This window comes from Cupriavidus sp. 22TCCZM04-2 (genome assembly GCF_057798895.1).
Window position 1 is genome coordinate 450,217 of the sequence record NZ_JBYOJS010000002.1, and the last position, 87,542, is coordinate 537,758.

78 protein-coding genes, 1 rRNA gene and 2 pseudogenes (1 of these 81 running past the window's edge) are annotated in these 87,542 nt (G+C 66.6%); 42 read left to right on the forward strand and 39 right to left on the reverse strand.

All coding sequences use genetic code 11. The features are described 5' to 3' along the window. The 3 genes in view from AC3FKG_RS05425 to AC3FKG_RS05435 are tightly spaced (each overlapping or abutting the next) and all read right to left on the reverse strand, a layout consistent with a single transcriptional unit that may run on beyond the window. On the reverse strand, positions 1-597 hold the start of the coding sequence (locus AC3FKG_RS05425) for a LutB/LldF family L-lactate oxidation iron-sulfur protein (RefSeq protein WP_488742609.1). Its footprint begins 849 nt before the window's first position; only the first 597 of its 1,446 coding nucleotides appear in the window; the start codon lies at positions 595-597; the stop codon falls past the left edge of the window. Then, positions 594-1,301, reverse strand: coding sequence for a LutC/YkgG family protein (locus AC3FKG_RS05430; protein WP_483712717.1), 708 nt, complete (start codon positions 1,299-1,301; stop codon positions 594-596). The genes AC3FKG_RS05425 and AC3FKG_RS05430 overlap by 4 nt, the downstream gene beginning before the upstream one ends. Continuing rightward, positions 1,298-2,077: a (Fe-S)-binding protein gene (locus AC3FKG_RS05435; RefSeq protein WP_483712716.1), complete on the reverse strand. Its 780-nt coding sequence runs from the start codon at positions 2,075-2,077 to the stop codon at positions 1,298-1,300. The genes AC3FKG_RS05430 and AC3FKG_RS05435 overlap by 4 nt, the downstream gene beginning before the upstream one ends. Before the next feature lie 192 nt (positions 2,078-2,269). Here AC3FKG_RS05435 and AC3FKG_RS05440 point away from each other — a divergent pair, with 192 nt between their 5' ends. Further along, positions 2,270-2,959: a FadR/GntR family transcriptional regulator gene (locus AC3FKG_RS05440; protein ID WP_483712715.1), complete on the forward strand. Its 690-nt coding sequence runs from the start codon at positions 2,270-2,272 to the stop codon at positions 2,957-2,959. A 46-nt stretch (positions 2,960-3,005) separates the two neighbouring features. On the opposite strand, the gene AC3FKG_RS05445 is transcribed toward AC3FKG_RS05440, so the two are convergent. Then, positions 3,006-4,040 carry an AI-2E family transporter gene (locus AC3FKG_RS05445; RefSeq protein WP_483712714.1) on the reverse strand — a complete coding sequence of 345 codons (1,035 nt, stop codon included), beginning with the start codon at positions 4,038-4,040 and terminating at the stop codon, positions 3,006-3,008. Between the two features lie 258 nt (positions 4,041-4,298). Between AC3FKG_RS05445 and AC3FKG_RS05450 the strand changes: the two genes are divergently transcribed. Next, positions 4,299-4,655: a hypothetical protein gene (locus tag AC3FKG_RS05450; protein WP_488742610.1), complete on the forward strand. Its 357-nt coding sequence runs from the start codon at positions 4,299-4,301 to the stop codon at positions 4,653-4,655. Positions 4,656-4,668: 13 nt separating this feature from the next. Continuing rightward, a pseudogene (locus tag AC3FKG_RS05455) lies at positions 4,669-4,878 on the forward strand (dihydrofolate reductase family protein); the annotation flags it as partial. A 67-nt stretch (positions 4,879-4,945) separates the two neighbouring features. Here AC3FKG_RS05455 and AC3FKG_RS05460 read toward each other — a convergent pair. Beyond that, on the reverse strand, positions 4,946-5,761 hold the full coding sequence (locus AC3FKG_RS05460) for a GntR family transcriptional regulator (RefSeq protein WP_488742611.1): 816 nt from the start codon (positions 5,759-5,761) through the stop codon (positions 4,946-4,948). A 681-nt stretch (positions 5,762-6,442) separates the two neighbouring features. Between AC3FKG_RS05460 and AC3FKG_RS05465 the strand changes: the two genes are divergently transcribed. Further along, positions 6,443-6,637 carry a hypothetical protein gene (locus tag AC3FKG_RS05465; RefSeq protein WP_483712709.1) on the forward strand — a complete coding sequence of 65 codons (195 nt, stop codon included), beginning with the start codon at positions 6,443-6,445 and terminating at the stop codon, positions 6,635-6,637. A gap of 351 nt (positions 6,638-6,988) precedes the next feature. Here AC3FKG_RS05465 and AC3FKG_RS05470 read toward each other — a convergent pair whose 3' ends face one another. Continuing rightward, entirely contained in the window at positions 6,989-7,621 is a 633-nt protein-coding gene (locus AC3FKG_RS05470; RefSeq protein WP_483714418.1) for a helix-turn-helix transcriptional regulator, read from the reverse strand. A 122-nt stretch (positions 7,622-7,743) separates the two neighbouring features. Between AC3FKG_RS05470 and AC3FKG_RS05475 the strand changes: the two genes are divergently transcribed. After that, entirely contained in the window at positions 7,744-8,643 is a 900-nt protein-coding gene (locus AC3FKG_RS05475; RefSeq protein ID WP_488742612.1) for a GNAT family N-acetyltransferase, read from the forward strand. Between the two features lie 46 nt (positions 8,644-8,689). Here the strand turns inward: AC3FKG_RS05475 and AC3FKG_RS05480 are convergent, their stop codons facing one another. From AC3FKG_RS05480 to AC3FKG_RS05500, 5 genes are all read right to left on the reverse strand, one after another. Beyond that, a complete protein-coding gene (locus AC3FKG_RS05480) occupies positions 8,690-10,081 on the reverse strand; it encodes a hypothetical protein (RefSeq protein ID WP_488742613.1) in 1,392 nt (463 codons plus the stop codon). A gap of 325 nt (positions 10,082-10,406) precedes the next feature. Beyond that, a complete protein-coding gene (locus AC3FKG_RS05485; protein ID WP_488742655.1) occupies positions 10,407-11,729 on the reverse strand; it encodes an MFS transporter in 1,323 nt (440 codons plus the stop codon). A 220-nt stretch (positions 11,730-11,949) separates the two neighbouring features. Further along, positions 11,950-12,552, reverse strand: coding sequence for a cysteine hydrolase family protein (locus AC3FKG_RS05490; protein WP_483712702.1), 603 nt, complete (start codon positions 12,550-12,552; stop codon positions 11,950-11,952). 21 nt (positions 12,553-12,573) lie between these two features. After that, complete coding sequence (locus AC3FKG_RS05495; protein WP_488742656.1) at positions 12,574-13,431, reverse strand: sigma-70 family RNA polymerase sigma factor; 858 nt, start codon at positions 13,429-13,431, stop codon at positions 12,574-12,576. Next, entirely contained in the window at positions 13,431-13,898 is a 468-nt protein-coding gene (locus AC3FKG_RS05500) for a carboxymuconolactone decarboxylase family protein (RefSeq protein WP_483712701.1), read from the reverse strand. Before AC3FKG_RS05500 ends, AC3FKG_RS05495 begins: the two co-directional genes overlap by 1 nt. A 206-nt stretch (positions 13,899-14,104) precedes the next feature. Between AC3FKG_RS05500 and AC3FKG_RS05505 the strand changes: the two genes are divergently transcribed. Then, complete coding sequence (locus AC3FKG_RS05505; protein ID WP_488742614.1) at positions 14,105-15,253, forward strand: GGDEF domain-containing protein; 1,149 nt, start codon at positions 14,105-14,107, stop codon at positions 15,251-15,253. A 31-nt stretch (positions 15,254-15,284) separates the two neighbouring features. On the opposite strand, the gene AC3FKG_RS05510 is transcribed toward AC3FKG_RS05505, so the two are convergent. Both AC3FKG_RS05510 and AC3FKG_RS05515 read right to left on the reverse strand, forming a co-directional pair. After that, a complete protein-coding gene (locus tag AC3FKG_RS05510) occupies positions 15,285-16,052 on the reverse strand; it encodes a bestrophin-like domain (RefSeq protein ID WP_483712699.1) in 768 nt (255 codons plus the stop codon). A 282-nt stretch (positions 16,053-16,334) separates the two neighbouring features. After that, positions 16,335-16,817, reverse strand: a complete 483-nt coding sequence (locus AC3FKG_RS05515) for a VOC family protein (protein ID WP_488742615.1) — start codon at positions 16,815-16,817, stop codon at positions 16,335-16,337. A gap of 248 nt (positions 16,818-17,065) precedes the next feature. Here AC3FKG_RS05515 and AC3FKG_RS05520 point away from each other — a divergent pair, with 248 nt between their 5' ends. From AC3FKG_RS05520 to AC3FKG_RS05530, 3 genes are read left to right on the forward strand one after another with little or no spacing between them, the layout of a single operon-like run. Further along, a complete protein-coding gene (locus AC3FKG_RS05520) occupies positions 17,066-18,049 on the forward strand; it encodes a Bug family tripartite tricarboxylate transporter substrate binding protein (RefSeq protein WP_483712695.1) in 984 nt (327 codons plus the stop codon). Positions 18,050-18,098: 49 nt separating this feature from the next. Then, positions 18,099-19,454, forward strand: coding sequence for an acyclic terpene utilization AtuA family protein (locus AC3FKG_RS05525; RefSeq protein WP_488742616.1), 1,356 nt, complete (start codon positions 18,099-18,101; stop codon positions 19,452-19,454). Between the two features lie 29 nt (positions 19,455-19,483). Further along, positions 19,484-19,831 (forward strand): AtuA-related protein, encoded by a 348-nt coding sequence (locus AC3FKG_RS05530; RefSeq protein WP_483712692.1) that lies wholly within the window; start codon positions 19,484-19,486, stop codon positions 19,829-19,831. On the opposite strand, the gene AC3FKG_RS05535 is transcribed toward AC3FKG_RS05530, so the two are convergent. Genes AC3FKG_RS05535 through AC3FKG_RS05545 form a run of 3 tightly spaced genes read right to left on the reverse strand, consistent with a single transcriptional unit; the run spans position 19,744 to position 22,582 of the window. Continuing rightward, positions 19,744-20,595 carry an IclR family transcriptional regulator gene (locus tag AC3FKG_RS05535; RefSeq protein ID WP_488742617.1) on the reverse strand — a complete coding sequence of 284 codons (852 nt, stop codon included), beginning with the start codon at positions 20,593-20,595 and terminating at the stop codon, positions 19,744-19,746. The two genes, AC3FKG_RS05530 and AC3FKG_RS05535, sit on opposite strands and share 88 nt — an antisense overlap. 26 nt (positions 20,596-20,621) lie before the next feature. Beyond that, positions 20,622-21,815 (reverse strand): acyl-CoA dehydrogenase family protein, encoded by a 1,194-nt coding sequence (locus AC3FKG_RS05540; protein WP_488742618.1) that lies wholly within the window; start codon positions 21,813-21,815, stop codon positions 20,622-20,624. Between the two features lie 14 nt (positions 21,816-21,829). Beyond that, positions 21,830-22,582: an SDR family NAD(P)-dependent oxidoreductase gene (locus AC3FKG_RS05545; RefSeq protein ID WP_483712687.1), complete on the reverse strand. Its 753-nt coding sequence runs from the start codon at positions 22,580-22,582 to the stop codon at positions 21,830-21,832. 136 nt (positions 22,583-22,718) lie between these two features. Between AC3FKG_RS05545 and AC3FKG_RS05550 the strand changes: the two genes are divergently transcribed. Both AC3FKG_RS05550 and AC3FKG_RS05555 read left to right on the forward strand, forming a co-directional pair. Next, positions 22,719-23,393: a GntR family transcriptional regulator gene (locus AC3FKG_RS05550; RefSeq protein ID WP_488742657.1), complete on the forward strand. Its 675-nt coding sequence runs from the start codon at positions 22,719-22,721 to the stop codon at positions 23,391-23,393. A gap of 377 nt (positions 23,394-23,770) precedes the next feature. Next, a complete protein-coding gene (locus AC3FKG_RS05555; RefSeq protein ID WP_488742619.1) occupies positions 23,771-24,553 on the forward strand; it encodes an MHYT domain-containing protein in 783 nt (260 codons plus the stop codon). Positions 24,554-24,559: 6 nt separating this feature from the next. Here AC3FKG_RS05555 and AC3FKG_RS05560 read toward each other — a convergent pair whose 3' ends face one another. Together AC3FKG_RS05560 and AC3FKG_RS05565 are read right to left on the reverse strand one after the other, a co-directional pair. Then, the gene (locus AC3FKG_RS05560) at positions 24,560-25,171 is read right to left on the reverse strand and encodes a DUF2239 family protein (RefSeq protein WP_488742620.1); all 612 of its coding nucleotides are present in this window, start codon (positions 25,169-25,171) and stop codon (positions 24,560-24,562) included. A 102-nt stretch (positions 25,172-25,273) separates the two neighbouring features. Beyond that, on the reverse strand, positions 25,274-27,286 hold the full coding sequence (locus AC3FKG_RS05565; RefSeq protein ID WP_488742621.1) for an alkaline phosphatase D family protein: 2,013 nt from the start codon (positions 27,284-27,286) through the stop codon (positions 25,274-25,276). 259 nt (positions 27,287-27,545) lie between these two features. On the opposite strand from AC3FKG_RS05565, the gene AC3FKG_RS05570 reads away from it, so the two are divergent. Genes AC3FKG_RS05570 through csgH form a run of 3 tightly spaced genes read left to right on the forward strand, consistent with a single transcriptional unit; the run spans position 27,546 to position 30,047 of the window. Beyond that, complete coding sequence (locus AC3FKG_RS05570) at positions 27,546-28,928, forward strand: ethanolamine ammonia-lyase subunit EutB (RefSeq protein WP_488742622.1); 1,383 nt, start codon at positions 27,546-27,548, stop codon at positions 28,926-28,928. An 8-nt stretch (positions 28,929-28,936) separates the two neighbouring features. Further along, positions 28,937-29,722, forward strand: a complete 786-nt coding sequence (eutC, locus tag AC3FKG_RS05575; protein ID WP_488742623.1) for an ethanolamine ammonia-lyase subunit EutC — start codon at positions 28,937-28,939, stop codon at positions 29,720-29,722. A 13-nt stretch (positions 29,723-29,735) separates the two neighbouring features. Beyond that, positions 29,736-30,047 (forward strand): curli-like amyloid fiber formation chaperone CsgH, encoded by a 312-nt coding sequence (gene csgH / locus AC3FKG_RS05580; RefSeq protein WP_488742624.1) that lies wholly within the window; start codon positions 29,736-29,738, stop codon positions 30,045-30,047. A gap of 45 nt (positions 30,048-30,092) precedes the next feature. On the opposite strand, the gene AC3FKG_RS05585 is transcribed toward csgH, so the two are convergent. The 3 genes from AC3FKG_RS05585 to AC3FKG_RS05595 all read right to left on the reverse strand — a co-directional run bounded on the left by AC3FKG_RS05585 (position 30,093) and on the right by AC3FKG_RS05595 (position 33,010). Further along, positions 30,093-30,566: an aminoacyl-tRNA deacylase gene (locus tag AC3FKG_RS05585; protein WP_483712679.1), complete on the reverse strand. Its 474-nt coding sequence runs from the start codon at positions 30,564-30,566 to the stop codon at positions 30,093-30,095. 89 nt (positions 30,567-30,655) lie between these two features. Then, positions 30,656-31,594 (reverse strand): LysR family transcriptional regulator, encoded by a 939-nt coding sequence (locus tag AC3FKG_RS05590; RefSeq protein ID WP_488742625.1) that lies wholly within the window; start codon positions 31,592-31,594, stop codon positions 30,656-30,658. Positions 31,595-31,696: 102 nt separating this feature from the next. Next, a complete protein-coding gene (locus AC3FKG_RS05595) occupies positions 31,697-33,010 on the reverse strand; it encodes an MFS family transporter (protein WP_488742626.1) in 1,314 nt (437 codons plus the stop codon). A gap of 370 nt (positions 33,011-33,380) precedes the next feature. On the opposite strand from AC3FKG_RS05595, the gene AC3FKG_RS05600 reads away from it, so the two are divergent. Continuing rightward, a complete protein-coding gene (locus tag AC3FKG_RS05600) occupies positions 33,381-33,725 on the forward strand; it encodes a hypothetical protein (RefSeq protein ID WP_488742627.1) in 345 nt (114 codons plus the stop codon). 194 nt (positions 33,726-33,919) lie between these two features. Here AC3FKG_RS05600 and AC3FKG_RS05605 read toward each other — a convergent pair whose 3' ends face one another. Further along, positions 33,920-34,186 carry a hypothetical protein gene (locus AC3FKG_RS05605; protein WP_488742628.1) on the reverse strand — a complete coding sequence of 89 codons (267 nt, stop codon included), beginning with the start codon at positions 34,184-34,186 and terminating at the stop codon, positions 33,920-33,922. Between AC3FKG_RS05605 and AC3FKG_RS05610 the strand changes: the two are divergent. Continuing rightward, positions 34,184-34,378: pseudogene (locus AC3FKG_RS05610) on the forward strand (porin); the annotation flags it as partial. The gene AC3FKG_RS05605 and the pseudogene AC3FKG_RS05610 overlap by 3 nt on opposite strands. A gap of 87 nt (positions 34,379-34,465) precedes the next feature. Here AC3FKG_RS05610 and AC3FKG_RS05615 read toward each other — a convergent pair. Then, positions 34,466-35,494 (reverse strand): LysR family transcriptional regulator, encoded by a 1,029-nt coding sequence (locus tag AC3FKG_RS05615; protein ID WP_488742629.1) that lies wholly within the window; start codon positions 35,492-35,494, stop codon positions 34,466-34,468. A 147-nt stretch (positions 35,495-35,641) separates the two neighbouring features. Here AC3FKG_RS05615 and AC3FKG_RS05620 point away from each other — a divergent pair, with 147 nt between their 5' ends. The 5 genes from AC3FKG_RS05620 (at position 35,642) to AC3FKG_RS05640 (ending at position 40,422) form a co-directional block, all read left to right on the forward strand. Then, complete coding sequence (locus tag AC3FKG_RS05620) at positions 35,642-36,637, forward strand: Bug family tripartite tricarboxylate transporter substrate binding protein (RefSeq protein WP_488742630.1); 996 nt, start codon at positions 35,642-35,644, stop codon at positions 36,635-36,637. 34 nt (positions 36,638-36,671) lie between these two features. Then, a complete protein-coding gene (locus tag AC3FKG_RS05625; protein ID WP_488742631.1) occupies positions 36,672-38,171 on the forward strand; it encodes a M81 family metallopeptidase in 1,500 nt (499 codons plus the stop codon). A gap of 14 nt (positions 38,172-38,185) precedes the next feature. Continuing rightward, the gene (locus AC3FKG_RS05630) at positions 38,186-39,178 is read left to right on the forward strand and encodes a tripartite tricarboxylate transporter substrate-binding protein (protein ID WP_483712669.1); all 993 of its coding nucleotides are present in this window, start codon (positions 38,186-38,188) and stop codon (positions 39,176-39,178) included. Between the two features lie 521 nt (positions 39,179-39,699). After that, positions 39,700-40,140 (forward strand): ferric iron uptake transcriptional regulator, encoded by a 441-nt coding sequence (gene fur / locus AC3FKG_RS05635; protein WP_483712667.1) that lies wholly within the window; start codon positions 39,700-39,702, stop codon positions 40,138-40,140. A 30-nt stretch (positions 40,141-40,170) separates the two neighbouring features. Continuing rightward, positions 40,171-40,422, forward strand: a complete 252-nt coding sequence (locus AC3FKG_RS05640; protein ID WP_488742632.1) for a hypothetical protein — start codon at positions 40,171-40,173, stop codon at positions 40,420-40,422. 11 nt (positions 40,423-40,433) lie between these two features. Here the strand turns inward: AC3FKG_RS05640 and AC3FKG_RS05645 are convergent, their stop codons facing one another. Further along, on the reverse strand, positions 40,434-41,345 hold the full coding sequence (locus AC3FKG_RS05645) for a DMT family transporter (RefSeq protein ID WP_488742633.1): 912 nt from the start codon (positions 41,343-41,345) through the stop codon (positions 40,434-40,436). Positions 41,346-41,835: 490 nt separating this feature from the next. Between AC3FKG_RS05645 and AC3FKG_RS05650 the strand changes: the two genes are divergently transcribed. Then, complete coding sequence (locus tag AC3FKG_RS05650) at positions 41,836-42,156, forward strand: PadR family transcriptional regulator (RefSeq protein WP_488742634.1); 321 nt, start codon at positions 41,836-41,838, stop codon at positions 42,154-42,156. A 286-nt stretch (positions 42,157-42,442) separates the two neighbouring features. Here AC3FKG_RS05650 and AC3FKG_RS05655 read toward each other — a convergent pair whose 3' ends face one another. Next, the gene (locus AC3FKG_RS05655; protein WP_488742635.1) at positions 42,443-45,691 is read right to left on the reverse strand and encodes a bifunctional diguanylate cyclase/phosphodiesterase; all 3,249 of its coding nucleotides are present in this window, start codon (positions 45,689-45,691) and stop codon (positions 42,443-42,445) included. A 328-nt stretch (positions 45,692-46,019) separates the two neighbouring features. Here AC3FKG_RS05655 and AC3FKG_RS05660 point away from each other — a divergent pair, with 328 nt between their 5' ends. Next, the gene (locus tag AC3FKG_RS05660; protein ID WP_488742636.1) at positions 46,020-48,011 is read left to right on the forward strand and encodes a sensor domain-containing diguanylate cyclase; all 1,992 of its coding nucleotides are present in this window, start codon (positions 46,020-46,022) and stop codon (positions 48,009-48,011) included. Here the strand turns inward: AC3FKG_RS05660 and AC3FKG_RS05665 are convergent. Beyond that, entirely contained in the window at positions 48,005-48,391 is a 387-nt protein-coding gene (locus AC3FKG_RS05665; RefSeq protein WP_483712661.1) for a hypothetical protein, read from the reverse strand. The genes AC3FKG_RS05660 and AC3FKG_RS05665 overlap by 7 nt on opposite strands. 263 nt (positions 48,392-48,654) lie before the next feature. Here AC3FKG_RS05665 and AC3FKG_RS05670 point away from each other — a divergent pair, with 263 nt between their 5' ends. From AC3FKG_RS05670 to AC3FKG_RS05680, 3 genes are all read left to right on the forward strand, one after another. Then, positions 48,655-49,005 carry a four-helix bundle copper-binding protein gene (locus AC3FKG_RS05670; protein ID WP_483712660.1) on the forward strand — a complete coding sequence of 117 codons (351 nt, stop codon included), beginning with the start codon at positions 48,655-48,657 and terminating at the stop codon, positions 49,003-49,005. 234 nt (positions 49,006-49,239) lie between these two features. Further along, positions 49,240-50,646 carry a class II fumarate hydratase gene (gene fumC / locus AC3FKG_RS05675; RefSeq protein WP_483712659.1) on the forward strand — a complete coding sequence of 469 codons (1,407 nt, stop codon included), beginning with the start codon at positions 49,240-49,242 and terminating at the stop codon, positions 50,644-50,646. 98 nt (positions 50,647-50,744) lie between these two features. Further along, complete coding sequence (locus AC3FKG_RS05680; protein ID WP_483712658.1) at positions 50,745-51,692, forward strand: pseudouridine-5'-phosphate glycosidase; 948 nt, start codon at positions 50,745-50,747, stop codon at positions 51,690-51,692. A 48-nt stretch (positions 51,693-51,740) separates the two neighbouring features. Here AC3FKG_RS05680 and AC3FKG_RS05685 read toward each other — a convergent pair whose 3' ends face one another. After that, the gene (locus AC3FKG_RS05685; RefSeq protein WP_483714413.1) at positions 51,741-51,926 is read right to left on the reverse strand and encodes a hypothetical protein; all 186 of its coding nucleotides are present in this window, start codon (positions 51,924-51,926) and stop codon (positions 51,741-51,743) included. Between the two features lie 68 nt (positions 51,927-51,994). After that, positions 51,995-52,918 (reverse strand): LysR family transcriptional regulator, encoded by a 924-nt coding sequence (locus AC3FKG_RS05690; RefSeq protein ID WP_483712657.1) that lies wholly within the window; start codon positions 52,916-52,918, stop codon positions 51,995-51,997. A 114-nt stretch (positions 52,919-53,032) separates the two neighbouring features. On the opposite strand from AC3FKG_RS05690, the gene AC3FKG_RS05695 reads away from it, so the two are divergent. The 5 genes from AC3FKG_RS05695 (at position 53,033) to AC3FKG_RS05715 (ending at position 59,392) form a co-directional block, all read left to right on the forward strand. After that, positions 53,033-54,121, forward strand: a complete 1,089-nt coding sequence (locus AC3FKG_RS05695; RefSeq protein ID WP_483712656.1) for a tartrate dehydrogenase — start codon at positions 53,033-53,035, stop codon at positions 54,119-54,121. 121 nt (positions 54,122-54,242) lie between these two features. After that, positions 54,243-55,598, forward strand: coding sequence for a dicarboxylate/amino acid:cation symporter (locus tag AC3FKG_RS05700; protein WP_488742637.1), 1,356 nt, complete (start codon positions 54,243-54,245; stop codon positions 55,596-55,598). A gap of 16 nt (positions 55,599-55,614) precedes the next feature. After that, positions 55,615-56,883, forward strand: a complete 1,269-nt coding sequence (locus tag AC3FKG_RS05705; protein WP_488742638.1) for a glycerate kinase type-2 family protein — start codon at positions 55,615-55,617, stop codon at positions 56,881-56,883. Positions 56,884-56,896: 13 nt separating this feature from the next. Next, on the forward strand, positions 56,897-58,315 hold the full coding sequence (pyk, locus tag AC3FKG_RS05710) for a pyruvate kinase (protein WP_488742639.1): 1,419 nt from the start codon (positions 56,897-56,899) through the stop codon (positions 58,313-58,315). 90 nt (positions 58,316-58,405) lie between these two features. Next, positions 58,406-59,392, forward strand: a complete 987-nt coding sequence (locus AC3FKG_RS05715; RefSeq protein WP_488742640.1) for a Bug family tripartite tricarboxylate transporter substrate binding protein — start codon at positions 58,406-58,408, stop codon at positions 59,390-59,392. Between the two features lie 85 nt (positions 59,393-59,477). On the opposite strand, the gene fusA is transcribed toward AC3FKG_RS05715, so the two are convergent. After that, positions 59,478-61,586, reverse strand: coding sequence for an elongation factor G (fusA, locus tag AC3FKG_RS05720; protein ID WP_488742641.1), 2,109 nt, complete (start codon positions 61,584-61,586; stop codon positions 59,478-59,480). Between the two features lie 342 nt (positions 61,587-61,928). Here fusA and AC3FKG_RS05725 point away from each other — a divergent pair, with 342 nt between their 5' ends. Together AC3FKG_RS05725 and AC3FKG_RS05730 are read left to right on the forward strand one after the other, a co-directional pair. After that, a complete protein-coding gene (locus AC3FKG_RS05725) occupies positions 61,929-62,558 on the forward strand; it encodes a response regulator (protein ID WP_483712646.1) in 630 nt (209 codons plus the stop codon). 129 nt (positions 62,559-62,687) lie between these two features. Continuing rightward, positions 62,688-63,659, forward strand: coding sequence for a DedA family protein/thiosulfate sulfurtransferase GlpE (locus tag AC3FKG_RS05730; RefSeq protein ID WP_488742658.1), 972 nt, complete (start codon positions 62,688-62,690; stop codon positions 63,657-63,659). A 32-nt stretch (positions 63,660-63,691) separates the two neighbouring features. On the opposite strand, the gene AC3FKG_RS05735 is transcribed toward AC3FKG_RS05730, so the two are convergent. The 6 genes from AC3FKG_RS05735 to AC3FKG_RS05760 form a co-directional block, all read right to left on the reverse strand. Beyond that, on the reverse strand, positions 63,692-64,648 hold the full coding sequence (locus tag AC3FKG_RS05735) for a DUF1177 domain-containing protein (RefSeq protein ID WP_488742642.1): 957 nt from the start codon (positions 64,646-64,648) through the stop codon (positions 63,692-63,694). Between the two features lie 62 nt (positions 64,649-64,710). Further along, positions 64,711-65,874, reverse strand: coding sequence for a porin (locus AC3FKG_RS05740; protein ID WP_488742643.1), 1,164 nt, complete (start codon positions 65,872-65,874; stop codon positions 64,711-64,713). A gap of 127 nt (positions 65,875-66,001) precedes the next feature. Then, entirely contained in the window at positions 66,002-66,757 is a 756-nt protein-coding gene (gene pepE, locus AC3FKG_RS05745) for a dipeptidase PepE (protein WP_488742644.1), read from the reverse strand. A 39-nt stretch (positions 66,758-66,796) separates the two neighbouring features. Beyond that, positions 66,797-67,981, reverse strand: coding sequence for an aminotransferase class V-fold PLP-dependent enzyme (locus tag AC3FKG_RS05750; protein WP_488742645.1), 1,185 nt, complete (start codon positions 67,979-67,981; stop codon positions 66,797-66,799). 31 nt (positions 67,982-68,012) lie between these two features. Next, the gene (locus AC3FKG_RS05755; protein ID WP_483712638.1) at positions 68,013-69,623 is read right to left on the reverse strand and encodes an OPT/YSL family transporter; all 1,611 of its coding nucleotides are present in this window, start codon (positions 69,621-69,623) and stop codon (positions 68,013-68,015) included. Positions 69,624-69,696: 73 nt separating this feature from the next. Continuing rightward, positions 69,697-70,422: an IclR family transcriptional regulator gene (locus tag AC3FKG_RS05760; protein ID WP_483712637.1), complete on the reverse strand. Its 726-nt coding sequence runs from the start codon at positions 70,420-70,422 to the stop codon at positions 69,697-69,699. 198 nt (positions 70,423-70,620) lie between these two features. Between AC3FKG_RS05760 and AC3FKG_RS05765 the strand changes: the two genes are divergently transcribed. Further along, positions 70,621-73,341: a hypothetical protein gene (locus AC3FKG_RS05765; protein WP_483712635.1), complete on the forward strand. Its 2,721-nt coding sequence runs from the start codon at positions 70,621-70,623 to the stop codon at positions 73,339-73,341. 15 nt (positions 73,342-73,356) lie between these two features. On the opposite strand, the gene AC3FKG_RS05770 is transcribed toward AC3FKG_RS05765, so the two are convergent. Then, entirely contained in the window at positions 73,357-74,112 is a 756-nt protein-coding gene (locus AC3FKG_RS05770) for an IclR family transcriptional regulator (protein WP_483712634.1), read from the reverse strand. Between the two features lie 231 nt (positions 74,113-74,343). On the opposite strand from AC3FKG_RS05770, the gene AC3FKG_RS05775 reads away from it, so the two are divergent. The 7 genes from AC3FKG_RS05775 (at position 74,344) to AC3FKG_RS05805 (ending at position 82,919) form a co-directional block, all read left to right on the forward strand. After that, positions 74,344-75,357: an LLM class flavin-dependent oxidoreductase gene (locus AC3FKG_RS05775; RefSeq protein WP_483712633.1), complete on the forward strand. Its 1,014-nt coding sequence runs from the start codon at positions 74,344-74,346 to the stop codon at positions 75,355-75,357. Positions 75,358-75,595: 238 nt separating this feature from the next. Next, positions 75,596-77,566, forward strand: a complete 1,971-nt coding sequence (locus AC3FKG_RS05780) for a sigma-54-dependent Fis family transcriptional regulator (protein ID WP_488742646.1) — start codon at positions 75,596-75,598, stop codon at positions 77,564-77,566. A 227-nt stretch (positions 77,567-77,793) separates the two neighbouring features. Beyond that, a complete protein-coding gene (locus tag AC3FKG_RS05785; protein WP_483712629.1) occupies positions 77,794-78,867 on the forward strand; it encodes an ATP-NAD kinase family protein in 1,074 nt (357 codons plus the stop codon). A gap of 40 nt (positions 78,868-78,907) precedes the next feature. Then, entirely contained in the window at positions 78,908-79,906 is a 999-nt protein-coding gene (locus tag AC3FKG_RS05790) for a thiamine pyrophosphate-dependent dehydrogenase E1 component subunit alpha (protein ID WP_483712627.1), read from the forward strand. A gap of 42 nt (positions 79,907-79,948) precedes the next feature. Continuing rightward, positions 79,949-80,965: an alpha-ketoacid dehydrogenase subunit beta gene (locus AC3FKG_RS05795; protein ID WP_211950366.1), complete on the forward strand. Its 1,017-nt coding sequence runs from the start codon at positions 79,949-79,951 to the stop codon at positions 80,963-80,965. Then, positions 80,965-82,077, forward strand: coding sequence for an acetoin dehydrogenase dihydrolipoyllysine-residue acetyltransferase subunit (locus tag AC3FKG_RS05800; protein ID WP_483712626.1), 1,113 nt, complete (start codon positions 80,965-80,967; stop codon positions 82,075-82,077). Before AC3FKG_RS05795 ends, AC3FKG_RS05800 begins: the two co-directional genes overlap by 1 nt. A 95-nt stretch (positions 82,078-82,172) precedes the next feature. Then, a complete protein-coding gene (locus AC3FKG_RS05805; RefSeq protein WP_488742647.1) occupies positions 82,173-82,919 on the forward strand; it encodes a lipoyl protein ligase domain-containing protein in 747 nt (248 codons plus the stop codon). 3 nt (positions 82,920-82,922) lie between these two features. On the opposite strand, the gene AC3FKG_RS05810 is transcribed toward AC3FKG_RS05805, so the two are convergent. The 3 genes from AC3FKG_RS05810 to AC3FKG_RS05820 form a co-directional block, all read right to left on the reverse strand. Continuing rightward, entirely contained in the window at positions 82,923-83,693 is a 771-nt protein-coding gene (locus AC3FKG_RS05810) for a DUF3047 domain-containing protein (RefSeq protein ID WP_488742648.1), read from the reverse strand. Positions 83,694-84,002: 309 nt separating this feature from the next. After that, positions 84,003-84,824 (reverse strand): hypothetical protein, encoded by an 822-nt coding sequence (locus tag AC3FKG_RS05815; protein ID WP_483712622.1) that lies wholly within the window; start codon positions 84,822-84,824, stop codon positions 84,003-84,005. Between the two features lie 222 nt (positions 84,825-85,046). After that, positions 85,047-85,439, reverse strand: a complete 393-nt coding sequence (locus tag AC3FKG_RS05820) for an OsmC family protein (RefSeq protein WP_483712620.1) — start codon at positions 85,437-85,439, stop codon at positions 85,047-85,049. A 565-nt stretch (positions 85,440-86,004) separates the two neighbouring features. On the opposite strand from AC3FKG_RS05820, the gene AC3FKG_RS05825 reads away from it, so the two are divergent. Further along, positions 86,005-87,536: ribosomal RNA gene (locus tag AC3FKG_RS05825) — 16S ribosomal RNA — on the forward strand. Positions 87,537-87,542: the final 6 nt, after the last annotated feature.

Below are 87,542 nucleotides of genomic sequence, written 5' to 3' on the forward strand. Positions count from 1 at the left end.
CTGGCGCAAGGCGCGACGGCCGGTCTGTATCAGGGCGTCGACGTCCTCGGTATAAGGCGTGTCGGGGATGTGCTGCTCGAACAGCGTGGCGATATCGCCCTTGGTCTTGTGGATCGCCGGCATGACGATGTGCGACGGCTTTTCACCGGCCAGCTGGACGATGTACTCGCCCATGTCCGACTCGATGCAGGCCACGCCGCGCTCGGCCAGGTAATGGTTCAGCTCGATTTCCTCGCTGGCCATCGACTTGCCCTTGATCACGCGCCTGGCCTGCTTCGCTTGGGCAATGCGATGGATGATCGCGTTGGCCTCGTCGGCGGTCTCGGCCCAGTGCACCTGCACGCCGGCAGCGGTCAAATTGCCTTCAAGCTGCACCAGCAGGTCGGGCAGGTTGGCCAGCGCGTGCTGGCGAATCGCTTCGCCCAGGTCGCGCAGGTGTTCCAGCTCATCGGCATCCGGGAACTGCGCCAGGCGCTTGCCCTGCAAGAAATCCATCGCGCCGCGAAAGCTCTTGCGCAGCTTGGGGTCGTCCAGCGCCTCGCGGGCGCGCGTCTTGAAGTCCTGTGACGGGACGAAGTGCAGCGTGCTTTCGCTCATGCCTGGCTCCCTGCGTCGATGTCATCGACGATGACGACCCACATCCGGCGCGGACCATGCGCGCCATAGGCCAGGGTTTGCTGGATATCGGACGTCTTGGACGGGCCGGACACCATGACGAGGTTCGTGGGCATGCCATCGCGCCAGCGTTCGCTGCGCGCGGCCGTGTGCAGGTCGGCATGCAGCGTGGAGGCATGCACCAGCGCCACATGCAGCGGCGGCACCAGCGACACCGTGCGCGGCGAGCCCGCATCGGGCGCCAGGATCAGCGTGCCGGTGGCGGCAAGGCCGGAGCGCGCGACCGTGAAGCCGGCATCGACGGTGTCGAACAGCTCGGCTTTCCATTGCTCGATCGGGCGGTCATAGCCGATGGCTTCCACCTGCGGCGGCAAGGCTTGCTTCAGCGCTGCGCCGGCCGGCTGCGACGGGTCCAGCAGCAGGCGCCGCACACCGGCCTGCGCGAGCTTGTCCGCGAGCAGCGCGGGCCATGCCGAAGCGGTGGTGCGCCAGACCTCGGCGTGCGAGGCTACCAATGCGGCCTGCATCGATGCAACGCGTGCCTCGAATCCATCTGCAATGGGTGCGCATGCGGCGTAGTGCGCGTCGATGCGGCCATCGATCTGCGCGGTGGTTGTCGTACTGGTTGCCGGCGCGGCGGCACGCAGCCGCCCCAGCATGCGTTCGCGTGCGGTGAGTGCGGTCATGCGGCACCTCCGGTACGGCGCCACAGGAAACTGGCAAGGTGTTCGACCTCCAGCGGCGCGCCGTCATGCGCGGCGGTATGCCCGATATTGAGCAGGCAGCCGCAATCGGCCGACACCAGCCGGTTGCAGCCCGTGGCGCAGGCGGAGGCGACCTTGTCGCGCACCATGGCGCCGGAGATGTCCGGGTGCTTGAGCGAGAACGTGCCGCCAAAGCCGCAGCACTCGGATTCGCGTTCGTGTTCCACGCGTGTCACGCCGGGCAGGGCATCGACCATCGCCACGCCATGGGTGCGCGTACCCATTTCTCGACGCGCGCCGCAGGAGGTATGGAGCACGACGCGCTCTGCGGCCAGGCCGCCCGGCAGCGCGTGGCTGAAGTCGACCTTGAGCACGTGCAGCAGGAATTCGGTGAGTTCGTAGATGCGCTCGGCCAGCGCGCGGGCCTTGGGCCCGGCGATGGGGTCATCGGCAAACAGCTGCGGCCAGTGGTGCCGCATCATGCCGGCGCAGGAGCCGGATGGGACGATGACCGGCCACGGCTCGCTGAACAGGTCCAGCTGTGCGCGCGCGACGCCGCGGGCCTGGTCGGGATTGCCGCTGCTGTAGGCCGGTTGCCCGCAGCAGCTCTGCGCGCGCGGAAAATGCACGGTCAGCCCTTCGCGTTCCAGCAGCCGCACGGCGTCGAGGCCGGCCTGTGGCACGAACAGGTCGACCAGGCAGGTCGCAAACAGGTAGACCTGCCTGGGGGCAGCGGTGGGGTATTGCCTGTCCTTCATGTCTCGCTCCATACGCGCTGGCATCGCACGTTCGGGGGCATAATTCCCGCTTCCGCGCTACAGTACAAATTGGTTGGACCACTTTGCGCCGGGATCACATCGGCCGGCGCGGGCGGTCGGGCAACGTCAGGAAGGGAAGGAGCGATGGCAACGGGGACGCACGGAGGCGGGCGCGGACGCGTCGAAGCGGTAATGCGGCGCATGGAGACGGCATTGCTCGACGGCAGCTGGCCCGCGGGCGCGCGGCTGCCGGCCGAGCGCGTACTGGCCGAGCAATACGACGTGGCGCGCAACACCGTACGTGAAGCGATCCAGCGCCTGGCCGCGCGCGGGCTGCTGCAGAGCCGGCGCGGCGCGGGCGTCTACGTGACCGACCAGCTGCGCTCGGGCATCGCCTCGCCATGGGGCCAGCTCGTGGCCGACCATCCGGCGCTGCGCGATGACATCCTGGAATTCCGCCGCGTGCTGGAAGGCGCCACCGCCTACTTCGCGGCGCTGCGCGGCGACGATGAAGACCGCGAACGCATCCGCGGCCTGATGGCGGAACTCGAACGCGCTCGCCTGGTGGACGACAAGCAGGCCGAGGCCGAGGCCGACACGCGCCTGCACGACGCCATTGCGCAGGCCTCGCACAACACCATGTTCCTGCACCTGCATACCAGCGTCATCAGCATGCTGCGCGAACACATCACCATCAGCGGCACCGGCTTGCGCGAAGAGGGCGAGGCCATGTCCGCGCTGCTGCTGCTGCAGCACCGCACCGTGTGCGATGCCATCTGCGCGCGCCGCCCCGAAGAGGCGCGCACGGCGATGCAGACGCATATCGATTTTGTGCGGACGTGGGTGGAGAGCGGTGGCGGGGCGGACAAGAGCGTGGACTAGTTTTAGTTCTACCACCGGGTGCGGGACCGCACGTCCGGGCCTCGCCTCACACCAGCCCGGCGAGGGTCAGCTCGCGCTTCAGGTAGGCGTAGAAGATCGGCCCCGCAATGACGCCCGGAATGCCGTACAGCGTTTCCATCAGCAGCATCACGATCAGCAACTCCCACGCGGCTGCCTGGATGCGCGCGCCGATGATGCGCGCGTTCAGGAAATACTCGAGCTTGTGGATCACCACCAGGAAGAACAGCGACGCCACCGCAATCGGCAGCGATACCGACAGCGACGCCACCACGATGGCCGTGTTCGAGATCAGGTTGCCCAGCACAGGCAGCAGCCCGGCCACGAAGGTAATGACCACCAGCGTCTTCGACAACGGCAGGTGCACATCGAACAAACGCAGCACCACCAGCAGGTAGATGGCCGTCAGCATCGTATTGATGATCGAGATCTGGATCTGCGCGAAGATGAACTGCGCAAACGCCTGCTGCAGTGCCCGCGCGCGCGCCACCAGCGCTGTCGCCAGCGGCCGGCGGTTGGGGCGCGACACCGCGCGGTAGAGTGCGACCATGGCGCCGATGACCATGCCGATGATGATATGCAGCAGCGTGCGCAGGACCTCGGCCCCCAGCTTCTGCGCCATCTGCGCGTGTTCGCGCAGCCAGTGGATCAGGGTGTTGGCGAGCTCCTCGACGGTGCTCGGCAGCGCGCCGCTGACCCAGTCGGGCAACTGGCCGCGCGACTGGTCAATGATGTCGGCAATGTGGTTCATCAGGGTGTCCAGCGTGCCTTCGCCACTGACAAAGCGCACCAGTGCCCAGATTCCGAGCGACAGCGCCAGCAGGATCACGATGGACAGGATGGCGACCGCCAGCGCGTCGTGCCGCTGGTTCAGGCGCTTCAGGCGCGGGGCGAGCACGTCGACCAGCGAGTACAACAGCAGGCCGGAAAGCAGCGCGGCGACCAGGTTGGCCTGAAGCACCGTCCATAGTGCCAGGGCGGTGAGCAGGTAAGACGCGCCGACCACGGTGAACCACGCCGCGGGAAGCAGGCGAGGGGCGGGCGGCGGGGGTTGGTGATCCATCTGACTCTCCGGCGTAGGGGCTGCCCCGGCGGCATCTGGACGTGCCGGATGCACGATGCTGTCGACGGTAGCGGGAGGTCGATTTTCAGGGCTGGATTGAGACTAGGCAAGCACCTCGAGGCCCGTCACGTGGCGGACAACCATGCAAGTCACTGGAAAGGCGCGCGCCTGCCCCACGTTTTCTCGCTTGATGGCACGGAAGCCGATCTCCTAGCATAGAGTCGCCGGCCATTCGACGCGCAAGGCGGAGTACCTGACATGACGGTTACGCATCAAGGGACGGCCGCGAAGACTCAGGAGGTGAAGGCTATGTCTTCCACAAGAATTGAGATGTACGACCACGACGGCGATGGAGTCCTGACGATTCGGGACGATGGCGCCGAATTTTCAGGGGCCACGCTCGACCTTTCGAATCTGTTCGGTGAAGACGTGGTGGCGGAGCTTGACAAGCACCAGTTGCTCGAATGGTGCGAGATGGTCGCGGCCCATCTCCGTAGCCAGGGCGTGACGCCAAGTACAGCCGCGCCAGACAGGTGCGCTGGAAAAACCAGTCAGAGCCGGACAAAAAAGGAACCCGGCGTCGAGGAACTCTTGCAGTCGACGCCTCCGGCATAGGGTTGCAGGCGGCCGCGTGTACGTGGATGGTGGCCAGTTGGTGCAGTCGTTCCTGCGCGACGGACTGATTACCGACCTTGTCGTCACCACCGTGCCGGTGTTGATCGGGGCGGGCAGGCCATTGTTCGGCGCCCTGCCGCGCGACTTGGGCCTGGCGCTCGAATCGAGCCGCCACTTTCCCTCTGGGCTGGTGCAGTCCAGCTATCGCGTGCTGCGCGGATGAACGGCCACGCGTGGCCGATTGATGGGTGCGTCCCGCTCGCGGCAGGCAAGCCGCTCCCCTTGCACGCTTACTTCAAGCCCAGCGTGAACGGCAGCAGCAGCGCATTCACCAGCAGCAAGCCATAGGCGACAGTCATGGCCGCCGGGATGTGCGATCGCGGCGCGCCCTGCGCGCGCGCGGCACGGCGCTTCCACAGGAACCCCGCACCCATGCCCAGGATGGCAAGCCCGGAAAACAGGCTCTCCATGGCCATCGCCGCCGGATTGCGTTTCCCCGCGCTGCTGTCGATGTCTTGCGCGACGGCGGGGACAGCCAGCGGTTCGGCGGCGGCGGTCAGCTGCGTCAGTTGCGTCGGGTCGGCAGGTTCTGGTCTGGCTTGCATGACAGGTGGCTCAGGCGGTGTCGCTTCCGCTTGCGCGGGCTGCGCCGGCGCAGCGTTCGCCGGCTCGTGAACAACGGGGTCTGGCGTCGCCGCAAGCGCGGGGGGCGGGGCGGCTGGCCGGACCGGCGCATGGCGCATGGCCTCCCGGTCCCGCCAGAATTTGGCAAACAGGCTTTCCAGGCAGCGTGCCGATTCGCAGGCATCACGCCGCACGCGCCATGCCGCAATGTCCGCGTCCTGGATGGTGCCCTTGTGCAGCATCCTCTGCTGCTCGGCGTAGAGGCGCTCGTAGCGCGCCGAGAGCGCGGAGGACTGGCAGATCAGGTGCCCCTGATGTGTGGGGGGAGGCCGTGAGTCGTCGTCGGCCAGCTTGCATCGCATTCCCGCGCCATACGGGTCTTCGCAGTGAATCGAAGATCCCCCGCCCCGCGGCTTGCATGCGATGTCGGAGGCCCATGCACCGGTGACAGCACCAAGGCTCATGGCGAAGCCGACGACCACGATCGTGGTCCGGCGCACGATGACCCTCTTCATTCTGATTCCCCTTCGAAACGGCCCGAGGTTCCAAGCTAGTCGATAGCCTGCGGGGTACCCAAGTTCGCGCTAAAGCGCGGGTGCGGTAGCGCACTTGGCACGGCGTTGGCGGGGAGAAATGCCTGCTGTCCTGCGCATGCGGGCAGAGCGTCGTGTCGGCGCATTCTCCACTTGGCAGCAAATGCAAACTTGGCGGTGCGCAATGCAAATCAGGGCGGCGGCGAAGACCCTATATTGGCCCGGAGCGAACCCACGGACGCGGATCGCGAACCATCCCCACGGAGGAAGACATTGACAGTGAGCGTTCTAAGAAGCATACAGTCCGCCGCCTATGCACTGGGCGGCCAACACGCGGCCGCAAGAGCGAGGCATCTCGCGCGCGATATCCGTGCATTCATCAGCGAGGCCGGCGCCACTTCGAATGACGTGGACGGGGATGATCGGGTGAAAGCGAAGATCTGGCAGAGGACGCGTCGTTGCTCCGAGAAGGAGCTGCTGTTTCTCTATGCCGTGGACAAGGAGGTAGCGATGATTTGCGAAAGCGTCGCGCGACAGCACCTCCAGATGGACATGCTATAGCCGCGCGCAGCCGCATTTGCGGGACTGATCAGCGACCGGGCTTGCCATATCGTGCTACGATCCGCGCAAATGAAAAAGCCCATCTACTACACCTGCCAGAACCAGTCCTGCGGAGCCCGCTGGGAGTCCACCGAAGTGGTCGTCGCCAACGAGGGCCAGGGCCCACTGTTCCGCTGCCCGATCTGCGGCGCGCGCAATGCGCTGGCCGCCCGCGAAGAGAACGGCGTGACCGTCTATCGTCAACGTCGCACGACGGGCTCCTGACTGCCTGCTTGCCAGCGTCGAATCCCGATTGGATCGGCGCCCGGATATGGAAACAATTGCACCAGTTGCGAGGCAAAACTTGCAGGTGCGCCTTCGTGCTGGCTCCACGCCTCTTATGCCCACGCGCGCGATGCCAGGCCGCTCAGGCCGGATCGCCCCAGCTCACATCGCCTCGGCATGGATTTTGCGACACACCGGGTACTTCGAGTGAAAAGTGCATAGCGAGGAGGTTCTCATGAACATAGTCTGGCTTGTTGGAGCGGTAGTGATCATCCTCGCCATCCTGAGCTTCTTCGGATTGCGATAGGTTCTTCCGGCCGATGGCGGGGGCCTGCGAACGGCCTCCGCTTTTTACTTCGCATCGTTGTAGACCGTCGCCCGCGATACACCGAGATGTTGGGCGATGGTGTCCATGGATCGCCGCAGGTCCAGATAGCCCTCTTCCCTGAGCTTCTGCATGAGTGCCTTGCGTTGCTCGGTGCGCAACGCTTGCGGTGTCGTCGCCAGGTTGACCGCGAACTTGTCGATGCGCTCGCGGATCGCGTCGGCGCTGGCCGGGTCCAGCGATTCCTTGGCCGCCTCCCCCTTCGTACCGGAAAATTGTTCGAGCAGGCTGGCGATGCCACGAAACATCGTCACGTCGACGTTCAGGCAAAGGGCGGCAAAGTAATGGCCCGCCGAATCCTTGATGCCGATGGATGTGCTCTTGGCGCGCCTGCCGTCCGAAAACTGGTTGGCGTAGTTCGCCAGGACCTGCGGATAGTTGTCATCGGCAATCCGGGCCAGACCAAGTTCCGTGGCGGGATCCCCCACATTGCGGCCGGACAGGTTGTTATGGATCGCAAGAATCGCGTGCCTCGGAGAACGCAGGTCGTGAACCACCACTTCGGTGAACGGCGCCAGCGTTTCTCCCAGTCCCGCAGCAATCTGCTTTACCTGTTCCAGTATCGCTTGCTGCTCGACCGTGAACTTCTGTTTGGCCATATCTATACATTTCATCCATTTTTGCACGCATTGTATCGGTTATAGGCGAAGCGAAGGGCGGGCGCTTGGCCCGGCTCCTGTCGTCTGCTATACCTCCAATGGTTGTCATGCCGGAGGTGACCGTGCCGCTCATTTTCCGACCCGCACGCGCTGACGAACTGGCGCGCGCCGAAGAACTGGTCACCCGCAGCATCAACGACCTGACCGTGCGCCACGGGTTCGGGCCGATCGCCACGACGCGGTCTCCGGAGTTCCAGGCGTTCTGCCTTCGCGACGACCCGCGCGGCGTGTGGGTGGCGGAGGAAGCGGGCGAGATGGTTGGCTTTGCCCTGAGCTGGGTTTGCGGTCGGCTCTGGTTCCTGGCGGAACTGTTCGTTGCGCCCGGCCAGCAGGGGCGGGGCATCGGCAATGCGTTGCTGGAGCGCACCCTGGAGCAGGCGAGCCAGGCCGGTGCGACCGAAAGAAGCCTGATTACGTTCGCCTTCAATGTCGTGTCCCAGGCGCTGTATGTGCGGTACGGCTTGCTTCCGCGCGTGCCGATTCACTTGTGCAGCGCGGAGCGGGAAGCCATGGCGCGCCATGCGCAAGGACCGGTGCTTCGCGCGACGCCGATCCAGGCCACCGCCCTCGATCTGGAAACGCTGCGGCAGATCGACATCGCGGTCCTGGGCGTTTCGCGGGAAAAGCACCACCGGTACCTGCTTGGCGTTCCCCAGATGAAAGGTGTCTTCTTCGAGGATGGAGGCGAGCGCGTCGGCTATGCCTACGTTGCCGCCACGGGCCACATCGGCCCCATGGCGGTCATGCACGCGCCTGCAATGCCCGGGGCATTCCGTACCGCGCTGGCGATGGCCATCGCGGGAGACGCCAGGCAGATCTCCGTATTCGTTCCGGGGACGAGCGATGCCCTTGCGATTGCGACCGGCCTGGGGATGCGATTCGCGCTGCCAATGGTGTTGATGGCTACGCACGACTGCGGCGACTGGACGCGTTATGTCCCGCGAAATCCGGGTTTCATGTGAGGCCACGCGGCCTGCGCCGGGGCAGGCCTGCGCGGCGCGGCACGGTTCAGAAAATGTCTTCCACGTGGTCCTGTTGCGAGCGAATATCTTCCGGACTGAGAACGATATAGCCGAGGGACCTCAGTAGCTGCACGGCTTCCAGTTCGGCATCGAGATACACCGGCCGTTCAGGGCGTCGCAAGCGCGGCACGGCCAGTTGCGGAAAGGTCGGATGGGCGTTCGACGCGTCATGGCTCTCGAGGCGCCTGGCCGTATGGACGCGGTAGTGCTCGAGGTCGCTTTTCCAGCAGACGTCCGCGGCGGCATTGAACCTGGCGGTGCAAAGGCGCAAACGCTTCAGCGCGGTCAGCCAGCGCACGAAGGCGTCGCGATCCGATGGCTCGTAACCCTTCAGCAAGACGTCGATATGGTCCAGCACCGTGTCTCCTGCGGCGGCCTGATCGTCTTCCAGCAGGGAGAGCTCGAGCGCCGCGCGCTGGTACCCGTCCTGGTCGTAGAGCGCGCATTCGCTGGCCAGCACGCCTTCATGCAGCAGCTCGCACAGCAGGGCCCATGTCCTGGGATTCTTGTCGAGCCTGCCTTCGAGCGTGGGATCGAGCTGGCCAAGAATTTCGGGGATGGGGCGATCCGCATTCGACTGGATGGCCTGGACAAAGGCCGTCGCGTTCTCCGATGGCCTGTCGCCGCGTGCCAGCCGCTGCGCGGACGCGTCCTTGAGTTCGCGGATTTCCGCAGCGGTATCGACCGCTTGCTTCCATGCATAGGCTTCGAGGTTCGCCGACAGCTTGCGCGCCGGCCTGGCCAGTTGCCCGGCCAGCGTCTGGACCACGCTCACGCATAGCTTGCAGCGGCACTCCAGGCGGCCCGCATGCAGAAAGCCGGCGTACAGCCGTTCCTGATGTCCGCAGTGACGGCATTCGACAGAGAATCCGCCCTGCCGCGCCGGCCGCTGCATGGCGAGCAGGCCGTCGACCTGATACTGCGCCTGTCCGTCGCAGCAGGGACACATCCATTGCAGCTTGTGCGCGCCGTCACGCGGGGCCACCGCGCGGTCGAACTGGCGCTCGATGGCACTGCGCGGAATGCCCTGCGATCGCCCGAGCACGTCCGCGGAGTAGCGCCAGTAGCAGTAGGAGTGCGCGGCGGCGGCCGCCTCCGGGCCCAGGCGCAGCAGCGCTGGCAACAGGCCAGCGCTGCGCCGGATGTCGTCCGCGTGCACATCGATCAGCGCTGCCCCGCCCGGCAACACGGCTTCCAGGGCGGCGCGGCTTTGCGCCAGGAAATCCGGCACGTGAACCCGCCGGATAAGGTCCTCGTTCTCGAGCCAGAAGAGGTGCCCGGGGAGGGTCTCCAGCGCCTCGACGCCGGCCCTGACTTCCGATATGCCCGGACAGGCAAGAAATGTGAAAGGCCTACTGAACAGGAAATTATCAGCCATGCGTTTGACAGCGGTATCACCCGCCCACGAGCCTTCAATCACCCCGCTTGGGACCGATTCACCCCTAAACCTTGGCAAAGACGATCTCGGCGGACAACGCTCTTTTCATGGCGCGGTCCGCTGTTGGGGACTTTCCCCTTCTTGTTCTTTGTGGGTATTTTGAATCTCGCACAGATTTGCACCTGTTGCAGGAACAGCATAGGCGATGCCGACGCATCTTTGCAACTTGGGGACGCTGGCCATGGTGCTGCGCGTAGCATCAGTGCGCCGTAGTTCGGAGTTGAAAAGCACAACGCTGCTTCCCTGAGCGGACGATCTCGCGGCGCTACCTCTGCGCCAGATTCTCCGAATCTCGCCCAGCCATGCCATCTCCGGCCTCGGGGTCGGGTTCACCATCCCGGGTCGCAATCAACGCCTTCGGCGCCAGCGGAATCAGCGGCAGGATCAGCGCATACACCACGGTGGTTGCCATCACGCAGTAGGTGAATCCGTGCGTGGCGTCGCTGTTGTAGATCCATGAGCCCAGCAGATCGCCGGCGCGCGCCGAGAGCGCGAGAACGCCATCCACCAGCATCATCAAGGTGCCTTGCAGGCCCGGCGGACAGGACCGGATCGCGAGATCGAAATACGCTGCGGTGGCGATGCCGCCCATCAGTCCAATTGGCGCCGCCAGGACCAGGGCGAGATCGGCCGAGTGGATGAATGCCAGCGGAATCATCTGCGGCACCGCGATGATCGTTCCCCACCACAGCAGCTTGCGCAGCGATACGCGCTTGCACAGGAAGCCATAGAGCAGAAAGGTCGGCACGAAGGCGGCGGCGAAGATGCCGTTGTAGTAGGAATAAATCGAATCCGAGGCATGCAGCGTATTGGACAGGTGGAACTGCAGCGGGGTGGCCGAGCCTGGCGCAAAGTTCCACAGAAAGCAGATAAGCACCGCCGGATAGACCGCCTTATGACTGGCCAGTCGCCGGACATTGCCAACGAAATCCGTACTTCTGGCCAGCGGCTTGTCGTAGAGATGCCCGAACACGGACGCGGGTTTCCATCGTGCCAACACCGCTATCAGCAGGTTGAACGCCGCGACCAGGAAGAAGGCGTCCTTCGGGGCAAGATGATCGGACACATAGCCCGAAGCAAAGGCTCCCGCTACAACCGGCACGGATCCGATCACGTTCCAGAGTGCGCTCAGGCGTCCGGACATCAGCTTCTCCTGGCCCACCAGGGCGATCAGCCCCTGATAGGCCGCGGCGACAAAGCGGGACGACGTCATCGCCAGCAGCATTCCGATCAGCAGCCCAGCGTATGAGAAGCCCGAGAATGCCATCCAGAGGCATGCCGCGGCGGTGACCGGCGCGAACAGCAGGAAGAAGCCGCGATCGCGCAGTCCCATCGGGTTCCATTGGTCGCGCGCCAGGCCAAAGGCGAAGGCAAGGTAGACGGGGATGCCGGTCAGCAACCGGAATACGGAGATCTGCGTCGCCGTCGCGTGCAATGCGTTCTTGAGTATGTATGTCGTCTGTATGTCCACCAGCGCGCCGGCCGGCGTGGCCAGATAGATGAACAGGGTCATCCAGCCGAAATACAGCAGGGTTCGGTTGCTGCCTTCAGAACCATTACGATCATTACGACCGGGGTCTGCCTGCATGTTGCGGCTCCGGTTGCCGCCTGGGTGTTGAGCCCGCAAGCCAGTCTCGCGCGGCTCGATCAGACAACGATAAAAGAATAGGCGGTGCACACGTCAGCGCTGGGCAAGAGACTGAACTTCCACGCCTCGGCGAGGCGTTCTCGCCACATGGAGGCAATGTATGCCAGCCCCGGTGCGCGGATGTCCGTAGAGTGCGATGGCCTGCTGTCTTGAGACGGGACTAGCCGAGCCACGACAACGCATCAGCGAGCGACAGCACCGTGCTGCGCGAATCGAACGCCGTGGAAAAGAGATGATCGTGCGCGACCGGGTCGGGGTCGTAGCAGCAGTCCTTGACCGTGAGCAGGCGGAAGTCCGCATCGCTCGCGTAAGCCACCGACGACAGCACCACGCCGGTAGACGCAATCCCCACCATGAGCAAGGTATCGATACCCTGGGCGGACAACCGCAACTGCAGGTCGGTACCAAAGAACACGCTGGCACGATGTGCGATGATGACCGGTTCCGTGGCCTGCCGTCCGAGCTCCGGCGAGACCTGGTCGTTGACGAAAAGACCGAGCCGCTTGATCCCTTGCCCGTTCCGGTTCATCGGACTGATTTCCGGATAGCCCGGACTGAAGTGGATCTTCGCGAAATAGATGCTCACACCGCTGGCCCGCGCGGCGTCGCACAGTCTGCGCGTATTGGCCAGCAGCGCGGGGGCGACCGATGGGAACAGCGCCAGGATGTCGGTCTGATAGTGCATGACCAGCAGAGCCGTTTTTGCGGGAACAATTGGCGACATAGGGCTTCGCGATGAAGGAGCGACGATCGACTCTATCATGCAGGCGCCGACCCACCCAGGCTAATGCAGGTGCCGCAATTTCTCCGGATTGCGCACCACATAGATCGCCGCGATCTTTCCGTCCTCGATGTCCAGCGCGGTCGTCTGCAGCTCCCCGTCCGACTCCAGCGTGACAAAGCCGGGCAGTCCGTTGATCAGGACCGCGCGCACGAAAGTGGAGCCACCCTTCTGGAAGAACTTCGACAGCTGCCCGTGGACCCGCATGACCTCATCGAAGCCCAGCACCGGGTGGCCGATGGCAGGACGCTTGCCGCCGCCGTCGGCATGCAGGCTCACGTCGGCGGCCAGCATGGCGCCGAGCGCGCGCATGTCGCCGCTGCGCGAGGCGTCGAAGAACGCCTTCGCCAGTTCCATGCCGCGCGCCTTCTCGACCTGGAAGCGCGGGCGCGATTCGCGCACGTTGGTGCGCGCCCGCGCCGCGAGCTGGCGGCACGCGGCAGGCTCGCGCCGGATGGTCTTCGCGACCTCGTCGAACTCCAGGCCGAAGACATCGTGCAACAGGAAGGCCGCGCGCTCGAGCGGCGACAGGCGTTCCAGCGCCAGCATCAGCGGCAGCGTGACGTCTTCGGGCTCGTCTTCCTCGAGCACGGGATCGGGCAGCCACGGGCCGATATAGGTCTCGCGCTGGTGCCGCGCGGACTTGAGCTGGTCCAGGCACATCCGCATGACCATGCGGCGCAGGAACGCCTCGGCCACGCGCACCTCGGCACGATCAGCGTTAATCCAGCGGAGGTAGGCGTCCTGCACGATGTCCTCGGCATCCGCGACGGAGCCGAGCATGCGGTACGCGACGCGGATCAGCTTGCGCCGCAGCGGCTCGAAGCTCGCCGCGGCATCCGTCAGGCTGGTGTCCGTCATCAGGCCGAAGCCCGGGCGGCTTTCGCCGCCGCGGGATCGATCCACAGGCCGAAGCCGACGGCCAGGCGGTTCCAGCCGTTGATGACGTTGATCATGAGCGTGAGCTTCACTTGCTCTTCCCGGGAAAAGTGGTCGTTGAGCGCCGTGCGGGCGCTGTCGAGCGCGTGACCTTCCGATAGCCGGGTCAGCGCGTCGGTCCAGCCGAGCGCCGCGCGTTCGCGTTCGGTGTAGCACGGCGCCTCGCGCCAGGCGGACAGCAGGTAGAGGCGCTGCTCGGTTTCGCCTTTCTCGCGGGCATCGGCTGTGTGCATGTTAATGCAGTTCGCGCAGGCATTGATCTGCGACGCACGCACTTCAACCAGCGACACAAGGCTCGGTTCGAGGCTGCCCGCCACGGCGAGCGATGTGCCCATCCAGGCCTTCATCTGGGCGGGGGCGGCGGTAAACGGGTCGAGCTTGGCAGTCATGGTGGCATCTCCTTTCAAGGGGTTACGACGACATGACGAGCCAGCCGCCCCCCTGTGTGACATCGCCGGGGATTTTTTTTCGAATGGCCCGTGACCGGGCCTGCCTGACCCTTCCGATTGGCGGGCCAGCGCCATTGGGCTGTCCGATTTCCCACGTAGAATCTGCCTCCGCCGCCATGTATCGGTGCAATGTCTTAACATTTCGGATGCACGTCGATCTTCTTACTCTTTACCTCCTGGCGATCGGGACGCTGCTCGCCAGTGCGGGCATGACGCTCTGGGAGCATCGCTCCAATCCCCGGCGCAGCAGGTCGTTGCGGATCCTGGCGGCAGGGTTTGCAACGCTCGCGCTGGGCTGCGCCGCCGTGCTGTGCCGGCGGGAACTGCCGGGCGCGCTGGGCGCGGCCCTCAGCAATCTCGTCATCCTCAGTGGCTATCTGCTGGTTCTGGGCGGCGTGGCATCGTTGCGCGGCCGGCGGTATCGTGCCGCGCCGGCTGGCCTGCTCGTCTTGATGGCGCTGGTCTGGGCGGTTGCGGGATCGCGCTGGCAGGACGTCGTGTGGAACTACGTCTGTGCATTGCCGATCGCGCTCGTCAGCGCCATGACCGCCTGGGAGATGCTGCGCTGCGAGGCGATGAAGGGGCTGCCTGCGCGGATGATCGTCGTGGCGGTGGCCGGCGTCCATGCCGTGCTCTATGCCGGCCGCGCGTTCGTGCTGCCCTGGCTGGTCGTCGAGTACGGGCCGGCGATCCAGGCGATCGCGAGCAAGGCCACGGTCTACGAGGGCGTCCTGTACTCGGTGATCCTGCCGATGGCGCTGCTCAAGCTGATCCGCGAGGAAGCGCACGGCCAGCTCCTGCGTGAATCCCAAACCGACTACCTGACCCGTCTCGGCAATCGCCGGTGGTTCTTTGAAGAGGGCGCACGCGTCATCGATGCCGGGGCAGGGCGCGGCGCGGTGTCCGTGCTTGCGTTCGACCTTGACCAGTTCAAGGCCATCAACGATCTCTACGGCCACCAGACTGGTGACAAGGTGCTGAAGTCCTTCGCCGAAACCGCGCGAACCGTAGTCGGACCCGACGCGATCCTGGCCCGGATTGGCGGCGAGGAATTCGCCGCGCTGCTGTCCGGCGACGATGCCCGCCGCGCCAGGGCACTGGGCGAGACCGTCGCCAGGCGCTTTGCCGAGGCGACGACCAGCCATGCCGACAATCCCGGCGTGGCGGCAACGGTCAGCATCGGCCTGGCGCAGTTCGAAGGCGAAGTGCCGGCGCTGGCCGACGGGCTCGCCGCGGCGGACCAGGCCTTGTATCGCGCGAAATCGCTGGGCGGCAACCGGCTCGAACTCGCGTAAGGCCAGAGGCGTCGCGCCCGCCGTCAGCGGCTCATGGTGCCCTCAGGGAGTCCTGCAGGCTGAGCAGGTTCTGTGGCGCCACGCGGATCAGTCCGCCGCGCGGGCTGTCGATATCCGCGATCAGCGCGAGCGAAAGCGCTACCGTCAGCGGCAGGATCAGCAGCAGCCCGATCCGCGCGCGTGCGGTCCGCGCGCCGTAGCCCTGCATCACGCTGCTGAACACGGCGATGGCGATCATCAGCCCCCACGCCGCCACCGGAATGCGGTTTCGCCACGCGGCTTCCGCGTACCCCTGCGCGTTGATGACGTCGTTCATGCCGCTGACGGCCAGCGCGGTGATCGGGGTCGGCGTTTTCCGCGCGGCGTCGCGCACGACCTTCCACATCTCGTCCTCGAGCTGCGCCGTGGCGGTGCCGATCGCCTCCAGGCCCTGTCCGTCGTGCGCGCGGTAGTAGCGAATGCGCTGGTCCAGATAGCGGGCCAGCAGCGTCCGGGCCTTGTCGCCGCCTTCCGCGTCCATCAGGTCGGCCCGCAGGTATTCGGTGCCGATCGCGTTGGCCTCTTCTTCTTCCAGGTTCTTGCGCTGGTCGTAACGTCCCACCGCCATCGACAGGGTAAAGCCGATCAGCAGGGCCAGCAGCGTCAGCGTGGCGCCCTGGACGATGGTGAAGTCCTCGCGGTGATCGTCGGCGATCGGCCGGATGCGGCGCAGCACCAGCGCCCCGACAGCCGTGGCCGAGGCTAGCAGGACCAGCAACAGGACAAAGAGGACGGCCGGATGTCGCAAGAGCTGGCTCATAAGCATCCACAAGGAGACGTGCAAGCGGATGGCGCCGGCCCCGCTGAGCGCGATGCCTCATGATCGGCGCATGCCAGGGGAAGCAGGAATGGACCGACGCCCGCTACGGGTAAGCCATTCTATGAACAGTCGCCGCGGCTGAAGCGATGCGTCGAAAAGTTTCAGCCGGCAGAAAAAACCGCTTAAGTCGTCGATGCCAGCCCGGGCGCCACCGCAGGGAAGGAAGGCCACTGCCATGCACGGTGCGATGGGCTGGCGATGCGAGGCGCCAGGCAGGGAGGACTACAGGCCCGCCCGGGCGGCTTCGATGGCGGCGATGTCGATCTTGCGCATGGTCATCATCGCGTCGAAGGCGCGCTTGGCTGCGGCGCGGTCCGGGTCGGTATAGGCCGCGGTGAGCGCGCGCGGGGTGATCTGCCAGGACAGCCCCCAGCGGTCCTTGCACCAGCCGCAGTCGCTTTCCTGGCCGCCATTGTTGACGATGGCATTCCACAGGCGGTCGGTTTCGGCCTGGTCGTCCGTGGCGATCTGGAACGAGAAGGCTTCGGAGTGCTTGAAGTGCGGACCGCCGTTCAGGCCGATGCAGGGAATGCCGGCCACGGTGAATTCGACGGTCAGGACATCGCCCGCCCTGCCATCGGGATAGTCGCCCGGCGCGCGATGCACGGCGTGGACCGCGCTGTCAGGAAAGGTCTTGGCGTAGAAGTTGGCGGCTTCAAGGGCGCCGCCGTCGAACCAAAGACAGACCGTGTTCTTGCTGATCATTCCGAGTCTCCTTGAAAGGTCGAACAAAGGCATGTGTCGCCGTCACGGGCCTGGCGGATGTGACGGATGCCGGGGGTCGGGTGCCTCCACTGTCTCACACTCTCGTGGCGCGGAGATGTCCGAACTTTTCACCCAGTGAAAATTCCACGCGTTTGATTGACGCCATTTCCGGCCGCTTCCTACCATGGGCGCCAGAGTTTCCCTCGATGAAACCCCTTCCAGCGCACATCGCGCCAAGGAGACAGCCGATGACTGCCTTTGCGCGTCAGCCCATGCTGGCGGCCCTGCCGTTTCTCTGCGCCATGCTTGCCGCGCCCGCAAGCGCCGCCGAAGCGTTCCCGACCAAGCCGATCCGGCTCGTGGTGCCGTTCACGCCGGGCGGTACCACCGACATCCTCGCGCGGCTGGTGGCGCAGAAGTCGGGCGAGGTGCTGGGGCAATCGGTCGTTGTCGACAACCGGCCCGGTGCCGGGGGCAATATCGGGGCCGAAGCCGTCGCACGCAGCACGCCGGACGGCTATACCCTGCTGATGGGAACGCTTGGCACGCAGGTTACCAACCAGTTCATCTACGCGCGCATGCCCTATGACAGCGCGCACGAATTCGCGCCCGTGACCCTGGTGGCCAATTCGCCGAACGTGCTGCTCGTGAACAGCACGCTGCAGGCCAACTCCGTGAGCGAGCTGGTTGCGCTCGCGAAGAAGGAGCCGGGAAAGATCAACTACGCGTCGACCAGCACCGGCGGTTCTCCCCATCTCTCCGGCGAGCTGCTGAATGCGATGGCGGGCATCACCATGCAGCACGTGGCCTACAAAGGCGCGGCGCCCGCGATGACGGATCTGCTCGCGGGACAGGTTAACCTGATGTTCGACAACCTGCCCTCAGCGCTCGCGCAAATCCAGGCGGGCAAGGTGAAGGCGCTTGCCGTGACCAGCGTGAAGCGGGCATCGGTGCTGCCTGCCGTGCCGACCGTGCGCGAATCGGGACTGCCCGGCTACGAGGTGAACTCGTGGTTCGGCTTGCTGGCACCGGCGGGCACGCCGCCGGAGCGCGTGCGCCAGCTCCAGCAGGCCGTCGACAAGGTGCTGGCGATGCCCGACGTGCGCAAGCGCATCGAGCAGCTCGGCGCCGAGCCGGGCGGCGAAGGCTCCGCCGCGTTCGCCGCGCAGATCAAGGCCGATACCGAGAAGTGGTCGCGCGTGATCAGGACCGCTGGCATCAAGGCGCAGTGATTGGCTCATCCGCATTGCAATCCACTCGGCAACTCCGACACTTGACGTCATGACCCAGAAGACTACGCTTCGCATCGGCTCCGGATCGGGCTGGTGGGGCGACCGCGTGGAACCCGCGGAACGCTCCGCGCGGCTTGGCAAGCTCGACTACCTCTGCTTCGAAACCATGGCCGAGGCGACCGTATCGGCCGCGCAGGTGCGCAAGCGGCGCGATCCGTCGTTCGGCGGCTACGACACCTATCTCGATGAACGCATGCGCGCCGTGCTGCCTCATTGCATCGCGAACGGCACGCGCATCATCAGCAACCAGGGGTGGATCCATCCGCTCGGCGCGGCCAGGCGCGTGGCCGAGCTATGCCGGGAACTCCGGCTGCCGGACGTGAAGATCGCCGCCGTGACCACGACCGATCTCACCGGCAGCATCTGCGAACTCGATCTCGCCTTGCTGGAGAGCGGCGAGCACGTGTCGACGCTGCGTGAAACGCTGATCAGCGCGGAACCCTACGAGGGCGTCGGCCCTATCGTCGAAGCGCTGCGTGCGGGGGCCCAGATCGTGATCACGGGCCGCGTCGCCGATCCGTCGCTGTTCCTTGCGCCGATGATTCACGAATTCGGCTGGCAGGCCGACGATGTCGTGCGGCTGGCGCGCGGCAGCGCGATCGGCCACCTGCTCGAATGCGGGGCGCAGGTGACGGGCGGCTACTTTGGCGATCCGGGCTACAAGGACGTGCCCGAGCCGTGGAACCTTGCGTTCCCGATCGCCGAGGTGGAATCCGACGGCAGCGCCGTGATCTCGAAAGTGCCGGACAGCGGCGGCCGCATCGACCTGCAAACCGTCAAGGAGCAGATGTTCTATGAAGTCCACGATCCGCGCCGCTATATCACGCCGGATGTGATCGTCGACTTCTCGACCGCCGTGCTGGAGCAGGTGGGCCCCGACCGCGTGCGCATCAGCGGCGTGAGCGGACTGCCGTGCACCGATACGCTCAAGGTCTCGCTGGGCTGCGCGGAAGGCCATATCGGCGAAGACATGTTCTTCTATGCCGGCCCGGGCTGCCTGGAAAAGGCCAAGCTGGCAAAGCGCATCCTGGAGCAACGCTTCGCCATGGCGGCCTTGCAGGCCGACGAACTGCGCATCGATTTCCTGGGCGTCAATGCCGTGCATGGTGCGGCGTCCCCCGAGCCGGCCTGCGAGCCCAACGAGATCGCGGTGCGCGTGGCGGCTCGCACGCGCACGCGTGAAGAAGCGGCCAAGGTGGGCCGAGAGATAGACAGCATGGCCGTGTGCGGGCTGGCCTCGACCGGCAAGCGCGTGCCCCACCAGGACCGCACGCGCGAGATCATCGGCGTGTGGTCGGCACTGGTGCCGCGCGCATTGATCCGGTCGCAGGTCCAGTTCCTCTGATGGTCCAAAACGAACCGGGAGACGTCATCATGCGCGTACCGCTGCGCCGCCTCGCCCACAGCCGTTCCGGCGACAAGGGCAATACTTCCAACACGGCCGTCATTGCCTATGCGCCGGAGTTCTATCCGCATATCAAGCAGCAGCTCACGGCGGACGCCTTCAAGGCGCACTACGGCACGCTGATCACCGGACCGGTCACGCGCTACGACGTGGACGGCCTGCAGGCGCTCAATTTCGTCGCCGAAGGGGCGCTGGGCGGCGGCGTATCGCGCAGCCTGGCCATCGACAACTACGGCAAGGCGCTGGCCAGTGCCGTGCTGCGCTTCGAGGTGGAGATTCCTGACACGCTGGCATCGCTGCTGCGCGGTCCACGCTGAGCGCCAGCGGGCACCACGACGCGCGTCCACGCGCCGGTGATGCGGCGCGCTTCCTGCCGGAGCTGGCGCGCCATGGCGGCTTCGCGGCCGCGGATGCGGCCGCTCAGCGCCGCCACGCTGAGCGCGCCGATGGGCCGCCCTTCGTAGTCGAGGATCGGCACGGCGATGCCGCCCATGCCGTCCACCACCCAATCCAGGAACAGCACATAGCCGCGCGCGCGTGCCGCGTCGGCCTCGGCGGCGATCGATGGCGCGTCGAGCCGGGGATAGCTTTCGAGCTTGCGCGCGGTCTGCTGCAGGCGCCGCGCGCGCTCGGCCGGCGGCAGCCACGCCAACACTGCAAGGCTGCCTGCGCCGACACCGAGCGGACGGCGTGTGCCGACCGTCACGTAGTTCGCATGCACCGGGAACGTCCCCGTGACGAGGTCCGAGCATACCGCCTCGCCCCGGCTGGCCTCGGTCAGCACCGCGGTGTCTTCGAACGACTCCTGCAGCCGCTGCAAGGCCGGATGCGCCAGCTGGCGCAGGTCGACACGGCGCTGCCCGACGTCGGCCAGCTGGAACACCTCGGGACCGATGCCATAGCGCCGCTTGTCATCGCGCGTGGCGAAGCCTTCCTGCACCAGCATGTCGAGCAGGCGCGACGTGGTGGCGGGGTCGAGGCCGGTGGCGCGCGCCACGTCGCTCATGCGGCGCACTTCCGGGTCGGAGAGCGCGCGCAGCACCGCAAGCGCGCGCTGCACGGGGGAGGGGCGCGACGTCATGGCGCGGTGCCTAGCCGAGGGTCCGGTCAGCCATGCCTGGACGCCCCCAGGGTGTCGCGCTTGATCTTCTTCGCGAGCGACCACTTGTGGACTTCGGTCGGGCCGTCGTAGATCCGGAACGCGCGCAGTTCGCGGAACGCCTGTTCGACGATGGTGTCGCGCGACACGCCGTTGCCGCCCAGGATCTGCACGCAGCGGTCCGCGACGCGGAACAGGGCTTCGGACACGGCCACCTTGGCCATCGAGCTTTCGGTGGTGCCGGCGGATCCCGTGTCGAGCACGCCGGCGCACCAGTCGATCATCAGCGCCGCCTGCTGCAGGTCGATCAGGTTTTCGGCCAGCATGAAGCCAACGCCCTCATGGTCGATCAGCAGCTTGCCGAAGGCCTTGCGCGTGATGGCGTAGGCCCGCGCGATCTCGTCCGCGCGCGCGACCGTACCGAACCAGCGCATGCAATGCGACAGCCGCGCCGGCGACAACCGGACCTGCGCATAGCGGAAGCCTTCGTTGGCTTCGCCCAGCACCTGGTCCGCCGGCACGCGCAGGTTGTCGATCACGACCAGCGCATGGCCGCCCGGCATCGAGCTGTCGATGGTGTCGATCACGCGCTCGGTGCGGATGGCTGGGTGGGGCAGGTCGACCAGGAACATGGTGGCCTGCGCGCGTTCGCCATCGCCGGTACGCGCCATCACGATGCCGACCTTCGCGCCTTCGGCGCCGGTGATGAACTTCTTGCGGCCGTTGATGACCCACTCGTCGCCATCGCGAACGGCAGTGGTGCTCAACATCGACGGATCCGACCCCGCGCCGCCGTCTTCGGCGGGCTCGGTCATGAAGAACGCCGAGCGCGCGTCGCCGCGCACGAGCGGCTCAAGAAAGCGTGCCTTCTGCGCGGCGGATGCCACCTTGCCGAGCAGGAACATATTGCCCTCGTCGGGCGCCATGGTATTGACGGCGACGGGGCCGAGCGGCGACAGGCCCGAGCGCTTGAGCACGGCGGCGGTTTCGCGCTGGTCCAGGTGGCTGCCATCGGCAAGGATGTGCGGCGTCATGACGCCTGCCGCGCGCGCCTTAGCGCGCAGCTCCTCGACCAGTTCGGCGGTGGGGCCGTGCGCGGTGCAGCGCGGATCTTGCTCGTACGGGGCCACGACATCGCGCACGAAGCGCTCGACGCGGTCAGCGATCTGCTCGCTGCGTTCGGTAGGGCAGGGTGTGAACATGGTTGCGTTTTCCCTCAGAGGGTATTGACCAGGTGGCCGCCGTCGACGGCCAGCACGGCGCCCGTCATATAGCGCGAGGCATCGGAGGCGAGCAGCAGCAGCGGCCCGTCCAGATCTTCGAGCTGTCCCAGGCGGCGCTGCGGAATGCGTTGGATCAGCGCCTTGCCGGCATCGGCCTGCCAGAAGTCGCGGTTGAGTTCGGTGTCGATGTAGCCGGGGGCGATGGCGTTTACGCGAATGCCATGGCGCGCCCATTCCAGCGCGAGGGTCTTGGTCAGTTGCACGACGCCGGCCTTGGACACGGCATAGGACACCACGCCACCCGCCTGCCGCAGCCCGAGGATCGACGCCACGTTGATGACGCTGCCGCCACCGCGTGCGCGCATGCCGGGGGCGAGGGCTTGCGCCAGGAAGAACATGCCCTTGAGATTGGTGTCCATCACGCTATCCCAATCTGCCTCGGCATGCGTGAGGGCGGGTCCCTCGCGAACCAGGCCGGCGTTGTTGACGAGGATGTCGATGGGCCCTGCGTTTTCCGCCAGCGCGCCGCGCGATGCGGCACTGGTCACATCCAACGCCACGCACCTGGCGGGGCCGTACTGTTCCACCTGCTTCGCGACCGATTGCAGCGCGTCGATGCGCCGTGCCGCCAGCACCACTTCCGCGCCATGTGCGGCGAGCCGCTGCGCAAAGTGCGCCCCCAGCCCGCTCGATGCCCCGGTAACCAGCGCCCGCTTGCCGGCAAGGCCGAGCAACGTCTCTCCCATCAAGGTCTCCGTTTGTTTGCATGACAGGACCGGATTGTAGGATGATTTCATCCTATGTCAACGGCTTCGGACATTGATGCCCGGCCAATCCATTAGAATCGCGCCCGTGCCAAGAACGACCTTCTCTTCCCCTGATATGTCCAGCGATACGCCCGTTGCGTCCGGCCCGGCGGGCCGCAGCGCTTCCGATACAGTGTTCTTCGGCATCGTGAATGGTCTGGAGTTGGGCGGCTTTTCGCCTGGCCAGCGGCTGGTGGAAACCGACCTGGTGGCGCATTTCGGCGTCGGCCGCAATTCGGTGCGCGAGGCGCTGCAGCGGTTGGCGGCCGAAGGCATTGTCGATCTTCCGCGTCATCGGGGCGCGATCATCCGGCGGTTGAGCCTGCAGGAAACCCTGGACGTGCTGGATGTCGCGGAACGCATGACTGGCCTGCTCGCGCGCGCGGCCACGCGCGGCTGTGCGAATCGCCAGCTTGTGCAGGCCTTGCGGGCTTCGGTACAGGGACTGGTCGCGGCGGAAAAGGCTCATGACGTGGAGGCCTTTTCCGGTAGCCGGCGGCACTTTTACCGCACGCTGCTGGAGATGGGCGACAACCGTGAATTGCGGCGACTCTTTCCAACCATCCACATGCCGATCGTGCACGCGCAGCACCGGCTCGCTTCGCTGCCACGGATGCGGCTGGATGACTATCGGCGTATTGCAACGGCCGTGCTTTCGGGCGACCCTGAAGCGGCCGAGGCGGCCGGGGCGGCGCATGTGCAGAACGTGAGGGGAGCGATTTTGGGGAGGGAGACGATGGTCAGGGTTTGACGGGGTGTCGTGCTTGGCAGACGCCGCTGTTTCGCAGGCGTAGCCTGCGTCATAAAACGCGTTGACTTGTCCTAACGGACGAATATTGATCGTGCTTCGGACCCCGTCATAACCAGAGAACCCCACCGGCTACGCCAGCCCGCCAAGCACAACCATCCCCGGAATCCCTCCTTCACCAAAGCCCGATTTACCTTCAATGGGTTATGGGCAAAGGCCGATGCCAACCAGCATACTGACCCCGCATTCATCAAAGCAGCCACGTGCACGCGCTTGGGCAAGAACAAGAAAACAAGCGCCGCAATTTCAGCCATCCGACGGCAGCCGGTACGAAGGTACTCTGAACCGCGCCGCCGTGGGTTTCTGCGGGGAGGTGGGATATGTTTGCCGGATTCCAGGCATTGCCGGGCACCATCGTGCCATTCCAGTACGACATGCTGTTGGTGGGACTGTCTTTCCTGATCTCGGTGTGCGGCGCCTACGCCGGGCTGCGATGGTCGCGCCGCATGCGCGGGCGTGACGGGCGCGTCGATATCGACCGCCTGTTATGCGCCGCGGCCAGTATTGGCGGCGGCGCCGTATGGTCGATGCACTTTATCGGGATGGTCGCCTACCGCACGCCAACCCATCGCGAATTCGACATGTTGCTGACCCTGCTGTCGCTGCTGGCGGTGATGGTGCCGGTCGGCGCAGGCCTTGTCATCGCCTCGCGCCGACAAGGCAACCGCACCCGCAATGCCGTCAAGGGCGGCGTGCTGACAGGCCTCGGGGTCGTCGCCATGCACTACACCGGCATGGCGGCGATCCACTCGAATACGCTGTTCGACTGGAATCCCTTCATCGTCGGACTGTCCGTCCTGATCGCGGTCGTGGTCTCTGTGATCGGCCTGTGGCTGGCGACCACGGTAAAGAGCGGCCCGCTGCAATTTGGCGCCGCCATCGTGATCGGCCTCGCGGTTTGCGGCATGCACTATACGGGTATGTCGGCCGGCACCATGATCTGCACCGGCCCAACCTACTCGCCGGATCTCTTCGCGATCGAGGGCGGCAATGTCGGCTATGCCGTGTTCGCGATGACCCTGGTCATGCTGATGGTGACCCTGCTGATCGAAGCCAGCCGCAGCGGCCGCATCGCGCGTGCCGCGGAGGCAAGGACGCGCTGAACGCGCCTATGCTGCGGTGAAGGCCAGCGCCAACGCGTGCTCGCGCACGTCCGCCGGCCAATCCGCGATCAGTGCCCCGACGCGCGCGCGATCATCCGCGAACAAGGCGCGCGTTGCTTCCTCAAAGCCCGGCAGGTCGCCGGCAATTGCCGACATGAAGTGATACGCGCGCTCCTGCGCAACGCGGCGATGGTCGCGCTGCGCGTTGGCGCGCCGCGCCTCTTCCACCAGCTTGCGCAACGCCACCGAAGCACCGCCAGGCTGCTGCGCGAGCCAGTCCCAGTGGCGCGGCAGCAACGTGACCTCGCGCGCGACCACGCCAAGCTTCGGGCGGCCTCGGCCGCGAGGTTCGTTCTGCGCGGCTTCATCGTCGACGTGTCCAGGGCCAGTTGCCTCCGTGCCCACGGCCGCAAAGCGCGCGACGACCTCTTCATTGGTGCCGCGCAGGTCGATATCGATGGAGCGTCCCGTCGCATTGTCGAACACCAGGAGGGGCCCGGCGGCCCTTTGCGCGGCCGCACGCCTGACCGCGAGCGCGACGGCGCCAAGCGGACCGGAGGCGATGCGACGATGCCCGTCGAAGGCGATATGGGACGAAATCAGAGCGGCTGGGTGCATGGAGGGCTGCCGTGGTGGTGAATTCGCCCAATTTATACCCGGATAAAATAATTGTCAATAATATCCGGGTAAAAATTTAGCTACTTGCCCCCGGGCGCCTGCCTACACGAGCGTGACGTCCGTAGCCCCCGACGCCACTTCGATCACCTGCACGCTGGCCGTGGCTGGTTGTGCCGGCGCAGTAGGGCCCTGAAGCGGCTTCATCACATGGAAGGCGCAACTGAGCTTCGCAGGGTTGAGCGTCACCAGCGCATAGCCCTCGGCGTTGGTCTCGACGTGCCGCAGCCACGGGTTGAAGGTGCGCAGCGTGGCATTGAGGGCGTTCACCACCGCGCCGCCCGCGTTGGTGTAGATCAGGTCGTGCAGCGCCGCGAAGGCCTGGTCGTTGTCGACCAGCGCGCGCAGCCGGCTCAGCAGCGTGTTGCTCGACACCCCGGCCGTGACGAGGTCGACCATGACCGGAGCCGGGCTCGCGGCATCGTAGTCGTCCATCACCTGTCCGGCGAAGAACGCATGGATATCGCCGCTCAGCGTGACCACGTTGCGCACGCCGTGGGTCTTCAGGAACGCCATCAGGTTCTTGCGCTCGGCGTTGTAGCCGTCCCATTGGTCGGCATTGAGGATGAGGCGGTCAAGCAGTTCGATCGGCGGCAGGCGCTTGTCGATGAACGGCTTGATGGTCGAGTCGAAGGTGGCGCTGCTGATGCCCACGCGCGACACCACGTTGCGCAACGCGGTGTACGCCAGTCCCGCCAGCGTGCCCGCTGCCCTGGCGCCGCGCAGGTCGCTGGCCAGCGCCGCGGCCGCGTCGGCCACCACAGGTGCCAGCAAGCTGTTGAGTTGCGCGAGTTCCTTTGCGATCAGGTCGGCGAGCGCTTGCGGGATGTCCACCTGCATGCGCAGCATGGCCAGTTCGTTGCCCCACAGCTTCCACGTGGTGTTGGCGCCGCCGACGTGGTCCTGCCACCAGGCGCGCTGGGTGTCGCCCAGCATGCTCACCGGCGTCAGCGCGTTGCCGGCGGCCGCGATCTTGTCGGCCTCGGCGGCGGCCAGCTTGTCGGCTCGCACAAACTGCCGGCTGCCGACGGCGCCCCCGGTCGACGCCTCCGGAATGATGTGGTCGGCACGGTAGAGGCGTTCGTCGGTCATCAGCAGCGTGGCCAGGTTGCCGAACGTGAACGACCGGTAGATCTGGATGTTCTGGAACGAAGGATTGTTCAGGTCGATCGTGACATCGGCCGGCAGGAACTCGAACCACGCCTGGTTGGCGCTGCGCCGCCGCGCGGTGCGCGGTGTCGCGTCGTCGGTGGCGCTGTAGGTCTGGCGATCCTGCCAGCAGTTGTCGGAGAACTCGTGGTCGTCCCAGATGGCGATCACCGGGAAGGCTGCGTGCAGCGCCTGCAAACGCGTGTCGCTGCGATAGTTGCGGTACAGGTAGCGATAATCGGCGAGCGTGGTGGCATACACCGAGCCGTCCGGCAGCGCGGTGCCGTTCGGCAGTTGCAGGACGCCATGCCGGTCCTCGACGTTGCCGTTGCGCGAACCGCCGGGCACGGCCTCGTAGATGTAGTCGCCCACGTGGACGACGAAGTCCAGGTCCTGCTGGGCAAGTTCTTCCATGCCGGCCCAGTGGTTGACGTTCCAGTCCTGGCAGCAGATGAAGGCAAAGCGCAGTTGCGACAGCGGCGTGCCGGCGGGCGCGGCGGTGCGCGTGCGGCCGACCGTGCTGGCGCGGTCGCCGAGCAGGAAGCGGTAGTAGTACTGCGTCGACGGCGAGAGACCGGTGACCTTGTTGCGCAAGGTGTAGTCCCAGTCGGGCAGCGCGGAAAGCAACTGATTGACGAGCAGCGTGCCGAAGTCCTGCTGCGCCGACACCTGGAGCCGCACCTGTACCGCCCGCTGGCCGTTGCTGCCGTCCACGCGCGTCCAGACCACCACGCTGTCAGGCTTCGGGTCGCCCGAAGCGACGCCGTGCAGGAAGTTGAAGTTCTCGGGATTGCCCATGTCGGAGGGCTGTGGCTCCGAGTCGCCGCCTCCGCCGCATGCGGCGAGTCCGCCGGCGGCTACGGAAACGGTCATGAAACTTCCCCACTTGAGGAACTGGCGGCGGTCCATGGCGCTTCTCCTTATGCTAATCCCGCATGGGTGGCATCTGGATACTAGGTATCGCACTGCGCGGTCGCTGTCGGTGTCGGGCCGACATCGCTATAGGAGAAGGATGACGCCGGAACGCGGATGTCAGGATTGGCTCGCATTGGCGCGGCACTACCGGAGCAATATCCTCGCATTCCGGACAGGCAGCCGGTTGCCTGCAAATCCGAACGCCTATAGTAGCCATACCGGCACACACCCATCGCTCCCGGAGCCCGCGCCCATGGCTTTTGTCCACACGGTTGGCCAGCACCGCCACGTCTTCGCCGACCTGCGTACCTTGCTGGCCAAAGCCAGCCCTGCCCGGTCCGGCGACTGCCTTGCCGGCATTGCCGCCGGGAGCGAGGAAGAGCGCATGGCGGCGCGCATGGCGCTGGCCGCCGTGCCGTTGTCGCACTTCTTGTCCGAAGCGCTGGTCCCGTATGAGGACGACGAGGTGACCCGCCTGATCCTCGACAGCCACGATGCCGGCGCCTTCGGCGAGATCGCCTCCCTCACGGTGGGCGACTTCCGCAACTGGCTGTTGCTGCACGAGACCGACAACGCCACGCTCGCACGCGTGGCGCGCGGCATCACGCCGGAAATGGCGGCGGCGGTCAGCAAGCTCATGCGCAACCAGGACCTGGTCGCGGTCGCGCGCAAGTGCCGCGTGGTCACGCGCTTTCGCAGCACGGTCGGCTTGCCGGGCCGCTTGTCCGTGCGGCTACAGCCGAACCATCCGACCGACGATCCCAAGGGCATTGCGGCGTCGATCATCGACGGGCTGATGTATGGCTGCGGCGATGCAACCATCGGCGTCAATCCGGCATCGGACAACCTGGGCGCGATCGTGTCCCTGCTGCGCATGATCGACGACCTGCGCTGCCGTTTTGATATCCCCACGCAGTCCTGCGTGCTCGCGCATGTCACCCACGCCCTGCGCGCCATGGAGCAGGGCGCGCCGGTGGACCTGGTGTTCCAGTCGGTGGCGGGCAGCGAGCACGCCAACGCCGCGTTCGGCATCAGCCTGTCGCTGCTGGCCGAGGCGCATGACGCCGCGCAGTCGCTGGCGCGCGGCACGGTGGGCAACAACGTGATGTACTTCGAGACCGGGCAGGGGAGCGCGCTGTCGGCCAACGCGCACCATGGCGTGGACCAGCAGACCATGGAAGCGCGCGCCTATGCGGTGGCGCGGCGATTCTCGCCGCTGCTGGTCAATACCGTAGTGGGGTTTATCGGCCCCGAGTACCTGTATGACGGCAAGCAGATCATCCGTGCCGGGCTCGAAGACCATTTCTGCGGCAAGCTGCTGGGCGTGCCGATGGGCTGCGACGTCTGCTACACCAACCATGCCGAGGCCGACCAGGACGATATGGACACGCTGCTGACGCTGTTCGGCGTGGCGGGCATCAACTTCATCATGGGCGTGCCAGGGGCCGACGACATCATGCTGAACTACCAGAGCACGTCGTTCCACGACGCGCTGTACCTGCGCGAGGTACTGGGCCTGCGGCCCGCGCCCGAGTTCGAGGCCTGGCTGCAGCGCATGGGCATTGCCGATGGCAGCGGACGCCTGCTGGAGTCCACCGATCGGCAGCCGCTGCTTGAACTGGCGCATTCGCTGTAGCCGCGGACATGGCCAAGCCTGCATCCTCCGTCACGCAACCCAATCCCTGGCAGCAGTTGCGCCAGTTCACGCGTGCGCGCATTGCGCTCGGCCGCGCCGGGCACAGTCAGACGACTGACACCGTGCTGGCCTTCGGTCTGGCGCATGCGCAGGCACGCGATGCGGTGCACCTGCCGCTGGACCGTGCGGCCATCGAAGCCGCGCTCGCGCAGGCCGGGTTTGCCAGCGTGCCGGTCCACAGCGCCGCGCCGGACCGCGCGCATTACCTGCGCCGCCCCGACCTGGGCCGCAGGCTGGATAAAGCCAGCCGTGCGCGGCTGGCGAAGGCGCATGCCGATCCGGTGCCCGATGTGGTGTTCGTGATTGCCGACGGCCTGTCCGCGCTGGCTGCGCAGGGCCACGCGGTGCCGCTGCTGCTTGCCGTGCGCGAACGGTTGCCGCGGGACTGGACCGTGGCGCCGGTCGTGATCGCCGAGCAAGCGCGCGTGGCGCTGGGCGATGAAGTGGGCGAGCTGACCGGCGCGCGCCAGGTCGTGATGCTGATCGGCGAACGGCCGGGGCTCAGTTCGCCCGACAGCCTCGGCCTCTACCTGACCTATGCGCCGCGCGTCGGCCGCACGGACGCGGAGCGCAACTGCATCTCCAACGTGCGCCCGGAAGGCTTGCCCTACGCGCAGGCCGCCGAGCGGCTGGCATTTCTGCTGCGCGGCGCGGCCGCGCTTGGTTGTTCCGGCGTGGCGCTCAAGGATGACAGCGCACCGGCGCTGCCGGGCGACGCGGCCGCAACGTCATGACACGGAGAACGATATGCAAGCCGATATCCACCTGCAGGCCTGGCTGGAATCGCATGCCGCCAATGGGGTGACGATGATCGCGGCCTATGTCAGCGCGGCCCGTGAGGCGGATCTGCAGTACGACATCCGGCTGCGCAGCAGCGGGCAGGGCAACTCGTCGGCCATTGCGCAGAGCGGCACGGTGCACGTGCAGCAAAACCAGCCCAGCCAGGTGTCTTCCATGGCGGTGACGCCGGTGCCGGGCGGCAGATGTGAAGTGGGGCTGACGCTGCGGGACGGGAACACGGTGGTGGCACGGTACACGCTAGACTGCAGCGCAAAGTAAAACGGCCGGCGCAGGGCCGGCCGTTGTCCGTTGCAAGGATCGCGGCTACATCATACGCCGCGAGAAATGCCCCGGTTCGGCATCCGACATGAGGTTCGAGAACTGGTCCATGCTCATGTGCACCAGTTCCTGGTGGTCGCCCGCCTCGAAATACACGTCGGGGTGTTTCATCAGGCTGTCGTCGACATAGGTCTGCATGCCATACGCCATGGCCACGGGCGGGATCGCGCCGAGGTCGCAGTCCTTGAAGACCTCGCGAATTTCGTCTTCATGCGCCAGCACCAGCTTGCGGCCGGTCTGCTCGCACAGCGCAGCCATGTGCAGGTGATGGTTCGACGGGATCACTGCGGCGACATAGCCATTCTCGTCTTCCAGCAGCAAAGTCTTGGCCAGGCGGTCTCCGGGTACGTGCGCAGCCTCGGCAGTGGCCATGCTGCTGAGGGTGTAGGGATGGTGGACGATGTCGTACTGCGTATTCTTGCTGCTCATGCAGCTCGCCAGCGTGCTTGCCAGGGCCATGATTGCTCCTCTGGATGCGAAGGCCGGTCACTCCCGGGCAACCGGCGGGGACAAGGGTTTTCCTTGTGTACCTACTATAGACGGTGGTATCAGCCGTGGCGTGGCGCGGCGCTATCGTGCAGCCGCGGCCACACGGCCTGGAGTTCGGCCTTCAGGAAAGTCAGCAGGCAGCGCGTGGCCAGCGTCTGGTACCGGTTGGGCATGGTCAGCATATAGAGCTTGCTGCCGAACACGCTGATGCGATAGCCGTCGAGCAGCGAGGTGAGCGCGCCGCTGGCCAGTTCGTCGCCAACGGCGTAGATCGGGAACAGCCCGATGCCCAGCCCGGCCATTACGCCCTCCTTCAGGAACGCGAAGTTGTCGGAACTCAGCGTGGGCTCCAGCACGACCTGCTCGCGTGCGGCGCCGCCATGCGGAGGCGTGCCCGATACCTTGAGCTTCTGGCCGACCGGCGACGCGCACACCACCGCATGCCCGCCCAGTTCCGCCAATACCTTCGGCGCCGGGTGCGCCGCCAGGTAGGCCGGTGCGCCGCAGACCACCCAGTCGACTTCGCCGATCTCCGTCGCCACCACCGAATCGGGCGGCGTGGAGATGATGCGCAAGGCCACGTCGACGTCTTCCGACACCAGGTTGTGCACGCGGTTGTCGAACACCACGTCGAGCAGGATGTCGGGATAGCGCTGCTTGAACTGCACCAGCAGCGGCGACAGCATGGTGTGGCCGAGGCCGGTCGGCACCGACAGGCGCACATGGCCCTGCATGCTCTTGCCCATATTGCTGATGAGCGCATTGGCCGCCGCGACCTCGCCCAGGATATTGCGGCCGTGCTCATAGAGCCCGGCGCCCACGGGCGTGGGTTCCACGTGGCGCGTGGTCCGCCGCAGCAACTGGACGCCAAGCTCTTCTTCGAGCGCCTTCAGGTGGTAGCTGACATTGGCCCGCGTCATCTTGAGCTTGCGCGCGGCGGCGCTGAGGTTGCCGGCATCGACGATGTCGACGAACAGGCGCAGGGCGTTGAGATCCATGGATGGGGAAAGAAGGCGGTTCAGGGTGCGGGCTGCCGGTGGCAGCATCCGCACCCGTAGTGTGCCACGCGCAGCCGGCGACACCTGCCGCCGGCACGGCGTTCAGTGCTCGTGATGGAGGTACCTGGCCTGGCGTGGCAAGCGCAGGCTGACCAGGAAGGCAACCACCATCATGGCGGTGACATACCAGTAGAACGCGGTCTCATGGCCGACGGATTTGAGTCCCAGCGCCACGTATTCGGCCGTGCCGCCAAACGCCGCGTTGGCAATCGCATAGGCCAGGCCGACGCCAAGCGCCCGCACTTCGGCCGGGAACATTTCCGCCTTCACGATACCGCTGATCGACGTATAGAAGCTGACGATGGCCAGCGCCACGGCGATCAGCACAAACGCCAGTTCCGGGCTCGACACGGTTCGCAGCGCGGTCAGGATCGGCACCGTTGCCACCGCGCCCAGCGCACCGAACAGCAGCATGTTGTTGCGCCGGCCGATGCGGTCGGACAACGCGCCGAACACGGGCTGCATGCACATGTACAGGAACAGGCATCCGGTCATCACGTAGCTGGCCGTCTTGATCGACATGCCGGCCGTGTTGACCAGGTACTTCTGCATATACGTGGTGAAGGTGTAGAAGATCAGCGAGCCGCCGGCGGTGTAGCCCAGCACGGTGAAGAAGGCGGCCTTGTGGTTGCGGAAGATCTCCGCGACGCTGCCGGCTTCCTTGCTGCCGCGCGTGGCCGCGGACGAGGTCTCGTGCAGCGTGCGGCGCAGGAACAGCGCCACCACCGCGGTGATCGCGCCGACCACGAACGGAATGCGCCAGCCCCAGGCCTTGAGTTCGGCGTCATCGAGCAGCTGCTGCAGGATCACCACCACCAGTACCGCCAGCAACTGGCCGCCGATCAGCGTGACGTACTGGAACGACGAGAAGAACCCGCGCCGTCCGCGCAGCGCCACCTCGCTCATATAAGTCGCCGTGGTGCCGTACTCGCCGCCAACCGACAAGCCCTGGATCAGGCGTGCGAGGAGCAGCAGCGCCGGCGCCCAGTTGCCGATGCTGGCATAAGTCGGCAGGCCGGCAATCAGCAGCGAGCCGAAGCACATCAACAGCACCGAGATCAGCATGGAGTTCTTGCGCCCATGCCGGTCGGCAATGGTGCCGAACAGCCAGCCGCCGATCGGCCGCATCAGGAAGCCGGCCGCGAACACGCCCGCGGTGTTCAGCAGCTGCGCGGTGGGATCGGCCTTGGGAAAGAACGATGGCGCGAAGTAAATCGCGCAGAACGCGTAGACGTAGAAGTCGAACCATTCGACGAGGTTGCCTGACGAGGCGGCAACGATGGAGAAGACGCGTTTGCGCACCTCTTCGGGCGTAGGCGCGGCGGCCTGGTTGGAGTCGGCTGTGAGATCGGTCATTTTTTGTCTTGGCAATCAGGGAGCGGCGATGCACGGGGGCGCGGGCCGCGATCAGCAGGGCCGCAGGCTGGCTCGCGCCGTTGGAACGCCGCCTGGTTCCGGAGTGGGGCGGCGAGTAGAGGATCGGCGTCAGCCCGTGCTGGCTGGCGTGAATCGACGCACACTGCGGCACGTTGATGGATGACAGCCTACCCCGATCAGGGACCGCTGCACACCCCGGCACGGTGCAGATATCTATTGCGCTGCAACATTCGTTACGTGGCGACGGGGCTGGCGGCAGATTGTCCTGGGCCTTGGACACACTGTCTCGCTGGTGCGTCTCTGCCTCAGCATGCCGGACCGCTTGAAACACGCGTGACGGTGGACAATGATGAGCCTGAGCGCCCTCATTTCCATGCCGATGTCCTCTTCCCTGCGCAGATGGCTGTGCCTGATGCTGTTCGTGACGATCGAGCCATCGTGGGCCCAGGACCTGGTCGAATGCAGGCGCATCGACAAGGAGCAACTGGCCTCCGCCAGCACCGAGACGCTGCTGTTCCTGCGCTGCCGCGCGCGCCGCATTGCCTACGAGGCCCCGCGGCTCAAAGGCGTGTCGCAGCGCGCCAGGGACGACGTCATGTTCGCGTGCCTGGACCAGGCCGATGCGGTCGAGCATCAGCTGCGCGTGCGGCATGGCTATACGCGCGAGTCCCTGGCGCGCGAACACTGCGAATAGCAGCCGGGAAGGCGCAGCGGCGGCTGTCCCACCAGCTGGCCCTCGGGCCGCAGCAGCGGTGCCAGGCCATCGCCGAAGATCTCGCCCCAGTTGCGGCGGAAGGCGCCGTACCGGACCAGATCGATGAATTGCGCGTTGAGCGTTTCCGGGACGCCGATCGGGTACCCGTTGGTCAGCGAATGTAGCGCGCGACGTCAGCCGGCTTCGCGCGCCGCCGCCCGCAGGCAGTCCTTGAACAGTTCGACGGCGCGCACAGCGAGCGAGCCAGGCACGGCGAAGAAGCCGACATCGCCGAATGCCGGCGCGTGCTCCAGCGGGATGATGGCAAGGCTGCCGGTGTCGACGAATTGCCGTGCGGCGGAGCGCGGCATCAGCCCGATGGTCGCCTGATCGAACATCAGCGCGACATTGGTCATGACCGAGAGCGATTCGACCACATCGACGAGTCGCGCGTGGGCCACCACAGCAGCAACAAGGCCATGCTTTACGCGCTGCGGGGCACCTACGCGTTCTCCAGGCGCACCTCGGTCTACGGCACGATGGGCTTTGTCGACAACAGCGGCCAGTCCGCCGTGGCGGTTGACGGCGCGGCGGCTCCGCCGCCGGGATCGTCGCAGCTTGGCGCGATGCTGGGGATCAAGCATATCTTCTGAGGACCATACGGCACTCATGGCGGGGCAGTTGAATCCGCCATTGGCCCTCGGTACCTGTGTCATCGGCGAAAAGCGGCACTCTCGCGCTCATCCCTTCACGCGGCGCGGCACCAGCCCCGCCGCAGCCACCGCGCGAGCCGCCAGCAGTGGCCGCGCATCCCGCACGACATCCTGCGTGGCCCTCTGCAGCACGAATTCGCGAAAGCGCTGCGCGGCGGTACGTGACGTGATTTCGCCATTCCAGACGGCCACCACCGGCTCGACGCGGGCATCCAGCTCGAAGCGCAGGACCCGGGCGACCTTGGCCGACATCAGTTGTGCCGCGATGCGTTCGGGAAACACCGACAGGTAGTGCCCGGTCTGCATCAGGCTGGCCGTGGCCGCCACGTCGCTGGTGCGGATGCCGCGCGACGGCGCCGGCGCCCCCAGCGCGTGGAAGGCCATCTGCAGCAGATGAAGCATGCGCGACCCCGTGGCGGGAATGCACCATTGCTGCTCGGACAAGGCCTGCGCCGTCAGCTTGCGGCGCGCCAGCAGCGGGTGATCCGGGCTGGCGACGACAACTACCTTCTGCGCGGGCACGACGGGCGTGCTGCGCAGCGCGGGCTGCGACAGGCGCGGATCGCCGTACGCGAACAGCAGGTCCAGCGAGCCGTGCAGCAATTGCTCGGCCAGTTCGCCAATGCCGCCTTCGATCACGCTGATCTCCACGCGCGGGTTGTCGCGGTAGAAGTCACTCATGGCCTGCGCCAGGAACGGCTGCACCGACATGGTCCGGAACGCCAGCCGCAGTTCGCCCTGACTACCCGCGCGTACCGCCTGCATGGACTCGGCCAGGCGTTCGAGCTGCGCGAGCAGCACCTGCGCGTGGGCTGCCATCTCGCGGCCCGGTTCGGTCAGTTCGAGTCCGCGGCGCCCGCGCGCGAACAGCACCATGCCGGCGATGTCCTCGATCTCCGCCAGCGTTTTCGATACCGCGGCCGGACTGACATGGAAGCGCGCGGCGACCGCCGCCGCCGTCTGCATCTCGCCCAATGCCACGATGACGCGCAGGTGGCGCAGCTTCAGACGGCCAAGCGGGAAACTGGCGGATTCGAGCGGATCGGCGGAAGGCATGGACGGCATATCGCGGCTTGCTTTGAAGTTAACCATTTACTCAACTTGGCGACATTTTAATTCGCTTTTTGTGCAAGTCGAGTTGGCCTATAGTCGGCCGGGTCCGAAACGTTCAAGACGAGGCACCCAGACCTCGGAAGGAGACTGATGATCCGTACAACCCGACTTTCCGCCGTGCTTCGTGGTGCTTTCGCCGGCATGGTCCTGGTGGCGATGACGTATGCCGGTGCTGCCGCCGGCGCGGCGTGGCCCGACCGGCCGTTGCGCCTGGTGGTGCCATTCCCGGCCGGTGGTTCCTACGACATCGTCGGCCGCACGCTGGCACGCAAGCTCGAAACGCGCCTTGGCCAGCCCGTGGTGGTGGAGAACATCGCCGGCGGCGCCACCGTGCCGGGCGCGCTGTCCGTGCTCAAGGAAAAGGCCGACGGCAACACGCTGCTGCTCGCCAGCGACGGCACGCTCAATATCAATCCGCACACGATCAAGGGCTTGCGCTACCGCCCGGACAGCGATTTCACGCCAGTTACCGTCCTGACTACGGTGCCGCACTGGATCATCACGCGCACGGATCGCAAGGAGACGAACCTGGCCGAACTGATGGCGTATATCCGCGAGCATCCCGGCAAGGTGTCGATCAGCATCAATACCGTCGGCGGCGCCGCGCATCTCGCCCTGGCGGACTGGAAGCGCCGCAACGGGCTCGACTTCACCATCGTGCCCTACCGTGGCTCGCCGCCGGCCATGGCGGACCTGATCGGGGGCCAGACCTATGCGCATGTCGACGTGATCGGCTCGTCCATCAACTATGTCAACGACGGCAAGGCCAGGCCGCTGGCCGCGTTGCAGGCCAAGCCCGTGGCGCAGTTCCCGAACCTGGCGTTGCAGAAGTCCGACAGCAAGGACGGCTTGCTGATCGGCGCCAACTTGTCGCTCGTCGTCAAGGCGGGCACGCCGCCCGAGACCATCGACCGCCTTTACAAGGAAGTGAAGGCCAGCGTCCAGGAGGCTGACTTCCAGACGCGGCTGCAGACGCTTGCGTACGAGTCCGTGCTGACGCCCCCGGCGGAAAGCCGCCGCTTCCTGCACGCGCAGACGCTGCGCTATGGCGCGATCGCGCGCAACGTCGATCTCGAAGCCAACTGATTCTCGCGGCACGGCCCGCACAGGAGTCCATACCATGCATTTTGTCATTGCCCTGATGCGGCATGAAACCAATACCTTCTCGCCGATCCCGACACCGCTGCACGCCTTCAATCGCGGCAGCACCGATGGCCCCCTGCACGGCGATGACGCCGTGCGCGCTTGCCGCGGAACCAACAGCGCCGCAGCGGCCTTCATGGATCTGGTTGGACGCCAGGGCGACACGTTCGTGATGCCGCTGATGGCCAACGCGGTGCCCAGCGGGGTGGTCACGGCCGACGCGTTCGAATCGATGGCGGCAACCATTGTCGCGGCGGTGCGTGAAGGCTGCGATGCGGTGATGCTCGACCTGCACGGCGCGATGGTGGCGGAGGGCTATCCCGATGCCGAAGGCGAACTGCTGGCGCGCATCCGGGCCGTGGCGCCCGATGTGCCGATTGCCGTTTCGCTCGACTTCCACGCGAACTTCAGCGCGGCGCTGATCGACAATGCCACCGTCATCGCGGGCTACTGCACTTATCCGCACGTCGATGTCTACGAGACCGGCGCCCGCGCCGCGCGCACGCTGATGGCCTCGCTGCGCGGCGAGGCCCGACCGGTGATGCTGTGGCGCACGCTGCCGATGCTCACGCACATGCTGCGCCAGACTCCGCGCGAACAGCCGATGAAGGACATCATGGACCGCGCCATGGCCGCCGAGCGCGATGGCGAAGTGCTGAACGCATCGGTGTTCGGGGGCTTCCCGCTGGCCGACATTGCGCATACCGGGCTGACCGTCGTGATCGTCGCCGATGCCGACCGCGCCGATGCAGGCCGCCGGCTGCTCGACGATCTGTGCGGCATGGCGTGGGAACGCCGCGCCGATTTCGTGTTTCCAATCGAGCCGATGGAGGCCTCGATCGCGCGGGCGCGCAACGCCGAGGCAGGACCGGTGATCCTGGTCGACCACGGCGATAACTGTGGCGCCGGTGGCCCGACCGACGAGATGACGGTGCTGGCCGAAGTGCTGCGGCAAGGGCTGGAGGGCGTGGTGGCCGGGCCGTTCTGGGACCCGGCCGCGGTCGCGCAGCTGATCGATGCGGGCGTCGGCAGCACCTTGACGCTCGATGTCGGCGGCAAGACCGATATGCCGGCGCTGGGCCTGAAGGGCCGCCCGCTGACGCTGACGGGCCGGGTCCAGTGCATCACCGACGGCAACTACCAGGTGACCGGGCCGATGTTCACGGGCATGAGGCTGAGCCTGGGCCGCACCGTCGTGCTGGACGTGGACGGCACGCTCGTGGTGGTATGCGAAAAGCCGCAGGAGCCGTTCGATACGGGCGTGTTCACGCACGCGGGCATCGACCTGTCGCGCCGCAAGTACGTGCTGATCAAATCGCGCCAGCATTTCCGCGCGGGCTTCGAGCCGATTGCGAAGGACATCGTGCTGGTAGCGGGCCCCGGCGTCTGCAGCTCCGACTACAGCCTGTTCCCGTTCCGCAATCTGCGGCGCCCGATCTATCCGCTCGAAGTGGATACCACACTGCAGGCCGCCTGAGCAAAGGAGCCAATATGCCGTACCGAATCGTCCCGAGGCGCCTCGCGGCTGCTTTGAGCGTGGCCCTCGGCGTCAGCGCCGTACCCAATGCGGCCGCGGCCGCGGGCAGCGAGACCCCCACGCGCATCGTAGTCGGCTTCGCGGCCGGCGGCGCGCTCGATATCTTCGCGCGCACGCTGGCGGAAAAGCTGCGCGTATCGCTGAACACGCCGGTGCTGGTCGAGAACCGCCCGGGGGCTTCGGCGCGGCTGGCGCTGGACACGGTCAAGCGCGCGCACCCGGATGGAAAGACCGTCCTGATCTCGCCCGCTCCGCCGTTCACCATTTTTCCGCTGACCTACAAGCAACTGCCTTACGATCCCGACAAGGACCTTGTGCCGGTCGCATATCTGGCGGACGTGCCGCTGGTTGCGTCGACGGGGGCGGGCCAGCCCTATCGCACCATGCAGGAATACCTGGCGTGGGTGAAGCGCCAGCCGGCCAGGGGCGGTGTCGGGCTGGTCACGCTTGGCGGCACCATCCACTTCGGCGTGCTGACGCTGAGCAAGGAAATCGGCGTGCCGCTGTTGCCGACCGCTTATCGTGGCGCGGTGATGATGCTGACCGACGAGATCGGCGGGACGCTGCCGCTTGGTATCGATGCCGTTGGCGGCCAGATGGAGCTGTACCGCGCCGGCAAGATTCGCTTCCTTGGCGTCACCGGCACGAAGCGAACCTCATTGCTGCCCGATGTACCGACGCTTGCTGAAGCCGGCGCACCGGGGTTTGAATTGGCATCGGGCTGGTACTCGGCCTTCGTCCCGGCTGGCACGCCGCCGGCGACTGTAGCGCAGCTTGAAAAGGCCTTGCTTGACGCGACCCGGTCGACGGATGTCCGCGAAAAGATGGCGGCCCTGGGCATGGAGGTGAACGGTCAATCGGGCGCCACGCTGCGCAAGATGATCCGCGACCAGCGTGCGCAGTGGAAGCCCGTGGTCGAGGCGTCGGGCTTCACGGCCAGCGATTGATGGCGGAAGGGGAGGTGACTATTCGATGGTGGCAGGCCCCGGCGTCTTCTGTTCGGACTAGCCTGCAGTCCACCTCGGACCTGGACGAAAAACTTCAAAACATGTCTTGTAATGAGATCGATTCCCATTTACTATAACATCACTGTCTGACGCAGCGGCAACGCAGACCAGACAACCCGGTCAGCCTGGCACCGTCGCGGTACGCGGCGAGCCCGCCGGACTGCCGGAAAGAATTTCCGGATCGTCGCCAGCAGGGCGGCATCCCGTTACCGACTTTTGTGGGGACCGCTCCGTAACGCGGAGCGTTTGGCAGTAGCCAGTCGCCGGATGGTCGGGAAAGCAACCAGACCCCGCTTTCCCCACCGCGTCATCCGTCGACAAGCCAGGCCGCCTTTTTATTCCGCGCGCCGTACAGCACGGCGCCACGTCCGGGACGGACCGCAAGGGCGTTCCGGACGCCTTCCAGCCATTTCAGCCGTTTTCCCGACGCCGTCCGCGGACGGCGCCCGCAGCCGCATGCCATGCCAACCGTGATGTCCGATCCTGCCCACCTCAAGCGCGCCGGCCTCAAGGCGACGTCGCCCCGCATGCGCGTCCTGGAGGTGTTCCGTACCTGCGAGCGGCGCCACCTGAGCGCCGAAGATGTCTACCGCATCCTGCTCGCGCAGGACGACGACGCCGGGCTCTCGACCGTGTACCGCGTGCTCAACCAGCTGGTCCAGGCCGAGATCCTGCTGCGCCACAGCTTCGAGTCGGACCACGCCGTGTTCGAACTCAACGAAGGCGGCCACCACGATCACCTGATCTGCGTGAGCTGCGGACGCGTCGAGGAATTCCGGGACGAGAGAATCGAGCAGCGCCAGCGCCAGGTCGCGGCCGACAACGACTTCGCGCTGCGCGAACACATGCTGGTCCTGTACGGCATCTGCCCGGAATGCCGGGCGGAAACGCCAGCCGGCTGACAGGCGCGGCGCCGCTTAGCGGAGCCGATCATGGAGCGACTGCCCAAGCCCCGGTCCGAACTGAAGCGCCTGATCAACCTCTGCCTGCGCCAGGAGCCGGGCTGCCAGGACTGCCAGCTGCGCGCGCTATGCGTGCGCCGGCCGGACCATACCGGCTGCAACTGGAGCGCCGAAGTCGATTTTCCCGAGCGCACCGAAGCCGATGCGGTGCGCAACCTGCGCCAGGCGCGGCGCGTGGTGATGCTGGTGCGCGAGCGCTACAACGTCGTCGCCAGCACCTGAATCTCTGCCTCTCAGCCGCGCGCGGCCTCGGGTTGCGGTAGCGGCCGGGTCGGGCGCAGCACCATCCACACGGCGCCGCCGATCAGCGCGCCACCGGCCAGGTGCGCCCAGGACAGCGACTCGTTGAGGAACAGCGCGCCCCAGACAATGCCGAACGGCGGAATCAGGAACGTGACCGTCAGCGAGCGCACCGGGCCCAGATCGGCAATCAACCGGTAATAGAGGATATAGGCCAGCGCGGTGCAGACCACGCCGAGCCCGAGCATGGCGCCCCACACCCCGGCGCCGGCATCGGGCAGCGTATTGTGCTGCGCCAGCGAGCCAAGGCTGAACGGCAGCAGGAACAGCGTAGCCCCGACCAGGCTGCCGGCGGCGACCAGGCGGCTGTCCAGCCCGCCGCGTTCGGTGATCCAGCGCCGCGTCAGGAAACCGGCCAGCCCGTAGCAAGCCGTCGCCACCAGGCAAGCCAGCGCGCCAAGCAGCACGTCCGCCGAAAACGCCACGGGCCCGGTGCGCGTGAGCACTGCCACGCCCGCAATGCCCAGCATCACGCCGGCCGCCTTGGCGCGCGTCAGGCGCTCGGCGAAAAACAGGGTGCCGATCAGCACACCCATCAGCGGCGTCATGGCATTGAACACGGCGGAGTATCCCGCCGGCAGCCAGAGCGCGGCAATGGCATACATGGCGAACGGAATACCGGAATTCACCACGCCCAGCGTAAGCACGGCCGGCCATTTGCCGCGCATGTCGCAGCTCAAGCCGAGCAAGGGCAGGCAGGCGGCGAGCGTGACCGCGCCAATCAGCACCCGCACGAAGGCAGCTGTCAACGGCCCGAGCACGGGCGCCCCGATACGGATAAACAGGAAGCTGGCGCCCCAGAGAGCGGCCAGCGAGAGCAGGCGGACAAGATCGGCGGGTTTCATGGTCTGGCGTCTGGACATCGGCATGGCGGATTAAACGCCTTCGTCCGGTTCAGCCGCAAGCCGTTTTCGGACTCGTTCATTCAGGGCGGCGAAACCGGCGCATCTCGCGAAATACGCATAAATCATCATGAAAAGCGGCAGTTTCTTTCGTTTTTGCATGGAAATTGGCCGATCCATTTGCACCCCTGCGACGTGACCTTGCAAGGAGCTTTCAGCGGCACCCCTCCATAGAGGGGGATATGCGACAGGCGCGTGACAATGGCACTTCGATCAAACTAAAATCTGGTCTGCGCCAGAGTTAATTGACCCCTCCGACGCATTCCCGACAAGCCGCCAGGAACCTGGCGGCTTCTTTTTTGCCGCAACCAGGCGCAAGCTTGGCATTTGCCGGCATGCCTGCGAGTTGCCACGGCGATCCCCGCCGGTCGCGGATGCTCCACATTGCATAACTTGCGTCAACCGGCCTTCACCGTTCCGCGTTGCCTGCGACATGAAACGACAGTTCCTGGGCTTGCTCGCCCGTGTTTACGTCCTGCAGTTCGCCATGGAAGTCCCTGCGACCGTGGCCATGCTCGCAGAAATGTTGATGGAATATGGCTTCCAGGTCGATATCGGCAGCGTGAGGCCGCTGTTGCGTGCCTTGCAGATGGAAGGCTACCTGCAGAGCGTATTGCGCGACGGCATCGGCCGCGTCTATCTGCTCACCGAGCAGGGCCGTGAAGAATTGCGGTCCAGCCGCGAGCGCATCGACGACCTGTACCGTCGCCTGCACGCGCCGGATACGGAAACCCCGGCTCCGACACAAGCCTGAGTCTTCCGCGCGCTTGCCGCGCAACGTCCCGGTGTGTCCGCGTGGACGTAGCGTACCCATTTCTGCGCGACGCGGTCGGGCATGGGCGTGCCACCCCAACGCCAAGAAAAATGCGCTGACCGAGGCATCGTCCCGGCCAGCGCATCGACGCGCCCTTGCCTGCGGCGCTGACTACTTCTCTGCCTTCCCTTCGTAGCGCTTGCTCCACTGCCTAGGATGCGATCACGGTTCGCGGTCGCCCACACGAAGTCATTCTTGATCAGAACAGCAAACTATTCCGATGGGGCTATCGGCTGATTTTGGGTCCGGGTTCACCGGGTTCGCCGGATTCAGTGCCGACTTCGGCGTCCGCTTCGCGCCAGGCATCGGCGGGCATCATGCGTTCGAAGCCGCTGTCGAGCACCTCGCGCAGCGTCTCGGGTCCGACCGCGCGGCAGAACAGGTAACCCTGCAGGGCATCGCAGCCGCGCTCGCGCAGGAATCCGAACTGCGCCATGGTTTCCACGCCCTCGGCCACGACCTTGAGGTGCAGCTGGTGGCCGAGCGCGATGATCGCCGCCGCCACGACCTGATCATGCCCAGGGGTGGCGACGTCGTCGACGAATGATTTGTCGATCTTGAGCCGGTTGATCGGCAGCCGCGTCAGGTAGTGCAGGCCCGAATAGCCGGTGCCGAAATCGTCGATCGAGATCTGCACGCCCAGCTCGCGCAGCCGGTGAAAGGTGTCGATGGTGGTCTCGGCGCCGTCGACCAGGATCCCCTCGGTCACCTCGATGGCGAGGCTCGCCGGCGGCAGTCCGGTCTGCTGCAGGCAGCGCGCGACCACTTCGGGAAACCCGGCCTGGCGCAACTGCAGCGGCGAGATGTTCACGGCCACCTCCATATCGCGGCCCAGCGCCAAGCGCAGCGCCTGGATGTCGCGGCAGGCCGTGGCCAGCGTCCATTCGCCAAGCGCGCCGATCAGGCCGCATTGCTCGGCGATGGGGATGAACTCGGCCGGCGACATCGTGCCGCGCTCAGGCGTCTGCCAGGCAATCAGCGCTTCCACGCCGGTCACGGCCAGCGTGGTGGTATCGACGATGGGCTGGTAGCGCAGGTTGAACTCGTGCTCGTCCAGCGCCCGGCGCAGCAGCCCCTCGATGGTGAGTCGTGCAAGGGCCGCTTCGCCCATCTCGCTGGCAAAGCGGCGCTGCTGCGCGCGGCCGCCCTGCTTGGCGGCGTACAGGGCGGCATCGGCCGACTTGAGCAGGTCGGTCAGCGATTCGCCATCGGTCGGGAACATCGCGATGCCCAGCGACGGCGTCACGCGCAGCCGCTGGCCGTCGATATCGAGCGCTTCGGATACCCGCGCCAGGATTTTCGAGGCGGCCAGCTCGGCTTCGCTGTCCTGGCGCAGTCCGCTTAGCACCACGGCGAACTCGTCGCCGCCCATGCGCGCGACCAGGTCGCCGTGGCGTACGGCAGCCTTGAGTCGGTCGGCAATGGAACGCAGCACGTCGTCGCCGACCGGATGGCCCAGCGAGTCGTTGATATGCTTGAAATGATCGAGATCGAGCAGCAGCAGGCCCACGCGCTCGCCGTGGCGCCGCGCGTGCAGCAGCAGCACTTCGCAGCGCTCGGTCAGCCCGACGCGGTTGGGCAGGCCGGTCAGCGCGTCATGCATCGCCAGGTGGCGGATGTACTCGTCCACGCGGTGGCGTTCGGTCAGGTCGCAGGCAATGGCCTGGTACGCGCGCGGCTGGCCGTCTTCGGCCGGCAACGTGCACAACGTCACCTGCACCGGCAGGCGCGAGCCGCCCTTGCGCACCCACGTCCATTCGCGCTCGTCGACCAGTCCCAGGCGGGCCTTCGCCACCAGCGCGGGCAGCCCCGGTGCGACGGCTTCCCCGAGTTCGCGGGTCAGCTCGCGCGCGCGTTCGGCCAGTTCATCGGCCACATGCAGGTCGGCGTAGCGCATGCCGACGGCCATCCCTGGGTCGGGATACCAGAGCATGTGCTGGCCCGCGCGGTTGATGCCGGTGATGCACCCGTCTTCACCGAAGGTGATGACGGACATGGGCGCGTGGTCGGCCAGGCTTGCATAGCGGCCGGCCTGCACGGCAGCCTGCTGGCGCGCCTGCCACAACTCGTCCAGGTCGGTCAGGATCCAGAGGGAGCGGGCGGGCTCGCCGGCACCGTTGCCGGGCAGTCGCGCCATGCCGGCCCGCAGCGGGAAGCGGCTGCCATCCGCGCGCACGCCTTCCAGCTCCCGCTGGGCCGACGCCCGTCCGGACCGCGCGACCGATGCCATCGCAATGCCGGCCACCCCCGGCACCAGCCTGGCCAGCGCGCGGCCCTGCAATTCCTCGGCACTGGTGCCGAAGAGCTGTGCCGCGCGCGCGCTCGCGATGGTTACCCTGCCCTCGGCATCGGTCACCAGGAAGCCGTCCGCGGCAAGCGCCATGCAGGCCTTCAGCATGGCGTGGTCGGCTTCGCGGCGGTTGTCGGCCGCGATGGCGTCCTGCCGGGCGGCCTGGCGCTGGCGTGCCAGCGCAAAGGTCAGCAGCGTCACCAGCAGCGTGGCCAGCGCCCCGGCGGCAGCCACCATGCGGGCGCGGTTGGTGCCCTGGGCCGCTTCGAATGCCGGGCGCGACGCCGCGCGCAAGGTCCAGGTCCGCCCGCCATAGTCGAACTGGCGCTCGGCGGCGAGCATGGGAAGGTGCCCGTCGTCACGGCGCTCGCCGTCGGTGAGATCGCCGGACAAGACCCGGCCGCGCGCGCTGACGGGGCCTTCATGGAGTGCCAGCACCAGCTCGCTGGCGGCGCGTCCCGTCACGCTGCGCATCAGGTCGCCCAGCCGCAGCGACGTATAGACATAGCCGATGACTGCGGCGCGCCGATCCTCGGCATTGCTGAACGCCTCGCCGCCATACACCGGCAGGGCCACCAGCGCGCCAAGCTGGTGCGTCGGCGACTCGGCCTCGCGCTGCAGCTCGAGCCCGCCGGTCGCGCGCGGCTCGCCGCTGTCGCGGGCGGCTTCCAGCGCGGCGCGGCGCGGCGGGTCGGACAGCAGGTCGAAGCCGAGCATCCGGGCGTTGCGCCCGGCCAGTGGCTCGATATAGAAGACGGGCACGTAGAGATCGCGCAGCCCTGGCGGCGTAATGCTGAAATCGGGCAGGCCGTCGCGGCGCGCGGCGGCGGCCAGGCGGGCCGCGCCATCGCGTGGGACCGCCGGGGCATAGCCGACGGATTGCGTGCCGGGCGGCAGTTCGTCGAACTGCGCCGCGTACAGGTAGTTGCGCCACTGGGCGCGCGACGTGGCCGGGTGGGCCGTCATCAGCGCTGCCACGCCACGCAGCAACTGGTCGTTTTCCTGCAGCCGCGCGCGCAGCGCGACCGTGGCATCGGCCAGCAGCGCGTCGAAGCGCTGCTGCGCCAGGCGCTGTTCGGGTTGCGCCGCCTGCCGCCAGGCCGCCGCCGTCAGCAGCGTGCCGCCCGCTGCAACCAGCAGCGCGAGCAACACGGGCACGGCGGACGAGGGCAAACGCAGTTTCATGGCGGACGGGATTCGTGGATTGCCGCGCGGCATATGCCCGCGCCCTTGCAGGCATCGCGGCACTATACCTTGGCACGTCGCACGCGCACAGTCCCGCACCGCACCGCACCGCACCGCACCGCACCGCACCGCACCGCACCGCACCGCACCGCACCGTCCCCGTTCTCCCAACGGGACAGCCCGGCAGGTGGGCAATGTCACCCCACACACATTGCCTACCTGCCGTGACGCCGCCGGGTATGGTAGGGTTGTGCCGCTTGCGTTTCATCGCGCCCCCGCCTGCGCGGACACGGCCCGCGGCAAGCCGAATCCCGAACATCGCCCCCGCATGCCCGTCTTCTTGCCCACGCTGAAAGCGCGTATCGCGTTGATCACCACGGTTTTGGCCGCGGTGTTCGGCACGGGCATCGTGCTCACTTCGCTGTACGCGGTGCACCGCGACCTGCATGACGTGCTCCAGGACGAGCAGGACTCGATCGTCAAGCTGTCCGCCGACCAGCTCGACACCGCCATGCAAGACCGCATCATGCTGCTGAAGCAGCAGGCCGGACAGCTTGGCGGCCTGCTCGCCATGGCGCGCGGCACGCAGTCGCACGCCGCGCTGATCCAGGCACTGGCGCAGGTCCGGCGCGCCATTCCCGTTCCTGGCGCGTTCAACGGCCTGATGGTGGCCGACGCGCGCGGCACCGCGCTGGGCGACGGCGGCATGCTCGCCGAAGTCGGCGACCGCGGCTATTTCCGCGAAGCGGCACGCACGCACGCGCCTGTGGTCAGCCCGCCGATCCGGGCGCGCACCAACGACCGCCTGGGCGTGATCGTGGCGGTGCCGGTCCTGTCGGCGCAAGGGCAGTTTGCCGGCCTGGTGGGTGGCTGGCTCGACCTGTCGAGCTCCAACTTTCTCGCGGAAGTCCTGCACAACCGGCTCGGGACCACGGGCTTCTACTGCCTGGTGTCGGCAGGCAGCCGCCCGGTCTACGTGCAGCATCCCGATCCGGCGCAGGCGCGCCAGCCCGCCCGCGCCATTGGCGATACCTGCGGCCAGGAGGACCGCGCCGCGCTGTTGGAATTCCTGACGCCCACGCGCCCGGTGGTCTCGCGCTACCTGATGTCGACCACGGGCTGGGAACTCGTGGCGCTGCTCCCGGCGCGCGAGGCCTACACGCCGCTGCACCGCATGCAGGAGCGCCTGCTGCTGCTGGCGGGGCTGGCGCTGCTCCTGGCGGCCGCGTCCATCTGGCTGGCCGTGCGCTACCTGCTGACGCCGCTGACGCGGCTGCATGAGGTGGTCCGGGACAGCGCCTCCGACCTGTCTGCCTTCGAACGCCTGCCCGAGCGGCAGCATCGCGACGAGATCGGCGACCTGGCGCGCGCGTTCACCCGCCTGATGCGCGACGTGCGCGACCGCCGCCACGAACTGGACCGCAGCGAGCGGCGCCTGCGCGCCGTGACCGACACGCTGCCGTCGCTGCTGGCCTTTGTCGATACGGAGGAGCGCTATGTGTTCAACAACATCGCCTATGAACACACCTTCGGCATGACGCTGGACGAACTGCGCGGCAAGACCGTGCGCGAAGTGCTGGGCGAAACGCGCTATGCCAGGGCCCAGCCGTTCCTGCAGCGCGCGCTGGCGGGTGCCGTGGTGACCTTCGAGTCCGAAGACAGCGATCCTGAATACCACTGCATGGAAACCAGCTACCGCCCCGAGTGGAGCGCGGATGGCAGCGAAGTGGTCGGCGTGCATATCCACGTGCAGGACATCACGCCGCGAAAGCTGGAAACCCTGCGCCTGTCGCATATTTCCAGCACCGACCACCTGACCCAGCTATTGAACCGCAGCGCGTTCGAAAGCCGGCTGCAGCACGCCATGGCGGACTGCCGTGAAACCGGCGGGATGATGGCGTTGCTGTACCTGGACATGGACCGCTTCAAGGCGGTCAACGACATCCACGGGCATGCGGCGGGCGACCTGCTGCTGCAGGCTTTTGCCAAGCGCGTGCTCGGCTGCGTGCGCAAGCAGGACGCGGTGGCGCGCGTCGGCGGCGACGAATTCGCAGTCATCCTCGAAAGCGTCGGCAGCGCGGCCGCGGCGCGCAGCGTGGCCACCGCCATCCTGTGCGCGGTAGGGCAGCGCTTTGAGTTCGAGGGCATGTTCGCCGATGTCGACGTCAGCATCGGCGTGGCGTTGTACGACGGCGGCCCGATACAGGACAGCGAGCTGCTGCGCCTGGCTGACGTGCTGCTGTACCGCGCCAAGAGCGCCGGACGGGGCCGGTACGAGATCGGCCCGCCGGAGCTGGTGACCGTCGACAGCGCTCAGTGAACCGTGCCGCGCGGGGTGCCGCCCGCGCTACCGGGGTCTTCGCCGCCGTCGCTGCCAGGCTCGTACGCCACATGACGGCCGTCGCTGGACTGGTAGCCCAGCTGCGCGTCGGCGCCGAGCATCTTCTGCCACGCGATCATGGCCTCGGCCACGGCGTTGGACTCGCCCTTGAAGACCACCACATCGTTGCCGCAGGACGGGCACTGTCCGCCAAAGACGGCATCGATGCCGGGCAGGCCGGGCACGTCCAGCTCGTCGAATTCCTGAAATGCTGTCTTGCAATGGCCGCAGACCAGTTGCGCCGGGCGCAAGGCCTCTTTCTTCGCACGCGCCTCTTCCGCCCGCTGCTCGGGGGTACCCCGCCGTTTTGCCTCGCCCATGATGTCCTTCCTTTCCTGCCACATGTGAATGCCGTGTTTCCGATTAGAGCATGGCTTGGGGCGGCTAGTGCCGCTGCCATGGCCATTCCTGCGATCGGGCGTGCGGCGAAGGCGGCATTGTAGATCACTGCTGTGCAGCAAACCCGTCCCGGCAGGACGCGTCGGCGCCTGCTATTGTGGATAACGGTTGCCCGCGACTGCCGTTTCAGTCACCGCGGGTTTCTGCCTGTTGCCGTCACCGACCCCCAATGGAGGACGCTCACATGATCCGACCCACCGTGCAGGAAAACGCCCGCCGCTACGCCGACTGCATTGCCGCCTGCAATGCTTGTGCCGCCGCCGCGCTCAAGTGCGCCGCGGCGTGCCTGGAAGAGCCTGACGTGCGCAAGATGGCGCGCTGCATCGCGCTGGACATGGACTGTGCCGGCATTGCGCAGCTTGCCGCGTCGTACATGCTGCGCAACAGCGAATTCGCTCCGCTGGTCTGCGAGGACTGTGCCGAAGTCTGCAAGTGGTGCAAGGAGGAATGCGAGCGCCACGATGCCGAACACTGCCAGGAGTGCGCGCGCGCGTGCGCGGCTTGCATGGAGGCGTGCCTGAAGATGACGGCCTAGCCATCCATGGATCCAGGGCCGGCGCCATCAAGGATGCCGGCCACATCACTCGACGCCTGCCTGAGCCGGCGTCCGCTTGCGGCATCCGGCTTCGCGGGATCCCCCGGCTTGTCCCTTGCCACCCCATGCGACGGCGCTGCCGGGCACGATCAAGCACTATTCTGAAGGACAGCCTTGGGCGGTGATGCCGCGCCACGGCAGATCACCTCTCTCCCCGTTGCCAGGAGCTTGTCAATGTCCGCACCGTCTCCCTCCGCCACCCGCATCGAAAAGGACAGTCTCGGCGATGTGCCGGTACCCGCCGATCACCTGTGGGGCGCGCAGACCGAACGCTCGCGCCAGAATTTCCGCATCGGCATTGAAAAAATGCCGCCGGCGCTGATTGAAGCGTTCGCCATCCTGAAACTGTGCGCTGCGCGCGCCAACCGCGAACTGGACGTACTGCCGCAGGAACTGGCCGGCGCCATCGAACAGGCCGCCGGCGAAGTCATCGAAGGCCGCTGGCCGGACGAATTCCCGCTGTCGGTCTGGCAGACCGGTTCGGGCACCCAGACCAATATGAACCTCAACGAGGTCATCTCCAACCGCGCCATCCAGCTGCTCGGCGGCCAGGTGGGCAGCAAGAAGCCGGTGCACCCGAACGACCACGTCAACGCGAGCCAGTCGTCCAACGACAGCTTCCCGACGGCCATGCATATCGCTGCCACGCGGGCGATCCAGCAGAAGCTGCTACCTGCATTGGAACTGCTGCAGCAGACCTTCGCGCGCAAGGTGGATGCTTTCGCCGACATCGTCAAGGTCGGCCGCACGCACGTGCAGGATGCAGTGCCGCTGACCCTCGGCCAGGAGTTTTCGGGTTATATGACGCAGGTGGCCGACGCGCAGTCGCGGCTGCAGCAAGCCATGCTGCGCGCGATGCCCGTGGCGCAGGGTGGCACGGCGGTGGGCACCGGCCTGAACGCGCCGCCCGGATTCGCCGCCGCGTTCGCGCGCGCGCTGGCCGACTACACCGGCCTGCCATTCGAGCCGGCGCCGAACCGCTATGCCCTGCAGGCCGCGCACGACGCGCTGGCGGACCTGTCCGGCGCGCTCAACACCACCGCGTCATCGTTCCTGAAGATCGCGCGCGACTTCATGTTGCTCGGCTCAGGACCGCGCGCGGGGTTTGCCGAGCTGCAGTTGCCGGCCAATGAACCGGGCTCGTCTATCATGCCAGGCAAGGTCAATCCTACGCAGGCGGAAGCGCTGGCGATGGTGTGCTGCCGGGTGATCGGCAATCACACTACGGTGACGCTCGCCAATGCGCTTGGAACGCTTGAACTCAATGCGTACAAGCCGGTGATCGTCTACAGCCTGCTGCAATCGGTGACGCTGCTGGCCGATGCGGCATCGAGCTTCGCCCAGCATATGGTCGAAGGGGTGGAAGCTGACCGTGAGCGAATTGCCGAACTGCTTGAACGGTCGCTGATGCCCGTGACCGCACTCAATCCGCATATCGGGTATGACAAGGCTGCCGAGATCGCCAAGCTGGCGGTCAAGCGCAATCTTTCGCTGCGCGAGGCGGCGATTGCGTCCGGGCACGTGACGGAGGAACAGTTTGCCGAGTGGATCGATTTGAAGGGGATGACCAGAGAGGTGTAGGGCTGAAAGGCGGGACATTGCTTGGGCGATGTCCCGTCGTCCATCAGCGTGGCGCAGCACGCTGCCTCTACCGGCGTTCGACCACGGAGCACACCAGAATGGATTCAACCGTCGCCCGATCCTGGCTGTCCTTCAGCGAACCCGTTGCCGAGGCACGCGCCGCCGGCCGACCTTTGGTCGCACTGGAATCGACCATCATTGCGCACGGCATGCCTTACCCGGAAAACGTTCGCACGGCGCGAGAGGTTGAGGCCGTGATCCGCGATCTCGGTGCCGAGCCCGCGACCATTGCCGTGATCGACGGGCGCATCCGCATCGGCCTCTCAGGCGATGAACTTGAACGGCTCGGCCGCTCGGGCCAAGCCCACAAGGTAAGCCGCCGCGACCTGCCGGCCGTGCTGGCCAGCGGAGAACTTGGCGCCACGACGGTAGCGGGCACGATGATTTGCGCGGCCCTGGCCGGCATCGAAGTCTTCGTGACCGGCGGCATAGGTGGCGTGCACCGCGGCGCGCAGGAAACCTTCGATATCTCGGCCGACCTGCAGGAACTGGCGCAGACTTCGGTGGCGGTGGTGTGCGCCGGCGCGAAGTCGATCCTCGATATCGGGCTCACGCTCGAGTATCTCGAAACCCATGGCGTGCCGGTGCTCAGTTGCGAGCAAGACAATTTCGCGGCGTTCTACACGCGCGACAGCGGCTTTCGTGCGGATTACAGATTGGATGATCCCGCTGACCAGGCGCGTTTCATCCGCACCAAATGGGATCTGGGCCTCGCGGGCGGCGTGCTGCTGAGCACGCCAGTGCCGGAGTCGGCAGCGATGCCGTCAGGGGAGATCGATGCCTTGACACAGCAGGCGCTCGATGAAGCCCGCGTGCAAGGCATCACCGGCAAGGCGGTGACGCCGTTCCTGCTGGCGCGCATCAAGGCGCTCACCGGGGGGCGCAGCCTTGCGACCAATATCGCGCTGGTGAAACACAACGCCGAAGTCGGCGCCAGGCTGGCCCTGGCACTGCCCCAGGCCGCGCACGGCGCCCGGTCAGCCTAGGATCGGCCCGGCGCGGCACACCGACGCGCGCGAGCCGGAGCCTGCACATCAGTCCTTCGCCTTCTCCGGCGGCAGCGCCTTGCCGAGCAGCTTGCCAAGCAGGCCGGTCTTGCCGGCGTTCTGCTGGCCCTTCGTCTTCGGCAAAGCGCCGGCGCGGTTGGCGCCTGCCTGCTTCATGTTGTTGTTGATCTTCAGGCCCTTGTTCTTTTCGAGATCGGTTTTCTTCACGGACATCATCCCAGGAGTCGAGCCCCGCATTGTACGCAGTGGGCCAGCCCGCGGGGGAAAGCCGGCCGTCTTGCCTACTTGCCGAACGCGCTGAACTTCAGCGCCAGGAATTCGACGAAAAGCCGGATGCGCGACGACAACTGGTGGCGCTGCTGGTACACGGCATAGATATTCGCCTCCGGCGTCGCGTACTGCGGCAGTACCTGCACCAGCCGGCCACTGCGCAGGTAGCGCTCGATATCCCACTCCGCGCGCATGACGATGCCGTGGCCTTCCAGCGCCCAGTGCACGGCGATCTCGCCATCGTTCGTCGTGACGTTGCCGCGCACGTGGATCGACTCCGTGCGCCCTTTGCCGCTCTTCACCGGCGTCAGGCGCCATACGCCATAGGCGTCGCTGCCCTGGCGGATGCCGATGCAGTTATGGCGCAGCAGCTCCGACGGCGTCTGCGGCACGCCACGCTCGCGCAGGTACTTCGGCGACGCGCACAGCAGGCGGCGGTTGGGCGCCAGCAGCCTGGCAACGATGCGGGCGTCGGGCGGCTCGCCAAAGCGCACACAGACGTCGAAGGCGTCTTCGGTCAGCGGCGGCGGGTCGGCCGAGAGCTGCAGCTGCACGTCGACGTCCGGGTACTTGCGGCTGTATTCCGAGATCACGGGCGCCACATGCATGCGGCCGAAGCCGAGTGTGGCATTGACGCGCAGGAGCCCGCTGGGCCGGCCCCTCGCGCTGGTGAGCAGTTGCTGCAAGTCGTCGATCTCGCCCAGGATCCGCCGCGCATGCTCCAGGAACACCTCGCCCTCCGGCGTCAGGCTCATGCGCCGCGTCGTCCGCGTCACCAGCGGCATGCCGATGCGCGATTCCATCTGAGCGAGCCGCTTGCTGACCGCCGCCGTGGTGATGCCCAGGTCGCGCGCGGCGGCGCTCAGGCTGCCGGCCGTCGCCACCGAGGCGAAAAAGCCCAGTTCCGACGGCTGGATACCGCTCGTGGTGGCCATGTCGCTGTTAACTTCAAGTTAATAATGGTTTAACTCTAGCGCCGATCCAAAACCTCGTCTACCGGCCAGAATCCCGTCACGCAATTCAGCGGTGATCCCGACAGGAGACGAAAGATGAAGACGTACAAGATCGCAACGATTCCGGGCGACGGCATTGGCAAGGAGGTGGTGCCGGCCGGGCGCGAAGTCATGGAAGCGCTGGCCGCCGCGGGCGCGGGCTTTCGCTTCGAGTTCGAGGACTTCGGCTGGGGCGGCGACTACTACCGCCAGCATGGCGCGATGATGCCGGCGGACGGGCTCGAGGCGCTGCGCGACAAGGACGCGATCCTGTTCGGCTCGGCCGGCGACAACCAGATTCCCGACCACATCACGCTGTGGGGCCTGCGCCTGAAAATCTGCCAGGGCTTCGACCAGTACGCCAACGTGCGCCCCACGCGCATCCTGCCCGGGATTGACGGCCCGCTCAAGCGTTGCGCGCCGGAGGACCTCGACTGGGTCATCGTGCGCGAGAACTCCGAAGGCGAATACTCGGGCGTGGGCGGCCGCGTCCACCAGGGCCATCCGATCGAAGCCGCGACCGACGTGTCGATGATGACCCGCGTCGGCGTCGAACGCATCCTGCGCTTCGCCTTCAGGCTGGCGCAATCGCGTCCGCGCAAACTGCTGACGGTCATCACCAAGTCCAACGCGCAGCGCCACGCCATGGTGATGTGGGACGAGGTGGCCGTGCAGGTCGCGAAGGATTTCCCGGACGTCACGTGGGACAAGGAGCTGGTCGATGCCGCCACCGCGCGCATGGTCAACCGTCCGAAGACGCTCGACACCATCGTCGCCACCAATCTGCACGCCGATATCCTGAGCGACCTGGCCGCCGCGCTCGCGGGCAGCCTTGGCATCGCGCCGACCGGCAATATCGATCCCGAGCGCCGCTACCCATCCATGTTCGAGCCGATCCACGGCTCGGCGTTCGACATCATGGGCAAGGGCCTGGCCAATCCGGTCGGCACCTTCTGGTCGGTCGTGATGCTGCTGGAACACCTCGGCGAGCAAGCCGCCGCACAGCGTCTGATGGCCGCCATCGAAGCCGTTACCGCGAACCCCGCGCTGCATACCGGCGACCTCGGCGGCAAGGCCCGCACGGTGGACGTGACCCGGGCCGTCTGCGACTACCTCGCCGCGAACCAGCAGGTCAAGGCGGCCTGAGCCGTACCACCGCCCGGCGCTCGCCGGGCCATGCCAGGCACACCTGGCCCTGCGGAGGCACACCACCGCCCCCAAGAGCGGCGTCCGCAGGCGCATTCCGCAGAACCAGCAGGAGACAGCAATGATTCAACGGCTACTAGGAAAGCTGTATGTCCAGGTATTGATCGGCGTGACAGCTGGCGTCTTGCTCGGCGTGTGGGCGCCCGATATCGGCAGCAGCCTGAAGCCGCTTGGCGATGTGTTCATCAAGCTCATCAAGATGGTGTTCGCACCGATCATCTTTGCGACCGTGGTGCTGGGCATCGCCCGCATGGAAAACATGAAGGAGCTGGGCCGCGTCGGTGTACGGGCGCTGCTCTATTTCGAACTGCTGTCCACGTTCGCACTTGCGCTCGGCCTGATCGTCGTGAACGTGGTCCAGCCCGGCGCCGGCATGAATGTCGATGCCTCGCACCTCGACGCCAAGGCCATCGCCAGCTACACGCACGCCGCCGAGCAGCCGCATACGTTCATGGAATTCCTGATGAACCTGGTGCCGTCGAGCGTGATCGACGCGCTGGCGCGCAACGACATCCTGCAGATCCTGGTGTTCGCCACGCTGTTCGGCATTGCGCTGTCGCATATCGGCGCGCGCGCCAGGCCCGTGGTCGACTTCCTGGAGTCCTTCACGCACGGCGTCTTCACGATCGTGGGGATGATCATGCGCCTCGCGCCCATCGCCGCGTTTGGCGCCATGGCCTTTACCGTAGGCAAGTATGGCCTGGGCTCGGTGGTATCGCTCGGCAAGCTGATGGGCACGATGTACCTGACCTGCTTCCTGTTCGTCGTGATCGTGCTCGGCGGCGTGGCACGGGTGTCCGGCTTCAGCCTGTGGAGGTTCCTCAAGTACATCCGCGACGAACTGTTCACCGTGCTCGGCACCAGCTCGTCGGAATCGGTGGTGCCGCAGCTGATGCGCAAGCTGGAGAACGCCGGCGTGTCCAAGCCGGTTGTCGGCCTGGTGGTGCCGTCCGGCCTGACGTTCAACCCGGATGGCCAGTGCATCTACTACACCATGGCCGCGATCTTCATCGCGCAGGCCACCAATACGCCGCTGACGCTGATGGACCAGATCGTAGTGCTCGGTGTGCTGCTGCTGACGTCGAAAGGTTCGGCGGGCGTGACCGGGTCGGGCTTCATCACGCTGGCGGCAACACTGGCCTCGCTCGGCAAGATCCCCGTGGCCGGCATGGTACTGCTGCTTGGCGTGGACCGCTTCATGTCGGAAGCGCGTGCCATCACCAACACGATTGGCAATGCGGTGGGCACGCTTGCGATTGCACGCTGGGTCGGCGCAGTCGATCAGCAGCGCCTGCAGGATGCGCTGGACGGCAAGGTCGTCGACGAGGAGCCGGGCGAGGGTCGGCAGCCGGAAGCGGCGGCGATCGGCACCCGCATGACCCGCGTCGCGGATGCGCACGCCGGACTCCAGCACTGAAATGACGGAACCGACCATGGATGCCCTGCAGGCCCGTGCGCTGCTCCAGAACATGTTCCGCGCCGCCATCGACGCCGCGCAGCCCTCGCTGACGCTCGCCGCCCACCTGCCCGAACGGCCACGCGGCCGCACGCTGGTAATCGGCGCGGGCAAGGCCTCGGCGGCCATGGCCCATGCCTTCGAGGCCGCATGGCCGTGGCCCGCCGAAGGGCTCGTGGTGAGCCGCTACGGTTTCGCGGTGCCGTGCGAGCGCATCGAGATCGTCGAAGCGGCGCACCCGGTGCCCGATGCGGCTGGCTTTCACGCAGCGCGCCGGATGCTCGAAATGGTCTCGGGCCTGACGGAAGACGACCTCGTGATCTGCCTGGTGTCGGGTGGTGGTTCTTCGCTGCTGCCGTTGCCGCTGGCCGGCGTGTCGCTGGAAGACAAGCAGGCGATCAATCGCGCGCTGCTCGCCTGCGGCGCGACGATCACGGAGATGAATTGCGTGCGCCGCCATCTCTCCGCGATCAAGGGCGGCCGGCTGGCGGCGGCGTGCCACCCGGCGCGCGTCTGCAACCTGCTGCTGTCGGACGTGCCCGGCGACGACCCGATCGATATCGCCTCCGGCCCGACGGTAGCCGACCCCACCACGCGCGACGACGCCAGCGACATCATCCGGCGCTACGGCATCGACGTGCCGCGCCATGTGCTCGATGCCCTGGCCTCCGACGCGGCGGAAACCATCAAGCCCGGCGATCCGCGCCTGCCGCGCATGCAAACCGCATTGATCGCCACGCCGCGGCTAGCCTTGCAAGCGGCTGCGCAAGTCGCGCGGAACGCTGGGCTGCCCGTATTCGTGCTCGGCGGTGCGATCGAGGGCGAGGCGCGCGAGGTCGGCAAGGTACTCGGCGGCATCGCGCTCGAAGTCGCCAACCATGGCCAGCCGTTCCCGGTGCCGTGCGTGCTGCTCTCTGGCGGGGAGACCACCGTGACGGTGCGCGGCAAGGGGCGCGGCGGACGCAACGTCGAATACCTGCTGTCGCTCGCACTCACGCTGCGCGGCAAGGCGGGCGTCTATGCGCTCGCCGGCGACACCGATGGCGTGGACGGCCAGGAAGACATCGCCGGCGCCATCGTCACGCCCGACACGCTGCAGCGCGCGTGGAGACTGGGAATCCGCCCGCAGGATGCGCTGGCCGCCAACGACGGGCACAGCTTCTTCGAAGCGCTCGGCGACGCCGTCGTCACGGGCCCCACCATGACCAATGTGAACGATTTCCGCGCGATCCTGATCGCGCGCTGACCAGGAGTAAAGCATGAGACGTCTTCGCAACGCCAAGATCGTGGCAACACTGGGGCCGGCAAGTTCGACACCCGAGAGCATCGATGCGCTGTTCGAAGCCGGCGCCGATGTATTCCGGCTCAATTTCAGCCACGGCAGCCATGACGACCACAAGCAGCGCCTGGACAGCATCCGCGCCATCGAGCGCGAGCGGAGTCGCCCGATCGGCGTGCTGCTGGACCTGCAAGGCCCCAAGCTGCGCATCGGCACGTTTGCCGATGGCCCCGTGCAACTGGCCGCGCAGGCGCGGTTCCGCCTCGACCTCGACGCTGCTATGCCGGGTTCGCAAACTCGCGTCAGCCTGCCGCACCCGGAGATCTTCGCCGCGCTGCGCGAAGGCACCGAACTGCTGCTCGACGACGGCAAGATCCGCCTGCGCGTGGAGCAGTGCGGCGCCGACTTCGCGCAGACGACCGTGATCAGCGGCGGCGCGCTGTCGGATCGCAAGGGCGTCAACGTGCCGGGCGTGGTGCTGCCGCTCTCGGCGATGACCGGGAAAGACCGCCGCGACCTGGACTTCGGCCTCACGCTCGGCGTCGACTGGATCGCGCTGTCGTTCGTGCAGCGGGCCGAGGATATCCAGGAGATCAAGCAGATCGTGCAGGGCCGCGCCGGCATCGTCGCCAAGCTCGAAAAGCCCGCGGCAATCCAGAGCCTCGAAGCCATCGTCGCCGAAGCGGACGCCGTGATGGTCGCGCGTGGCGACCTGGGCGTGGAGATGCCCGCGGAACTGGTGCCATCGCTGCAGAAGCAGATCGTGCGCGCCTGCCGCAAGGCCGGCAGGCCGGTGATCGTGGCCACGCAGATGCTTGAATCGATGATTGCGTCGCCCGTGCCGACGCGCGCGGAGGCTTCGGACGTGGCGACCGCCATCTACGACGGCGCCGATGCCGTGATGCTGTCGGCCGAGTCGGCTTCCGGCCGCTACCCGGTGGAAGCCGTGACGATGATGGACAGCATCATCACGCGCACGGAATCGGATCCGCTTTACCACGACGCCATCCAGGCGTCGCATACCCCGCCGCGCGCCGAGGCCGCGGATGCCATCGGCTACGCGATCCGCCATGTCGCGGGCCTGCTCAAGGTGCCGGCGACCGTTGCCTACACCAGCTCGGGCTACTCGGCCCTGCGCATGGCGCGCGAGCGTCCCGAAGTGCCGATCCTCGGCATGACGCCGCGCGTGGCCACCGCCAGGCGGCTGGCGCTGGCTTGGGGCGTGCATGCCGTGCTGTGCCACGAAGTGGTGGACGTGCTGGAGATGACGGAGCTGGCCAGCCGCACCGTGCTGGAGGAGCGTTTCGGGCATCGCGGCGAATCGATCGTCATCTCGGCGGGGCTTCCATTCACGGTTGCCGGGACCACCAACTTGCTGCGCATCGCACAGGTGCAATAAATCGGCGAGGCGGAAGACACCACCATTGCCGATCCCGCAACACGGTCTTACCCAAACGCAAACCAGAACCATCCCAACAGGAGACAGCCAATGCGCACACCCCTCGCTTTGCGGCACATCGTTCGCCTTTCGGTGCTGACGGTCGGCTTCGCCGCCTCTTCGGCCGCGCTATCGCAGGAATGGACCGCGCGGCCGATCAGCCTGGTGGTGCCGTTCCCATCCGGCGGCACGACCGATGTGCTGGCACGCGCGATCGGGGACCAGTTGTCAAAGACCCTCGGGCAGCCTGTCATCGTCGAAAACCGGCCCGGCGCCGGCGCGACCGTGGGCGCGGACTACGTGGCCAAGGCGAAGCCGGACGGCTACACGCTGCTGATGGGGGCCGTGCACCACACCATTGCAACCAGCGTCTACAAGAAGCTGCCCTACAGCTTCCAGAAGGATCTCGCTCCGGTGGCCACGGTGGCGATGGTGCCGAATGTGCTCGTCATCAATGCCGCCAAGACGCCGGCGAAGAACGTCTCGGAACTGGTTGCGCTGGCGAAGCAGTCGCCGACGGAGTTTGCGTATGGCTCGAACGGAAACGGCACGGCGCAGCACCTGATCGGCACGCAGTTCCAGGCGGCGACGGGCGCACCGTTGCTGCATGTGCCTTACAAGGGCAGCGGTCCGCTGACGACAGATTTGCTGGGCGGACAGGTGACGATGTCGTTCGATACGCTGACCACCGTGCTGCCGCACATCAAGGCCGGCAAGCTCAGGGCCCTGGCGGTGACGACCGCGAAGCGATCCAGCGTGCTGCCGGATGTGCCGACGCTCGAAGAGTCTGGGCTGAAGGGCTTTGATATCGGCACGTGGTTCGGCGTGCTGGCGCCTGCCGCGACGCCGAAGCCGATCGTGTCCAGGCTCGGCGCCGAGATCGTGAAGATCGTTAAATCGCAGGATTTTCAGCAGCGCATGCTGGCTGCGGGCGCGGAGCCCATGGTGGGCACTGCTGATGCGTTTGCAAAGCGCATCGATGATGAGACGGTCAAGTTCGAGAAGCTGGTGAAGGAAGGGAAGGTGGCGATCGAGTAGCTGGATATTCGCGCAATTCGGCGAAGAGCGAAAAAGGCCGCGATGCAATCGCGGCCTCTGTCGCTGGCGTGGCGCGAAATACCCGCTATGCCACCCGCTTCGCATTGATCACCGCCTCCGCCACGCTGGCCGGCGCTTCGGCGTAGTGCTTGAACTCCATCGTGAAGGTCGCGCGGCCCTGCGTGAGCGAGCGCAGCGACGTGGAGTAGCCGAACATCGTCGCCAGCGGCACCTCGGCCCGCACCACCTTGCCGCCGCCGCCGGCGATCTCTTCCATGCCGTGCACCATGCCGCGCCGCGACGACAGGTCGCCCATCACATTGCCGGTGAATTCCTCCGGCGTTTCCACTTCCACCGACATCATTGGCTCAAGCAGGATCGGCTTGGCCCGCTTCATGCCCTCGCGGAACGCCATCGAGCCGGCCATGCGGAACGCATTCTCGTTCGAGTCCACGTCGTGGTACGAACCGAATACCAGCGTGGCCTTCACATCGACAATCGGGTAACCGGCCAGCACGCCTGCGGTCAGCGTTTCGCGGATGCCCTTGTCAACCGCCGGGATGAACTCGCGCGGCACCACGCCACCCTTGATGGCGTCGACGAACTCGTAGCCGCCGCCGTGCGGCATCGGCTCGATGTTGAGCACCACGTGGCCGTACTGGCCGCGTCCGCCCGACTGCTTGATGAACTTGCCCTCGACATCCTTTGCCGCCTGGCGGATAGTCTCGCGGTACGCCACCTGCGGCTTGCCCACCGACGCTTCCACGCCGAACTCGCGCCGCATCCGGTCGACCAGGATCTCCAGGTGCAGCTCGCCCATGCCGGAAATGATGGTCTGCCCGGATTCCTCGTCGGTCGTCACGCGGAACGACGGGTCCTCCTGCGCCAGCCGGTTCAGGGCGACGCCCATCTTCTCCTGGTCCGCCTTGGTCTTCGGCTCCACGGCCTGCGAGATCACCGGTTCCGGGAAGCTCATGCGCTCCAGGATGATGACCTTGTTCGGGTCGCACAACGTGTCGCCGGTGGTGGCTTCCTTCAGCCCCACCGCCGCGGCGATATCGCCTGCGCGCACTTCCTTGATTTCCTGGCGCACGTTGGCGTGCATCTGCAGGATGCGCCCCAGCCGCTCGCGCTTGGACTTGACCGGGTTGTAAACCGTGTCGCCGGAATGGACCAGCCCCGAATACACGCGGAAGAAGATCAGCTGGCCGACGAACGGGTCGGTCATGATCTTGAACGCCAGCGCCGAGAACGGCTCGTCGTCGTTCGGGTGGCGCTCGGCCTCGCGGTCGTCCTCGGTATGGCCCAAAATGGCGGGCACGTCGGCGGGCGAGGGCAGGTAGTCGATCACCGCGTCGAGCATGCTCTGCACGCCCTTGTTCTTGAACGCGCTGCCGCACAGCATCGGCACGATCTCGTTGGCGATGGTGCGTTTGCGCAGGCCCTGCTTGATCTGCGCCTCGGTGAGCGGTTCGCCCGACAGGTATTGCTCGAGCAGCGTCTCGTCGGCCTCGGCCGCGGCTTCGATCATCTTGTCGCGCCATTCCTGCGCGATGGGCAGCAGCTCGGCGGGGATGTCCCGGTACTCGAAGCGCACGCCCTGGCTCTCGTCGTCCCAGACCACGGCCTTCATCTTGACCAGGTCGACCACGCCCTGGAAATGGTCTTCGGCGCCGACCGGAATCTGGATCGGCACGGCGCGGCCCTTGAGCCGGTCGGCGATCTGGGTCTGCACGCGGAAGAAGTCCGCGCCGACGCGATCCATCTTGTTGACGAACGCGATGCGCGGCACGTTGTACTTGTTGGCCTGGCGCCAGACCGTCTCGGACTGTGGCTGCACGCCGCCGACCGCGTCATAGACCATGCACGCGCCGTCCAGCACGCGCATGGAGCGCTCGACTTCGATGGTGAAATCGACGTGTCCCGGCGTGTCGATGATGTTGATGCGGTGCTCGGGGTAGTTGCCGGCCATGCCCTTCCAGAACGCCGTCGTCGCCGCCGACGTGATGGTGATGCCGCGCTCCTGCTCCTGCTCCATCCAGTCCATCGTCGCGGCGCCGTCGTGCACTTCCCCAAGCTTGTGGTTGACACCGGTATAGAACAGGATGCGCTCCGTCGTCGTCGTCTTGCCGGCGTCGATATGGGCACTGATGCCGATATTGCGGTAGCGCTCGATGGGGGTTTTGCGGGACACGGCGATCTCTCCGGGATGACCTTAGTTAAGTAGAGTAGCACCTGCCGCGCAACCCCGTTTGTCCCTGCGCGCGGAAGGGGCAGCCATCGGGGCGCGCCGAGCGCCGTCCGTCGTCCGCGCGCGGCAAGCGGTGGATCCGGCTTGCTGGCGGCCTATAAGAGCAAAGAAATTGCTTCGTCAGATGCAGATTCATCTGCATTGCGGTTCCACCGCATTTCAGCGCCTGAGCGCCTGCCTATACTTGCCCCTTCATGTCCCGCGTCTACCTCCTGCGGGTGACAGTCTTCCGGCGCCCGGGCGCCTACCTGACCCATTCCTATACAGAGAGACAGACAGGCAAGCATGGCTAGCGTCCTGATCGTTGATGATCATCCCGCGTGGCGGCTGGTGATGAGATCGCAGCTTTCCCAACTGCTCGGCGTGGAGCATATTCTCGAAGCCGACAATGGCCAGTGTGCGATTGAATCGGTGCGCCAGCACAAGCCGGACCTGGTGATACTCGACCTCGACATTCCGCGCATCGGCGGCCTCGATGTGGCTGCCCGCGTGCGCGACGTCCATCCGGCGGTGCGCGTCCTTGTCGTGACCGCGCTGGATCCGGCCGTCTTCGTGTCGCGCGCGTGGCAGGCAGGCGCGCAGGGCTTTGTCAGCAAGACCCAGGACATCCAGGAGATCCTGCGGGCGGTGGAGTCCGTGCTGGCCGGCTATACGGTTTTTCCGGCACTGCCACGGCGTGGCGCCTACGGGCCGGCGTTGTGCGGCGACGAGGAAAACCTGCGGCGCCTCTCCGACAAGGAACTGGGGGTGCTGAAGATGCTGGCGCGCGGCATGACGTACAAGGACATCAGCCGCGAACTGTTTATCAGCAACAAGACCGTCAGCAGCTACAAGGCACGCATCATGGCCAAGCTGCAGATCGGCTCGCTGGTGGAGCTGGTGGACTTTGCCCGGCGCTGCAAGCTGATCCAGTAAGGCCGGCCGCGGGCAGGCCCAGGCTCAAGGAATTTGAAGGTCCCCTGCAGTCGGCGCACGTGCACGCTGGCGGCAGCGCTGGCAAACTGTCGGTCTATCCAAATGAAAGACCAAGGCGGGGGGACGGCTGTGGGCGAGTTGCAGACCATGCTGGAAAACCATGGGCTGATGCTGGTGTTCCTCAACGTGCTGGCGGAACAGGCGGGCCTGCCGATTCCGGCGTATCCGATGCTGTTCGTGGCCGGCGCACTGGGCGTGCAGGAGACCGGCCCGTCGATCGGCGCGGTGCTGGCGACCGTGATCGTGGCTTGCCTGATCGCGGATACCGCCTGGTATTTTGCCGGCCGCCGGCTGGGCCAGCCCATGCTGCGCACCATCTGCAAGGTGTCGATGTCGCCGGATACCTGCATCCGCCAGACCCAGTCGCTTTACCTGCGCGTGGGGCCGCGATCGCTGGTGTTCGCCAAGCTGCTGCCCGGTGCCGGCGCGCTGTCCACGGCCATGGCCGGCATGACGGCCACGCCGCTGCCGGTATTCCTGTTCTATGACGCCGTCGGCGCGCTGGTCTGGGCCGGCGCGGCGCTGCTGGTCGGTGTGGTGTTCAGTGACTTTGTCGATGTCATCCTGGCCGGCTTCAGCGAGTACGGGCACCTGGCGGTGCTGATCTGCGTGGGCGCCTTCGCGCTGTTCCTGGCCTGGCGCATCTGGTGGCGTTTCCGGCTGTTGCGCCGGACGCGGCGGGTGCCGCGTATGACCGTCGATGAACTGGAGGCCCGCCGCCGCGCCGGTACGCTGCCGCTGGTGCTGGACGTCCGCGCCCATGGCCCCGCACCGATCGAGCGCATCCCGGGGGCCATGGTCGTCGACATGCATGGATCGCTCGACACGCTGCGCGACCAGCTTGCGTCGCGCGACATCGTCGTCTACTGCGCCTGTCCGCACGAGATTTCGGCGGCCATCCTGGCCGAGCGGCTGCGCGCCGCCGGCCATCCGCAGACCTTTGCCCTGGCGGGCGGCTTCGACGAGTGGAAGCGCCTGCACGGCGGCATCGAGACGCCGCCGCAGGCCGCGGAAGCGGCCAACGATGCGGCAGCCGGCTGATCCGCTTGCCCCGGGGTGACGGGGCGGAAGTCTCAGCGCTTGCCGGTAGTCTGGAACACCGTCAGGTCCGGGTAGACCGCGCGGATCTTCTCCCACTCGGCGGCGTTGAAGAACTGGCACTTGCCCGCGCCAAAGCGCTTACCCACTTCCACGCAGAAGCGCACGGCCTCGGCAATGTCGATCTCGTGGTTGGCCGACGTGGCGCTGCCCGATACGACCGATTGTGCCGTCACCGCTACCCCGACCACCGGCGCGGGCGTGGCCACGTGCGGCTGCATGATGCTGTTGAAGTGGTACAGGCCGTTGTGATACGGCGTGATGTCCTGCTGCGAGATCGGGAACGTGACGGCCGGGCAGCCGGTGGTCGATTCCATCGTCGCGACCAGGTCCGGGCTCACGCGCAGGATGTAGCCCTGCATGGCCGTCGGCGAAATCGCGAAGCCGCGATGCTTGATGATGCTGTTGCCCTTGGACGCATCGATCGACAGGATGGCGTCCATCTCCGGCAGCACCTGGTGGTCGTTCATGGTGTCCGACGACACCGGCATGCCCATGAACGGCACCGGATCGTGTGGCTGCATCGACACATTGGTCGACAGGTGCGTCGTGACGATGACGTCGCCGGCCAGGTGATCGCCGCGCGACTTCATCTGCGCGAGCTTGAGCGCCACGGCCAGGCAGCCGATCGGGCCATCCGCGTCGGAGACCAGGCCCACCAGCTCGGGCCGCGCGCCGATGGCGCCATTGCGCCCGATCACGCCCAGCGTGGGCGCCCGGCCGCCGCCGCGCTTGCCGGCGCTGCCGGGAATCACGATGGTGATGAAGTCGCTCGTGTTGGCGGTGTTTTCGGGCGATGCGTTGTGCACCGTGGTCACTTCGACCGTCACGCCGGCCGCGGCGTAGGGCGCGAACAGTTCCCGGACCACAGCACCGTTGGCGTTCGGGCTGTCCAGGGCTTCATGAATGACCAGCGTCTGCTGCAGGGCCATGGTTTTTCTCCAAGTGGAAGGGCGAGGGTTGCCGCGCAAGCGCGCGCGGCGTGGAATATTGATCAGAACTGGTGGCGCAGGCCGACCATGACGGTGGTCTGGTTGTCGTTGCCGTCAAGGCGGCGGCCGCTGTCGCCGGTCCAGTTGGTGGTGTTGTTGCCGAACAGGCCGGACCAGTCGCCGTGCACCCAGTCGTAGGCCACGGCCAGGTAGGCGTCGGTACGCTTGCTGAACGCGTAGTCGGCCACGGCGTAGGCGGTGGTGCGGTTGCCGCTGAAGTTGTCGGCGCGCGTGCGGTTGTGCATCACGCTGCCGGTCAGCGTCACGTTGCCGGTAATGGCGTAGTTGGCGCCGACGGTGAAGAAGTCGTCGCGGCGGCTGCCGTTGAAGACCGAGTTGATGGCCGCGCGGTTGGTCGGCGTGGGCGCGGTCGACATGCTCGTGATGGTGGCCGTGTCGGTGCCGCCGCGCGACGAATCGAAGCCGCCGTCGCGGTCGCTGTAGATATAGTTGGCAAAGAGGTTGCCGCGGCCGACCGATGCCTTCAGCCCTGCCATGTAGATGCGGGCCGCACGGCTCTGGATATCGCGGGTTTGCTGGAAGTCGCCGATCGCCGTGATCGGGCCGGCCGCGTACTTGAGGCCCAGCGATACCGACGAGCTTGCCGAACCTTTGCCTGCCGTTTCACCGAGCGCATATTCGGCGATTATGGAGACCGGGCCGAAGTTGCCGGTGTAGCTGACCGCGTTGTCGTAGCGCTGGCCGGTCAGGTAGACCATCCAAGAGTTCGACGGCGCCGCGCCAACGCCGAGCGGGTCGACGTAGTACAGCATGGTGTTGGCCGTGGTGTACTGCCGGCCCATGGCCAGCTCGCCCCAGCGGTTGCCGATCTTCACGTAGGCCTGGCGGCCGAACAGCTGGCCCTGCTGGTCCAGCTTGCCGGTATCGGTCAGGAAGCCGTTCTCCAGCACGAAGCCGGCCTTGACCCCATCGCCAAGGTCTTCGCTGCCACGCAAGCCGAAGCGGCTGCCCGACAGGAAACCCTCGCCACCCTGCTGCAGGCCAAGCACGGCGTCACCGGCCGGGTTCGAATGCGTCTGGTACGTCAGGCCACTGTCGATGACGCCGTACAGCGTCAGGCCGGACTGTTGCGCCATGGCGGCGGCAGGCAGGCTAAGCAGCAGAGGCATGGCCGCGCGGGCGGCGCGGCGGACGGGGTGGCTCATTGTGGTTTCTCCTCCAGTGGGTAATAGGGTGTCCGCGCGGGGGCGCATCAGCGCAGCCTGCGTCGGTGGTTGTCTTGTTCGAATTGGCCGGGCACTGCCGGCCCGGCGGCGTCAGCGAGGCCTGCGCTTAGCAGGCAAAGCCCGGCCAGTCCTGCATTCCTGCCGGACCATGGATGCGCGACAGCGCAAAGGTCTCGCCTTCGCGAATGGTCTCGACCTGGCCTTCGGCCGGGAACCACAGCGCATGGCGCTCGCCCAGCACGGTGCCGTTAGTGCCGTCGCTGTACAGCGCCGAGCCTTCCGGCAACGCAAACACCTGCTCCGGCGCATTGATATTCAGGAACTCGGCCAGCCGCTCTTCACGGCTTTCGCCGTTATGGCCGGCCGGCTTGCCGCTGATGAAGTGCGGGTTGATCTGGAACGGCACCAGCCCGAGCGCGCGCAGCGACGGCGGCTGCACGATCGGCATGTCGTTGGTGGTGCGGATGGTCGGGCAGGCCACGTTGCTGCCAGCGCTCCAGCCCACGTACGGCGTGCCGGCGCGCACCTTCGCGCGGATCGCGTCGACGATGCCGGCTTCATACATGCGCTTGAGCAGCGCGAAGGTATTGCCGCCGCCCACGGCGATGGCCTCGGCCTCGTTCACGGCGCGCAGCGGATCGGCGCTGTGGTGGATCGACTCCAGCGCGTAGCCCAGCCGTTCGAACACCGGCTTGACCATGCCCTCATAGGTGTCGAAACTGAACGTCACGCCGGCGAACGGCACGAACAGCACCTTGCGCGGTTCCTTGCGCAGCAGCGTGTGGATCTGCTCGCCGGCGTGCTCGAGATAGCCGAGGTTGTCCTTGCGCGAGCTGCTCATCAGGAGGATGCGTTGGGTCATGTCTGGGTTTCCTTCAGGGATTCGGTTCGGGGCTCGGGCTCAGGCCACGGCGGCGCGGATCAGCGCGGCCACGCGGTCGATTTCCTCGTGGGTGTTGAAGTAGTGCAGCGACACGCGCGCCATGGTCGACACGCCATAGCGCGCCAGGATCGCGTCCGCCATGAAGTTGCCGGCTTCGATGATGCATTGCTGCGCTTCAAGCGCGGCGACGATGCTGGCCGGGTCCACGCTGCGCACATTGAACGGAACGATGCCGATGCGGTCGGCCACGTTGGCCGGGCCGTACAGCTCGAAGCCCGGGATCGAGGAGAATTTCGCCACGGCGTATTCGGTCAGGTCACGCACGCGTGCCTCGATCGCGTCGATGCCGATCTGCATGGCGTAATCGATGGCCGTGCCCATGCTCAGGATCGCCGGCACGATCGGACAGCCCGCCTCGAAGCGGCGCGCGCCGGCGACGAACGACAGCGCGCCGGTTGCGCGGTCATAGGCGCCGTTCCACCAGCCGGCCAGCGCCGGCTCGATCTGTTCGATAAGCGCGCGGCGCACATACAGGAACCCCGAGCCCTCGGTCGCGCGCAGCGCCTTGCGGCCGCAGCCGGCCAGGAAATCGCAGTCGAGTTCGCCCACGTCCGAGCGCAGCATGCCCACGCTTTGCGCGGCATTGACCAGCGACAGCACGCCGTGGCGGCGCGCCACGGCGCAGATCTGCGCGGCGGGCTGCACCGCGCCCGTGGAGTTGGGCAGGTGCGAGAACGTCAGCAGGCGCGTGCGCGGCGTGATGGCCGCGTCAAAGGCTTGCGGCGACAGCAGGCCTTCGGCATTGGCCGCCACCATCTTCACCACGATGCCGTGGGTTTGCTCAAGGCGGCGCCACGGCAGCAGGTTGCTGAGCATCTCGGTGTCGGCCACCAGCACTTCGTCGCCGGCCTGCCAGGCAATGCCGCGCGCGATCAGCGAGATGCTTTCGGTCGCGTTCTTGGTGAAGGCGATCTCGTCGGCGGCCGCATTCAGCAGTGCGGCGAGCTTGCCGCGCACGGCGTCCACGCGCGCATAGGTCTGCTTGCGGAACGCCGGCAGGTAGATGCCCACGTGTCCGGTATCGAGCAGGTAGCTGCGCACGGTGTCGAGCACCGCATCGGGCGGCAGCGATGCCGCCGCCGTGTCGAGGTAAATGGTGGAGGCCGTCAGCGGGGTGCCGGCTCGGATCGCTTGGATATCCATGGAACGTCTCAGGTAATGCAGGGGAAGGGTGTTACTTGCGCAGCTTGGTGACCGAGCCGACGAAGCTGAACAGCGCATCGCCCGCGATCACGCCGCCGGCAAAGGCGCTCATCTCCGCTACATGCTTGTCGCCGCGCAGGCGCTGCACGATGAAGCGGATAAGCAAGCCGGCCAGCACTGCCCATCCGGCCAGCGGCGAGGCGATCAGCATGCCGGTCGAGAGCAGGATGCCGAGCTGGCGCTTGGACCCGCCGATCAGCTGCAGCAGCGCGCCGGGAATGGCCCAGATCACCAGGTTGCGCGCGATTTCCGCCGACGAGCCGGCCTTGATCGACGCCGCGTAGACGCGGTCGACGGGCGGGATCAGGTTCTGCGCGAAGAAGCTGCCGTGGAACACGAGCACCACCACCGCGGCCACGGCGAAACCGATCATCGCCGCCAGGAACTGCTGCTTGCGGCCGGCCAGTTCGGCTTCCATGTCGCGGCCTTCGCCGCGCAGCAGGTAGCCGGTCTTGAGGTCGTAGCCCATGTCGGCGAAAGCCGGTCCGGTCGCGGCCGAGAAGCCCACCAGCACCGCCAGCGCCGTCGGCGGGAAGCCGATCAGGATGCCGATGGTCAGCGTGATCAGCGCCACCGCGAAGGCCGGGAACCAGCCCGAATGCATCGCGGCGATGCCGACGATCAGCTCGTGCACATAGGCGGCGAACGCGGCGTAGAGCACGAACACCACCAGCATGCCCGGCGACATGTCGGACACATGGCCGGCCAGCACCGAGATCAGCAGCGCGATCGCCAGGTAGATCAGGAAGCCCCCCGACAGGATGCGGCTGGCGCGCGAGGCCGGCACTTCGATCGTGCGCGCATCGGCCGCCGGCGCGTGGCGTGCACGGCGGATTTCGAAGGCGACTTGGAACAGCGCCACGATGCCCGCGCCGATCATGAGGCCGTGCGGGATGTAGGCCTTGGCAATATCCACACCGGTCAGCGCCACCGAGTAGCCGCGCACCAGCAGGCCGATGCCGAACATTGTCAGCGCGGCCAGGTTGCCGAGGAACGCTGCGCCGAACGCGGACATCGGCACGCCGAGCCACGCGCCGCCGACGCCCACGGCAATGCCCAGGCCCAGGAACGCCGCCTTGCGGCCGCCGCGGTCGCCGGCCCAGATGGCTTCGGCGGTGGCAATGCCCGCGGGCCACGTACCCGTAGCCGGGAATATCTTGCTGCCGAACAGGAAGTACAGCATGGCGCCATCGACGAACATGGCGATCACTGCGCCAATCAGCATCGGCGAGGCCAGTTCCGGCATGCCCATGGCGTACGGCACGCCGATCGGGATCATCAGCGAATTGGCCGCGCCGAACGTGGCCGACGAGATCGCCGTCTGCACCAGGTTCTGGCGCTCCAGCACGCGGAAGCGCCGCGTGACCTCGAGCGGGATGCGCGAGAACACGATGGCGATCAGCGCGCCGATGATCGAGGTATTGGCGGAGATGCCCAGCGACACGATCAGCTGCATGCCGATCATCGCGCCGAACACGGACAGCACGACGGAAACCAGCAGCAGGAGCGGCTCCATGAAGCGCGTTCTTGTCGCTGGTTGCGCCACCCCCGGCGCGTTCAGTTCTGTTTGCATAGGCGTCATGTCTACCGTTCCTCCCTAGTGTTGTCTCGTTTCGCGCGCCCCGCCAGTTCCGCTGGCCGCCCGCTGTGTGTTGTCAGCGCAGGAACCCTGTCACCGGCCCGATGGTGTCGCGTGCCGCCCGCAGCGCATCGAGCAGGCGCGGCAGGGCGTGTTCATCGAGCCGCTGCAGCGGCCCGGCAATCGCGAGCGAGCCGATCACGGCGCGCGTGTCGCGGCTATACAGGGGTACCGCCAGTCCGGCCACGGTCGCCGTAGATTCCTCGCAGGTGTAAGCCCAGCCTTCGGCACGGACCCGCACCAGGCGCGCTTCGAGTTCTGCCTCGGCCAGGCCAGCGCGTTGTGCCACGCGCTGGCGCAGTGCTTCCGGCTGGAAGGCCAGGATTGCCTTGGCATGGGCGCCCGCGTCGAGCGCGAAGCGCTGACCCACCTCGATCGAAAAGCGCAGCTGGTGCTGGCTCTGCGCGATGTCCGTGCACAAGCCTTCGTCACCGTCCAGCCACGACAGGAACACGGTCTCCCCGCTCTGGCGCGCCAGCGCTTCGAGCGCGGGCTGCACGACCTCGGCCGGCGAAAAGGTCTTGCGCATGACTTGCCCAAGTTCGAACCAGCGCAGACCCAGGCCATAGCGGCCCATGGCGTCCTGCACCAGGAAGCCGTTGGCGGCGAAGGTGGCGAGCACGCGATGGACCACGGCGTGATGCACGCGGCTTTCACGCGCCAGTTCGCGCACGCCCCAGCTTGGCTGGCGCGCATTGAAGTGAGTCAACAGCGCCAGTGCGCCGTCGAGGGTCTTGAGCATTTCGATTGCCTTGTGTCTCTTATACAGAGACAACGTCTCTGATACAGAGAAATGCTAGGCCTCGGTGACCCTCTGCAACAATCAGGGTTAACGCATACGACGGGATACGGTCGGGGCGCGAGACGTTGGCGTCTCATGCGAGGGAGGCGCTGGAGAGCGTCCTATACTTGGCACGGACCCTTCGCCAGGGAGGCGTGCATGCCTGCAGAAGACCCCGGATTCAGCGATGAAGCCGCCCGGATCGCGCAAAGGCGCCGGCAGCTTGGCCTCTCGGCGCGCCCCGGCGCGGACACGCGCAACTGGGCCATGGCGCTGTCCGGCGGTGGCATCCGCAGCGCGACGTTCTGTCTCGGCGCGCTCCAGGCTCTGGCCAGCACGCCGCTGAAACCAGCGGCGGAGCCTGACGACGCGCCGCCAGGGGCGGCGGTCCCGCCAGCCTCGATGCTGCCGCAGTTCGACTACCTGTCCACGGTCAGCGGCGGCGGCTTCCTCGGTGCCTTCTTCGCCAGCCTGTTCGTGCCGGGCCGCCTGCGGCGCGGCACGAACCCGGTACAAGCGGCGGCCGACGCGTACCACACGCTGCAGTGCGAGCCGCCCGGGCGCATCCGTACATCGGTGTCCTATGCAGCCGACCCGGGCCGCGGCGCCGTGGCGTGGCTGCGAGAAAACGGCCGCTACCTGTCGCCTACCGGCGCCGGAGACAACCTCTACGCCGCCGTGCTGGTCCTGCGCAACTGGCTGGCGATGCATTACGTGATCGGCAGCGCGCTGCTGCTCGTGCTGGCCTTGCTGGCGCTGGGCCAGTACATGGCCACGGGCATGTCGTACAGCCTCGGCCGCTACGAGATGGACTTGCTTCATGACGCGCGCCAGGCGTTCAACCAGGGCGAATGCATGGTCTGGTGGAGCACCTTGCTGTGGTTGCCGCTGGGCTCGGCGCTGCTGCTGGCCGTGCCGCCCGGGCTGGCCTACTGGATGGTGTATCCGCGTGCCAGCGACCCGCAGTCGGCGGCGCGCTTCCTGAGCCCCGGCCCGATCGTCGCGACGATCGTGGCCATCCTGCTGCTGCTGGCGGCGCGGTGGGTCGTGTGGCTCGGCCCGGGACTGGTGCTGGCCTGCATCCTGGCGGCGGCTGGCGCCCTGACGCTGCTGGCCGTGCTGTGCTGCCTGGCCCTGCTCGTGCCGGCGCCGCGCGCGGTATCGGACTATCGCGTGCGCGCCACGCGCGCCTTGCGCAGCGCGGTGGCGTTGACGCTGTGGCTGCTGGCGCTCGGCCTGGCCGATACCATCGCGCGCACGACCTTCCTCTATGCGTCCATGACGGCGTCGGCATGGCGCGCGGGCGTTCCCGCCGGCGTGTTGGCCGCGCTGGTCTGGCTGGTGCGCTACGCTGCTGGCCTGCGCGACGAAGGCAAGCGGGACAGTGCCGATACGCCGTGGCGCGCGCTGCAGGCGCACCTGCCCGTCTCGCTGATGGCCGGGGCACTGGCTGCGCTGCTGGCGCTGCTGGTGTACGTGCTGTGGTCGTGGCTGGTGCTGGTCGTGCGCTGGAACGGACGCGAGCCGGTGGACTGGCTCGTGTTCGGCAATGCCTATACAGGCCCGGTGCTCGTCGTACTGGTGCTGGTGGCGCTGTTGCTGGCGATGGTGGCAGGGCGCTTCACGGGCTTCCTGAACCTGTCGACGCTGCAGCCGTTCTATGCGGCGCGGCTCACGCGCGCCTACCTTGGCGCATCGAACGGCGAACGCTTCGTCCCGCATCCGGCGAACAGGCAGGGACGCGAGCGCTTCAGCGTGGCCGAGCCGGTGCCCGGCGACCAGCTCAGCCTGAACACCTACTACGATCCGCGCGTGCTGGCGCCGCTGCATCTGATCAACGTCACGCTGAACCAGACCGTCGATCCGGCCGAGCAACTGGTGCAGCGCGACCGCAAGGGCAAGCCGCTGTGCGTCGGCCCCGGCCCCAGCGTAGTCCAGCCGGGAACGGCGCAGGCTGACAGCTATGCGCGCTTTCTTGTCGACGGGCGTCCTTGTTGTCCGGATCTGTCGCATCCGGGAACGGCCCGGGTCGCCGATTCCCGCACCGTGGGCGACTGGATCGCGATCTCCGGCGCGACGCTGGCCACCGGCATCGGGCGGGCCACGACGCTCGGCACGTCGCTGCTGATGGGCTTGGCGAACCTGCGGCTCGGTACATGGTGGCCGTCTTACCTGCATGACGGTCCGCGCCACGCGGGCCGCGTGCCGGCCGCGCAGCGCCTGCCCGAGCGTGCCACGCACCCGGTGCTGGCGCGCTTCAGCGCGTTGTTCCGTACGCAGTATTGTCTCGCTTGCGAACTCGCCGCGCGCTTCCACGGCATGCATCGCGGCTGGCAGTACCTGTCTGACGGCGGTCACTTCGACAACACCGGCGTGTACGAATTGCTGCGCCCGGGACGCGATGTGTCACTGATCGTGCTGTGCGATGCCGGCGGCGATCCCGACTACCGCTTCGGCGACCTGGCCAACCTGATCCGGCTCGCGCGGATCGACCATGGCCTGGAAATCGTGGTGGATATCGAGGCTGCCACCACGCATCCGGTACTGAGCACGGTGTTCGGTACGCCGGAAGATTTTGGTGCGCAGGCCAATAGCGCGGCGGCGGGCAAATGCGCGGTGCTGCTCAATGTGTACCGCGCGGGTCCGGCTGCGGGGCGGCAAGATCCGGTCTGCCGCATCGTGCTGCTCAAGCCGCGCCTGGCGGACTGGGCGCCAGCCGATGTGCAGCAGTACGGCGCGGACCATCCGGCTTTTCCGCAGGAGGCCACCTCCGACCAGTTCTTCGACGAGGCGCAGTGGGAAAGCTATCGCGCGCTGGGCCACGCCATCGGCGCGCGCGTCTTTGGCGGCGCGGTGGGGCAGGCGCTACTGGCAGGCTGAATGCGGGAACCCGGCTTAGCGCACGAAGCCGATCACCTCCTCGAGCCGGCCGCTGGCATCGCGCAGGGCCTCCAGCAGGCGCGGCACCGCATCGTCGCCGAGCCGCTGCTGCGGGCCGGCAATGGCCACCGAGCCGATCACCGCGCTGTGGTCGCGCGACCACAGCGGCAGCGCCAGCCCTGCCACGCTCGCGGCGGCTTCCTCGCGGGTATGCGCCCAGCCGTGCTGGCGCACCTCGGCCAGCTGGGCTTCGATGGTGTCGCGGTCCAGCGTGGTGTGCGGCCCCATCTTTTCCATGCCCTGCCGGTAGACCTCGCCGCGGAACGCGTCGTCCTGGAACGCGAGCATGGCCTTGGCGTGCGCCCCGGCATAAAGCGGAAAGCGCTCGCCCAGTTCAATCGAGAAGCGCAACTGGTGCTGGCTCTGCACCAGGCCCACGCACAGGCCCTCATGGCCGTCGAGCCACGACAGGAAGACCGTCTCGCCACTTTGCGCGGCCAGCTTTTCCAGTACCGGGCGCACGATCTCGTCAGGCGAGAAGCTTTTGCGCACGACCTGGCCGAGCTCGAACAGGCGCAGGCCGAGCGAGTACTTGCCGGTGGCCGCGTCCTGCACCAGGAAGCCGTTGGCCGCGAAAGTAGCCAGCACGCGATGCACCACCGCGTAGTGCACGCCGCTGTGCTTGGCGAGTTCGCGCACGCCCCAGGTGGGCTGCCGCACGTTGAAGTGGGTCAGCAAGGCCAGCGCGCCGTCCAGTGTCTTGAGTGTCATACCGATTTCCTGCTTCGCATGGGGCAGCATGGTACGGGACAAGCGGCGCTGCGCTCAATCTTTACCCCACCCAACGCACTCCGATCGATGCCGGCGCCGATAACCACGCCACTGGTAAGGCCGCGTGGCGGCCGCCAGCACGATTGCCCGGGGCTTACTAAGATAGCGGACGCTTTCGATTCCCGCGCGCATCGGCCGGCACAGGCCCGCCGACGCGCCAAGGCAGCTTCCATGACGACCTCCATCCCGTATTCTGTTCTCGACCTGGCCCCCATTGCGCAGGGCAGCGATGCCGGCCAGGCCATGCGCAACGCGCTCGACCTGGCGCAGCACGCCGAGCGCCTGGGCTACCGCCGCTTCTGGCTGGCCGAACACCACAACATGCCAGGCATCGCCAGCGCCGCCACCGCCGTGCTTATCGGCTACGTGGCCAACGGCACGCGCACGATCCGCGTGGGCTCGGGCGGCGTCATGCTGCCCAATCATTCGCCGCTGGTGGTGGCCGAGCAGTTCGGCACGCTGGCCTCGCTGTTCCCCGGCCGCATCGACCTTGGCCTGGGTCGCGCGCCCGGCACCGACCAGGCGACGGCGCGCGCGCTGCGCCGGCAATTGTCGCAGGACACGGCCGACTCGTTCCCGCAGGATGTGGAAGAACTGCAGGCCTATTTCGATGACGTGCGCCCTGGGCAGCGCCTGCGCGCCGTGCCCGGCGCGGGCCTGAAGGTGCCGCTGTGGCTGCTTGGCTCCAGCCTGTTCAGCGCGCAGCTGTCGGCGGCGATGGGCCTGCCGTTCGCGTTTGCCTCGCATTTCGCGCCGGGCTTCATGCGCCAGGCCGTGGACCTGTACCGGCGGACGTTCCGGCCTTCCGCGCAGCTGGAGCGGCCCTACGTGATGCTCGGCCTCAATGTGTTCGCGGCGCAGACCGACGCCGAGGCCCGGCGCCTGTTCAGCTCGCTGCAGCAGCAGTTTCTGGCGCTGGTGCGCGGCACGCCGGGGCAGTTGCGCGCGCCCGTGGACGATATCGAGGCGCTGTGGAACGAGAGTGAGGCAGACCATATCCGCCGTTCGCTCGCGTGCTCGGTGGTGGGGAGTCCGGAAACCGTGCGCGCCGGCATGCAGCGCTTTGTCGATGACCTGCGCCCGGATGAACTGATGCTGACCGGCCAGATCTTCGACCACGCCGCGCGCCTGCGCTCGTTCGAGATTGCCGCCGACACGGCGCGTGCGCTGACGCCGGCGGCCTGAAGCGGGAATCGCCTTCGAAGGCCCGGCCGCGCAAGGGGCCGGGGCAGTCCTGTCCCCACCGTACTGGAATGCCGCCTGGCGCACATGGCTGCGGCGGCGATGATATCGGTTTGCACCGTCCCGACCGCGTCGGATACAGTAGGCAGCCAGTACAGAGTCGCGCCATGACGCGACCGGTTCGCCAGTCCGCCAATGTGCCCTCCGCGGCGCACGCCGCGGAGACGACAAGGAGACAGCGATGGACCTGCGGCAACGCGAGCACATCGAGACGGTAGTCCACGCCACCACCTACCTTCCGCCGCCAGCCCTGCCCGCGGACCGGCCCACGCACGATGCCGTGATCGAGAATTCGTGGCGGCGCTGCGTGCACCAGTACGGGCTGGACCCGTCGCGCATGCAGGAAGCCCGCATCGTGCCGCAGACGCGGCTGCGCGAACACCAGCAACGCATCGACGATTTCGCGCGCATTGCGCGCCATGGGCTGGAGAGCTTGTATGCGCAGGTCGCGGGCCTGGGCTACGTGGTGCTGCTGACCGATGCGCAGGGCGTGACCGTCGACTACATCGGCGATGCGCGCACCGATACCGACCTGCGCCATGCCGGCCTGTACCTGGGCGCGGAATGGAGCGAGTGCGGCGCGGGCACATGCGCCGTCGGCACGGCCTTGTTCACGGGCGAAGCCCTGACCGTGCACCAGGCCGATCATTTCGACGCCACCCACATTCCGCTGACCTGCACCGCCGCGCCGCTGTTCGATACGCACGGCAACCTGCACGCGATCCTGGACATCTCCGCGCTGACGTCCCCGAATGCAAAGGACAGCCAGGGGCTGGCGCTGCAGCTGGTGCGCATCTACGCGGCCCATATCGAGAACGCGAATTTCCTGCGCGCGCATCACCGCGACTGGATCCTCAAGCTGAACGTCGCCCCCGAGTTCGTCGACGTCAACCCGGAGTACCTGCTCGCACTCGATGACAGCGGCCGCATTGTCGGACACAACCACCGGGCGCGGCGGATGCTCGAAGGGGAACTGGCCACCGGCACGGTGCTGGGCCAGTCGTTCGAGACGCTGTTCAACGCGCGGCTCGAAGACCTCGGCCGCTATGTCTACTCGCGTCCGAGCGAGCAGCGCCTGGTGGCGCTGAACCGCAGCGGCGGCCTGCTGTACCTGAGCGTGATGCCGCCTGCCTTGCGCTGGCAGGCCAGTGGCGCGCAGGAGCGCCCAACGCCGCTGCCGGAGCCTCTGGCGGCGTTGTGCGGCGGCGACCCCGCGCTGCAGCAGCAACTGCAGCGCGCGGCGCGGCTCGTGGATTCCCCGATCAACCTGCTGATAAACGGCGAGACCGGCAGCGGCAAGGAGTACCTTGCCAAGGCGCTGCACCTGGCCAGCGCGCGCCGCGGGCAGCCGTTCGTGGCGGTGAACTGCGCCGCCATTCCGGAAACGCTGATCGAGAGCGAACTGTTCGGCCACCTGCCCAACAGCTTTTCCGGCGCCGGGCCGCGCGGCAAACGCGGGCTGATCCAGGAAGCGGACGGCGGCACGCTGTTCCTCGACGAGATCGGCGACATGCCGCGCGAGCTGCAGTCGCGGCTGCTGCGCGTGCTGGCCGAGGGCGAGGTGCTGCCGATCGGCGCGGCGCGTCCGGTGCCGGTCCGGCTGCGCGTGATTTCGGCGACCCATCACCGGCTGGAAGACCTGGTCGCGCAGGGGCGCTTCCGCGAGGACCTGTTCTACCGGCTCAACGGTGCCCGGTTCGCGCTGCCGCCATTGCGCGATCGCACCGACTTCGAATGGCTCGTGCAGAAGATGCTCGATGAAGGCGGCCAGCGCGGCATCACGCTGTCGCCGCAGGCGCGCGACCTGCTTTGCCACCACCGCTGGCCTGGCAACCTGCGCGAGCTGCGCAACGTGCTGGAGTACGCGCGCGCCGTCTGCGCCGGCGGGTATATCGATGCCCATGACCTGCCAGATGGCCTGGGCGCCCTGATGCCAGTGTCCGCCGTGCCGGTGCTGCCTCCGCAGCCGGACGACGCGCCGGAACTGCCGCCCGAGGCCATGCTGCTGATGCAGTACCTGCGTGCGTCAGGCTGGAACCTGAGCGCTGTCGCGCGGCAGATCGGCGTGAGCCGCATGACGCTGTACCGCCGCATGGAGCGCTACGGCATCCAGTCTCCCAACCGCCGCGACGGCGACCCGCCCCAGCCATAACAGCCATAAAGCTGCCAACGATACAGCTGTCCAGCGCTGTACACCTGCCCTGTGACACCTGTCACGCCATGAACGCCGCCGGCACTGCCCGCGCGGCGGCCTGACCCGCGTTTCCTGCGGGTTATCCCGCAACTTTTCCGGTCCCCTGCGTGGCTACAGCGCGCCGTGCGTGCTGGCACAGCCATTGCAATCTGCCTGTCAGCACAACGACAGACAGGAGACAGGCCATGCAAGCACGGTCCGACGGTGCGCCGCTGGTAGGCATCATCGCCAACCCGGTGTCGGCGCGCGATATCCGCCGCGTGATTGCCAATGCCAACAGCCTGCAGTTGTCCGATCGCGTCAACATCGTGCTGCGGCTGCTGGCCGCGCTGTCGGCCTGCGGCATCGACCGCGTGATGATGATGCCGGATCGCGAAGGCCTGCGCGTCATGCTGGCCCGCCATCTGACCCGCCACCAGGGTCCGGACGCCGGGCTGCCGGCGGTCGAGTACATCGACATGCCGGTCACGGCGCGCGTCGACGATACGCTGAATGCGGCGCGCCACATGGCCGATGCCGGCGTGGCCGTCATCATCGTGCTCGGCGGCGACGGCACGCACCGTGCGGTGGTGCGCGAATGCGGCGGCGTGCCGGTCGCCGGCCTGTCCACCGGCACCAACAATGCGTATCCGGAAATGCGCGAGCCGACTATCACGGGGCTGGCGGCGGCTTTGTATGCGACGGGCCGGGTGCCGGCCTCGCTGGCGCTGGCATCGAACAAGCGGCTCGATATCGTGATCCGCGATGCCGACGGCGGCTTCCGGCGCGATATCGCGCTCGTCGACGCGGTCATTGCCCATGAACACTTCATCGGCGCGCGGGCGCTGTGGAAAGCCGACACGCTGGCTGCCGTGTACGTAGCCTTCGCCGATCCGCAGGCCATTGGCCTGTCCGCCATCGCCGGGCTGCTGGAGCCGTTGGGCCGGCGCGAGCCGGGTGGCCTCGCGATCGAGCTGGCCGCGCGGGGGCAAGGCGAGTTCGAGCTGCGCGCGCCAATTGCCCCGGGCCTGCTGTGCCCGGTTGACGTGGCGGGCTGGCAGTACCTGGAGCATGCCCGCCCGCATCGCGTGCGCCAGCGCTCCGGCATCGTCGCGCTCGACGGCGAGCGCGAACTGTCCTTCGGCCCCTGCGACGAAGTCAGCATCACCCTGCACGAGCACGCGTTCCGCAGCATCGACGTGGCCGCGTGCATGCGCTATGCCGCGCGCGAGCGGCTGATGCGCAGCGTATCTGTCACGCAATCAGCAAGCACGTATTGAGGCAGCCGTACCACCACAACTTCAACCCAAGGAGACAACCATGAGCGCCAGTGCCATGCAAGCCGGCCCCAGCGGGCTCGACAAGGAGACCCTGCTGACGGTGTATCGCAAGATGCGCACCATCCGCGATTTCGAGGAACGCCTGCACGTGGACTTCGGCCGCGGCGACATTCCGGGCTTCGTGCACCTTTACGCAGGCGAGGAAGCCGCCGGTGTCGGCATCCTGCACCACCTGCATGACGGCGACCGCATCGCCAGCACGCACCGTGGCCACGGCCACTGCATTGCCAAGGGCGTCGACCCCGTAGCGATGATGAAGGAGATCTACGGCAAGAAGGGCGGCTCGTGCAACGGCAAGGGCGGCTCCATGCATATCGCCGATCTGTCCAAGGGCATGATGGGCGCCAACGGCATCCTGGGCGCGGGCGCGCCGCTGATCTGCGGCGCCGCGCTGGCCGCAAAGTTCCGTGGCAAGGGCGAGGTCGGCATTACCTTCTGCGGCGACGGCGCCTCGAACCAGGGCACCTTCCTTGAGAGCCTGAACCTGGCCGCCGTGTGGAATCTGCCGGTGATCTTCGTGATCGAGAACAACGGCTATGCGGAGTCGACCTCGCGCGACTACGGCACCGCGGTGGACAGCTATGTGGATCGCGCGGCCGGCTTCGGCATTCCCGGCGTGACGGTGGACGGTACCGATTTCTTCGCCGTCCATGAGGCCGCCGGCGAAGTCATCCGCCGTGCGCGCGAAGGCGGCGGCCCGGCGTTGCTCGAATGCAAGATGGTCCGCTTCTACGGCCACTTCGAAGGCGATGCGCAGACTTATCGCGCGGCCGGCGAGCTTGACGATATCCGCGCCAATCGGGATTGCCTGAAGCTGTTCACGCGCACGGTGACGCAGGGCGGCGTGATCTCGCGCGAGGAGTTCGATGCGATCGACCGTGAAGTTGCCGCGCTGATCGAGCACGCCGTGCAGGAAGCCAAGGCCGCGCCGCTGCCCGGGCCGGAAGATTTGCTGACCGATGTCTATGTGAGCTACTAACCGCCAACCCGACGCAGCTATCCAATCATCAGGAGACAGAACATGGCTCGCAAACTGAGCATCAAGCTGGCGATCAACGAGGCGATCGACCAGGAAATGACGCGTGACCCCAGTGTAATCATGCTGGGTGAGGACATTGTCGGCGGCGCCGGCGCGGACGGCGAAAAGGACGCCTGGGGCGGCGTGCTCGGCGTGACCAAGGGCCTGTATGCCAAGCATGGCGACCGGCTGCTCGATACGCCGCTGTCGGAATCGGCCTATGTGGGCGCGGCGATTGGCGCGGCGGCCTGCGGCATGCGGCCCATCGCGGAGCTGATGTTCATCGACTTCATGGGCGTTTGCTTCGACCAGATCTTCAACCAGGCCGCGAAGTTCCGCTACATGTTCGGCGGCAAGGCCGAGACGCCTGTGGTGATCCGCGCGATGGTCGGTGCGGGCTTCCGCGCGGCCGCGCAGCACAGCCAGATGCTGACGCCGCTGTTCACGCATATCCCGGGCCTCAAGGTCGTGTGCCCGTCCACGCCGTATGACACCAAGGGCTTGCTGATACAGGCGATCCGCGACAACGACCCGGTGATCTTCTGCGAGCACAAGAACCTGTACGGGCTGGAGGGCGACGTTCCCGAGGGCGCCTATACGATTCCGTTCGGCGAGGCCAATATCGCGCGCGACGGCAAGGACGTGACCATCGTTGCGTACGGGCTGATGGTGCATCGCGCGCTGGACGCGGCGGCGACGCTGGCAAAGGAAGGCGTGGAAGCGGAAGTGATCGACCTGCGCACGCTATCGCCCTTGGACATGGACACGGTGCTCGAATCGGTCGAAAACACCGGCCGCCTCGTCGTCGTGGACGAGGCGAGCCCGCGGTGCAATATCGCAACCGATATTTCGGCGCAGGTGGCGCAGCAGGCGTTCGGCGCACTCAAGGCCGGCATCGAGATGGTATGCCCGCCGCACACGCCGGTGCCGTTCTCGCCGACGCTGGAAGACCTGTATATCCCCAGCGCCGCGCACGTGGTGGCAGCGGTGCGCAAGACCATGAAGGGAGGCAAGCACTGATGGCCACAGCAATGACTCCGATTGTGATGCCCAAGTGGGGCCTGTCGATGAAGGAAGGCACCATCAATGCCTGGCTCGTCGACGAAGGCGCCGAGATCTCGGTGGGCATGCCGATCCTCGATGTGGAAACCGACAAGATCGCCAACGCCGTCGAGGCGCCCGACGCCGGCACCCTGCGCCGCAAGGTGGCCGGTGTGGGCGACGTGCTGCCGGTCAAGGCATTGCTTGGCGTGCTGGCGTCAGCGGAGGTGAGCGATGCGGAAATCGATGCCTACATTGCGGCTTATGAAACGCCGGCGGACGACGGCGGCGAGGAGGAGGCCGGACCCACGTACCAGTATGCCGACGTCGACGGCATCCGCGTCCGCTACGCCCGCAAGGGCAACGCGGAGCAGGCGGTGCTCTTCATTCACGGATTTGGCGGTGACCTGGACAACTGGCTGTTCAACCTCGACGCCCTCGCCGACGCGTACACCGTGGTGGCGCTTGACCTGCCCGGTCACGGACAGACGTCGCCGCGGCTCGCGGGCACGACGCTGGCGGAGATGGCCGGCTTTGTAGCGCGATTCCTCGACACGGTGGGCATCGACGCGGCGCACGTGGTGGGCCACTCCATGGGCGGCGGCATTGCCGCGCAGCTCGCCGTCGATGCGCCGCGGCGCGTGCGCTCGGTGGCGCTGGTGTCGCCGGCGGGCCTCGGCGATGAGATCAACAACGGCTATACAGAGGGCTTTGTCAGCGCGCAGTCGCGGCGCGAACTTAAGCCAGTGGTCGAGCTGCTGTTCGCCAACCCGGAGCTCGTCAGCCGGCAGATGCTGGACGACCTGCTGCGCTACAAGCGGCTCGACGGCGTGCAGGAATCGCTGTCCACGCTCGGCGCGAGCCTGTTCGCCGAGGGCCGCCAGCGGGAACTGCCTGGTCAGCGGCTGGCGGATACGGGTACGCGCACGCTGGTAGTGTGGGGCGCGCAGGATCGCATCATTCCCAGCGCGCACGCGCAGAACGCGCCGGCTGGCGCCACGGTGAAGGTGTTCGGCGATGCCGGGCACATGAGCCAGATGGAAAAGGCCAGCGACTTCAACGCGCTGCTGCGCAAGCACCTGGCCGGCTGAGGTGGTTGGCGCGGGCGGACCGTAGCACCGTCCGCGCCGCGCCTTGTCTCGCGCGGCCTGCTATCGTGTGGCAGGCCACTGCCAGGACGAATTCCATGCCATTTGCGTTCATCGAAGCCGATCCAGCCGAAGACGATCCGTTGCAGGCCGAACTGGCGCTTCTCGAACTGGCTGCGCAAGGGGAGCCGGTTGCCCAGTTGTGGGAAGCGCCGGTCTCGCTGGTGGTGCCGCGCAGTTACCTGCGATACGAGCCGTTCGAAGCGGCGCGCGCCAGCTTCGCGCGGCGCGGCTGCCCGGTCTGGTTGCGCATGTCGGGCGGCGGGCTGGTGCCGCAGGGCCCGGGCATCCTGAACCTGAGCCTTGCGTACCGCGTGGACGGGCCCCCCGGCGCGCTGAGCGAGGCGGTGTATCTACACCTGTGCGAGGTCGTCGGGCGGGCGCTGCGCCGGCTTGACGTCGAGACCCACTGGCAGGCGGTGGACGGTTCCTTCTGCGACGGCCGCTTCAACCTCGCCTGGGGCTCGCCGGGGCAGGAGCGCAAGATCGCCGGAACGGCCCAGTACTGGCGCCGCGAGCCCGCGGCCGTGCAGGCGCCGGATGGCCAGCGCCACCTGGTGCTGGCACATGCGGTGCTGCTCGTCAGCGCGGATCCGGTCGCGATCACGCAGCGTGCCAATGATTTCGAGGCCGAGGCAGGCACCGGCCGGCACTACGATGCCGACAAGGTGGTCAGCGTGCAGCAGGCCATCGGCAGCGCAGCCCCCGGCGGAACGAGGCTGATGGCGCAGGTCGTCGAGGCGCTCAGGGCCAGCGCGGCGGCCACGCCGCCGCCACATGCCTAGTGCCTAACGCGCAGGGAGGAAGCGCAGGTCGCCGTACCAGGCGCGCGTCGTGGCGCCGGTATTGTCGGTATCCGTCAGCAGTCCATAGGCGGAGATCTTGCCGGGCGGTTCGTGGAACGCCTGTTCGTAGTCCTGCGCGATATTGCGGCGCAGGTTCTGCCACTGGCCTGCGTCGCCAGGACGGCCGGAGACCACGATCATCTGCACGCGGCCCGTGTGCGGATTGGGGATGATGCTGCCGGGCGCCGCCGAGGTCGACCAGATATACATCAGCGTCGCGTAGGGCAGGTCTTCGCCGCCGAAGCGCTTGGCCAGATCAATGCTGGCGCGGTCGCCGAAAGCGAGCTTTTCCTTGTCGCCCTCGAAGAAGAACACCAGCCGCGCGGGAGCGTCTTCCTTGCTCCCCTCATGGTTATTGGCGCCTTCAATGGGGGCTTGCGCTTTCCAGCGCCAGGCGACGACCGGCGTGCGGCCCAGGTCGATATTGCCCTCGTGCATCAGCGCCGAGGCCGCAGCGCTGGCGTCGGCCTGCAGCACAGTGGTGGCGCCATCCTTCACCAGGCTGTAGCGAGTTTCGGCCTTGCCGTGGACGACTGGCAGGTTCTTCCAGTCGGCCGGCAACGGCGCGCCGGGACGCAGGGCGGAGAACGCGATGCCGGGCTGGTCGTCCTGTGCTGGCAGCGCCGGGGTTGCGAGCAAGGTGGCACTACACAGCAGGGCGCGCAGCAGCGATCCCGTCTGCCTGTGTGCGCGCCGGTTGGACGGGGTAGGCATGGCGGTATCGCTCCGGTTGCTGGACATTGCTGAATTGTAGTGAGATGGCGCACTTTCCGTTGCGCCAGGCAATGCCGGGATGGGGTGCGAGTGGGGGCGAGGCGCGGCAGTCGCTGGCATCGCGCGGACAGGACTGGCCGCCAGGAAAACTGGCGTAGCGCTGCGCACAGCGTGAAAAAAATCGCGGCCCGCACAGGGGCCGCCAATCGGGAATGCGAGGAGGTCAGTTTCCTCAAGAGGCTTTATCGGCGCAATGGCGCGCATCGAGACCCCTCTTTGGTAGGGGCAGTGTCCTGGCTCGCGTCCCGATCATGCGATCAGGTAATTTGGGCCCGTGGGGGGAACGGTGGCGGCGCGCCGCTTCTGGACATTCGCCATCAGTTCCGCGTGGGCGGCGTCGAGCCATTCGACGCGGTGGCGGACAGGGTCGTTCGGCGAGAGGTCGCGCGCGGGAATCTCGCGCAGGAAGTAGCGCACCATGTTTCCAGCGCGCGCGGGGACCGGCATCATCCCCAGCAACTGGTGCCGGGCCAGCAGGCGCCGGCTCACCGCATGGCGCAGCCCGGCCCACGCGGTACGGCCCAGCGCAATGTACAAGGCGTCGGGGCGCATCTGCCGGATCGCGCCGAGGAAGCGGGTGTCGAACGCGGCGCTCAGCATCGGTGTTGCGAGCAGGTCTTCCAGCGTGCCGTCGAAGGCAAGCCCGCGGCGCGTGGTGGCGAACGGCAGCAAGGCCAGCGGCTGGAACTGCTCGAAGCCTTCGTTCCACAGCGCCGCAGCGTGCGGCAGTCCGACCAGTTCCGGCGCGCGGAAATGATCGAGCATGCGGATCAGGTTAGGCCGGACCAGTTGGCCCCCCAGTTCGACGCGGCGCTTGTTCTCGCGCTGAATCACGCGGGCAGGCGTGCGGGCCTGCACCAACTCCTCCGTCACCGCCGCCGCGAGCCGCACATGGGCGTGTCCGGGCGTCGTACTGACCAGCACCAGGCGGGCGCCGGAGTTGTGATGCTCGTGCGGCACGTACGTCATCGTGTATGTACCGTCCTGGCCGACCAGAATGGGCTTGGCAATCACGCCAGCAGCGCCCGTGCGCCGGATCTGGGCGCAATATTCTTCGATGTAATTCGTCAAGGTGTCCCCGCTCCACAGCGATAAAGGTGCTGCCTTTTTCTTTTTTAATCATGGTAAGACGTGCGGCTGGCTGCCTACAAAACAGAGAGCGGCGTTCTCGGCGCTCGGCACCATCAGCTTGGTGGGGCAGCGCACAAACGCGGCACATCCGGACTTCGGCGCTGGCGCCGGCCTGCTCACCTGCTACCGTACCGCGTGGTGTGGGTCAGGACGATGACGCGATCAGCTGGAGAGCGTGGTGTCGATGACAATCTCGGCCGACAATGACTTGTGCACCGGGCACTTGTTGGCCACGCGCAGCAAGTCCTCCAGGACCTTGGCGTCGAGGTCGCCGGTGACATGGACCTCGCGTTTCATCGCATAGCGGCCGTTGCTCTCCTCATGGGTCACGGAGGCATGGATGGAGGCCACGGCATAGCCCTTGCGCTTGGCATAGAGCTGGAGCGTAAGCACGGTGCACGCCGCGAGCGCCGAATCCAGCAGGTCATGCGGGTTCGGATACTGCGGGTTGCCGCCGGCGGAGTGGTCCAGGTCGGCTTGCCAGTTCGCCTCGCCATTGCTCAGGTTGCAGAGCGTATTGCCCTGGCTCGGCTGCCACGTCGCTTGGATAGTCATCGAACTTCCTTGTCCTTATTAGGGGCCGGAGTTCGGCCCGGGAGTAACGATTCTATACAGTCACCGGCGGCGGGACCGTACTAGTGCCTAAAGCGTTACTTTTCGAGCTTCTCGAATTATTTCGCTGAATGGCTTGCCAAAGCCGGCGGGCCGCCGTAATATTCGCCCCCTCGCAACACACCGCGGCGCTGCAAAGCAGACGCAGCAAGGGTTGCGGGGTTGATCGGGTGGTTCGGCGGCGCGAAGTTGGCGTGACGAACGGAGCAAAAAAGATTGCTGGCCTGGTTGACGAAACGAAGAAAGTGCTACATAATCTCGTTTCTCTGCTGCAGACAACGCAGCGCGCTGAACGGCAAAGCCGGCAGCGAAGTTCTTTAACAACCAAACAACCGATAAGTGTGGGCGCTGGGTAGCGGACGCACGAAGTCTTCGGGCTTCGGAGCTTCACAAGTTATACAGTGCTCGCACAGCAAAACGTGACTGGATTTTCGGATCTGGTCAGTCAGTTTTCTGAGAGTGAGCGACCGCTCGAAAGAGCGAGGACCTTCGGGTCCACACAGAGATTGAACTGAAGAGTTTGATCCTGGCTCAGATTGAACGCTGGCGGCATGCCTTACACATGCAAGTCGAACGGCAGCACGGGCTTCGGCCTGGTGGCGAGTGGCGAACGGGTGAGTAATACATCGGAACGTGCCCTGTCGTGGGGGATAACTAGTCGAAAGATTAGCTAATACCGCATACGACCTGAGGGTGAAAGCGGGGGACCGCAAGGCCTCGCGCGATAGGAGCGGCCGATGTCTGATTAGCTAGTTGGTGGGGTAAAGGCCTACCAAGGCGACGATCAGTAGCTGGTCTGAGAGGACGATCAGCCACACTGGGACTGAGACACGGCCCAGACTCCTACGGGAGGCAGCAGTGGGGAATTTTGGACAATGGGGGCAACCCTGATCCAGCAATGCCGCGTGTGTGAAGAAGGCCTTCGGGTTGTAAAGCACTTTTGTCCGGAAAGAAAACCTCTGCCCTAATACGGCGGGGGGATGACGGTACCGGAAGAATAAGCACCGGCTAACTACGTGCCAGCAGCCGCGGTAATACGTAGGGTGCGAGCGTTAATCGGAATTACTGGGCGTAAAGCGTGCGCAGGCGGTTTGATAAGACAGGCGTGAAATCCCCGAGCTTAACTTGGGAATGGCGCTTGTGACTGTCAGGCTAGAGTATGTCAGAGGGGGGTAGAATTCCACGTGTAGCAGTGAAATGCGTAGAGATGTGGAGGAATACCGATGGCGAAGGCAGCCCCCTGGGACGTCACTGACGCTCATGCACGAAAGCGTGGGGAGCAAACAGGATTAGATACCCTGGTAGTCCACGCCCTAAACGATGTCAACTAGTTGTTGGGGATTCATTTCTTCAGTAACGTAGCTAACGCGTGAAGTTGACCGCCTGGGGAGTACGGTCGCAAGATTAAAACTCAAAGGAATTGACGGGGACCCGCACAAGCGGTGGATGATGTGGATTAATTCGATGCAACGCGAAAAACCTTACCTACCCTTGACATGCCACTAACGAAGCAGAGATGCATTAGGTGCCCGAAAGGGAAAGTGGACACAGGTGCTGCATGGCTGTCGTCAGCTCGTGTCGTGAGATGTTGGGTTAAGTCCCGCAACGAGCGCAACCCTTGTCTCTAGTTGCTACGAAAGGGCACTCTAGAGAGACTGCCGGTGACAAACCGGAGGAAGGTGGGGATGACGTCAAGTCCTCATGGCCCTTATGGGTAGGGCTTCACACGTCATACAATGGTGCGTACAGAGGGTTGCCAACCCGCGAGGGGGAGCTAATCCCAGAAAACGCATCGTAGTCCGGATCGTAGTCTGCAACTCGACTACGTGAAGCTGGAATCGCTAGTAATCGCGGATCAGCATGCCGCGGTGAATACGTTCCCGGGTCTTGTACACACCGCCCGTCACACCATGGGAGTGGGTTTTGCCAGAAGTAGTTAGCCTAACCGCAAGGAGGGCGATTACCACGGCAGGGTTCATGACTGGGGTGAAGTCGTAACAAGGTAGCCGTATCGGAAGGTGCGGCTGGATCACCTCCTTTCCAGAG

What these genes read in the sequence shown, in the direction of transcription:
- AC3FKG_RS05820 (WP_483712620.1), bottom strand. Translation starts at nt 85,439, where the DNA reads ATGACTATCCAAGCGACGTGGCAGCCGAGCCAGGGCAATACGCTCTGC.
- AC3FKG_RS05670 (WP_483712660.1), top strand. Translation starts at nt 48,655, where the DNA reads ATGATCCGACCCACCGTGCAGGAAAACGCCCGCCGCTACGCCGACTGC.
- fur (WP_483712667.1), top strand. Translation starts at nt 39,700, where the DNA reads ATGCCAACCGTGATGTCCGATCCTGCCCACCTCAAGCGCGCCGGCCTC.
- AC3FKG_RS05715 (WP_488742640.1), top strand. Translation starts at nt 58,406, where the DNA reads ATGCGCACACCCCTCGCTTTGCGGCACATCGTTCGCCTTTCGGTGCTG.
- AC3FKG_RS05640 (WP_488742632.1), top strand. Translation starts at nt 40,171, where the DNA reads ATGGAGCGACTGCCCAAGCCCCGGTCCGAACTGAAGCGCCTGATCAAC.
- AC3FKG_RS05555 (WP_488742619.1), top strand. Translation starts at nt 23,771, where the DNA reads ATGTTTGCCGGATTCCAGGCATTGCCGGGCACCATCGTGCCATTCCAG.
- AC3FKG_RS05570 (WP_488742622.1), top strand. Translation starts at nt 27,546, where the DNA reads ATGGCTTTTGTCCACACGGTTGGCCAGCACCGCCACGTCTTCGCCGAC.
- AC3FKG_RS05685 (WP_483714413.1), bottom strand. Translation starts at nt 51,926, where the DNA reads ATGTCCGTGAAGAAAACCGATCTCGAAAAGAACAAGGGCCTGAAGATC.
- AC3FKG_RS05765 (WP_483712635.1), top strand. Translation starts at nt 70,621, where the DNA reads ATGCCTGCAGAAGACCCCGGATTCAGCGATGAAGCCGCCCGGATCGCG.
- AC3FKG_RS05535 (WP_488742617.1), bottom strand. Translation starts at nt 20,595, where the DNA reads ATGACGTCGCGCCCCTCCCCCGTGCAGCGCGCGCTTGCGGTGCTGCGC.
- AC3FKG_RS05790 (WP_483712627.1), top strand. Translation starts at nt 78,908, where the DNA reads ATGAGCGCCAGTGCCATGCAAGCCGGCCCCAGCGGGCTCGACAAGGAG.
- AC3FKG_RS05735 (WP_488742642.1), bottom strand. Translation starts at nt 64,648, where the DNA reads ATGGCCCTGCAGCAGACGCTGGTCATTCATGAAGCCCTGGACAGCCCG.
- AC3FKG_RS05755 (WP_483712638.1), bottom strand. Translation starts at nt 69,623, where the DNA reads ATGACGCCTATGCAAACAGAACTGAACGCGCCGGGGGTGGCGCAACCA.
- csgH (WP_488742624.1), top strand. Translation starts at nt 29,736, where the DNA reads ATGCAAGCCGATATCCACCTGCAGGCCTGGCTGGAATCGCATGCCGCC.
- AC3FKG_RS05705 (WP_488742638.1), top strand. Translation starts at nt 55,615, where the DNA reads ATGGATGCCCTGCAGGCCCGTGCGCTGCTCCAGAACATGTTCCGCGCC.
- pepE (WP_488742644.1), bottom strand. Translation starts at nt 66,757, where the DNA reads ATGACCCAACGCATCCTCCTGATGAGCAGCTCGCGCAAGGACAACCTC.
- AC3FKG_RS05625 (WP_488742631.1), top strand. Translation starts at nt 36,672, where the DNA reads ATGCATTTTGTCATTGCCCTGATGCGGCATGAAACCAATACCTTCTCG.
- AC3FKG_RS05595 (WP_488742626.1), bottom strand. Translation starts at nt 33,010, where the DNA reads ATGACCGATCTCACAGCCGACTCCAACCAGGCCGCCGCGCCTACGCCC.
- AC3FKG_RS05810 (WP_488742648.1), bottom strand. Translation starts at nt 83,693, where the DNA reads ATGCCTACCCCGTCCAACCGGCGCGCACACAGGCAGACGGGATCGCTG.
- AC3FKG_RS05795 (WP_211950366.1), top strand. Translation starts at nt 79,949, where the DNA reads ATGGCTCGCAAACTGAGCATCAAGCTGGCGATCAACGAGGCGATCGAC.
- AC3FKG_RS05515 (WP_488742615.1), bottom strand. Translation starts at nt 16,817, where the DNA reads ATGATCAGCAAGAACACGGTCTGTCTTTGGTTCGACGGCGGCGCCCTT.
- AC3FKG_RS05585 (WP_483712679.1), bottom strand. Translation starts at nt 30,566, where the DNA reads ATGGCCCTGGCAAGCACGCTGGCGAGCTGCATGAGCAGCAAGAATACG.
- AC3FKG_RS05725 (WP_483712646.1), top strand. Translation starts at nt 61,929, where the DNA reads ATGGCTAGCGTCCTGATCGTTGATGATCATCCCGCGTGGCGGCTGGTG.
- AC3FKG_RS05600 (WP_488742627.1), top strand. Translation starts at nt 33,381, where the DNA reads ATGAGCCTGAGCGCCCTCATTTCCATGCCGATGTCCTCTTCCCTGCGC.
- AC3FKG_RS05440 (WP_483712715.1), top strand. Translation starts at nt 2,270, where the DNA reads ATGCGGCGCATGGAGACGGCATTGCTCGACGGCAGCTGGCCCGCGGGC.
- AC3FKG_RS05690 (WP_483712657.1), bottom strand. Translation starts at nt 52,918, where the DNA reads ATGGCCACCACGAGCGGTATCCAGCCGTCGGAACTGGGCTTTTTCGCC.
- AC3FKG_RS05650 (WP_488742634.1), top strand. Translation starts at nt 41,836, where the DNA reads ATGAAACGACAGTTCCTGGGCTTGCTCGCCCGTGTTTACGTCCTGCAG.
- AC3FKG_RS05620 (WP_488742630.1), top strand. Translation starts at nt 35,642, where the DNA reads ATGATCCGTACAACCCGACTTTCCGCCGTGCTTCGTGGTGCTTTCGCC.
- AC3FKG_RS05470 (WP_483714418.1), bottom strand. Translation starts at nt 7,621, where the DNA reads ATGGCCAAACAGAAGTTCACGGTCGAGCAGCAAGCGATACTGGAACAG.
- AC3FKG_RS05505 (WP_488742614.1), top strand. Translation starts at nt 14,105, where the DNA reads ATGCACGTCGATCTTCTTACTCTTTACCTCCTGGCGATCGGGACGCTG.
- AC3FKG_RS05665 (WP_483712661.1), bottom strand. Translation starts at nt 48,391, where the DNA reads ATGGGCGAGGCAAAACGGCGGGGTACCCCCGAGCAGCGGGCGGAAGAG.
- AC3FKG_RS05525 (WP_488742616.1), top strand. Translation starts at nt 18,099, where the DNA reads ATGACCCAGAAGACTACGCTTCGCATCGGCTCCGGATCGGGCTGGTGG.
- AC3FKG_RS05450 (WP_488742610.1), top strand. Translation starts at nt 4,299, where the DNA reads ATGACGGTTACGCATCAAGGGACGGCCGCGAAGACTCAGGAGGTGAAG.
- AC3FKG_RS05700 (WP_488742637.1), top strand. Translation starts at nt 54,243, where the DNA reads ATGATTCAACGGCTACTAGGAAAGCTGTATGTCCAGGTATTGATCGGC.
- AC3FKG_RS05740 (WP_488742643.1), bottom strand. Translation starts at nt 65,874, where the DNA reads ATGAGCCACCCCGTCCGCCGCGCCGCCCGCGCGGCCATGCCTCTGCTG.
- AC3FKG_RS05630 (WP_483712669.1), top strand. Translation starts at nt 38,186, where the DNA reads ATGCCGTACCGAATCGTCCCGAGGCGCCTCGCGGCTGCTTTGAGCGTG.
- AC3FKG_RS05760 (WP_483712637.1), bottom strand. Translation starts at nt 70,422, where the DNA reads ATGCTCAAGACCCTCGACGGCGCACTGGCGCTGTTGACTCACTTCAAT.
- AC3FKG_RS05590 (WP_488742625.1), bottom strand. Translation starts at nt 31,594, where the DNA reads ATGGATCTCAACGCCCTGCGCCTGTTCGTCGACATCGTCGATGCCGGC.
- AC3FKG_RS05780 (WP_488742646.1), top strand. Translation starts at nt 75,596, where the DNA reads ATGGACCTGCGGCAACGCGAGCACATCGAGACGGTAGTCCACGCCACC.
- AC3FKG_RS05550 (WP_488742657.1), top strand. Translation starts at nt 22,719, where the DNA reads ATGTCCAGCGATACGCCCGTTGCGTCCGGCCCGGCGGGCCGCAGCGCT.
- AC3FKG_RS05660 (WP_488742636.1), top strand. Translation starts at nt 46,020, where the DNA reads ATGCCCGTCTTCTTGCCCACGCTGAAAGCGCGTATCGCGTTGATCACC.
- AC3FKG_RS05680 (WP_483712658.1), top strand. Translation starts at nt 50,745, where the DNA reads ATGGATTCAACCGTCGCCCGATCCTGGCTGTCCTTCAGCGAACCCGTT.
- AC3FKG_RS05485 (WP_488742655.1), bottom strand. Translation starts at nt 11,729, where the DNA reads ATGCAGGCAGACCCCGGTCGTAATGATCGTAATGGTTCTGAAGGCAGC.
- AC3FKG_RS05655 (WP_488742635.1), bottom strand. Translation starts at nt 45,691, where the DNA reads ATGAAACTGCGTTTGCCCTCGTCCGCCGTGCCCGTGTTGCTCGCGCTG.
- AC3FKG_RS05750 (WP_488742645.1), bottom strand. Translation starts at nt 67,981, where the DNA reads ATGGATATCCAAGCGATCCGAGCCGGCACCCCGCTGACGGCCTCCACC.
- AC3FKG_RS05465 (WP_483712709.1), top strand. Translation starts at nt 6,443, where the DNA reads ATGAAAAAGCCCATCTACTACACCTGCCAGAACCAGTCCTGCGGAGCC.
- AC3FKG_RS05565 (WP_488742621.1), bottom strand. Translation starts at nt 27,286, where the DNA reads ATGGACCGCCGCCAGTTCCTCAAGTGGGGAAGTTTCATGACCGTTTCC.
- AC3FKG_RS05490 (WP_483712702.1), bottom strand. Translation starts at nt 12,552, where the DNA reads ATGATAGAGTCGATCGTCGCTCCTTCATCGCGAAGCCCTATGTCGCCA.
- AC3FKG_RS05800 (WP_483712626.1), top strand. Translation starts at nt 80,965, where the DNA reads ATGGCCACAGCAATGACTCCGATTGTGATGCCCAAGTGGGGCCTGTCG.
- AC3FKG_RS05480 (WP_488742613.1), bottom strand. Translation starts at nt 10,081, where the DNA reads ATGGCTGATAATTTCCTGTTCAGTAGGCCTTTCACATTTCTTGCCTGT.
- AC3FKG_RS05785 (WP_483712629.1), top strand. Translation starts at nt 77,794, where the DNA reads ATGCAAGCACGGTCCGACGGTGCGCCGCTGGTAGGCATCATCGCCAAC.
- AC3FKG_RS05430 (WP_483712717.1), bottom strand. Translation starts at nt 1,301, where the DNA reads ATGACCGCACTCACCGCACGCGAACGCATGCTGGGGCGGCTGCGTGCC.
- eutC (WP_488742623.1), top strand. Translation starts at nt 28,937, where the DNA reads ATGGCCAAGCCTGCATCCTCCGTCACGCAACCCAATCCCTGGCAGCAG.
- AC3FKG_RS05645 (WP_488742633.1), bottom strand. Translation starts at nt 41,345, where the DNA reads ATGAAACCCGCCGATCTTGTCCGCCTGCTCTCGCTGGCCGCTCTCTGG.
- fumC (WP_483712659.1), top strand. Translation starts at nt 49,240, where the DNA reads ATGTCCGCACCGTCTCCCTCCGCCACCCGCATCGAAAAGGACAGTCTC.
- AC3FKG_RS05530 (WP_483712692.1), top strand. Translation starts at nt 19,484, where the DNA reads ATGCGCGTACCGCTGCGCCGCCTCGCCCACAGCCGTTCCGGCGACAAG.
- AC3FKG_RS05615 (WP_488742629.1), bottom strand. Translation starts at nt 35,494, where the DNA reads ATGCCTTCCGCCGATCCGCTCGAATCCGCCAGTTTCCCGCTTGGCCGT.
- AC3FKG_RS05510 (WP_483712699.1), bottom strand. Translation starts at nt 16,052, where the DNA reads ATGAGCCAGCTCTTGCGACATCCGGCCGTCCTCTTTGTCCTGTTGCTG.
- AC3FKG_RS05545 (WP_483712687.1), bottom strand. Translation starts at nt 22,582, where the DNA reads ATGGGAGAGACGTTGCTCGGCCTTGCCGGCAAGCGGGCGCTGGTTACC.
- AC3FKG_RS05495 (WP_488742656.1), bottom strand. Translation starts at nt 13,431, where the DNA reads ATGACGGACACCAGCCTGACGGATGCCGCGGCGAGCTTCGAGCCGCTG.
- AC3FKG_RS05435 (WP_483712716.1), bottom strand. Translation starts at nt 2,077, where the DNA reads ATGAAGGACAGGCAATACCCCACCGCTGCCCCCAGGCAGGTCTACCTG.
- AC3FKG_RS05805 (WP_488742647.1), top strand. Translation starts at nt 82,173, where the DNA reads ATGCCATTTGCGTTCATCGAAGCCGATCCAGCCGAAGACGATCCGTTG.
- AC3FKG_RS05560 (WP_488742620.1), bottom strand. Translation starts at nt 25,171, where the DNA reads ATGCACCCAGCCGCTCTGATTTCGTCCCATATCGCCTTCGACGGGCAT.
- AC3FKG_RS05520 (WP_483712695.1), top strand. Translation starts at nt 17,066, where the DNA reads ATGACTGCCTTTGCGCGTCAGCCCATGCTGGCGGCCCTGCCGTTTCTC.
- AC3FKG_RS05770 (WP_483712634.1), bottom strand. Translation starts at nt 74,112, where the DNA reads ATGACACTCAAGACACTGGACGGCGCGCTGGCCTTGCTGACCCACTTC.
- AC3FKG_RS05775 (WP_483712633.1), top strand. Translation starts at nt 74,344, where the DNA reads ATGACGACCTCCATCCCGTATTCTGTTCTCGACCTGGCCCCCATTGCG.
- AC3FKG_RS05500 (WP_483712701.1), bottom strand. Translation starts at nt 13,898, where the DNA reads ATGACTGCCAAGCTCGACCCGTTTACCGCCGCCCCCGCCCAGATGAAG.
- AC3FKG_RS05445 (WP_483712714.1), bottom strand. Translation starts at nt 4,040, where the DNA reads ATGGATCACCAACCCCCGCCGCCCGCCCCTCGCCTGCTTCCCGCGGCG.
- AC3FKG_RS05540 (WP_488742618.1), bottom strand. Translation starts at nt 21,815, where the DNA reads ATGTTCACACCCTGCCCTACCGAACGCAGCGAGCAGATCGCTGACCGC.
- AC3FKG_RS05695 (WP_483712656.1), top strand. Translation starts at nt 53,033, where the DNA reads ATGAAGACGTACAAGATCGCAACGATTCCGGGCGACGGCATTGGCAAG.
- pyk (WP_488742639.1), top strand. Translation starts at nt 56,897, where the DNA reads ATGAGACGTCTTCGCAACGCCAAGATCGTGGCAACACTGGGGCCGGCA.